A 113,736-nucleotide genomic window follows, 5' to 3' on the forward strand; every position below is an offset into this window, starting at 1 on the left:
CTTTATCGCTTCCCGCCGCGCTGACCATCGTCAGGTTGCGAAGCTGGCGCTGCCGTCAGGCATCTTCCAGATTAACGAACCGATTCTGTTTGGCCTGCCGATCATCATGAACCCGGTCATGTTCATCCCGTTCGTGCTGGTCCAGCCGATTCTGGCGGCCATTACTCTCGCGGCCTACAGCCTGGGGATTATCCCACCGGTGACCAACCTGGCGCCGTGGACCATGCCAACTGGCCTGGGGGCGTTCTTCAACAGTAACGGCAGCGTCGCCGCTCTGCTGGTCGCCCTGTTCAACCTTGGCGTCTCCACCCTGGTCTACCTGCCGTTTGTGGTGCTGTCGAATAAAGCGCAGACCGTCATCGAGCAGGAAGAGAGCGAAGAAGACATCGCCAACGCACTGAAATTCTGATACCGCGCGGTACGGGCAGCGTCCCGTACCGCCTGAGAAATGAGGGAAATATTATGTTTGATCTGGACAACATCGACGCGGTAGAGACCCCGGAAAACGACCTCGAAGAGGTGGTGATGGGGCTGATTATCAACTCCGGACAAGCCCGTAGCCTGGCCTATGCCGCGCTAAAACAGGCCAAGCAGGGAGATTTTGCCGCGGCGAAATCGATGATGGAGCAGTCGCGTCAGGCGCTGAGCGAGGCGCATCGCGTGCAGACCCAGCTTATCGAAAGCGACGAGGGCGAAGGGAAAATGAAGGTCAGCCTGGTGCTGGTGCATGCTCAGGATCACCTGATGACCTCCATGCTGGCCCGCGAGCTGGTTGCGGAATTGATTGAGCTGCACGAGAAGGTACAATAGGCCATCACGACGATGAGGCAGCCCAGGATGATGACCACCGAGATCAGTACCGCCAGAGAACAGCAGTTGTTCAACGGGAAGAACTTTCATGTGGTCATCTATAACAAAACGGAAAGCGTGAGCGGGCTCCACCAGCATGATTACTACGAATTTACCGTCGTATTAACCGGGCGCTATTACCAGGAGATCAATGGCAAACGGGTGCTGCTGGAGCGCGGGGATTTTGTCTTTATCCCGATGGGCTCGCACCACCAGAGCTTCTACGAATTTGGTGCGACGCGCATCCTTAACGTCGGCATCAGCAGGCGCTTCTTTGAGAAACACTATCTGCCGCTGCTGCCGTTTGGCCTGGTGGCGTCGCAGGTCTATGCCGTGCAGAGCGCTTTTCTCGGCTATATTGAGTCGGTCATCGCCTCACTCAATTTTCGCGAAACGGAATTTGACGAATTTATCGAGCTGGTCTCCTTTTATGTCATTAACCGTTTACGTCACTATCGCGAAGAGCCGGTTGCAGACGTCGTTCCACAATGGTTAAAAAATACCGTTGAGGCCATGCACGATAAACTGGAGTTTGGCGAGAGCGCCCTCGAGAATATGGTTCGGCTATCGGGCAAAACGCAGGAATATTTAACCCGGGCGACCCAGCGCTATTATGGTAAAACGCCGATGCAGATAATTAACGATATCCGTATTAACTTTGCCAAAAAGCAGCTGGAAATTACCAACTATTCGGTGACGGATATTGCCTATGAATCAGGGTACAGCAGCCCGAGCCTGTTTATTAAAACCTTTAAAAAGCTGACCTCGTTTACGCCGAGCAGTTATCGCAAACATTTGACCAGTATTAATTAAACTCGCGCGGTATTAGCCGCCCGGCTTACACCGTAACTAATTTAAGTTAACTGTCCGCATTTATGCGGAGAGCAGCCTGCGCCCAGGCGCAGCGCCTAAGGGAGAAAAAAATGAGCCAGAAATTAAAAGTCGTCACCATTGGCGGCGGTAGCAGCTATACCCCGGAATTACTGGAAGGTTTCCTGAAACGTTATCATGAACTGCCGGTGACAGAGCTGTGGCTGGTGGATGTGGAAGAGGGCCAGGAGAAGCTCGATATTATCCATGCGCTGTGCGAGCGGATGGTGGAAAAAGCCGGCGTGCCGATGAAGGTTTATAAAACGCTGGACCGCCGCGAGGCGCTGCAGGGCGCGGATTTCGTTACCACCCAGCTGCGGGTGGGCCAGCTGAAGGCGCGTGAAAAAGATGAGCGCATCCCGCTGAGCCACGGCTATCTTGGCCAGGAGACCAACGGGGCGGGCGGGCTGTTTAAAGGGCTGCGTACCATCCCGGTGATTTTCGACATCGTGAAAGATGTGCAGGAGATCTGCCCGGACGCATGGATCATTAACTTCACCAACCCGGCGGGCATGGTCACCGAGGCGGTCTATCGCCACACCAGTTTCAAACGCTTTATCGGCGTGTGCAACATTCCCATCGGCATGAAGATGTTCATCACCGACGTGCTGCAGCTCAGCCCGAGCGATGAGCTGAACATTGACCTGTTCGGTCTGAACCACCTGGTGTTCGTCCGCGACGTGCTGGTTAACGGCGTCTCGCGCTTCGATGAACTGCTGGACGGCGTTGCCTCCGGCCGCCTGACCGCGAACTCGGTAAAAAATATCTTCGACCTGCCGTTTAGCGAGGGGCTGATCCGCTCCCTGCGCCTGATCCCATGCTCCTATCTGCTCTATTACTTTAAGCCAAAAGAGATGCTGGCGATTGAGATGGGCGAGTACTATAAGGGCGGCGCGCGCGCCCAGGTGGTGCAGAAGGTGGAGAAGCAGCTGTTCGAGCTGTATAAAAATCCGGATCTCAAGGTCAAGCCGAAGGAGCTGGAGCAGCGCGGCGGCGCCTATTACTCCGATGCCGCTTGCGAAGTGATCAACGCTATCTATAACGACAAGCAGACTGAGCACTATGTGAATATCCCGCATCATGGCCATATCGATAATATCCCGGCGGACTGGGCGGTCGAGATGAGCTGCACCTTAGGTCGCGATGGCGCGAAGCCGACGCCGCGCATCACCCATTTCGACGAGAAGGTGCTGGGGCTTATCTACACCATCAAAGGGTTTGAAGTGGCGGCCAGCCAGGCGGCGATCAGCGGCGAGCTGAACGACGTGCTGCTGGCGCTGAACTTAAGCCCGCTGATCCATTCCGATCGTGACGCCGAGCAGCTGGCGCGGGAGATGATTCTGGCTCATGAAAAATGGCTGCCGAACTTTGCGGCGACGATCGAAAAACTGAAAGCGTAACGGGAGCGGCAAATGGAACGCGTATTGATCGTCAACGCCGACGACTTTGGCCTCAGTAAAGGGCAGAACTACGGCATTATCGAAGCCTGCCGCAACGGCGTGGTGACATCGACTACGGCGCTGGTCAACGGCGCGGCTATTGACCACGCAGCCCAGCTGAGCCGCAGTACGCCGGAGCTGGCGGTCGGGATGCACTTTGTGCTGACGCTGGGCGAACCGCTGTCGGCCATGCCGGGGTTAACCCGCGACGGCCGGCTGGGCAAATGGATCTGGCAGCAGGCGGAAGAAGATACCCTGCCGCTGGAGGAGATTGCCCATGAGCTGGCGTGTCAGTACCGTCGTTTTATCGATCTCTTCGGCCATGAGCCGACGCATCTCGACAGCCATCACCATGTGCATATGATCGCCCCGATCTATCCCATCGTCGCCGCTTTTGCCCGCGACAAGGGCATCGCGTTGCGCATCGATCGCCAGGTGGCGGCGCAGAGCGGTCTCGATCAGCAGGCGGCGCGCAGCAGCGCAGGCTTCAGCAGCGAGTTTTACGGGGAAGCCGTCTCTGAGGCGCTGTTCCTGCAGACGCTGGACGCCTCAATCGCCCGCGAGGAGCGCTCCCTGGAGGTGATGTGTCATCCGGCCTTTGTCGACCAGACCATCATGGGCAGCGCCTACTGCTACCCGCGGCTGGGCGAGCTTGATGTGCTGACCTCTGCCTCGCTGAAAGCGGCGGTGGCCGACCGGGGTTATCGCCTGGGAACCTACCGCGACGTGTAAGCCCGACGGGGGAAAGGAAAGTGAGTCAAGCCCGGCACACCGTGCCGGGCTTTTTGCTACGCCGGAATAGCGGCGATTTTCGGGCTTCTCGACCACACCCGGTGGGCCGTCATCAGGGCGAGCAGTTTATCTGCCGCCGGGGTGTCGAGAGCATCGGTAACGATGACGCCCTCTTCGCCCTGGGCCGGGACCTGGAGAACCGACGTTAACTGCCGCGCATCGCCTGCCAGCAGGATCGGCTTCAGGTGCTTATAGGCCTCCAGCAGGTAGTAGCGCGCATCGCCGCTCTGGCTCAGGGCGCTGAGGTCGCCGCCGGGCACCACCACGGCATCCACCGTCAGCGATGGGGAACCGGCAAAGGTGCCGGCGATCGGCACGGGAGAACCATCGTCGGCGATGACCTCGCCCATCCGCGAATAGAGCAGTTTACTGTGCACGCCCTGGGCCTGTAGCGCCTGCAGGAGATGGACCAGGTCCTGCGCCGAGGTACGCTCATTGAGCAGCACCGCCACCACGCGACCTTTCACATCCCCTTCGGCGTCCGCATAGAGGCTGAGGGTGGGATCTTTCTCCACGCCGTTGACCGGGGAGGGCAGAGTGAGGCTGCGCTGCTCATCGCTCAGTTCAATACCTAAATTCGCCCCGACCGCTTCCGCCAGCCGGGTATCAATATGGGCCAGGTGATCGACCACCCGCTCGCGGATCCAGGTGCGGACCACTTTGCTGAGCTCGAAGCTGAAGCCATCGATAATATGCTGCTGCTCAATCGGCGTCTGGCTCAGCCAGAACAGACGCGGCTGGGCGTAATATTCGCCGAATGAAGGGCTGCGCTGGCGGATCTTCTCACCGTCGACGCGCTCGGCAAGGGACTCGAAACCGCCGCGTTTGGCGGCTGGCGGCGTCTCGCGCGGCCAGTTGTCGTTGATCGAGTTGGGTTCGTAGTTGGCCGGGTTGGTGTCAATCTCCATCCGGTGCATACCGTCGCGCTGGAAGTTGTGGTACGGGCAGGTTGGCCGGTTGATCGGGATTTCATGGAAATTCGGTCCGCCGAGGCGGCTAATCTGCGTATCGGTGTAGGAAAAGAGACGCCCCTGCAGCAGCGGATCGTTGCTGAAATCGATGCCCGGTACGATATGCCCGGGATGGAAGGCCGCCTGTTCGTTCTCGGCAAAGAAGTTGTCCGGGTTGCGGTTGAGGACCATTTTGCCGACCCGTTGCACCGACACCAGCGCCTCAGGGATCAGCTTGGTGGGATCTAACAGGTCGAAGTCAAAATCAAATTCGTTCTCCTCGGGGATCAGCTGCAGCCCGAGCTCAAATTCCGGGTAGTCCCCGGCTTCAATGGCCTCCCACAGATCGCGGCGATGAAAATCGGGGTCACGGCCGGTCAGCTTCTGCGCTTCATCCCACACCAGCGACGCCTTGCCGGCGACCGGTTTCCAGTGGAAGCGAACAAAGGTGGCTTTGCCCTCGGCATTGATCAGGCGGAAGGTGTGGATCCCGAAGCCTTCCATGGTGCGATAGCTGCGCGGGATGCCGCGATCGGACATCGCCCACATCACGTTGTGCAGCGTTTCCGGCTGCAGGGAAACGTAGTCCCAGAAGGTGTCGTGAGCGCTTTGTCCCTGGGGGATGGCCCAGTGGGGCTCAGGCTTCACGGCGTGGACAAAGTCGGGAAACTTCAGCGCGTCCTGAATGAAGAAGACCGGGGTGTTGTTGCCGACGAGGTCAAAAATCCCCTCGTCGGTGTAAAACTTGGTGGCGAAGCCGCGAATATCGCGAACGGTGTCCGCCGACCCCGCGCCGCCCTGCACGGTGGAGAAGCGCACAAAGACCGGGGTGATTTTATCGGCTGCCGAGAGAAAATCGGCTTTGGTCAACGCTGTCAGGCTTTTGTAGGGCTGGAAGTAACCGTGGGCCGCTGAGCCGCGGGCATGTACGATACGCTCCGGAATTCGCTCATGGTCGAAGTGGGTGATCTTCTCCCGCAGAATGAAATCTTCCAGCAGCGTTGGGCCGCGGGCGCCGGCGCGCAGCGAGTTCTGATCGTCGGCAATGCGCACGCCCTGGTTGGTGGTCAGCGGATAGTCTTCTCCGCCTTTGCGCTGCGGCTCCAGGGCGTCAAGTTTGCTGCTGTGGGTATCAGGCGCTTTCAGGCTGCCAGGGGCGGTCGGTTCAGCGCCAGGGGCGGTGGGTTTCGGCGTGGGGCGCCACTCCCGGTCATCCGGCGCCAGCGAGTCGAGACCCGGCTGCGCTTCCTCGCTGCCGTGAACCGGTGCCTGCTGGTGGTGCGGGTTTGGGTGCTTATCAGACATTGCTCGTCTCCTGCTTTCATTGCTAAAAGTGGTCGTTGATAAACCAAAACCCTTCTAACTATAGAACATTACGCTGGCTGCGCCCGGCGAGGGGGCAGGGAGTTATCCTAAAATGCGCATCGGCGGCAGGGGGGCGACGAACGGGGGCACGATCGGCTATGATAGAGGTTTCTGTTTCCCGCTTTGCTTAGTGAATCCATTTGTTATGAAACCATTGCGCCAACAAAATCGCCCTGTCATTAGCTACGTGCCGCGCGTGGAGCCTGCGCCCCCGGAACATGCCGTGAAAATGGACCATTTTCGCGATGTCTGGATTTTGCGCGGGAAGTATGTCGCCTTTCTGCTGATGGGGGAGCATTTCCGCCGTTCACCGGCGTTCAGCGTGCCGGAGTCGGCGCAGCGCTGGGCTAACCAGGTGCGTCAGGAAGGTGAGATTGAAGCCTGAATCTGCTGCAGAAATAAAAAAACCGCTGATTATCAGCGGTTTTTTTGTGCTTACCGTTTAGCGATGCGCCAGTTCGGCCTCTTCTTCGCTATCGAAAATCGACTTGTCGGTCTGGCGCAGCCACTGGCTGGTCAGCGTCCCGGCGGTCATGGAGCCGTTAACGTTCAGCGCGGTACGCCCCATATCGATCAGGGGTTCGACGGAGATCAGCAGCGCCACGAGGGTCACCGGCAGGCCCATCGCCGGCAGGACGATCAGCGCGGCGAAGGTGGCCCCGCCGCCCACCCCGGCGACGCCCGCCGAGCTGACGGTGACGATGCCCACAAGGGTGGCAATCCACATCGGATCCAGCGGGTTGATGCCTACGGTCGGTGCGACCATCACCGCCAACATGGCCGGGTAGATACCGGCGCAGCCGTTCTGACCAATGGTGGCGCCAAAGGAGGCGGAGAAGCTGGCAATCGACTCCGGTACGCCGAGACGACGGGTCTGCGCTTCCACGTTCAGCGGAATGGAGGCGGCGCTGGAGCGGCTGGTGAAGGCGAAGGTGATCACCGGCCAGACTTTACGGAAGTACTTCAGCGGGCTGATGCCGTTAATCGCCAGCAGCAGGCCGTGAACGACAAACATGATGCCCAGCGCGATGTACGAGGCCACCACGAAGCCGCCAAGCTTGATGATATCCTGTAGATTCGACCCGGCAACCACTTTGGTCATCAGCGCCAGCACGCCGTAAGGGGTCAGCTGCATCACCAGACGAACCAGCTTCATCACCCAGCCCTGCAGGGTATCGATGGCGGTCAGTACGCGCTGGCCTTTTTCCACATCCTCTTTCAGCAGCTTCAGGGCTGCGACGCCGAGGAAGGCCGAGAAAATGACGATGCTGATGATCGAGGTCGGGTTAGCCCCGGTGAGGTCAGCAAACGGGTTCTTCGGCACGAAGGAGAGGATCAGCTGCGGGACGCTGAGATCGGCCACTTTACCCACATAGTTGCTCTGAATGGCGTTCAGACGGGCGGTCTCCGCGCTGCCCTGGACCAGCCCCTCGGCGGTGAGGCCGAACATGTTGGTCACCAGCACGCCAACCAGGGCGGCGATCAGGGTGGTGAACAGCAGAGTACCGATGCTCAGGAAACTGATTTTCCCCAGCTGCGAGGCATTGTGCAGGCGGGCCACGGCGCTAAGGATTGACGCGAAGACCAGCGGCATAACGATCATTTGCAGCAGCTGGACATAACCGTTGCCGACGATATTGAACCACTGGATGGAGTCTTTCAGCACCTGGCTGTCAGACCCATAGATCAGCTGTAGCGCCAGACCGAAGATCACGCCAATCGCCAGGCCGACCAGGACCTTCCTGGCCAGGCTCCACTGTTTATGGCGAGTTTGCCCCAGCGCAAACAGCAATACGGCGAACACGACTACGTTCGCTATTAATGGAAAGTTCATCCCCGTTCTCCTGATATTTTTATAACCTGGGCTGGTGGATAACCAGCTCTTATGACCGCAAGGTTAGCAGAAGGCGTTATCAAGGACTTATATTCAAATGGAATGGGTTATAACCAAATGGCGTTTTCTGCCGGTTTATCGCCCACTCTGGTGACTTATGAAGCGATTGAAGGTGATCTGCAGGGAATTAATCACCCCGGAAGACCAGCGTATCGCGCTGTTGTCCGCCAGCGTCTGCGGCATCCAGACGGCATAGACGAACAGCGCCATGCATAAGGCGCGCTCCAGCTGGTTGCCTTTGCGCGGCGCAAGGATCGGCAGCCGGAAGCGCCAGCGGCAGGGCCATAGCAGCGGCACTCCGGCGGGGGTGAGCATATCGGCGAGAATGTGGCTGAGATAGCCCAGCACCAGGCCCTGGAGGGCGTCCGCCGGGACAATCCAGCTGTCAGGCACCTTGAGGTAGAATAGCGTCAGCGCGCCAAACACCGCCAGCAGGCTGTGGGTGAAGCCGCGGTGGCCAAAGGCCCGCGCCACGGGCCTGGAGATCCAGCTCAGCCGCTGGCCAAGAAACGACTTTGGGTGATCGATGTCCGGCAGCAGGCAGGTCAAGACCGCGGAGGGCACAATATGCCACCAGTCGCCCTGCGCCAGCACCGGCGTTAACTCTGCGTTTTTGGCAAATACTGCGCAGGCGATTGAAAAGAAGAGATGGCCTTCCGCCGTCATGATAACACACCCTAAACTGTCGATTCATACAGTATAGGGTTTTTATACAGTGCACGGAAGAGGTGACGGTGTAACTCTTTGTCACAAATTCTCAGCGCGCCAGCCATCCGCCGTCGACGGCCAGGGTATAGCCATGAATATAGTCGGCGGCGGACGAGGCGAGAAACACCGCCGGCCCCTGCAGGTCACCCGGCACCCCCCAGCGACCGGCGGGGATACGCTCAAGGATTGCCTGGTTACGCTCTTCATCTTCGCGCAGCGCCTGGGTGTTATTAGTGGCCATATACCCGGGCGCAATGGCGTTGACGTTGATACCCTGACCAGCCCATTCGTTGGCCAGCAGGCGGGTCAGGCCCAGCACGCCGCTTTTCGAGGCGGTATAAGAGGGGACGCGGATCCCGCCCTGAAACGAGAGCATCGAGGCGATGTTAATAATTTTCCCGCCTTCACCCTGGCGAATGAACTGCCTGGCGACCGCCTGGCAAAGGAAGAAAACCGCTTTCAAATTCAGATCGATGACCGCGTCCCAGTCGCTTTCCGTGAAGGTCAGGGCGTCATGGCGGCGGATAATCCCGGCGTTGTTAACCAGAATATCGACCCGGCCCATCGCCGCCACCGCCTGGTCGACCAGAACGGTCATATCATCCTGATGGCTGAGATCCGCCTGAATGGCATGAAAGCGGCGGCCCAGCGCCTCAACCTGCGCGGCCGTGTCGTGGGGAATTTTGCGGTTGATGCCGACGATATCGCATCCGGCCTGCGCCAGGCCCAGCGTCATTCCCTGTCCCAGGCCGGTATCGCAACCGGTCACGATGGCGACCTTACCCGTCAGGTCGAAGGCGTTCAGTACCATATTCACCTCTGCGTGCTGATCTTCAGGCGTACGATGACGCCACCTGTGCCCAGCATAGAGGCAGGAAAACAAAATTACAATTAAAATGAAACGCTGTTTTGATTTTATTGCCGGCGGCGTGACGGCGATCGCGTCAGCCGCCAGCGGCCTTACCCGAGCAGCGCCTCGACGGTCAGGGCCTGCAGTGACGGCAGCTTGACGTCCGCCAGCACAAAGCGCGGGTCGCGGCTGTTCTCCGCTTCCGGCACCACGATAGCGCGCATGCGCGCAGCTTTGCTGGCGATCATGCCGTTGACCGAGTCCTCCAGCGCGACGCAGCGCTGTGGGTCGACCCCGAGGGCGGCGGCGCAGTTGAGATACACCTGCGGGTGCGGTTTGCTCCAGGGCAGATGCTCCGCCGAGGCGAGGGCATCAAACTGATCGCGCAGCTCGAACATATTGAGCACTTTCTCCAGCATCACCAGCGGCGAGGCTGAGGCCAGCCCAACCTTCAACCCCTGGGCTTTACACAGGGCCACCGCCTCGCGCACCCCCGGCAGCAGCGGACGTGAGGCTTCCACCAGTTCAATGGCGCGACGGATAATGCGCGCGGTGGCTTCCGCGCGGTCCACGCCGCGCCACGGCTGCTGCGCGTACCACAGATCCACCACCAGGTCGATTCGCAGACCCAGCAGGTCGGGCAGTTCATCGCGACGGCGGGTATCCACCCCCAGGCTCTCCATGACCTCGACCTCCGCCTGATCCCAAAGCGGCTCAGAGTCAATCAGCAACCCGTCCATATCAAAAATCGCAGCCTCAATGCGGCGCTTCGCTGACATATGTCCTTCTCCTGTTGCGTAATCAGATAAACGAATCGGCATTCATGGTATATCATACCGCGCGTTATTGGGCGAAATTCGCCGTGGAAGATAGACTTATACCCGACACATTCGGGTAAGCGAGGAGCGCCTGCGCCACGCAACGGGCGGCAGGCGAAACTAACGCGTCTTTAACAAGGGGAACTCATGACGTACCAACAAGCTGGACGCATTGCGGTCATCAAACGTATTTTGGGATGGGTCATCTTTATTCCCGCCGTGCTGTCGACGCTGATTTCTGTCCTCAAATTTATGTATGAGCACAGTGAAAAGAAACCCGGCATTGACGCGGTAATGATGGATTTTGCGCACGTCATGATTGAGATGATGCGCTTTAACACGCCGTTCCTGAACTTTTTCTGGTACAACTCACCGCTGCCGGATTTCCACCACAGCCTGAACATCGGCTTCTGGATTATCTTCATTCTGGTGTTCGTCGGTATGGCGCTGCAGGCCTCCGGCGCGCGGATGGCGCGGCAGGCGAAATTTCTCCGCGAGGGGATTGAGGATCAGCTGATCCTCGAGCAGGCGAAAGGCGCGGAAGGGTTAACTCGCGAGCAGCTCGCCGAACGCATTGTGGTGCCGCGACATACGATCCTGGTGCAGTATTTCCCGCTGTACGTGCTGCCGGTGATCGTGATTGTCATCGGCTACTTTTTCTTCTCGCTGCTGGGCTTTCTCTAAGTCAGGTGCCCGGTTAGCCGGGCGCCATCTTATTCCGCCGGCAGAGGGCGTGGTTTACCCTGATTATCGACGGCAACGTAGATAAACAGCGCTTCCGTCGCCTTGTAGCGCTGGCCAATCGGTTCTGAAGAGACTTTTTTCACCCACACTTCGATGTTGATGGTTACCGAGGTATTGCCGCGCTTCACGCAGCGGGCATAGCAGCACACCACATCGCCGACGGCCACCGGACGTAAAAAGGTCATCCCATCCACGCGCACGGTCACCACGCGACCCTGGGCGATCTCTTTGGCCATAATGGCGCCGCCGATATCCATCTGCGACATCAGCCAGCCGCCAAAAATATCCCCGTTGGCATTAGTATCCGCCGGCATTGCCAGGGTGCGTAAAACCATTTCGCCCTTCGGGGCGAGATCTGTTGTTGTCATGCTCTACTCTGTTGTGGTCAAAGACGATCAGCGGGATGCTACTATGAAAACGGCGGAGAGAGAATAGGGGATAGCGCCCGCGGAGGCGGGCGCAGGCTGCCGGGGAATTAGTGGTGGTCGTCCTGCGGCATATGGCGGTAGATGTAGATCCCGCTCAGCAAGGTAAAGACCAGCGTGAGAGCGGTTAAACCGAAGACCTTAAAGTTAACCCAGATATTCTGCGGCAACCAGAAGGCGATATAGATATTAGCCAGCCCACAGAGGATAAAAAACGCCGCCCACGCCAGGTTTAGACGCGACCAGACCTGCTGCGGCAGGGTCAGCTCTTTACCCAGCATGCGCTGGATAAGCGGCTTTTTCATTACCCACTGGCTGAACAGCAGCGCGCCGGCGAACAGCGCATAGATCACCGTCACCTTCCATTTAATAAACTCATCATTGTGGAAGAAGAGCGTTAATCCGCCGAAGACGGCCACCAGCACGAAGGTGATCAGCGCCATTTTTTCGATTTTACGGTAGCGCACCCAGCTGTAGATCAGCACGATGGCGGTCGCCACAATCAGCGCCGTGGTAGCGACGTAGATATCGTAAAGCTTGTAGAAGGCGAAGAAGACCACCAGCGGTAAAAAATCCAGAAACTGCTTCATACATCGATCCCGTCTGTCAGGACGGACCGGGAAATTCCCCGGTCCAGGTTAAAATTAGCTACGGATAAGCATATACACGCGGAATAAATAGATCAGCAACAGGGCGGAAATCAGGTTGCTGATGGTGTTGATGACCACCGCGCCGACGTTCGGCGTCAGCACGGCAAAGCTGGAAGCGAACAGCAGCAGCAGGGTTTTCGCCATCAGCCAGCCGATAATGGCCGGCGCCACCAGCCGCAAATTGGCCCAGGCCAGACGCATGCTGCTGCGCATGGCGCTGAGGATGCCCATTTTGTCCTGCACCAGCATGATCGGCGCAAAGGCCAGCACAATGGCCAACAGGACGCCGGGCACCAGCACTAACATCATCCCCATCTGCACCAGGAAGGTGGTGAAGAGGATCAACAGCAGCAGCTTCGGCAGCACCGGCGCCGAGGCGCCGATAGCGCGCAGAGCGCTGACGCGATGACCGGCAGAGACCAGCTGGATGAGCAGCAGGACGCCGCCGGCGAGGATCGCATTGCCCACCAGACCCGAGAAGGTCGATGCCGCCGAGGCGCGCAGCAGAACCTGCTGCTGCTCCGGCGTCATATTCTGCACCAGCTCGAACAGGCCTGCGCTACCGGCGAGGTTATCGCCTTCGCTGAGTATCGACAGCTGCTCGTCGCTGGGTGAAAAGGCATGGCCAAGTACTACCGTAATGAACGCGCACAACAGCGCAATCAGCAAAATGGTAATGAACTGATTACGAAAAAAATTCCCGGTGTCACGGTAGACGGACTTCGCCGTGATAGACATGCATTCTCCTTGAGTGTCGCAGGTGTTAACTAGCCGGCGATTGTACCGCAAATCGTTCCGTCGTAGCACTCTCTGCGCCGGTCAGGGCAGGTATATCTTTGTAAAGAGGCCGCAATGGCGGCAGGCCATAGCGCGCTCGCGCCCGGTTGCAGGCGTCGTTTTCCTCGCCATCTTCCCCGGACATGGCGAATTCGCGACATGGCGAGGGACGGTTTTCATAGATAGTGCAGTGGACGGCGTCGCCGATCTCGCCCGATAGCGCCGCGCAGCGGCCCTGGCGTTGATTGGTGCCGCTCATGCAGCGCAGGAAAGGGGTTAGCGGCTCGGTCAGCGCGGAGGGCACCAGGCCCCCCGCGTCGTCGGCTTCCGCCCAGTAGAAAGAGACACGAAAATACGCACAACAGGCACCGCACGTCATGCACGGGTTGATTTCACTCATAATTACACCTGAAAAAAACGCATCAACACAGATTGTCGGCAGTTAACTTATCCAGCCGCCTCAGCGGCGGCAAGAGGGGCAGAAATAATTTTTTTCGTGAAAAGTGAAAATTGATGTGCGACCGATTCAGCGTATTGCGATCGGTATCAAAAATTAATCTGGATCAATAAATGTTAAATCTAAGGTTTTAGTGTGATCTAAAACAGATCAAACGTAACTCGTTATAGGTATATTTGGCCGCGCTGAAAAACCATAATGAGGAAGTGGATATGAAGAAGTTAGCAGCGGCGGCATTAATTCTAAGCACTCTTTCCACCGGCAGCGTCTGGGCGCATGAAGCGGGTGAACTTTTCATTCGCGCCGGGACCGCCACCGTCCGACCGACGGAGGGCTCTGACAATGTGTTAGGCAGCCTTGGCGGTTTCAACGTCAGTAACAACACTCAGTTGGGTTTAACCTTTACCTATATGGCGACCGATAACATCGGCGTGGAACTGCTGGCGGCAACGCCGTTCCGCCATAAGGTTGGTACCGGGCCAACCGGCACCATCGCCACCGTCCATCAGTTGCCACCCACCCTGATGGCGCAGTGGTACTTTGGCGATGCGCAAAGCAAGGTGCGCCCGTACGTGGGAGCGGGGATTAACTACACCACCTTCTTTAATGAAGACTTTAACGATAACGGCAAGGCGGCCGGGCTTTCCGATCTGAGCCTGAAGGACTCCTGGGGCGCGGCAGGGCAGGTCGGCCTCGATTACCTGATTAACCGTGACTGGCTGCTGAATATGTCGGTGTGGTACATGGATATCGATACCGATGTGAAATTCAAAGCCAACGGCGTGGACCAGAAAGTCAGCACCCGCCTGGATCCGTGGGTGTTTATGTTCTCCGCAGGCTATCGGTTCTAACGCCTGCTGCAAACTGGCCAGCGGACGGCCAGTTTGTTGCCTCCTCACTCCTCCCTGCGATACCCCTTCGCCTGCGGATCACACTTCCGTCCACTGGCGCAGCAGGTTGTGATACATATTGAGCAGGGAGAGCACCTCTTCTCCGTCGCCAAAGCGCGTTTTGAGCGACTGGATCGTGCGGTCCAGGTCGTAGAGCATCGCGCGCTGCTTATCGTCGCGGACCATCGACTGGATCCACAGGAAAGAGGCCTGGCGTACGCCGCGGGTGACCGGGGTGACGCAGTGCAGGCTGCTGGCGGGATAGAGCACCAGATGCCCGGCCGGGAGCTTCACCCGATGCTGGCCATAGGTGTCTTCAATGACCAGTTCGCCTCCCTCATAGCTTTCCGGTTCGCAGAGAAACAGCGTCGCCGATAAATCGGTCCGCATCCAGCCCGCTTCGCCGTTCTGACGCACCGCGCCATCGACATGAAAGCCGTAGGTCTCCCCCGGCCCGTAGCGATTAAACAACGGTGCGGAAATCGTCCGCGGCAGCGCGGCGGAAAAAAACTGCGGATGGCCGCGCAGCGCGTCGAGTACGGCGGCCTGCAGACGGTCGTACAGCGGCGTGCGGGTATCGATCTGTTGGTTTTGTTTGACGGTCGCCCCCTGGCTGCCGACGGTAACCCGCCCGTCAACCCATTCGGCCTGCGCCAGCAGGCGGGCATATTCAGCCACCTGGTCCGCCGTTAGCACGTCAGGAATGTGATACATCATTGCGGTGTCCTCTCAAAAAGGTGGGGCGCGATGGCCCCACATACAGACTCAGAAATGGACGTTCGCCGTCAGCATAAAGGTACGGGGTTCGCCCGGATGATAGCGATAGCCGCTCTTGTTGATGGAAGCCACGTAATCGGTATCAAACAGGTTGTACATATTGAGCTGCAGATCGAGGTTGCTGTTGACCCGATAGCCCAGTTTGGCGTCGGCGACCCAGTAGCCCTCGGTGTGATCCGGGGTACCGACCGCGCCATCGCTGCCCCGGCGCAGGCTTCCGACATAGCGCACGCCGCCGCCGACGGACAAATCGCTGGTGGCCTGATACTGCGTCCACAGCGTAAAGGCATGTTTCGGGGTGTAGGCCAGCGCGGAAGAGCCATCCTGCGCCACATTCTGCCCCTCTGTCACCTTGGCATGCTGCTGGGTGTAGCCGGCGATGATCGTCCAGTCCGGGGTCAGGTTCCCGGTCGCGGAGAGCTCATACCCCTCCACGCGTTTTTTGCCGTATTGCGACCAGGTTCCGTCATCGTTAGCGGCCACTTCGTTTTCAATATCGGTACGGAATAACGCCGCGCTGAGCAGCAGGCGTTTGTCGAGGATCTGCCACTTGGTGCCCAGTTCGCTGGATTTCGCCTTCTGCGGTTTAAAGTCGGTCCGGTTGGCGCTGTTGCCGCTGCCGCTGGCGGCCAGCGCGAAGCTGCTGCCCCCCGGCGGTTGCTGCGAGATGGCATAGTTGACGTAGATATTGCCCTGCTCGGTTAAGCGATACAGCGCCCCGGCCTTCCAGTTAACCAGGTTACCGGATTTGGCGGTATCGACAGTGGTGACCGGGCTGCCGGTCGACTGTCCTGGCGGGCAGGCGACAGCCCCGCGTCCGCTGCCGCCGCAGGCGGTGGCGCTGTCATATTTGGTATGGTAACTGTCGAGACGCAGCCCGCCGTTGACCTCAACCCGATCGGTCAGCGCCAGCGTATCGAAGGCATAAATGCCGAAGGTATCGGTCTGGCCGTTGGCGTTCGCCCCGTTTCTGTCCAGCCCGCCAATCGACAGGCTGCTCACCGGATGATAGAGATTCACCGCCGGGGCGGTGAGGGCGTTGACGCCATAGTTGGTCTGGTTTTCCCGGGTAAACTCCACGCCGGCGCTGACGTCATGGCCTATCGAGCCGGTATTGAAGGTCGAGGTGATATTGGTCTGGTTGGTCAGAATGCGGTTGCTGACATCTTTGGTATTAACCAGCCGTGACCAGCTCCAGGTGTTGACGTCATTGATGTCGGGGGCAGTGATATTGCTCGCGCCGCCCATCACCGCAGTCAGAAGATACTCCTGCTTCACCCGCGACCAGCGGGTGGTATTGCGCACGGTGGTATTGTCCGTCAGATCGTGTTCGAAGCGCAGGGTGCCGCTGTCGGTGGTGGATTTATCGTAATCGGAGTCGGTGCCATAGAAATTGCTGGTATTGACCTTACCGGCGGAATTGAGCGCGGCATACTTCGGCGAAGGCGCTGAATAGCCCGGCAGGCCGACGGTGGGGATGCCGCCATCCGGGGTGTTGTTCTGCCGGACGTGGAGATAGTTCAGATACAGACGGGTGGGCGTATCGAGGCCAAAGGCCAGCGACGGAGCGATGCCGTAGCGCTCGTTCTCAATCTTATCCCGGCCGGCGTCGTGAGTTTTTTCGCCCATCAGGTTGAGGCGAAACGCGGCGTTGTCGCCGAAGGCCTGGTTAAGATCAAGGGTACCCCGGCGCGACCAGGCGCTGCCGATGCTGGCCGAACCGTCGATCCCGGAGTCAAGGCGCGGCTGCTTGCTGATCATATTGATCGAGCCGGAGGGGGCGCTGCGGCCATAGTCTGTGCCGGCGGGCCCTTTGATGACTTCCACCTGCTGGGTATTGAAGGTATCCCGCGTCACGCTGCCGATATCGCGAATGCCGTCCACATAAATACTGTTGGAGGTGTCCACACCGCGCATAAAGATGGCGTCCCCGGTGGTTGAGCTGCCATTCTCCCCGGCGTAAAACGCCCCAACGCCAGGGACGTTTTTGAGGGCGTCAGTCAGGTTGGTGACGCCCTGATCTTTAATGACCTGTTCGGGGATCACGGTGATGGTGCGAGTGGTATCCACCAGCGGTTTATTAAACTTGGGATCGGCGGAGGCCCCGGGAGAATAAAGCGAAGGCGGGGCGGCTTCCACCACCAGCGTCTCTTCATTATTTTTGACTGATTTTTCCGCTGCCATGCCGGTTGCCGGCGCGGCCCCCAGACACAGACCCGTAAACAATGCCAATGAGTTGAAACTGCCAAACGGCAGAGAAGCGTTTTTTTCCATGATAAATGCAGGCTTATTTTTTGTTATTTGCACATATCACGCCGCGCAAAAGCGACGTTATTCGTCGTCTGGCTTGCGCTGACCCGGCGTGACTCTATAAATGATAAAAAGAATAGTTATCATTCGCCTTAATATTTACACAGAAAAGTTGACGTTTAAACTGATTTCTTCACCACCGTTTACAAATTTCATAAATTTTGAACAAAAAAGGCGGATTAGCTCGGCAAAGGCGGCGGGACAAAGCGGTACATAGCGTGATGACCCTGGGTCAATGACGCCCGGAGGCAGGCGTCCCGGCGGGCTTACCAGGGCACCGTGCGGCCCTGGTAATCCGGAAACTCCAGTCCCGGGCGCCGCTGCTTGTCGAGCAGGACGTTCACCAGGCATGGGATGGTCTCTTCGATGGTCAGGGGGCGTCGGCCCCGCCGAGCTCGGTGCGGATCCATCCCGGAGCCATCACTACCAGCGGGTGGCAGGCCGAGGTGGGGCGAGCGGCGAAGCTGCGCATGAACATATTCAGCGCGGCTTTACTTCCGCGGTAGAGCTCCCGCTGGCCGCCGAGATTGTTCGTCAGACTGCCCTGGCCGGAGGACATCACGCCCAGCAGCCCCTGCGGCTTGACTGCCCGCTGCGGCAGCTGGTGCGTGAGGTGTGTTGTGAGTAAAAAAAAGCCCGCACAAGTGCGGGCAAAAATACTGGAAGCAATGTGAGCAATGTCGTACTGAATACCTGAGTTATTTACTCAACTATTCAGTAATGAGAAAGATAATATTTCTCATTTAAGATATCAACCCCATCTTTTGTGCGGAAGCGATTTTTATCCAAGGGTAAAGACCGTGCGCTGCTGGATATCAGCAGCGTGATGAACCAGCCGGTGCGCGATGAGCAGATCCTCCAGGCGGCCGGCGTCCAGCTGGAACAGATGCTGTTTCCGCTGCTGGTGGCGGTAGGGCGCCATGGCCCGGTGGGGGGGAGAGCTGGCGGATCATTTAGGGCGCGATAACACCACCGCCAGTCGCCAGGTGAAGAAACTGGAAGCCCAGGGGCTCGCCTGTAAGCAACCGAACTAAATTCTCGCGTGTTGCCGCCCCGGCGCAACAATCATCTTTTTCCGTCACAAATCACGGGTCAGCTCGTCGATGTTGTCGGAAAGTATCTCCAGTAGGGATCGCAAATAGATAGTGTTATTTCCCTGATGCCACATCGCGCTGAGGGGAAGGCCTTCGATATGTTTTTTGGGCGCGAGCTTAAGGTATTTCACGCCGTCCGCATTCATATCTTTATATGACGCAGGCACCAGAGCGATGCCCAGTCCAGCGGCAACAAAACTCAGGATAGTCTGCTTCTCTTCGGCATACTGCGCGATGACAGGCATGCTGCCACCCTCCTTGAAAATATTCATTGTCAGGTCATGGCTGTGACGCCGGGTGCCTCTTTCCGGCACGATAACCGGCTCGTGTCGGAAGTCATCGATACTGACTTCGTCATAACTGACCAGCCGGTGGTTAGCGGGCACGGCCAGCACGCAGGTTTCATTGGCGATAAAACGTGTTGTCAGCGTGGCATCAATATGTTCCGGCGGACGTACAAAGACCACATCCAGCCATCCTGAAATGAGTCGAGGGATAAGTTTATGAGATTTATCTTCCGTAAGATGAATGTCTGCCTCCGGAAAACGCCTGACGAAAAGATTAAGCAGTTCAGGAAGTAATCCTTTGGCTGCGCTATCGATAGCTCCGATCCGCAACGTCCTTTTCTGCAACAGGCTATTTTTCCGGAATCGCTGCCGTAGCGCATCGAAATCAGCAATGACCGTTTTGGCCTCATTTAAAAAGGCGGCACCTTCAGGCGTTAGCGACACATTGCGGGTCGATCGATTCAGTAGTCTTATCCCCAAATCATCTTCCAGCAGTTTTATGAAGCGACTCAGTGACGCAGGCATCATTTCAAGTTTACGGGCAGCACGGCCGAAGTGAAGCTCATCACCCAATACCACAAAGCAACGTAGCTGATTTATATCCATTTTTTCACCAAAACCTGATTATGCAAATTATTTATATAAAGCCATGCCGATGATAAAGCGGTTCAAAACTTCATACTGGGTTTATTACAAAACGATAACAACCCTACATCACTATGGAGCATCCGTCATGAAAAACGACCTCGAAAAGAAGGTGATGCGCAAGGTTACCCTGCGCATTATTCCTTTCATCATGCTGCTGTACTTCATTGCCTTCCTCGACCGTGTCAACATTGGCTTTGCCGCCCTGACCATGAATCAGGATCTGGGTTTTTCACCCACCGTTTTTGGGCTGGGCGCCGGCATCTTCTTCCTGGGGTACTTTCTGTTTGAGGTGCCGTCAAACTTAATTCTCCATAAAGTAGGCGCCCGCATCTGGATTGCCCGCGTCATGATCACCTGGGGCCTGGTCTCTGGCTGCATGGCTTTTGTGCAGGGTACGACGAGCTTCTACATTCTGCGTTTTCTACTCGGTGTAGCGGAAGCCGGTTTCTTCCCGGGAATTATCCTTTATCTCTGTTATTGGTTCCCGGCAGCCAGACGCGCGCAGGTTACCGCCATCTTTATGGCCGCAGCCCCGCTCTCTACAGCATTGGGATCGCCTGTTTCTGCCGCCCTGCTGGAGATGCATGGCTTTCTCGGCTACGCCGGCTGGCAGTGGATGTTTGTGCTGGAAGCCTTGCCAGCGCTGATACTCGGCGTTGTGGTTCTGTTCTTTCTTACCGATCGTCCGGCCAAAGCCAAATGGCTGACTGACGAAGAGCGTGCATGGCTGGAAAACACCATGCAGGCCGAGGAGCTGGCCCGGGCGGCAAAACAGAACCACAGCAGCGCATGGAAAGGACTGGCGGATAAGCGGGTACTGGCTCTGGCGCTGGTCTATTTCGGTACTTCTGCCGGCTTGTACACACTTGGCATCTGGTCCCCGCAAATCATCCGCAGCTTCGGTGCTACCTCACTGGAGATTGGCTTCCTCAACGCCTTCCCGGCGGTCATCGGCGTCATCGCCATGATCCTGTGGGCGCGGCATTCTGACCGCACCAGAGAGCGCAGCTGGCATGTGATTGGTGCCTGCCTGCTGGCAGCAGCCGGTCTGATTTACGCCGGTAACGTCAGCACACTGTTTACCGTGATTGTTGCCTTAACCCTGGTCACCGCAGGCATCAGCGCCTCGAAACCGCCCCTTTGGAGTATGCCTACCGTGTTCCTCAGCGGCCCGGCTGCGGCCGCGGGTATTGCCACGATTAACTCCATCGGCAATCTGGGCGGCTTTGTCGGCCCGATGATGATTGGCGTGATCCGCGAGCAGACCGGTAGCTACACCTGGGGCCTGTACTTTGTCGCCGGACTGCTGGCTATTTCGGCCCTCATTGTCCTGATCCTTTCTGCCAGGGCGGGTAAACCGCAAACGGCAGAACTCACTCATCCTCATACTCATTAACCGGAGAATTTACTATGCGTAACTATAAAATTGCCGCCATACCTGCCGACGGTATTGGTCCTGAAGTCATCTCGGCAGGTGTTGAAGTGCTGCATGCACTGACACGCCACGATCCGCAGCTGAAGTTTGATGTGGAGACTTTTGACTGGGGGTCGGACTATTACAAAAAACATGGCGTGATGATGCCGGAAGAAGGGCTGAACACACTAAAAAAATTTGATGCCATTTACTTCGGCGCGGTGGGCGCACCGGATGTCCCTGACCACATCACACTCTGGGGTCTGCGCCTGCCAATTTGCCAGGGGTTTGACCAGTACGCCAACGTGCGTCCAACCAAAATCCTGCCGGGTGTCACCTCACCGCTGCGCAACCGCGGGCCCGGCGATCTTGACTGGGTGATTGTGCGCGAAAACTCCGAAGGTGAGTATTCCGGTAACGGCGGCCGTGCACACCGTGGCTTACCGGAAGAAGTCGGCACCGAGGTGGCCATCTTCACCCGCGTCGGGGTTACGCGCATTATGCGCTATGCCTTCAGACTGGCGCAGTCTCGTCCACGTAAACTGCTGACCGTGGTGACTAAATCCAACGCCCAGCGCCATGGTATGGTGATGTGGGATGAGATTGCCGCCGAAGTGGCGCAGGAATTCCCGGATGTGCAGTGGGACAAGATGCTGGTCGATGCGATGACGCACCGCATGACGCTGCATCCCCAGACCCTGGATACCATCGTTGCCACCAATTTGCATGCCGATATCCTTTCCGATCTGGCCGGCGCGCTGGCGGGCAGTCTGGGCGTAGCGCCGACCGCCAATATTGATCCGGAACGCCGCTTCCCTTCCATGTTCGAACCTATCCATGGTTCAGCTTTTGATATCACCGGCAAAGGCATTGCTAACCCGATAGCAACCTTCTGGACTGCGGTACAGATGCTTGAACATCTGGGAGAGCGTAACGCCGCGGCGATGATTATGGAAAGTATCGAATATGTTTGTGAGAAAGGCATTCTGACGCCAGATGTCGGTGGAACGGCCAGTACCGCGGACGTCACCCGCGCTGTAGTGGAATTTATCGAAGCCAGAGCAAATATCGCCGAGACTGTATAACCATGATAAATGAACAGCCTGCAGAGATCCTGCAGGATATTTTTCAGCATGCTGTCGACAGCGCCCGAGCCGGGCCTGCGATCCTGTCTAACCTGCCGGAAAAACCGCGTGGCCGCTGCGTGGTAATCGGTGCCGGTAAAGCCTCGGCGGCAATGGCAGCGGCTGTTGATACAGCCTGGCCGGATGTGGATGTGTCTGGCGTGGTGGTGACGCGTTACGGTTACGCGGTGCCTGCTGGTCGCATCCGGATTATCGAGGCTGCTCATCCGGTATCGGATTCGATGAGCGAAGTTGCCGCCATGCTGATTGTGGAAGCGCTGCGCGGATTGACCTCTGATGACCTGGTGCTGGCGCTCATTTCCGGTGGCGGTTCGGCGTTGATGGCGCTGCCCGCACCAGGATTAATATTGAAAGATAAGCAGGCCATTACCCGCGCGCTACTGCACAGCGGTGCCAATATCAAAGAGATGAATCTGGTACGTCGTCATCTCTCCGCGGTGAAAGGCGGCAAGCTGGCAAGAATGGCGCAACCGGCCCGTATTGTGTCACTGATTATCAGCGATGTGCCAGGGGATAACCCGGCAGATGTGGCATCAGGTCCTACTGTCGCCGATGACAGCACGCCGCTTGATGCGCTTCGGGTACTTCAGCGCTACGGTATTCAGACCCCGGAACCTGTTCATAAACTGCTAAGCCAGCCGGCAGGCCCGGTTGAAAGCGCAGTGAACAGCGAAGTAAAACTCATTGCCACGCCGCAGCGGGCTTTGCAGGCTGCCGCGCTGGCTGCGTGCAGACACGGACTGACGCCGCTTATTCTCGGCGATGCGTTAGAAGGCGAAAGTCGTGAAGTGGCCATTGTTATGGCCGGGATTGCTAAATCCGTGAAGCAATATGGTCATCCGGTTTCCGGTCCGGCAGTGCTGTTGTCGGGGGGCGAAACCACCGTGACGGTAAGTCAGGGTCAGCACGGGAAAGGGGGTCGTAATACTGAATTTGCGCTCAGTCTGGCCTGTGCGTTGCAGGGAGAAAGCGGTATATGGGCAATCGCTGGCGACAGTGATGGTATCGACGGAACGGAAGATGCAGCAGGTGCGCTGGTATTCCCGGACACGATAACACGCGGCAAAATGGGTGGTCTAAATGCGGCTAGTTATCTTGATGCACACGACAGCTATAGCTATTTTCATGCGCTCGATGACCTGGTAATGACCGGCCCAACGCTAACCAACGTAAACGATATTCGGGCAATATTGATTGCCTGACCTATCGCTCTCCTGTACCAGGGAGAGCGATATTTTTACTTTCAACATGGTGCAAATCTTCGGTATCCGCCCGCCATCAATTTCCACGTTAAAGCGCATCGCCTGGCGTCAAGGTGTCGATCATCGTTCAGTCTGATGTGCAGGCGTGCAAGATGACGTGGAGGGGGAGCTAACGCGAGGAAATCGCCGCCCGGCGCAAGGCCAGGCGGCTGACGGTCAGGCGGTTTTGGTCGCCGCCTTCAGGCTCTGGACGAAGGCTTTTAGCTCGTCGAGCATGGCCTGCGGCTCATCAAGATGGCGTTCGATGATTTTGACGATGGCGGAACCGGAGATCGCCCCGGCGGCGCCGGCGTCAATGGCGGCGCACACCTGCTCCGGCGCGGAGATGCCAAAGCCCTGCAGCGGCGGCGCGGCGTGATATTCCGCCAGCTTCTCCACCAGATGGTGCAGCGGCAGCGCAGCGCGATTTTCCGCACCCGTCACCCCGGCGCGCGACAGCAGATAGGTGTAGCCGCGGCCATATGAGGCAATCTGGCGCAGTAAATCGTCATCCGCATTGGGCGGGCAGATGAAAATCGGCGCGATGTTATGGCGCATCGCCGCCTGGCGGAACGGGGCGGACTCTTCCACCGGCACGTCGGCGACCAGCACCGAGTCGACGCCGACGCGGGCGCACTGGGCATAGAACTCATCGATACCCGGGCTGAAGACGAGGTTGGCGTACATCAGCAGGCCGATTGGGATCGTCGGATGCTTCTGGCGGATAGCCGCCAGCATCTCAAAGCACTGCGCCGGGGTCACCCCCGCGGCGAAGGCGCGCAGGGCCGCGCCCTGGATAGTCGGGCCGTCCGCCAGCGGGTCGGAGAAGGGGATCCCCAGCTCAAGGGCATCGGCGCCGCCTTCGATCAGCGCATCGATAATTTTCAGCGACTGCTCCGGTCCCGGATCGCCAAGGGTCACAAAGGGGACGAAGGCGCCTTCCTGGCGGTTTTTTAGTTGGGCAAACAGCGTCTCATAGCGTTCCATCAGATTTCCCCTCGCGCTTTCAGGATGTCGTGTACGGTGAAAATGTCTTTATCGCCGCGGCCGGAGAGGTTAACCACCAGCAGCTGCTCTTTTTCCGGGTTTTCGCGCATCATCTTCAGCGCGTGGGCCAGGGCGTGCGAGGACTCCAGCGCCGGGATGATCCCTTCGTGGCGGGAGAGCGCTTTGAACGCGTCCAGCGCTTCGTCGTCGGTGATCGACACATAGTCGGCGCGCCCGGTGCTGTTCAGATACGCGTGCTGCGGCCCAACGGACGGGAAGTCCAGCCCGGCGGAAATGGAGTAAGATTCCTCGATCTGGCCGTCGGCGGTTTGCATCATCGGCGACTTCATGCCGAAGTAGATCCCAACGCGACCATGCTTCAGCGGCGCGCCGTGCTCCCCGCTTTCGATACCGTGCCCGGCAGGCTCCACGCCGATCAGGCCGACATGGGTTTCCTCGATAAAATCAGCGAACATGCCGATGGCGTTTGATCCGCCGCCGACGCAGGCGATCACCGCGTCCGGCAGGCGTCCCTCTTTTTCGAGGATCTGCGCTTTGGTCTCTTCGCCAATCATGCGCTGGAATTCACGCACGATGGTTGGGAACGGGTGCGGACCGGCGGCGGTGCCCAGCATATAGTGCGCCTTCTCGTAGCTGCCGGACCAGTCGCGCAGCGCCTCGTTACAGGCATCTTTCAGCGTGGCGGAACCGCTGTGCACCGGGATCACTTCGGCGCCCATCAGGCGCATACGGAAGACGTTCGGCGACTGGCGTTCGACGTCCTTAGCGCCCATGTAGATACGGCATTTCAGGCCGAGCAGGGCGCTGGCCAGCGCTGAGGCGACGCCGTGCTGGCCGGCGCCGGTCTCGGCGATAATTTCGGTTTTGCCCATCCGTTTGGCCAGCAGAGCCTGGCCCAGTACCTGGTTGGTTTTGTGCGCGCCGCCGTGCAGCAGATCTTCGCGTTTCAGGTACAGGGTGGTGCGGGTCCCTTCGGTCAGGTTCCGGCATTTGGTCAGGGCCGTCGGACGACCGGCGTAGTTTTTCAGCAGGTCGGTGAATTCCGCCTGAAAGGCCGGGTCCTTCTGCGCGCTGACAAAGGCTTCTTCCAGCTGGCGCAGGGCGGGCATCAGGATCTGCGGCACATACATGCCGCCGAATTCGCCGAAGTAGGGGTTCAGTAAAGTGCTCATTATTGCTCCTTAATATGCGCGCAGCGTCTGGAAAACGGAGGCCAGCTTGCTGGCGTCTTTAATCCCGGGTTGCGACTCTACGCCTGAATTGAAATCGAGTCCGGCACAGCCGCTTTTGGCCGCTTCCACACAGTTATCGGCGCCGAGGCCGCCGGCCAGCATAACGTTGCGCAGATCCTGGCCCTGCAGCAGGCTCCAGTCAAAACGCTGGCCGCTGCCGCCCTGGCCGTTGTCGAGCAGATACTTATCGACATGGCGGAGTGTACGGGCCGGCAAGGTTTCGCCAACGCTCAACGCTTTCCAGATGCGGACGTTATCCGCGAGGGCGTCGCGCAGCGCGTCGATATAAGCCTGGTCTTCATCACCGTGCAGCTGCACGGCGGCCAGCCCCAGGGCCTGGGCGCGGGCGACCACCTCGTCCAGCGGCGCATTGCGGAAGACGCCGACGTACTGCAGCGGCGCGGCGGCGATCACCGCTTTGGCCTGGGCGTCATTTACCGCCCGCGGCGAGGTCGGGACGAAGATCAGGCCGCCGTAAATGGCGCCGGACTCCCAGGCCACCTGGGCATCCTGTGGGCGCGTCAGGCCGCACACTTTGTTCTCACCGAGCAGCACGCGTTTGACCGCCGCTTCCAGATCCGCCTGCTCCATCAGGGCGGAGCCGATCAGAAAGCCGTTGGCGAAGTGGCTCAGCTCACGCACTTCGGCATAGGTATGGATGCCGGATTCGCTGATCACCGTGACATCCGGGCCGAGACGCGCCGCCAGCTGACGGGTGCGGTTAAGGTCAATCGACATATCGCGCAGGTCGCGGTTGTTAATGCCCACCACCTTCGCCTTCAGAGCGATGGCGCGCTCCAGCTCCTCTTCGTTGCTGACTTCGGTCAGCACGCCCATATTCAGGCTGTGAGCCACCGCGGAGAGCTGACGATACTGTTCATCGTCGAGCACCGAGAGCATCAGCAGGCAGGCGTCGGCCTGATAGTAGCGCGCCAGGTAGATCTGGTAAGGGTCGATGGTGAAGTCCTTACACAGGATCGGCTGCGGCGCGACCTTGCTGACGATCGGCAGAAAATCGAAGCTGCCCTGGAAATATTTCTCATCACACAGCACCGAGATCGCCGAGGCGTAGTGTTTGTAGATGCTGGCGATCGCCGCCGGATCGAAATCTTCGCGAATCAACCCCTTCGACGGCGAGGCCTTTTTGCACTCGAGAATAAACGCGGTGCGGGTGCCGGCCAGCGCGTCATAGAAATTGCGCTGCGTCGGGACGACCTCATTCTGAAAACTGGCTAACGGTTGTTGTTGTTTGCGGGCTTCCACCCAAATCGCTTTGTCGGCAACGATTTTTGCTAAAACGGTCTGCATTCTTTACCCTCTTGCCGCTAAGGCGGTCACTCTGTCATAGGCCGCGCCGCTGTGCAGCACATCCAGTACCTGCTGAGCGTTAGCTTTCAGATCTTCATGCCCGTGTAAACGCATCAACATGGCGACGTTGGCGGCGACGGCGGCTTCGTGAGCGGCTTCACCTTTACCTTGTAGCAAGCGCGTCAGAATGTCACGGTTTTCTTCCGGCGTACCGCCCGCCAGCTGCGCCTGATGGTAAGGCGTCAGGCCGAAGTCGTCGGCGGTCAACTGATAGCTTTTGATTTCTCCGGCATGCAGCTCGGCGACCACCGTGGGCGCATGCAGCGAGACTTCATCCATCCCGCCGCTGTGTACCACGGCCGCGCGCTGATAACCGAGTACGCGCAGGGTTTCCGCAATCGGCAACACCAGCTCCGGGCTGTAGACGCCAATCAGCGCCAGCGGCGGATGCGCCGGGTTGATCAGCGGTCCCAGCACATTAAACAGGGTACGGGTCTTCAACTGCTGACGGACCGGCATCGCGTGGCGGAAACCGGTGTGATACTTGGGCGCGAACAGGAAGCAGACGCCCAGCTCATCGAGCGCCGCGCGGGATTTATCGGCGTTCATATCGAGATTAATGCCGAAGGCCGCCAGCAGGTCGGAAGAGCCTGATTTACTGGAGACGCTGCGGTTGCCGTGCTTCGCCACTTTCAATCCACAGGCGGCGGCGACAAACGCGCTGGCGGTGGAGATATTAATGCTGTTGCTGCCGTCGCCACCGGTGCCGACGATGTCGGCAAACAGGTAGTCCGGGCGCGGGAACGGCGCGGCGTTTTCCAGTAGCGCGGTGGCGGCGCCGGCAATTTCCTGCGGCTGCTCGCCGCGCACTTTCATGCTGACCAGCGCGGCGGCCAGCTGTTCAGGCTTCACTTCGCCGCGCACCACGGCGGAGAACAGCTGGTGGCTCTCCTGCTGGCTCAGGGTTTCCGCCTGGTACAGTTTCTCCAGGATCGGCTGGAGGGTGTTGGTATGCTCCAGCTTCTGCAGCGCCCAGGCCAGAGTCTGCTCCAGCAGTCGCGCGCCCTGGGTGGTGAGGATCGATTCCGGATGGAACTGGAAGCCGCACACCCGATCCGCATCGTGACGCACCGCCATCACCATGCCGTTGAAATTGGCGTTAATCGTCAGCCCGGCGGGAATATTGCTGCCGACCAGCGAGTGGTAGCGCGCCACCGGCAGCGGGTTAGCCAGACCGGCAAACATCGCCTGGCCGTCGTGCTCAATGCTGGAGGCTTTGCCATGGAGGATCTCGCCCGCCTGGCCGACATAGCCGCCGTAGGCTTCGACAATGGCCTGGTGGCCGAGGCAGATGCCGATGATCGGCAGCTTGCCCCGCATGCGGGTCAGCAATTCCGGCATGCAGCCGGCTTCGCTTGGCGTACCCGGGCCAGGGGAGAGCATCAGCACCGGGTTGTCCATGGTGCCCAGACGCTCAATCAGCGCCTGCGCCGGAACGGAGTTACGGTAAATGACCACGTTATGGCCGTTGGCGCGCAGCTGGTCTGCCAGGTTATAGGTGAAAGAATCGATATTATCGAGCAGCAGAATGTCAGCCATCAGAAAATCTCCTTCGCGTGATGGGCCTGGGCAATGGCGCGCAGCACCGCGCGGGCTTTATTTCGGGTCTCATCCGCTTCCGACTGGGGAACCGAGTCGAGCACAATGCCGGCTCCGGCCTGGACGGTAGCGATACCCTCCTGCACGTAGGCGGAACGGATGACGATGCAGGTGTCGAGGTCGCCGTGGGCGGTGAAATAGCCCACCGCGCCGCCGTAGCTGCCGCGTCGTTTACCTTCGGCGGCGGCAATCAGCTGCATGGCGCGAACCTTCGGCGCGCCGCTGAGAGTGCCCATGTTCATGCAGGCGCGGTAGGCGTGCAGCACATCAAGATCCTGACGCAGTTCACCCACCACCCGGGAGACCAGATGCATGACAAAGGAGTAACGGTCAACCTTGGTTAAATCGGCGACATAGCGGCTGCCCGGGGTGCAGATGCGGGCCAGATCGTTGCGCGCCAGGTCCACCAGCATCAGGTGCTCGGAAAGCTCTTTGTGATCGGTGCGCATTTCCAGTTCGATACGGCTGTCGAGATCGCGATCCAGCGAACCGTCGGCGCGGCGGCCGCGCGGCCGGGTGCCGGCGATGGGGTAGATCTCAATCTGACGGCTGACGGCATCGTACTTCAGCGAGCTCTCCGGCGAGGCGCCGAACAGGGTGAAATCGTTGTCCTGCATAAAGAACATATACGGGCTGGGGTTACTCTTCTTCAGCACATCATAGGCGGCCAGCGGCGACGGGCAGGGCAGCGAGAAGCGGCGGGAAGGGACCACCTGGAAGATTTCCCCGGCGCGGATCGCGCGCTGCATTTTGCGCACCACCGCGCCGTACTCTTCATCGCTCTGGTCAACGTCGCAGCGCATTTCGGCCACGGTGGTGACCGGCAGCGGCAGCGGCGGCTCGTTCAGCTGTTGGCGCAGCTGGCTCAGGCGCTGCTCCAGGCGCTGTTTTTCACTCTCCAGCGGCGTGAACAGGCTCGCCTGGATGCGGGTATGCTTGGTCTGATGGTCGATGACCAGCAGGGTCTCCGCCAGATAGAAACAGTAGTCCGGGCAGGCAGTGTCGCTCTGCAGCGGCGGCAGATCTTCAAAGCCGGCCACCAGGTCATAGGCGAACAGGCCGCCGAAGAACATCGCTTCACGCTCGTTGACCGGGACGGTCACCAGCTCCTGCAGGAGACGGAAGGCGTCAAACACTGACAGCGAGCAGAGGCGGGCGTCTTCATCGAGCAGGGAGCTGACCGCCGGGAAGGTCAGGATGCGGCCGTTGGGCTGGCGCTGATTGGCGATCCCGGAGGGCAGCGCGCCGTCCAGCAGCTCCAGCAGCGCGGCGCCGTTGGCGGAGAGGGTCTGAATGGTGACGGTGTCACCGAGGGCAGTGATGCGCAGCGCGCTGTCGACCAGCAGAAGGCTTTTTAAGTCATCTTTGCTGTCGATGTCAGCCGATTCCAGCAACAGGGTGGCCGGACGGGCGCCGCACAGTTGGTGGAATAACGCCGTCGGGTTCTCCCGGTAGATGGCGTCGCTGGTGAGAAGCTCGAGTGCCGGTTTGGATGTTTGCATTATTGTTCTCGCCTGTTCGTATTATTTTTGTCCAATAAAAAGCCCGCTCATTGGCGGGCCGGGTATCTGTATGCTGAATGCAAAACGCGATCACGCCGCCCGTTATCAGGAGGTGCGCCACCAGCTGTGCAGAGTGATAAAGTGCATTTTCATCGTGATACCCCTTCATGTGAACTTGCGTACTAGTTAACTAGTTCGATGGAATAAAGTCAACCCTTGTTTGCAGATTTTCTCTGCCTGTCGGTATGATAATGCGCTTATTTACGTTGATGTCCAGCAGGAGTCCTTTTGAGCGACAGCCAATACGCAGTGATTTACGATCTGCACAGCCATACCACCGCCTCTGACGGGCGGCTGACTCCGCAGGAACTGGTCCATCGCGCCCATGAGATGCGCGTTGGCACGCTGGCGATCACCGACCATGACAGCGTGGCGGCTATCCCGGCGGCCCGGGAAGAGATTGCCCGCGCCGGATTACCCTTGACCCTGGTGAACGGCGTCGAGATTTCCACCCTCTGGGAGAATCACGAGATTCATATTGTGGGTCTCAATATTGATATTGCGCACCCGGCGATGACCGCCCTGCTGGAGGAGCAGAAAGCGCGGCGCCAGCAGCGCGGCCAGATGATTGCCGAGCGTCTGGAGAAGGCGCGCATCCCCGGCGCCTGGGAAGGGGCGCTGCGGCTGGCGGACGGTGGCGCCGTCACCCGCGGCCATTTTGCCCGTTTTCTGGTGGAGGCCGGCCACGCGAAGAACATGGCGGAGGTCTTCAAAAAATACCTTGCCCGTGGGAAAACCGGTTACGTGCCGCCGCAGTGGTGTACAATAAAACAAGCAATTGATGTCATTCATCATTCTGGCGGCAAGGCGGTGATAGCCCATCCCGGACGTTACGATCTTTCCGCCAAGTGGCTGAAGCGGCTGTTGGCCCACTTTAGCGAGCAGGGCGGTGATGCCATGGAAGTGGCGCAGTGCCAGCAGGCGCCCCACGAACGCGCTCAACTGGCCGCCCTGGCCGTGCAGTTTGGTCTTCTGGCGTCGCAGGGATCCGATTTCCATCAACCCTGCGCGTGGATCGAGCTTGGCCGTAAGCTCTGGCTCCCTGCCGGCGTCGAAGGCGTCTGGCACAGCTGGGAAGCGGCCGCCGAATAAAAATTGAGAGGGAAGTATGAGCCAGTTTTTTTATATCCATCCGGATAACCCGCAGGCGCGGTTGATTAACCAGGCGGTGGAGATTGTGCGTAAGGGCGGGGTGATCGTTTATCCTACTGACTCCGGCTACGCGCTGGGCTGCAAAATTGAAGACAAGGGCGCGATGGAGCGGATCTGCCGCATCCGTCAGCTGCCGGACGGCCACAACTTCACCCTGATGTGCCGCGACCTGTCCGAACTGTCAACCTACGCCTTTGTGGACAACGTGGCGTTTCGCCTGATGAAAAACAATACACCGGGCAACTACACTTTTATCCTCAAAGGAACGAAAGAGGTGCCGCGCCGGCTGCTGCAGGAGAAGCGTAAAACCATTGGTATGCGCGTCCCGTCCAATCCCATCGCTCAGGCGTTGCTTGAGACCTTAGGCGAACCGATGCTCTCCACCTCGCTGATGCTGCCCGGCAGCGACTTTACCGAATCCGACCCGGAAGAGATCAAAGATCGTCTGGAGAAAGTCGTGGACCTCATTATCCACGGCGGCTTCCTTGGACAGCAGCCGACCACGGTTATCGATCTCACTGAAGACGCTCCGGTGGTGCTGCGCGAAGGCGTCGGCGACGTGAGGCCGTTTCTGTAATCTGACGAAAAGTGGGCTTAAGCAACGCTCGAAGGTCAGGAGCCTGTCTGGCTCCTGAAAGACTCATGGGAGAACCTGGTTATGCTTCATGAGCTGATATCGTTAATCAATGTTGTTATTTGGCCCGCTATTGTTCTGTTTTTTCTATGTCGATTTGGAACTGCAATCAACCGGTTTCTTGAAAACCTCAGCCGCCTTTCCATTAAAGGTCCCGGCTTTGAAGTCGAGACCTTCAATAAAGGGGCTGAGTCTAGTGCCAATCTTGCCGCTGCATTGGCCAGCAAAGGTACCATTGCTAAAGGCGAGGGTAATGTAGAGCAAAGCGTTCTGGATGACGTCAACGTAGTGACTCAGGCTGTAACGCCGAGAGTATTGCGAAGAGCGGGTGATGCCGTCATCTTATGGGTTGATGACAGACCCAATGGTAATCGCTTTGAACGTCAGTCCATGGAAGCTCTGGGCATAAGGTTTGTTAATGTAGTATCTACCGACGAGGCTCTCGAAAGACTAAAAAATCAGTCGTTTGATGTGATTATTTCCGATATGAAGAGGCCTGGGGATGATCGTGCGGGATATACTCTCCTGGATGAGCTAAGAAGAAAGGGCAAAGACATTCCATACATTATCTATGCGAGCTCCAATGCTGCTCAGCATAAGGAACAAGCAAAACAGCATGGCGCTTTAGACGCGACCAATAATCCGCCGGAATTATTTCGCCTGGTCATGGGGGCGTTAAAAAAATAATTATCCATCAAATCCAGAGGATGGCTTCTGCATTCCACCCCTTGCTCAATCCACGCTGGAGGCGGGTTATCTGTAAATTTCCTTTCCCGGATTGATAATCAATGACCCACCAGGTCTTTTCAGGTTCAGGCTGCTCGCAAATCTAAGCGTCCGCGCAAAATCTGTTCCATACTCAAGGCGCGGTGTGGCGAACAGAAGCTTTCCCGACGAAGTTAGTGTAGTATGTTCGGCCACGATTACGGGCTCGCGGTGAATGTTTTGCGCATGCCAGCGAGACTTTACGTAAAAAGTATATACGTAACAATGAGTTGTTGATAAAGGCCTCATTGTTTCATAAAGCATACCAGACGCCTGGGAAGGCGACACCTTAAGGAAGCTCAATGAGCGAGAAACTGCAAAAAGTGCTGGCCCGCGCCGGCCACGGCTCCCGCCGTGAAATTGAAGCGAAAATCGAAGCTGGCCGCGTCAGCGTCGATGGCAAAATCGCCACCCTCGGCGACCGTGTGGAAATCGTCCCCGGTTTAAAAATTCGTATCGATGGCCATCTGATCTCGGTGAAAGAGTCCGCTGAGCAGATCTGCCGCGTGCTGGCTTACTACAAGCCGGAAGGCGAACTGTGCACCCGTAACGATCCGGAAGGGCGCCCGACGGTGTTCGATCGTCTGCCTAAACTGCGCGGCGCGCGCTGGATTGCCGTTGGTCGTCTGGACGTCAACACCTGCGGCCTGCTGTTGTTCACCACCGACGGCGAACTGGCAAACCGTCTGATGCACCCGAGCCGTGAAGTCGAGCGTGAGTACGCCGTTCGCGTTTTCGGCCAGGTGGATGAAGATAAGCTGCGTCAGCTGTCTCGCGGCGTGCAGCTAGAAGATGGTCCGGCGGCGTTTAAAACCATTAAATTCACCGGCGGTGAAGGGATTAACCAGTGGTACAACGTCACCCTGACCGAAGGGCGTAACCGCGAAGTGCGTCGCCTGTGGGAAGCGGTCGGCGTGCAGGTCAGCCGCCTGATCCGCGTGCGCTATGGCGATATTTTGCTGCCGAAAGGCCTGCCGCGCGGCGGCTATACCGAGCTGGACCTGGCGCAGACCAACTACCTGCGCGAGCTGGTGGAACTCACTCCGGAAACCAGCTCTAAGGTCGCCGTTGAAAAAGATCGTCGCCGGTTGAAAGCCAATCAGATCCGCCGGGCGGTGAAGCGCCACAGCCAGAGCAGCGCTAACCCGCGCCAGGGTAATAACAGCAACCGCCGTTCCAGTACCCGCAATAAGACCAACGGTTAATGTTGCGCGTTCCGGTGGTTTTGCGCCGGAACGCGGACTTCCTTCCGCCGTATCCGGCCCTCAGTAGTCAATCCCCATCTGTGCTTTAATGCCGGCATCAAAGGCATGTTTCACCGGGCGCAGCTCGCTAACGGTATCCGCCAGTTCAATAATATCGCGATGACAGCCGCGGCCGGTGATGATCACCGACTGGTGGGCAGGACGCTCACGTAGGGCGCTCAGCACCGCCTCCAGCGGCAGGTAATCGTAGGCCACCATGTAGGTCAGTTCGTCCAGCAGCACCAGATCGAGCTGGTCGTCGGCAAGCATACGGCGGGCATGCTCCCAGACCGCCAGACAGGCGGCGGTGTCGCTGTCGCGGTCCTGGGTGTTCCAGGTAAAGCCTGTCGCCATTACCTGGAATTCGACGCCGTGTGGCTCCAGCAGATTACGCTCGCCGTTAGGCCAGGTCCCCTTGATAAACTGGATCACGCCGACTTTTTTGCCGTGGCCGACGGCGCGGGTCGCGGTGCCAAAGGCGGCGGTGGTTTTGCCTTTGCCGTTGCCGGTAAAGACCATCACAATGCCGCGTTCGTCCTGGGCCGCCGCCACCCGGGCGTCAACTTTATCTTTCAGCCGCTGCTGGCGTTCGCGGTAGCGTTCATCACTCATTGGGCAATTCCTGGTTTACGCCCCGGTTGGGCGTCGAAGGTCATTCCCGTCTTGCGACGACTGTCGTCGCCCATCAGCCACAGATAGACGGGCATAATGTCAGCGGGGGTTTTCAGTTTCAGCGGATCTTCCGTCGGGAACGCGCTGGCGCGCATGCCGGTGCGGGTGCCGCCAGGGTTGATGCAGTTCACGCGCAGGTGGCGGCTTTGGTACTCGTCGGCCAGCACCTGCATCATCCCTTCGGTGGCGAATTTGGAGACGGCATAGGCGCCCCAGTTGGCGCGACCCTGACGACCGACGCTGGATGAGGTAAAGACCAGCGAACCTGATTCGGAACGGAGTAATAAAGGAAGAAGCGCCTGGGTCAGCATAAAGGTGCCATTGACGTTCACCTGCATCACCTGCTGCCAGACCTCCGGTTTCTGCTCATCCATCGGGCAGATATCGCCGAGCAGGCCAGCATTGTGCAGCACGCCGTCAAGGCGGGGATAGTGCATGCTGATCTGCTGCGCCAGCTGCTGACACGCCTGCGGCGTGCAGGTTAGCAGGTCGAGAGTAAACCAGCGGGGGGAAATACCGCCCTCGCGTTCAATCTCCTGGGCGACGGCGCGCAGTTTTTCGTCGTTGCGGCCAAGCAGAATCACGCTGGCGCTGTAGCGGGCGTAGGTCAGGGCCGCTTCACGGCCAATTCCGTCGCTGGCCCCGGTGACCAGAATGATGCGATCTTTCAGCAAGTGGCGTTGCGGTTGATAATGCACGGCGACTCCTTTGGCGATCGGCTCTCGATCGCGCTTCATCTTTGGTATCTCACTTTTGCGCTGTTATGCCTGAAAGCGCCCGCCATTGCAATCGGCGAAGCGGAAAGTATTCACAAAATTAATATCTTGCAACGATTTCAGCCTCGCTGAAAAAAAACGGAATCCGCTGCGCAGAGGACACAAAGCACAAAGACTTCTCGCCAGGGGCTGATGTACACTGTGCAGCAACGTCAGTGCTTTACACAAGGTGAAAACGTGGAATTACTTGCTCAATATGGCTTATTTTTAGCCAAGATCGCGACCGTTGTCGTCGCTATCGCGGTGATTGCCGCTATTATCGTCAACCTGGCCCAGCGCAAGAAGCAGCGCGGCGAGCTGCGGGTGACGAATCTTAGCGAGCATTATAAAGAGATGAAGGAGTCGCTGGCGGTGGCCCTGCTGGATGGCCCGCAGCAGAAGCAGTGGCATAAGTCGCAGAAGAAAAAACAAAAGCAAGAGGCGAAGGCGGCGAAAGCGCGGGCGAAGCTGGGTAACGTGGAGCCGGAAGGCAAGCCGCGCGCCTGGGTGCTGGATTTCAAAGGCAGTATGGATGCCCATGAGGTCACCAGCCTGCGCGAAGAGATCACCGCGGTGCTGGCCGCGGCGAAAGCGCGCGATCAGGTGGTGATTCGTCTGGAAAGCCCCGGCGGGGTGGTGCACGGCTACGGGCTGGCTGCCTCTCAGCTGCAGCGCTTGCGTGACAAACAGATCCCGCTGACGGTGGCGGTCGATAAAGTGGCGGCCAGCGGCGGCTATATGATGGCCTGCGTGGCGAACAAAATTGTCTCGGCGCCGTTTGCGATCCTCGGCTCTATTGGCGTGGTGGCGCAGATCCCAAACCTGCACCGTTTCCTGAAGAACAAAGATATTGATATCGAACTGCACACCGCCGGACAGTACAAACGAACGCTCACTATGCTGGGTGAAAACACTGAAGAAGGACGGCGCAAGTTCCGCGAGGATCTCAATGAGACGCACCATTTGTTCAAGGATTTCGTCCATCGGATGCGCCCGGGCCTTGATATTGAGCAGGTGGCCACTGGCGAGCACTGGTACGGGGTACAGGCGCTGGAAAAAGGGCTGGTGGATGCGGTTGAAACCAGCGATGAGCTGCTGCTGGGATTAATGGAAAGCCACGAGGTTATCGGGGTGCGTTATCAACAGCGTAAGAAAATGCTCGATCGCTTCACCGGTAGCGCGGCGGAGAGTGCCGATCGACTGCTGCTGCGCTGGTGGCAGCGCGGACAGAAGCCGCTGATGTAGATGATAAAACGCGAGGCTCTGCCTCGCGTTCTCGTTTAGAGCGGTCTTAATCTACGCCGGTCTTAATCGACAAGGTGATATTTGTCCGACAGCTCATGGGCGAGGTACTTAAACATATTAAATACCGCTGTACTCTTTGGCGTCGGCAGACCCTGCTCATCAAGATAAAACTCACCGCTAAACACCAGGACATTGTTGCGCTGAACGACGTCGGTGGCTTCGATACCGGCTAACGTATCCTCATGTTCGCGAATAAGTTTGTTGGCTTTTTCGAGCAGCGTCTGGCGATCGATTGGTTGGGTTGTACCTTGCATAACGGACTCCTCTTTTTCTCCTGGCGTAGTTTACGCCGCGCGGCGGCGCGGGGCAAATTTTCCATGGACAAAACAGGGGTAATCGTAACCAGTGGAGAAACAGCCGTTTACTGGCGTGATTCGCTTTTGCATGCTAATAAAGTTGCGTAACGAATTTTATCAGGTACAGTGTGACGCTTTCGGCGATCTGGCAACAGATTTGCTTGACATTCGGCCAAAAATTCTTCGTGCTATGTCACCTGACGAAAAAAGGTCAGTAAACTCAAGCGCCTGGTTTTACGGAGTTGAAACAGGTGTTCTGGGTTGATATTCACCGACGGTGCCGCAACATATGAGGCAGTCGCCAGTGGAGGGTGTATGAATGTGCGATGTATTCCTGGATGAATCAAATTAGGTAAAGGTGAATATGGGTAAAGCTCTCGTTATCGTTGAGTCCCCGGCAAAAGCCAAAACGATCAATAAGTATCTGGGTAATGACTACGTGGTGAAATCCAGCGTCGGTCATATCCGCGATTTGCCGACCAGTGGATCAGCTTCCAAAAAGAGCACCGACTCTACCGCCACCAAAGGGGCTAAAAAGCCTAAAAAGGACGAACGTGGTGCTCTGGTTAACCGCATGGGCGTGGACCCATGGCATGACTGGAATGCGCATTATGAAGTACTTCCGGGTAAAGAAAAGGTAGTTTCCGAACTCAAACAGTTGGCGGAAAAAGCTGACCACATCTATCTCGCAACCGACCTTGACCGCGAAGGGGAAGCCATTGCCTGGCACCTGCGGGAAGTCATCGGCGGCGATGAGCAGCGTTACAGCCGCGTGGTGTTCAATGAGATCACCAAAAACGCCATTCGTCAGGCTTTCGAAAAGCCGGGCGAGCTGAATATCGATCGGGTTAACGCCCAGCAGGCGCGTCGCTTTATGGACCGCGTGGTGGGTTATATGGTTTCGCCGCTGCTGTGGAAAAAAATCGCCCGTGGTCTTTCTGCCGGGCGCGTGCAGTCCGTCGCGGTCCGCCTGGTGGTGGAGCGTGAGCGTGAAATCAAAGCGTTCGTCCCGGAAGAGTACTGGGAAGTTGATGCCAGTACCACCACGCCGGGCGGCGACGCGCTGCCGCTGCAGGTGACCCATAAGGATGATAAGCCATTCCGTCCGGTCAGCCGTGATGAGACGATGGCGGCGGTATCGCTGCTGGAAAAAGCCAGCTACAGCGTACTGGAGCGGGAAGACAAGCCGACCAGCAGTAAGCCGGGCGCGCCGTTCATCACCTCCACCCTGCAGCAGGCGGCCAGCACCCGTCTCGGCTTCGGCGTGAAAAAGACCATGATGATGGCTCAACGTCTCTATGAGGCGGGGCACATCACCTATATGCGTACCGACTCCACCAACCTGAGTCAGGACGCGCTGAACATGGTTCGCGGTTATATCAGCGATAAGTTTGGTAAAAAATATTTGCCGGAAAGCGCGAATCAGTACGCCAGCAAAGAAAATTCACAAGAAGCGCACGAAGCGATTCGTCCGTCTGATGTGAACGTGCTGGCGGAAACGCTGAAAGATATGGAAGCGGATGCGCAGAAACTGTATCAGCTGATCTGGCGCCAGTTTGTCGCCTGTCAGATGACGCCGGCTCAGTACGACTCCACGACGCTGACCGTGGCGGCGGGCGATTTCAAACTGAAAGCGCGCGGTCGTACCTTACGCTTCGACGGCTGGACCAAAGTGATGCCGGCCCTGCGCAAGGGCGATGAAGACCGGACCCTGCCGCTGGTCAAACAGGGCGACCAGCTGAGCCTGGTCGAGCTGACGCCTGCGCAGCACTTTACCAAGCCGCCGGCGCGCTTCAGCGAAGCCTCGCTGGTTAAAGAGCTGGAAAAACGCGGCATCGGCCGTCCGTCGACCTATGCCTCGATTATCTCCACCATTCAGGATCGTGGTTACGTGCGAGTGGAAAACCGTCGTTTCTACGCGGAGAAAATGGGCGAGATCGTCACCGACCGACTGGAAGAGAACTTCCGCGATCTGATGAACTACGACTTCACCGCGCAGATGGAAGATCGTCTCGATCAGGTGGCTAACCACCAGGCCGAGTGGAAAGAGGTGCTGAACCACTTCTTCGGCGATTTTACCACCCAGCTGGAGACGGCGGAGAAAGATCCGGAAGAGGGCGGCATGCAGCCGAACCCGATGGTGCTTACCAGCATCGACTGCCCGACCTGCGGCCGTAAAATGGGTATCCGTACCGCCAGCACCGGCGTTTTCCTCGGCTGTTCGGGCTATGCCCTGTCGCCGAAAGAGCGCTGCAAAACCACCATTAACCTGGTGCCGGAAAACGAAGTCCTCAACGTGCTGGAAGGCGATGACGCCGAAACTAACGCGCTGCGCGCCAAACGCCGCTGCCAGAAGTGCGGTACGGCGATGGACAGCTACCTTATCGATCCCAAGCGTAAACTGCACGTCTGCGGTAACAACCCGACCTGCGATGGCTATGAGATTGAAGAGGGCGAGTTCCGCATCAAGGGCTATGACGGTCCGGTAGTGGAGTGCGAGAAGTGCGGCTCCGAGATGCACCTGAAGATGGGGCGTTTTGGGAAGTACATGGCTTGTACCAACGACGAGTGTAAGAATACGCGTAAGATCCTGCGCAATGGGGAAGTGGCGCCGCCGAAGGAAGATCCGGTGCCGCTGCCGGAGCTGCCGTGCGAGAAGTCTGACGCCTATTTCGTACTGCGTGACGGGGCCGCGGGCGTCTTCCTGGCGGCCAACACCTTCCCGAAATCACGGGAAACGCGCGCGCCGCTGGTGGAAGAGCTGTACCGCTTCCGCGATCGTCTGCCGGAAAAACTGCGTTATCTCGCCGATGCGCCGCAGCAGGATCCGGAAGGCAATAAGACGCTGGTGCGCTTTAGCCGTAAAACGAAGCAACAGTACGTAGCGTCCGAAAAAGAGGGCAAAGCGACCGGCTGGTCTGCCTTCTTTATCGACGGTAAATGGACGGAAGCTAAAAAGTAACTGACCATTATCAGGCAGGAAAAGGGCGCTTTTCCTGCTTTGGCGGCCGGCAGGGGCCATGGATGCCTCTGCCGTGTCGTTTTCCTTTCTCTCCGCGCTTTTCACCCTCTTATAACCACCTATATTATTTTTCGTTACCGTCTATACAGTGTTGATATAAATGATATAGTGGTTATAGTTAATGCCTTTTTTATTATTAAAACGTCTTATACATCATCGCTTTCAGGATGCGTTGCGGCGCCACTATGGTCAACTGCCGGGAGGCCTGGCCTTCACCGGCGACAAGTTGCCTGAACGTAAAGTGTATTAAGCGGCTTCATTTTACGCGCAAACGGATATCAGCATGAAACTACAACAGCTTCGCTACATCGTTGAGGTGGTTAACCATAACCTGAATGTTTCATCCACCGCCGAAGGGCTTTATACCTCTCAGCCAGGCATCAGTAAGCAGGTGCGTATGCTGGAAGATGAGCTGGGCATCCAAATCTTTGCCCGCAGCGGCAAGCATTTGACTCAGGTGACGCCTGCCGGGCAGGAGATCATCCGTATTGCCCGCGAGGTGTTGTCGAAAGTCGATGCCATCAAATCTGTCGCCGGGGAGCATACCTGGCCGGACAAAGGGTCGCTGTACGTGGCGACCACCCATACCCAGGCGCGCTATGCGTTGCCCGGGGTGATCAAGGGCTTTATTGAACGCTATCCGCGGGTGTCGCTCCATATGCATCAGGGTTCGCCAACCCAGATCGCCGAAGCCGTGTCGAAAGGCAACGCCGACTTCGCCATTGCTACCGAAGCGCTGCATCTGTATGACGACCTGGTGATGCTGCCATGCTATCACTGGAACCGGTCGATCGTGGTGACGCCGGAGCATCCTCTGGCCTCCAGGGGCTCGGTATCAATAGAAGAGCTGGCGCAGTACCCGCTGGTGACCTATACCTTTGGCTTCACGGGCCGCTCCGAACTGGACACTGCGTTTAACCGTGCGGGCCTGACGCCGCGCATTGTCTTTACCGCTACCGATGCCGACGTCATTAAAACCTATGTTCGCCTGGGGCTGGGGGTGGGGGTGATTGCCAGCATGGCGGTAGATCCGGTCTCCGATCCGGACCTGGTGAAGCTGGATGCCAACGGTATTTTCAGCCACAGCACCACTAAAATAGGCTTCCGCCGTAGCACCTTCTTACGAAGCTACATGTATGATTTTATTCAACGTTTTGCACCCCATCTGACCCGGGATGTCGTGGATACCGCAGTGGCGCTACGGTCGAATGAAGATATTGAAGCGATGTTCAAAGATATAAAACTTCCGGAAAAATAACCCCGTTAAAAATAATGGCATTCCGTGTAAGGAGTGCCATTAACTATCATGGCCCTTATTTAACAACTTAAACCTCGAACCAATCACAAAATTAAGAATTTCTGATAACGCGTTTTTCATAATGCCCGTCGCGATCAAATAACCGGTCAAATATATTCCATCAGGCCTAAATTCACTGGATTAATCGTTTATCCATAATTAAGATTTATCTGTACCTGATGATTTGAGCAATTGGTGGTGACAATATGATAAGTAATATCGATTACATGAAACTGGCGATGTCATACGAAAATGACAAAACCGAAATCGATCCCGTTCTGCGTAGTCGCGTATGGGGCGTAGTGTTGGTAGGGTTGGCGATGTTCTGGAGCATCATCGCGCTCACCATCTGCAACATCTGGATTGTCAGCTAAAGCTGTAGGTCATCGTTGTAGATACATGTCATTTTTATGACAGTGAAAGGAAGCTGTAATATAAAATCAGTGACCGGCAATACAGGGAGAATATATTTTGCCGCGGGATTCATCCAACCTGAAATCAATCACAAGAGCTAATCGGCCAGCAGGTAATGATTAGCTCTTTTTTTGTCCTCGTGTACTAATACAATATCGCTTAAAAGACCTCTCTGCACTATTTTGGTGCTATTTCCTCTGCGCGTAGATAATTCCCTTTAACCCCTCTCCGTCACATCAGATTTAGCAATTTGGGTTGTTATCAAAGTGTTATGCCCAGCATGTGTTATCTTTAATGGAGACCCTGAGGAGAATCGGGGTATGCCATCCCTGAGATAAAGGAGGAGCTATGTCGTCAACCCTACGAGAAGCCAGTAAGGATACGCTGCAGGTTAACGCGAAAACCTGGCATTACTACAGTCTGCCGCTGGCGGAGAAGCAGCTGGGCGATCTCAGTCGACTGCCCAAGTCGCTGAAGGTGCTGATGGAGAACCTGTTGCGCTGGCAGGACGGTGACTCGGTGACTGAAGAAGATATTCGCGCCCTTGCCGGTTGGCTGCAGCAGGCCCATGCCGACAGGGAGATTGCTTATCGTCCGGCCCGCGTCCTGATGCAGGACTTTACCGGCGTACCGGCGGTGGTGGATCTGGCCGCCATGCGCGAGGCGGTGAAACGCCTGGGCGGCGATACCGCGAAGGTGAACCCGCTGTCGCCGGTCGACCTGGTGATCGACCACTCGGTGACGGTCGACCGCTTCGGCGATGACGAAGCCTTTGAAGACAACGTCCGCCTGGAAATGGAACGTAACCACGAACGCTACGCTTTTCTGCGCTGGGGGCAGCAGGCCTTCAGCCGCTTCAGCGTGGTGCCGCCGGGCACCGGGATTTGCCACCAGGTCAACCTGGAATATCTCGGACGGGCGGTGTGGAGCGAAGAGGTGAATGGGAAGTGGATGGCGTGGCCGGATACCCTGGTGGGCACCGACTCCCATACCACCATGATTAACGGGCTCGGCGTGCTGGGCTGGGGCGTGGGCGGGATTGAAGCGGAAGCCGCCATGCTTGGCCAGCCGGTGTCGATGCTGATCCCCGATGTGGTAGGCTTTAAGCTCAGCGGCAAATTGCGCGAAGGCATTACCGCTACTGACCTGGTCCTGACGGTCACCCAGATGCTGCGCCAGCACGGCGTTGTCGGAAAATTTGTTGAGTTCTACGGTGACGGTCTGGATACCTTGCCCCTGGCCGACCGCGCCACCATCGCCAATATGGCGCCAGAGTATGGCGCCACCTGTGGTTTCTTCCCGATCGATGACGTGACGCTCAGCTATATGCGCCTCAGCGGACGTAGCGAAGAACAGGTGGCGCTGGTGGAAGCCTATGCCAAAGCGCAGGGCATGTGGCGCCAGCCGGGCGATGAGCCGGTCTTTACCAGTACCCTGGCGCTGGATATGGGCAGCGTTGAAGCAAGCCTCGCCGGGCCGAAGCGGCCGCAGGATCGCGTGGCGCTCGGCGATGTGCCGAAAGCCTTTGCCGCCAGCGGCGAGCTGGAGGTTAACCACCTTCAGCGTCAGCGCCAGCCGGTGGCGTATACGCTGAACGGGCATCACTATTCGCTGCCGGATGGCGCTGTGGCCATTGCGGCGATCACGTCCTGTACCAACACCTCCAACCCCAGCGTGCTGATGGCCGCCGGCCTGCTGGCGAAAAAAGCCGTCGAACGCGGACTGCAGCCGCAGCCGTGGGTGAAAGCTTCTCTGGCCCCGGGCTCGAAAGTGGTGTCGGATTATCTGGCCCATGCCGGCCTGACGCCTTACCTCGACCAGCTTGGCTTCAATCTGGTGGGGTATGGCTGTACCACCTGTATCGGTAACTCCGGCCCGCTGCCGGAACCTATTGAAGAAGCAATCAAAAAAGGCGACCTCACCGTCGGGGCGGTGCTCTCCGGTAACCGTAACTTCGAAGGGCGTATCCACCCGCTGGTGAAAACCAACTGGCTGGCCTCGCCGCCGCTGGTGGTCGCTTACGCGCTGGCCGGGAACATGAACATCGATCTTACCCGCGAGCCGCTGGGGCAGGGCAGCGACGGCGAGCCGGTCTATCTGAGAGATATCTGGCCGAGCGGGGAGGAGATTGCCCGCGCAGTGGAGCAGGTCTCCACGGAGATGTTCCGCAAAGAGTACGCGGAAGTGTTTTCCGGGACAGAGGAGTGGAAGGCGATCAAGGTGGAGGCGTCAGATACCTACGACTGGCAGGAAGATTCGACCTATATTCGCCTGTCGCCGTTCTTTGACGAGATGGGCATCGAGCCGCTGCCGGTGGAGGATATTCACGGCGCGCGGATCCTCGCCATGCTGGGCGATTCAGTGACCACTGACCACATTTCGCCGGCGGGAAGCATCAAAGCCGATAGTCCGGCAGGCCGCTATCTGCAGGAGCATGGGGTTGCCCGGCGCGACTTTAACTCCTACGGCTCCCGTCGCGGTAACCATGAGGTGATGATGCGCGGCACCTTCGCCAATATCCGCATCCGCAACGAAATGGTGCCGGGGGTGGAAGGGGGCATGACCCGCCATCTGCCGGACCGCGAACCGGTGGCGATCTACGATGCGGCGATGCTATATAAAGCTGAGGGCATACCGCTGGCGGTGATTGCTGGTAAGGAGTATGGCTCAGGCTCCAGTCGCGACTGGGCGGCGAAGGGGCCGCGCCTGCTGGGGATCCGGGTGGTGATCGCCGAGTCCTTCGAACGTATCCACCGCTCCAACCTAATCGGGATGGGGATTCTGCCGCTGGAGTTCCCGCAGGGCGTCACCCGTAAAACGCTACAGTTGACCGGCGAAGAGCGGATTGATGTCAGTAACCTGCAGTCGCTGCAGCCCGGCGCCACGGTGCCAGTGACCCTCACCCGCGCTGACGGCTCGCAGGAGGTGATCGCCTGCCGGTGTCGTATCGATACGGCGACCGAACTCACCTACTACCGCAACGACGGCATTTTGCACTACGTTATCCGCAATATGCTGTAAAACGAAGGGCCAGCATCGCTGGCCCTCTCTTTACGCTGCCGCCGGTATTATTCCGCCGGCTTGCTGTTCAGCAGATGGCCCATCTTGGCGGCTTTGGTGTCCAGATAGTGGGCGTTTTTCGGGTTGCGCCCGACGATCAGCGGAACGCGCTCCACAATGTTAATCCCGGCTTCGCTGAGGATTTCCACTTTTTTCGGGTTGTTGGTTAATAACCGCACTTGCTCAACGTTGAGCAGCTTGAACATATCGGCGCACAGGGTGAAGTCGCGTTCATCGGCGGCGAAGCCTAGCTGATGGTTCGCTTCGACAGTGTCATAACCCTGATCCTGCAGCGCGTAGGCGCGGATCTTATTCAATAAACCAATGTTGCGACCTTCCTGACGATGATAGAGCAGGATCCCCCGGCCTTCTTCGGCGATATGCGACAGGGCCGCCTCCAGCTGAAAGCCGCAATCACAGCGCAGGCTAAACAGGGCATCGCCCGTCAGACATTCTGAATGGACGCGGGCGAGCACCGGCGACTGCCCTGAAATATCGCCGTATACCAGCGCGACATGATCCTGTCCGGTTGCCAGTTCTTCAAAACCCACCATCAGGAAATCGCCCCAGGGGGTTGGCAGTTTGGCTTCTGCCACACGTTTAAGCTGCATGTGATTCTCCAGATTCTGTCAGCACCTGAATGTGCTTTCTGTTTACCGCTATTTTGCCACAACGCCGGGACGTTCTCCTAATCACGAACGGTTAGCCGCGCGGAAAGCGCACAAACGATCTACTTTCCGCTATGATGTTCATCTACAAGGAGAAGGAGAGAAAATGCTGTTGATTGCCCGACGAACCGCTCTCGCGGCGGCGCTGCTGCTGGTCATGCCCCTCACGGTCTGGCTGTCTGGTTGGCTGTGGCAGCCAGGACTGCCGGTGGTATGGCTGAAAAGCCTCTGGTGGGTGACGGAAACGGTGACCCAGCCGTGGGGAATTATCACCCATGTTGTGCTGTGCGCCTGGTTTCTCTGGTGCCTGCGCTTTCGCCTGCGCGCGGCGCTGATCCTGTTCCTCATTCTTGCCGCCGCCATCCTGGTGGGACAGGGGACCAAATCCTGGGTCAAGGCGCGGGTTCAGGAGCCGAGACCGTTTGTCATCTGGCTGGAAAACGCAAGGCAGGTGCCGGTGACGCAATTCTACGCGTTAAAGCGCAAAGAACGCGCTAAACTGGTGCATGAGCAGCTGGCGCAGGCGCAGGACATCCCGCCGTTTTTACGCAAACACTGGCAGAAAGAGACCGGGTTTGCATTCCCGTCAGGCCATACGATGTTCGCCGCCAGCTGGGCGCTGCTCGCTGCCGGGCTGCTGTGGCCGCGTCGGCGCAGGGGCACGATCGCGGTGCTGCTGGCGTGGGCGACGGCGGTAATGGGGAGTCGCCTGGCGCTCGGTATGCACTGGCCGCTGGATCTCATCGTCGCTACGCTGATCTCCTGGCTGCTGGTCACGGTGGCCTGCTGGCTGACGCAGCGTCTTTGCGGGCCGCTCTCGCCGCCGGGGGAAGAGGCGCAGGATATTAAAAAACGGATGCCTGAAGCGGAATAATGTTGATTTTAGCGGCATCCGACCGCATATCCTGTCGAGTTGCCGTGCTTTTTCGTTCCACCGCTGCGGCGAAAATGATACTTTATAGGGCTGAAAGCGGGCTTTTTACGCGCAACCCACAGAACGGGAAGTCATGTGAAATATTTACTCATTTTCTTACTGGTGTTAGCAATCTTCGTCATTTCAGTGACGCTGGGGGCGCAGAATGACCAACAGGTCACTTTCAACTATTTGCTCGCTCAGGGTGAATTCCGCATTTCGACGCTGCTGGCGGTGCTGTTCGCCGCGGGCTTTGCTATCGGCTGGCTGATCTGCGGCCTGTTCTGGCTGCGGGTGCGCGTCTCGCTCGCGCGCGCGGAGCGGAAAATTAAGCGCCTTGAGCACCAGATTGCTCCTGTCAGCCCGGCGGCTGTCGAGGCAGGCGTGCCTGCGGTGAAGGAATAACCTCTTATGCTGGAGTTGTTGTTTCTGCTTTTACCCGTTGCCGCCGCCTACGGCTGGTACATGGGGCGCAGAAGTGCACAACAGTCCAAACAGGACGACGCGAGCCGCCTGTCACGGGATTACGTGGCGGGGGTAAACTTTCTGCTTAGCAACCAGCAGGATAAAGCCGTCGATCTGTTCCTTGATATGCTGAAAGAGGATACCGGCACCGTTGAGGCCCACCTGACCCTCGGCAACCTGTTCCGCTCGCGCGGCGAGGTCGACCGCGCGATCCGTATTCACCAGAGTCTGATGGAAAGCGCGTCGCTCACCTACGACCAGCGCCTGCTGGCGGTGCAACAGCTGGGGCGCGACTATATGGCCGCCGGGCTGTATGACCGCGCGGAAGATATGTTCAAACAGCTGGTGGATGAGACCGATTTTCGCCTCGGCGCGCTGCAGCAGCTGCTGCAGATCTACCAGGCGACCAGCGACTGGCAGTCGGCTATCGAGGTGGCTGAACGGCTGGTGAAGCTGGGGAAAGAGAAGCATCGTGGCGAAATCGCCAACTTTTGGTGCGAACTGGCCCTGCAGCAGATGGCGGCCAACGATCTGGATAAGGCGATGGCGCTGTTGAAGAAAGGCGCCGCCGCGGACCGCAACAGCGCCCGGGTTTCGATCATGATGGGCCGGGTGTGGATGGAGAAGGGCGACTACGCCAAAGCGGTGGAGAGCCTCGAGCGGGTTATCGATCAGGATAAAGAGCTGGTGGGTGAGACGCTGGAGATGCTGCAGACCTGCTACCAGCAGCTCGGCAAAGCCGATGAATGGGAAGTTTTCCTGCGCCGCTGTGTGGAGGAGAACGCCGGGGCGACCGCCGAACTGATGCTGGCGCAGATCCTTGAGCAGCGGGAAGGGGTCGAAGCGGCGCAAAACTACGTGACCCGGCAGCTTGAGCGCCACCCGACCATGCGCGTTTTCCATAAGCTGATGGACTACCATCTCAACGAAGCGGAAGAAGGGCGGGCGAAAGAAAGCCTTGGGGTGCTGCGAAACATGGTCGGCGAACAGGTGCGCAGCAAACCGCGCTACCGTTGTCAGAAATGCGGCTTTACCGCTCATACTCTCTACTGGCATTGTCCTTCCTGCCGCTCCTGGGCGACCATCAAACCTATTCGCGGCCTCGACGGCCAGTAAGGTCAAAAAAAACAGACGATTTAGTTACAACATACTTATCATTTCTTTCCCGTCACCGCCTGCAGCCCCGGCATCGCCATCGGCCGCGCAGGGCAAAACAGCAGCCTGTTATTTTGTTAGCTTCACAGGTAGAATGCTGCCCGTTTACCTTTTTTGCGCCCTCTGGCGCCCATCAACACTAAGGTCTGGTCATGACGTCAACAGCTATCCCATCTTCCCGCGCTGTCACTTCCTCTCCCGTTGTGGTTGCGCTCGACTATGATAATCGCGATAAAGCGCTGGCATTTGTCGACCGCATCGACCCGCGCGACTGCCGCCTGAAGGTGGGCAAAGAGATGTTCACCCTGCTGGGACCGCAGTTTGTCCGCGATCTGCATCAGCGTGGGTTTGAGGTGTTCCTGGACCTTAAGTTTCACGATATTCCCAACACTACCGCCCGCGCGGTGGCGGCCGCTGCCGAGCTTGGCGTATGGATGGTGAATGTCCATGCCTCCGGCGGCGCGCGGATGATGATCGCGGCACGCGAAGCGCTGCTGCCCTTTGGTCAAGACGCGCCGCTGCTCATCGCTGTTACCGTCCTCACCAGCATGGAGTCCAGCGACCTGCAGGATCTGGGCATTACCTTATCCCCGGCTGACTACGCGGCGAAGCTGGCGGCGCTGACCCAACGCTGCGGCCTCGACGGGGTGGTGTGTTCAGCTCAGGAGGCGGTACGCTTTAAGCAAGAGCTGGGGCAGGCGTTCAAGCTGGTCACCCCGGGTATCCGTCCGCAGGGCAGCGACGCTGGCGATCAGCGGCGGATCATGACTCCCGAGCAGGCTCAGGCGGCAGGGGTGGACTATATGGTTATTGGCCGCCCGGTTACCCAGTCGACCGATCCAGCCGCGACGCTGCGGGCGATCAACGATTCTCTGCGCAAGGGGGCATAATGAGCGATTCCAACAGCCGTCTGGTCTACTCCACCGAAACCGGGCGTATCGACGAGGCGAAACCGGCGCCGGTGCGCCCGAAAGGCGACGGTATTGTGCGGATCCAGCGCCAGACCAGCGGCCGCAAGGGCAAAGGCGTCTGTCTGATTAGCGGAATTGATGCCGACGATGCGGCGCTCACTGCGCTGGCGGCAGAGCTGAAGAAGAAATGCGGCTGCGGCGGCGCGGTGAAAGATGGCGTGATCGAGATCCAGGGCGACAAACGGGATTTACTGAAGTCGCTGCTCGAGGCGAAAGGGATGAAGGTGAAGTTAGCCGGCGGCTAATTGTTATTTCAACCCTAATTAATGGCCTGGTGAAATAACAAGGCCGCGGTGAATGCCGCGGCCTTGAATGTTTTAACGTGCGTAAGTCAATTCGTGTGAATTATTCTTTTATTTCGTCAGATAAATATATTATTTGCCGACCTGGTGACCAATAATACCACCGACTGCTGCGCCACCCAAGGTACCGAGTGCGCTACCGTCAGTTAACACCGCACCGCCGATGGCGCCGGCACCTGCGCCGATAGCAGTGTTACGATCGCGTTTAGACATGTTAGAGCAAGCGCTCAGAGACATTGCTACAGTGACAGCCAGAACAACAGCAGCCATTTTTTTGCTCGTTGAAGTCATCATTTTTTTCTCCTGAATAATCTATTCATGGATTACAGCGCTCCTGTAAGCATAGCCTGATAAAGCAGCTTTAGGGCAATTCCATGAAGTTAGGGTGCGCAGGTATCACGAAAATCACGCAGGTGATAGTCACTTCCTGTTATATCGCTAATAATAATTTTACTTTTTTTAAAATTTAGCGTCAGGTAAAAAGTCTTAATTACCGGCTCGGAATACTCTCAGAGCGTTAACGCGCCCGTCCGACGCTTGGCTGGGACGGGGCGGAGGCACATCAGACGTAGGGTACAATATCCACAGTCAGGCCGCTGCGCAGCAACTGCTCACGGCAGTCGTTCGGCAGACGATCGTCGGTGATAACACGATTGAAGCGGCCGGCTGGCCCAAGCGGATAGGGGTGCACCGCGCTGAATTTTGAGCTATCGCTGAGGATAATCGCTTCGCAGTGCTTCTCCAGAACGGCGTTAACCACGTCCGCACGCATCATATCGCGACCGGTAAAGCCGGTTTCCGCCTGCCAGCCATCGATCCCGATAAAGGCTTTACTGAAATGCACCTGCTGGATGAACTGGCGGGTCAGTGGGCCAACCATACTTTCACTGCGTTTCTGGTAAATCCCGCCCAGCAGGATCACCTCTCCCGGCGTCTCTTTCAGCAGATGGGCGATATAGCTGCTGACGGTGATGATGGTGATATCGCCGCGTTCGGCCAGGGTGCGCGCCAGCAGGGCGTTGCTGCTGCCGTTTTCGATAAATACCGTTTCGCCGGCATTCACCAGCGCCGCGGCGCGGCTGGCCAGTTCACGCTTAATGGCGAAATGGGTCATCATGCGGGTTTCGACATCTTCACTGTCCAGTGGGACGGCGTAGCCATGGGTACGGCGCAGATAGCTCTGCTTCTCCAGCAGGTTCAGATCCTGACGGATGGTGACCTCTGAAACTCCGGTCATCTTCGCCAGATCGGCGACGCTCATGCGGCCTTTATCGATGACCACTTGCAAAATACTTTGTTGTCGGGCGTTCATAGCAACATCACTGTTAGGGGGCTATACGGCGAGCAACCGGTCAGCATCGCCGGTTGCGGCATGTGGGCGATAATCAGATTTCCCAGGGCGCTTTGGGTGGTTTGTTTTGCTCGGCGTCGTCTGCCGCCAGCGCCAGCAGCTCCGCTTTGAGGATCTCCAGATTATGGATCGCAGAGTGGTAATCACCGGCAACCAGAATATCCAGCACGGTATCGATACGTTGGGCGAGCAGGTGGGCATTCACATCTGACATGGCATTATCCTGGTAACAAAAACGAATGAAATCAATGATGCTAAAAATGGGTGAAAAAGAGAAGCGAAAAAACGCACAACCTTAATCGGCGCGACGGAAATGGCGGGACAGGGAGGAAAGAAGGAGCGGTTCCCGGAGGAACCGCTGTGATGAGACGTCAGGCAGCCGGACGAGCAATGATGCTACGAGTTTCCATGCGGACTTCAGCGATAGTGACATCGATAACATCGGTCACTTTGTAGACCACTTCTCCCTTAATCTGCACGGTGCCGTTTTCCTGGCTGCAGACCAGTTCGTCGCGCACGGCGTGAAGGAACGGGGCCGGAATAAAGGCGACCGCGCCATTGTCCACCAGGCGCACGCGCATCCCGCCACGGCTGATGTCGATGATCTCCGCCGCAAAGCGGGTATCGGTGCCGGCTTTATCGTTGAGGAAACGGGCATACAGCCAGTCGGCGACATCGCGTTCGGCCATGCGGTTGAGACGACGGCGCTCCGCCATATGCACGGTGGCTTCATCCTGCGGGCGCGCAATGGTTTCGCCTTTGATGATGGCCTTAAGCAGACGGTGGTTGATCATGTCGCCATACTTACGGATCGGCGAGGTCCAGGTGGCGTAGGCCTCAAGACCGAGACCAAAGTGCGGGCCCGGCTCGGTGCTGATTTCAGCAAACGACTGGAAACGACGTATGCGGCTGTCGAGGAAACCGGTCGGCTGGGCGTCCAGTTCGCGGCGCAGCTTGCAGAAACCTTCCAGGGTGAGCACTTCCGTCGGATCAACGTGTACGTCGTGGGTCTTCAGCAGGGCCGCCAGCTGTTCGGTATTCGCCGGGTCGAAGCCGGTGTGGACGTTATAAACGCCGAAGCCGAGCTTGTCGCGCAGAACGCGGGCGGCACAGATGTTGGCGGCGATCATCGACTCTTCGACAATACGGTTGGCAATACGACGCGGTTCCGCGACGATGTCCAGCACTTCGCCTTTTTCGCAGAGGACGAAACGGTAATCCGGGCGGTCTTTAAACACCAGCGCGTGGGTCTGACGCCATTCGCTGCGACGCTGACACACGTCCTTCAGCAGCGTAATTTGCTGCGCGATTGCCTCGCTGCCCGGCTGCCAGCTGCCGCGGCCTTCCAGCCAGTCAGAGACGTCGTCATAGGCCAGCTTGGCTTTCGATTCGATGGTGGCGGCAAAGAACTCGATGTTGTCTTTAATGGTGCCATCGGCCGCCAGGGTCATCCGGCAGGCGAGCACCGGGCGCACTTCATCGGCACGCAGGGAACACAGGTCGTCTGACAGTTCGCGCGGCAGCATCGGGATGTTGAAGCCCGGCAGATAGTTGGTAAAGGCGCGTACTTTTGCGGCGTTGTCCAGCTTGCTGCCTTCGGCAATCCATGCGGTCGGATCAGCGATCGCCACCGTCAGCAACAGTCTGCCGTCGGCGCCAGATTCGACATACAGCGCATCGTCCATATCTTCGGTGCTGGCGCTGTCAATGGTGACGAAGTCGAGGGCGGTCAAATCGCGGCGTGTCAGCCCTTCGTCAAGCATCTCGGTGGCGACGCCGTCCGGTGCCTCTTTTTCCAGATTATGGCGCGCCAGCGTCACCCACCACGGGACGAAGTGGTCGTCGCTGAAGGTGATGAACTGGGTCAGCTCCGCGTAAAATCCGCGGTCGCCTTTTAACGGATGACGGCGCATTTCAGCGACGGCCCAGTCACCCTGTTTGAAATCATGCTCAACGCCACGGGCGGCGCGGCAGGGAATGGCGTCTTTCAGCAGCGGATGGTCAGGAACGATAGCGAGGCGATCGTCTTTCTTCTGGACTTTACCGACGAAACGGGTCAGGAAAGGCTCAACCAGTGATTCCGGCTCGGCGCTTTCGCGTTCTTTTTCAGAGTGGATCACCGCAACGATACGGTCGCCATGCATCACTTTTTTCATCTGCGGCGGCGGAATGAAGTAGCTCTTCTGAGCGTCCACTTCGAGGAAGCCAAAGCCCTTTTCCGTGCCCTTAACGACCCCTTCCGCGCGCGGCGTCTGGGAATGCAGTTGCTGTTTAAGCTGCGCTAGCAGCGGGTTATCCTGAAACATAATTAGGTATTTTCGTGGCTAAAAGAGCGGCTGACATTTTTACGCGATTATGCCTGTCGCAGCAAGCGCTGTTTCAGCAATTTACGTCTGCTGACGCACATTGCCGAGGGCGATTTTCAGACGATTCATCCAGCCGCACAGCCCGCTCCAGGTTAACAGATCGATCGCTTGTTCCGCTGAGAGTCCATATGCGCCGAGGGGTGTTAACTGGGCGGCGCTAAACCGGTCCGGGGAGCGGGTTAACAACTGTACCGCGGTAACGAGCGCGCGCGACTGAGGATGCTGCCCAAGCCAGCGATGGAGAGCCTGATCGCCCTCCCGTAAATGGCTGGCGAACGCTTCTTCACCGTGCCAGTGGGGGAGCCAGGCGTCAAAACAGGTGGCGCTGCCATTGGTGCGCGCGGTGAGTAAGGCGACCTGCGGGCCAAAGGTATCGTTGCCGCTGAGCTGGCGTAACAGCGTCTCCAGCGGCGCCATCAACTGCGGGTCGCAGGCCAGCAGCGGAGCCAGCGGGCCCAGGCCGGGCAGCGACTGCCAGCTGGCGATGCGCCGCTGGCGCTCGTCATCGGCATACTGCAGATCGGGATCTTCTATGTCGGTTTGCCACTCTCCCGGCGGGATGGCGAACAGGCCGGCGGGCGCCTCCTCTTGCTGCGGCATGCCGGGGATCCAGCGCACCGGGAAGCCCTGCGCCGCCTGCAGCACGGCAATCGCCCGCGCCTGGAAGCCGACGAAACCGATAATCTGGTTGATTAGGATAATATCCCGGCTGGTCAGGCCCACTTCGTCCAGCTGGCTGCGGGAAAGGGCGTTAATGACGGAGGGTGAACCGGCGAGCTGACGGGCGTATTGGGTGATCTGCGCCAGACGACGGTTGCTCTCGCGCGAAGAGTCGGGCCCCGGCAGGGGCGCCAGGCGGGCGGCATAGTGGTTACACAGTCGCTGGACGCCGTAGACCTGGGCGACGGTCAGCGCAGTGCTCAGGCGATCGTAGGCGGTAAAGGTTTGCAGGCGGCTTACCGGCACCTGGTCGGGAAACAGCCCCTCGGCGAGCTGGCGCGCGGGGCGTAGCCAGCCTGTATGGGCGTGTAGCCAGGCGTCCGGCAGCGTCAGGTCCAGCAAAAAGCGGTCTTCAACATGGGCGGCTTCAGGGACGAGCGGCAGGACATCCACCGGGCAGATTGTTGACTGGGTTTCGTGATACCAGTGGTTTTTGCCATTCACGCGGCGTGGCTCCATGGGCTTTCCTTGTTCGGTATGTGGCGAACCGCCGTTCCGCGGATCGTTTATGCAGAACTATCCTGGCGTAACCCGGAAGCAGGAGAAAATATTGATACGTGCTAACAAATAGCCGATTGGAATAACAGGGGGAGCGCAAGGCGTGGGAAGGGAAAACCCTCCTCACCGGGGCGAGGAGGGGAAGGAACTTATTTCAGTTCCAGCTCGTTCATAGCGGCGATACTGAACCCGCCATCAACGTGAACGACTTCACCGGAGATACCCGCAGACAGGTTGGAGCACAGGAAGGCTGCGCTGTTACCCACGTCTTCAATGGTGACGGTGCGACGGATCGGGGTGACCGCTTCGCAGTGCGCCAGCATTTTACGGAAATCTTTGATACCGGACGCGGCCAGGGTACGGATCGGACCGGCGGAGATAGCGTTGACGCGAACGCCTTCCGGACCCATCGCGTTCGCCATATAGCGCACGTTCGCTTCCAGAGAGGCTTTCGCCAGACCCATCACGTTGTAGTTCGGGATCGCGCGCTCGGCGCCCAGGTAGGAGAGCGTCAGCAGAGCAGAATCCGGGTTCAGCATCGTGCGGCAGGCTTTAGCCATCGCCACGAAGCTGTAGGCGCTGATGTCGTGCGCGATTTTGAAACCTTCGCGGGTGACCGCGTTGACGTAGTCGCCGTCTAACTGGTCAGCCGGGGCATAACCGATAGAGTGGACGAAACCATCGAATTTTGGCCAGACTTTTTCCAGCTCGGTGAACAGCGCGGTGATGCTCTCATCTTCAGCAACGTCGCACGGCAGCACAATGTCAGAACCCAGCGCGGCAGCAAACTCTTCAACGCGACCTTTCAGTTTTTCATTCTGATAGGTGAATGCCAGTTCCGCGCCTTCGCGGTGCATTGCCTGCGCAATACCGTAGGCGATGGACAGTTTGCTGGCGACGCCAGTGATCAAAATGCGCTTACCGGAAAGAAAACCCATAGCTTTAATCCTTATCGTTATCGCTTATTTTTACTTTAACAATCATAACGTTAACATTGTTATTTCAAAATAACTCAAATTTAGCCGGGAATTATATCCCACTGACGACCCCTTGTGTCACGATATTTTTCAGCCGGCCCGCGCCGCGCGGGGTAAAAGCCGATCGCGCTGGCTCAAGTATACCATTTTTCTCTGCTGACTATTTGAGCGCAATCGCCGCCAGCAGCAGACGCCCATCGGCGCTGAGAGGCCGCAACTCCCCCGGAGCGTCGCCGTGCCAGCAGAGCCCGCTGCCGACGGCGCAGCGCCGTCCGGCCAGATCCCATTCACCCTGCAGTACATAAGCAACCCCGTTAGTGGCCGGTCGCTGCCTGTCGCTCACCACTTCAACCTGCGCGAGGGCTCGCCCGCGCTGGGTCATGACATTGAAGTCCAGTCCAGGCTCAACGATCCCGACGCTGGACAGCGCCCATTCGCCGGGAAACGCCCACGGCTGCCAGCGCGCCAGCGGATGGTCGATCTCCTCCCCGCGTAGCCGTAGCGGTTGCCCCGCCAGCAGGACGATCGTTCGGTCGACGCCGGGAAAAGGGGAGAATGGGCCATCGGCCTGCAGGGTGGCAATGCTCGCGCGCCAGAGAAAAGGCGCATCTACGGAAGGAACGGCGATAATTTCCCGGGTGGCGCCGGCGCCGTTCTTCCATGGCGTGACGGGCAAGGTAGCGTAATCAAAATAGGTGATCATAGTTTGCTCGGCGGAAGTCGGAAGTGGATAGTATTTGTTACACGCTTGTCTCAAAGCTCTTACAAATTATTTACAACAGGGCTCACAAATCCATCATTGAGCGCGTGTGCGGGTTTGTCAATGCTTGTATATACATGAGCAGTCATCTGCGAATTATCTTATCGCCTTGACCAGAGCCATCATGACAAAACGCGATCGGGAGAATGAAAATGCAACAGCGTATTACTTTCCGCCAGGCCTGCCTGGTCACCCTGTTTTCGGGGCTACTGCTGTCTGGTGGCTCAACATACGCTAAAGAGTGGAAATCGATCACCATCGCTACGGAAGGCGGCTATGAACCCTGGAATCTGACGCTTCCCGGAGGGAAACTCAGCGGTTTCGAGCCCGAGCTTATGGCGAATTTATGCCAGCGGATGCAGATCGAATGCAAACTGGTGGTGCAGAACTGGGATGGCATGATTGCCGGACTTAACGCCGGAAAATATGACGTGATCATGGATGCTATCGTCGTCACCCCAGAGCGCTCGAAGGTCGTGGCGTTTACCCAGGCATACGCAGCCACGCCGGCCTCTTTCATTGCGGTAAAAGGGTCGCTGCTACCGCCTTCGCCGGCGGTCAAGCTTCATGATAATGAGAAAGAGATTCAGGCGGCGATTGCGCCGCTGCGCGCGGCGTTGAAAGGGAAAACCATCGGCATCGCGTCCGGCACCGTGTACACCCCGTTTATTGATAAGTATTTCAAGGATATCGCTGACGTCCGGGAATATAACAATTCAGCGGATGCGATCCTCGACCTGCAGGCTGAACGCATCGACGCGGTGTTTGATGATATTACCTTTGCCAACACCACCCTGTCGCGCCCGGAGAATAGCAATCTGGCATTGAGCGGTCCGCTGATGAGCGGCCCAATCTGGGGAGGCGGTGAGGCGATGGGCGTGCGCCTCGCCGATACCGAACTCAAAGCGAAACTGGATAGCGCCATTCAGGCGGCGCTGGCCGATGGGACGGTAAAAAAACTGAGTGAGAAATGGTTTAAAAGCGACGTGACTCCCTGAGCGAGGCAAACATGTTAAATCTTCTGAGTTTGGGTGAAAACGGGTGGGGGACGCTGATCCTCAGCGCAACGCTGACTACGTTGCTGCTGTCGCTCGCGGCGCTGGCCGTCGGTGCGGGGGTGGGCGGCGTTATCGCCGCCGCGAAGCTGTCCCGCCACGCGCCAGCGCGCTGGTTCGGCGCCGCCTGGTCGGTGGTATTCCGCGGTATCCCTGAATTACTGGTGATCTATCTGTTTTATTTTGGCGGCTCAGGGATGATTTCATGGCTGGGGCGCCTGTTTGGCGCAGACGGCTTTATTGAGGTTCCGCCATTTCTGATTGGCGCTCTGGCGATTGGCTTGATCTCCTCCTCGTATCAGGCGGAAGTCTACCGTGCTGCTCGTCTGGCGCTGATGCCCGGTGAAGTGGAGGCGGCTTCCGCCATTGGCATGCCGCGCTGGCGGATCCTGCAGCGCATCCTGTTGCCGCAGATTGTCCGTTATTCGCTGCCGGGTTTGTCCAACGTCTGGCAAATGAGCCTCAAAGACTCGGCGCTGGTATCGGTGACCGGGATGATTGAACTGATGCGCGCCAGCCAGATTGCCGCTGGCTCTACCCGCGATTATTTCCTGTTCTATCTCATCGGCGGCGGCTGCTATTTGATCCTGACGCTGCTCTCTAACCGCGCGTTTACCCGGGCGGAGAGCCGTCTGAACCGCGCCTGGCTGCGTCGCAGCGCCGCGCAGGCGTAAGGAGCCCATATGATTATCGATTTTGCCTTTCTCGGTGAGACGTTGTTGAAGCTCGGCGCGGCGCTGCCGGTGACGCTGGGACTCTTTATCTGCTCTTTTTTGCTCGGCGGCGTGTTGGCTCTTGGCGTTCTGGCGTTGCGAATGAGCCGCTGGCCGCTGGCAAGCGGTTTCGCCAAAGGCTATATCCTGATCTTTCGCGGTTCGCCATTGCTGATCCAGTTGTTTCTTATTTATTACGGGCTGGGTCAGTTTGGGGTGATCCGCCACAGTTTCCTGTGGCCGCTGCTGCGCGAACCCTTTATCTGCGCCGTTCTGGCGCTGGCGCTCTGTACGGCGGCCTATACCGCGGAAATTCTGCGCGGCGGGTTGCTGGCGATACCGCCGGGCCAGATTGAAGCCGGCCAGGCTTGCGGTATGTCGCGCTGGCTGCTGCTGCGGAGGATCATTGCCCCGGTGATGCTGCGCTATGCGCTGCCAGCCTACTCCACGGAGGCCATTTTATTGGTCAAGTCGACGGCGCTGGCAAGCCTGGTGACCGTCTGGGACGTCACGGGGGTGGCCCAACAGATTATTCAGCGTACCTACCGGACGATGGAGGTATTCCTCTGCGCGGCGGCCATCTACCTGCTGCTCAATTTCATCATTGTGCAGCTGTACGCCCTGCTTGAACGACGTTTAACCCCGCATACCCGGCAAAATCCGGCGACCGTGTCGCTCAAGCCGATAACCAAAGGAGAGTAAGATGCTCGATTCACGTCCGGTGACCTTATCGGTCAGCGATATTCATAAGTCCTTTGGCTCCCTGGATGTCCTGAAGGGGATCACCATCCAGGCGCAGCAGGGCGATGTCATTTCGATCCTCGGCGCCAGCGGATCCGGTAAAAGTACGCTGCTGCGCTGCATTAACCTGCTGGAAACGCCCGATGCCGGAGTGGTCAGCGTCGGCGGCGAGACGATTGAAATGAAGCATCATGCCCGCGGGCATCGGCTGGCGGCGAACCCCCGGCAGATAGAGCGCCTGCGCTCGCGGCTGGGGATGGTCTTCCAAAGTTTTAACCTCTGGTCGCATATGACGGTTCTGCAGAATGTCATTGAGGGGCCGCATTATGTGCTCAAACGGGACAAACGGACCTGCATTGAACAGGCTGAGCAGTTGCTGGAGCGAGTGGGGATGTTGAACCGAAAGGATTTCTATCCTGCGCAGCTCTCCGGCGGCCAGCAGCAGCGCGTGGCGATAGCCCGCGCGCTGGCCATGGAGCCGGACGTCATGCTCTTTGATGAACCTACCTCCGCGCTGGATCCCGAACTGGTCGGCGAGGTGCTAAAGGTGATGCGCAGCCTGGCGGAGGAGGGACGGACGATGCTGGTGGTCACCCACGAGCTGGGATTCGCCCGCCATGTTTCCAACCGGGTGGTCTTTATGCACCAGGGGACGATTGACTGCGACGGTGCGCCAGAGGCGCTGTTTGGCAGCCAGGGGTCCGCGCGCTTCAAGCAATTTATCTCCAGCCACCAACAGCCAGGACAGGTCGTATGAAAATGATCCAGTGGGGCGATGCGCCGATACGCTGGCAGGAGGTGGCTTGCGTTGCGCGGGGCGAGGCGACCTTGAGCCTCAGCGACAGCGCCTGGTCGCGTATCGCGCAAGGGCGGGCGATTGTCCAGCATATCGTTAAAGCCGGCCAGGTAGCCTATGGGATCAACACCGGGCTGGGGGCGCTGTGCAATATTACGCTGCCGGAAGCGCAGCTACACCAGCTGTCGCGCAATACGTTGCTCAGCCACGCCTGCGGGGTGGGACCGTTGCTGGAGGTCGCCCCAACCCGGGCAATTATGTGCGCCGCGGTGGCCAATTTCAGCCACGGTAAATCCGGGATCTCCGCCGGGATAGTGCAGCAGCTGTTGGCGTTTTTGCAGCATGGCGTCACCCCTCAGGTGCCCTCCCAGGGGTCAGTTGGCTATTTAACGCATATGGCGCACATTGGCCTGGCCCTGATGGGGGTTGGCGATGTGCTCTGGCAGGGGCGAACGTGGTCAGCGGCAGAGGTCCTGTCGCAGCTAGATCTGCAGCCCATCGCGCCGGGAGCGAAAGAGGGGCTGAGCCTGGTCAACGGTACGCCGTGCATGACCGGTCTGGCCTGTCTGGCGTTAGACGACGCCGAGCGCTTAATGAACTGGGCCGATGTAACCGGCGCGATGAGCTTTGAAGCGCTGCGCGGCCAGCTTGTGGCATTCGATGCCGAGATCCTGGCGCTGAAAGCCAGCCCCGGGATCCAGACCAGCGGCCAGCGGCTGCGTGAGCTGCTGGCGGACAGCCGTCTGCTGGCCGAAAGTGAAGGACTTCGCACCCAGGATGCGCTAAGCCTTCGCTCGATGCCTCAGGTGCATGGCGCCTGCCGCGATCAGTTTAGCCACGCGCAGACGCAGATAAATATCGAACTCAACGCCTGTACTGATAATCCGCTGATCCTGGGAACCGTTGAGCAGTGGCGGGTGGTCTCCCAGGCGCATCCGCACGGCGAATCGGTGGCGATGGCCTGCGATTTGCTGGCCATTGCCATGGCTGAGCTGGGCGCCATCGCTGAACGACGCCTTGACCGGCTGGTGAATCCTCTGGTGAGCGGGTTGCCGCCGTTCCTGGTCGCCCGACCGGGCGTGAATTCAGGCATGATGATTGCCCAGTACGTCGCCGCGTCGTTGTGCGCGGAAAACAAGCAGCTGGCGCAGCCGGCGGTGCTGGATAATTTTGTTACCTCGGGTCTGCAGGAGGATCATTTAAGCCTGGGCACCGGCGCAGCGCTGAAACTGCAGCGCCTGCTGGGCAACCTCTATCAGATCCTGGGCATCGAATATTTACTCGCCGCCCAGGGGCTCGATTTTTACGAGCCGCAGAAGCTGGCGGCGGGCACGCGCCGGGCGCGAGACCTGCTGCGCGAAAGCGTGCCTGGCTGGGAGGACGATCGCTGGCTGGCGCCGGACATCGCCAGCGCGGTGGCCATCCTTAAGCGAACCGCTGGCCACGCGCCGGCGTGAGGTCTGCGGGCGAGGTGAATGAGACGGCGCTATTTGCCGTCTTTGCGCCAGGCGTCGGCGGTGAGAGCCTCACCGAAGTGGCCGGCGATCAGGCGTCGGGTCAGGTCGTGCAGCGGTGAGGCCAGCACATCGGCGGTGCTGCCGCGCTCAACCACTTCCCCGTTATGCATCACCAGCACCTGATCGCTGATGTGCTTCATCATTCCCAGGTGCTGGGTGACATAGATGTAAGAGATGCCCTGTTTCTCCTGCAGCTCCAGCATCAGGTTGATGAGCTGGGAACGCATCGACATATCCAGCGAGGCCAGCGCCTCATCGCAGACGATGACCTTCGGGCGCAGGATCAGCGCCCGGGCGAGGCCAAGACGCTGCTTCTGACCCGGGGCCAGCATATGGGGATAGTAGCTGACGTGGTCCGGCAGCAGGCCGACCATGCGCAGGGTGTCGATGATCTGTTTCTGCCGCGCTTCGGCGTCGAGGTCGGTATTCAGCCGCAGCGGAAAATCGAGGATCTGCGAGATGCGCTGGCGCGGGTTTAGCGACGTCGACGGATCCTGAAAGATCATGCGAATCTTCTGGCTGCGGTAGGAGTAATCCCCGAAGGTCAGCGGATGGTCATCGATCAGCACCTCGCCGCTGGTGGGCTCCACCATGCCCGCCAGCATCTTCGCGAGGGTGGATTTTCCGGAGCCATTCTCGCCGATAATCGCCAGCGTCTGCCGTTCGCGCAGGGTAAAACTCAGCGGCTTAACCGCCTCCACCGTCTGGCGGTGAAACCAGCCGGTGCGATAGCGAAAGGTCTTACTGAGTTGGCGCACTTCCAGCAATGTTTCGACCATTTCACTCTTTCTCCATGTTCAGCGGGAAATGACAGGCGTACAGGTGATTGCGCGCCCCGGTAAGACGCGGGGTTTCAATGCACTCGCGCTGAGCGTACGGGCAGCGCGGCCCCAGCCGACAGCCGATGGGCAGCTGCTCCAGCAGGGGTATCGCCCCCGGCAGGGTGTTGAGACGGCTTTTATGCGGCATGGCGCTGCCAAAATCCGGGATCGCGCGGATTAACGCCTGGGTGTAGGGGTGATGCGGCAGGGTGATCAGCTCTTCGCTGGGCCCGCTCTCCACCGTCTGCCCGCAGTACATGACGTTGATTTTATCCGCCCATTTGCTGAGCATCTGCAGATCGTGGCTGATCAGCAAAATGGTGGTGTTGTTGTTCTGGTTGAGCCGCGTCAGCAGGCGGATAATCTGCGCCTGCGTCGTGGGCTCCATAGCGTTAGTCGGTTCATCGGCGATCAGCAGGCGCGGCTGGTTGGCCAGGGCGATGGCAATCATCACCTTCTGGCACTCGCCTTCGGTCAGCTGATAGGGGAAGCTACGCATGGCGTCTTTGTGATCTTTAATCCCGACGCGGTGCAACAGCTCGATGGCCCGACGTTTACGCCAGCCCAGCCGCTGCCACCAGCGGCCCTTGTAGGTCCAGCCAGGGATACTCTGGATCAGCTGCTGGCCGATGCGTTCAGAGGGGTCGAGGCACGACTGGGGCTCCTGGAATATCATCGACACGTTGTGGCCGATCAGTTTCCGGCGCTCGCGGTTCGACAGCCGCAGCAGATCGATGTCGTCGAAACGCATGCGGTCGGCCGTGACCCGCCAGTTGTCTTTTGTCACGCCGCAGATAGCTTTGGCGATCAGGCTCTTCCCGGAGCCGGATTCCCCCACCAGGCCACGGATTTCGCCTTCGGTCAGGGTCAGGCTGACGCGGTCGACGGCTTTTACCCAGCCTTCGTTGGTTTTGAATTCGATGGTTAAGTGACGAATATCGAGTAACGGCATTATTCTACCCCGGCAATGATCGCCCGGCGAATACCGTCGCCCAGCAGGTTGACCAGCAGTACGCTGAGCATAATCGCGGCCCCGGGCAGCATCACGGTCCACGGCGCAACATAGATAAGCTCCAGCGCATCGCCCAGCATCGCTCCCCATTCCGGCGAAGGCAGCTGAGCGCCGAGGTCAAGAAAGCCCAGCGCGGCGATATCCAGAATAGCCATCGACAGGGCGCGGGTGATCTCGGTCACCAGGCCGGAGGCGATATTGGGCAGGATGGCGAACAGCAGAATATTCAGCGTCGACGCGCCGTCGAGGCGGGCGGCGATGATGTACTCTTTCTCCAGCTCATCGTGGACCATGCTGTAGACGGAGCGCACCATGCGCGGCAGCAGCGCCAGCCAGACGGCAAACATCGCATGGCTGAGGTGCGGCCCGGCAAAGGCGACGACGATGATCGCCAGCAGCAGCGAGGGGATGGAGAGCAGGGTATCGAGGATATGGTTCATCACCGCCGAGCGCAGGCCGTGGGTCGATCCGGCAATGACGCCCAGCACCAGGCCAAACAGCGTGGCGCCGAGGGTGACGACAAAAGCGCCGCCGACGGTCGGCGCCGCGCCGCTCAGCAGTCGGCTGAGCACATCGCGCCCCAGATCATCGGTTCCGAGGAAGAAAGAGACTTCCCCATAGCGCGACCACGATGGCGGCAGCAGCTGGTAGCCGAGGAACTGCTGGTCGATGCCGTAGGGGGCGAACCAGCCGCCGAAGACGCAAAGCAGCAGCAGCCCCGCGCAGCCGTACAGGCCGATCATCGCCGTGGTGTCGCCATAGAATTTACGCCATACGGTGCGCAGCGCGCCGGGCGGACGCTTTTCCAGATAAACGCTATCGTAGGGCATACCATTCCTTATGTTTCAGTGGGTTAGCCATGGCACCGAGAATATCGGAAATCACGTTGACAATAATCACCAGCGCGCCAATCACCATCACTCCGGCGGAGATCGCCGCGTAGTCCTGCTGACGAATGGCGTTGATAAGCCACCGGCCCAGCCCTGGCCAGCTGAACACCATCTCCGTGATCATCGCCAGGGTGAGCATGGTGGAAAACTGCAGGCCGAGGCGCGGGATCACCGGCGGCAGGGCGTTGTGCAGCACGTGGCGCAGTAAAATTTTGCGTCGCGAGACGCCGCGGGTGGCGGCCGCCTTGACGTAGTTGGTGTCATACACCTCGCTGGTGCTAATGCGCATCAGGCGGATCACTTCGGTAGTGGGGGCTACCGCCAGGGTCAGCACCGGCAGCACCATATGCCGGGCGGCGCTGACGATCATCTCATGGCGCCACGGCGAGTCCGAAAGCCAGGCGTCAATCAGCGCGAAACCGGTGACGTTTTTCACCTCATACAGCAGGTCGAAGCGGCCGGAGACCGGAAGCCAGCCGAGGGTCAGGGAGAAGAAGAGAGTCAGGAGCAGCGCCAGCCAGAAGACCGGGATCGAGAAACCGACCAGCGCGACGGCGCTGATCAGGGTATCGGGCCATTTGTTGCGCATCACGCCGGCGATCATCCCCACCGGAATGCCAATCAGCAGGGCAAAGCCGAAGGCGAGGATGCACAGCTCCATGGTCGCCGGGAACACCTCGCGCAGCTGCTCGGAAATCAGCTGGCCGTTAATGCTGGAGACGCCAAAATCCCAGTGCAGCACCCCTTCAAACCAGAACAGCCATGCATTCCACAGGGTCGCGCCCTGCAGCGGGGCATGGGGAGTGAAGTAGCTCAGGCTGAAGCCGACAAAGGTCAGAAAAAAGAGGGTGACCAGCAACAGCAGCAGACGGCGCAGGGTAAAAATAATCATGGTTTTTTCACCTCTTCGGTTTTCTCCCGCGATACGCCAGCGAACGAAGCGTTACCGAAGGGGCTAAGCACCAGGCCTTTCATATCATAGCGATAGGCCTGCAACCGCAGCGATGAGGCCAGCGGCAGGACCGGCAGTTCACGAGCGAGGATGCGCTGGGCCTCTTTGTAAGCGTCCATCCGCGAGGAGAGCTGCTGCGAGAGCAGCGCTTTTTGCAGCACGTCATCAAATTCCCGGTTACACCAGTGGGCGAAGTTGGTCTGCGAGGCGATCGCCGCGCAGCTGAGCAGCGGCCGGAAGAAGCTGTCCGGATCGTTACTGTCCGTCGCCCAGCCGGAGAGCGTCAGGTCATGGTTCATGTCCATCAGCCGCGCCTCCTGGAAGCGCCCCTCCACCGGCATGATGATCACCTTGACGCCAATCTGCGCCATATCCGCCTGGATCAGCTCTGCTGTTTTCAACGGGCTGGGGTTCCACGCCTGCGAGCTGGTGGGAACCCACAGCTTGAGGGTCAGATTTTCCAGCCCCAGGGCCTTCAGGCGGGTGCGGGCCTCCTGGGGATTATATTCGGTAATCTTAGCGTCGTTATCGTAGGCCCACGAGGCGCGCGGCAGCATCGACGCCGCCGTCTCCGCGGTGCCATAGTAGATAGACTGCATCAGGCGCTGGTTGTTAATGGCCAGCGCCAGCGCGTGGCGCACCTCCGGGTTGTCCAGCGGCGGCTTGGCGGTGTTGAAGGCCAGCCAGGCAATGTTCATCCCCGGACGCAGCGTCAGGCGCAGGCGCGGGTCGTCACGCAGGATCGTCAACTGGCTGGCGGCCGGCCAGGCCAGCACGTCGCATTCGCCGGTCAGCAGTTTCGACAGGCGGCCGGTTCCACCGGAGCCGAGGTCAACCACCACCTGCGGCATCAACGGCTTGCCGCGCCAGTAGCCGGGGTGGCGCTGCAGGCGAACATACTGCCCGGAGCGGTACTCAGACAGCTGGAACGGGCCGGTGCCCACCGGCTGGCGATCGAGCTGTTCCTGACGATCGTCCTGCGTTAAGCGGGCGGCATATTCGGCGGAGGTAATCGACGCATAGTGGGTGGCCAGATGCCAGAGGAATGATGCATCCGGCCGCTTGAGGCGAAACTCCACGGTCTGATTATCGAGCTTGCGGACGCTCTCCACGCTGTCAGCAAACTGCAGGCTGTCGAAGTAGGGGAAGCTGCTGCCGTTGACGTTGTGCCAGGGGTGATCGCGGTTAAAAATGCGACCAAAGGTGAAAATCACGTCATCGGCGTTGAAATCCCGCGTCGGGGAGAACCATGCCGTGCGTTGAAACGGGACGTGGCGGCGCAGGTGAAAGCGGTAGGTGGCGCCGTTATCGAGGACTTCCCAGCTCTCCGCCAGCTCGGGGACCAGCCGATAGGTATAAGGGTCGACGTCAAGCAGGCGATCGTAGATCTGCGCGGCCAGCGTATCGACGATCAGGCCGCTGCTCACTTTCTGCGGATTAAAGGTATTAACCTGGCCGCTGACGCAATAGACGAAACCGCTGTCGCGAATATCGGCGCGGTCGGGGAGCGCAGGGGCGGCAAAAGCCTGCCCACACAGCAGGGAAACCGCTGCCAGGAGAGATGACAATTTCAGGCGCATATTTTCTGTTTGATTATAGAGTTGAACTCTATCTTATTAAGATTCATAGACATTCACCACCGCCTTCAACAAGCCTGAGGGATAATGCGGTTACCGGGTGCGTATAGTATTCAGTCAATTGATTAAAATAGTCGCGGAACCGAGTCTGTATAATGAAACATGGTAACTTTTTATCGCCGATATCGCCAGTCAGCTCTGTTTGGCCGCGGTTGACCAGACGGTGGAAGCGACGCTAACGCCGGGGATAAATTCAGTATAGCGGGGAGAAAGCAGAGGGTCCGACGGGCGGGTAACCCTACCCGTCGGATGTCATACAGGGGGGAACGTATTTGCTTATCGTGACAACGTCACTTTTTGATAATCCATATTCCGTAAATCCTCCAGCAGCCCGGGGCCGACCGGCTGCCACTGCAATCGCTCGCGAGTCCATGCCGAGCTGGCGCGCAGGTCAAGGGCGGTAAAGGGGGCAAACCAGCCGAACCAGGCGTCAGCCTGGGCTTCATCCAGCTGGGTCAGCGGCAGATTTAAGCCCCGGGCGATGACTGCGGCAATCTCCCGTAATGCGATCCCCTCTTCAGCCACCGCATGGTAGCGCTCGCCCGCAGCGCCCTGCAGCAGTGCGCTGACGTACAGGCGCGCGACGTCATCGACATGGGCGGCGGACCAGCGGTGGTTCCCCTCGCCGCGCAAGGCCACCGCGCCGCTGGCGACTGCGCGTTCGATATAGCTGGTCAGTAGCCCCTGGCGCACGGTGTCATGCACCTGCGGCAGGCGAACGACCCGGACGTCCACTCCCGCCTCCAGCAGCTGCTGGCCGGCAAGTTCTGAGGCGGTCCGCGGGCTGGGGTGCGCGGCGTTAAAGCACGACTCGCGGGCCGGGGCGCCGCTCCCGTCGTCGCCCATCAGCGTGCCGGAGGTGATGACCAGCGGCCGCGCGCTGCCCCGCAGCGCCTGGCCCATGGTGAGGATCGCCTGGCGGTCTTTCTCGCAGTTGGCGGCAAAGCGGCTGAAGTCGTGGTCGAAAGCGGTATGGATCACCGCGTCGGCGCTCTCGACGCCCGCCAGCAGCGAATCGGGGGCGTCCAGCGTGCCGCGGCGCACCTCGACCCCTGCCGCTTCCAGGGCCTGCGCCGTGGCGTCGCTGCGCACGAGGCCGATAACCTGATGGCCCGACGCCTGCAGCGCCGGAAGAATACGCGAGCCGATAAATCCGCTCGCGCCGGTAAGAAATATACGCATTATGAACCTCCTGAACGGGTTATCAGGCGTATCCTACCCGCGATGTCATACTATAAAAGTAGAGACATTATCGGGGTATAAATTCTAACAGGCAGACTTACAGGCAGATGATGAACACTTCTGACAATCATGCTTTAGGTGATTTTCTCCGCGCCAGGCGCCAGCGTCTCGACCCGGCAACGTTTGGCTTCCCGGCGGGACGCCGGCGCACGCCGGGCCTGCGCCGTGAAGAGGTCGCCCAGCTCGCCAGCATCAGCCCGACCTGGTATACCTGGCTTGAACAGGGGCGCGGCGGGGCGCCTTCCCGCGAGGTGCTGGAGCGGATCGCCCGCGGTCTTCGGCTGACCACCCCGGAGCGCGAACATCTGTTTATACTCGCCTTCGGCCATCCGCCGCAGACCCGTTTGACGATCACAGATGATATGACGCCGCGGCTGCAGCGGGTGCTCGATGCCTTCGCCATTCCGGCGATTATCCGTACCGCCAGCTGGGACGTGATCGCCTGGAACGCGGCGGCGGCCAGGGTGCTGACCGACTACGGCCAGCTGCCGCTGGCGGAGCGCAACGTGCTGCGCCGCCTGTTTACCCGGCCTGAGGCCCGCTGCACCCTGGAGGACTGGCAGACGGTGGGGCAGCTTATCGTTAATGCCTTTCGCGCCGACGTCACGCGGATGGGCGCCACGACGGAAACTGACCAGCTGATCGCGAAGCTCAGCCAGCAGAGCGTCGAGTTCGCCCGTTTCTGGCAAAGCCACGACGTCGCCGGCCACGGCGAGGGCTATAAGCGCATTCACCACCCGCAGATGGGCCCGCTCGATCTGGAGTTCACCTCTTTTGCCGTGGAGGGCCGCCCCGATCTGTCGCTACTGGTTTTCAACCCGGCGACGACGGAGAGCCAGCGCAAAATTCACGGTTTGCTTCAGGCGTCGGGATCCTCATCGGGGGAGTACTGAGGGGTAAATTCGTACAGGGCCAGGGCGTTGCTCTCCAGCGAGTCGACCCGCAGCCAGTGGCCGTCGAGTCGGGCTTCCTCCACGCTGAGCGCCGGACGAGCCTGATGCATCAGCCACTGATAATCTTCGGCGTCGGGGCCGCTGCGGCTGCGAAAGGCGTCCACCAGCGGGAACAGCGCGCCGTGGTGCTGATCGAAGAGGTGCTGTTTGATGCGCCAGCGGCCCTTGAGCCCCTGCAGCCGCACACTGTACGGCTGGCTGAAGCGTTGAATAAAAGCCGCTTCGCTGGAGAGCCAGGGGTTGTAGACCACCGTATTGCGCAGCAGCAGCTGGTAGTGCCCCTGGTGATGGAGCAGCAGCAGGTTTTTGTCGTGAAACAGGATCTCGCCGCGCAGCCGTCGCCAGAGCCACAGCACCCAGTAAACCGGGCGCGGCAGCCCGTGCAGATAGTGCAGCGCCAGGCTGGAGGTATCCAGCTTGCCGTTGGCGCGGGCTTCGCCCTGGAGGCCGGAGTTTAACCAGAAGCCCGCCAGCCAGACCTGGTCCGCGACCCCCAGCAGATTATCCATCAACAGCGCGCCGCGAAAAAAGCGCCCGTTGGTGTCCCGCGTATCGCCGGTCAGCGTATTCCACGAGAGCAGCCATAGCGGCAGGTTAAGCTGCCGTTGACGCAGGGCGCTGTGGATCTGTCGCAGCTTATGCGCCGGATAGTGCTCGCTGGAGGCCAGACTGCTGCTGTCCGCCTGAGCCAGATCCAGCCGTTCGTTGGCATCCGCCTGGCAGGCGAGAAAATCGGCTTCCGCCAGCAGCGGCGAGTGGAACAGCGGATCGTCCCCGGGCGCGCTGGCGGCAAAGCGGTGCCAGATCCCCAACTGCGGCTGCGGCAGCAGACGGTGAAGAACCTCGCGCTGCTGCCGCCAGGCGGCCTGGCGGGCCGCTTCGCTGGCCTGCGGCGACCAGTGCCAGACAAAGCGCCAGCTGCTGAGCGTCGTCGGTGGAAAATGGTTGGCGGCGAGTTGCAGGAAGCGCTGCAGCAGATCGCTGCGGGTGGTGACCCCGGTATGCAGGATCACCTGCCAGCCCATCGCCGCCAGCCAGCTGAAGATCTGCTGCAGGTTGTACCAGCAGGCGTAGCCAGCCATCTGCGGATCGTCCCAGCCGGTGCCGAACAGGCGGCTGCTGAGAAAGGCATCGTTGATATCAATGGCATACACCGGCAGGGCGCGGTGCAACTGCTCCAGTTCGCGGCGCACGTCCTCCCGCAGCAGATCGTCCAGCTCGCGCACGGTCACCACCATCCGGGTATGGCGCAGCACCGCGGCGCGCGCCGGTCGCTGGTGCAGGTTGATCTCCCGGGTTTGCGGCGGATTGATCAACAGCGGCTGACTCTCCCGGTCGCGTTGTTCCGGCTCATTAAGGCGGGCGTAGAGCCGGTCCACGGCCACCGGCTGCCAGCGATCGCCCTGCGGCGGGCGCGGTCGGCCCGGCTCCCGGGGGGACCGCTCGCGATACTGGCGCGGCGTCACCCCATGGTGACGCTTAAACAGGTCGCTCATCATCCGCGTGCTGGCGAACCCCTGCTCGCGGGCAATTTGCTGAACGGGTTTGCGGGTGGTTAACAGCTGATCGGCGGCGTGGCGCAGGCGCAGCGCGGTGAGGTACTGAACAAAACTGACGCCAACCTCCTTGTGAAACAGGCGTGACAGCCAGGCCTCGGAGACAAACTCGGCGGCCGCCACCTCCTGTAAAGAGAGACGGCGCTGATAGTTGGCGTCGATCCGCGCCACTACGCTGGCTATCCTCCGGCTCCATTTTTCAGCATCGCGCCGTGGCGTGAAGGCGATGGGCTGGCTGAAGCGCGTGGCCAGCAGCAGCGCTATCTCACTCAGCCACCGGTTGGCCTCCAGCCGGTAATGGCCGGGATGATTGACCAGGCCGCTCACCAGCAGCTGGCGCATCAGGCGGCGCAGGCCGTCATCGGCATCGCGGGTGCGCGGCGATATCTGGTAGTCGACGGCAAAAAAGGCGTTGTCGAGGCGGGCCAGCCAGCTGGCGGAGAGGGTGAGGATCATCACCGCGTTGCCCCCGGCGCTGCGCAGGCTCCAGCGACGGTTGCGGTTAACGATCGCCAGCCCGTCGACGGCAAGCTGCTGCGGCGCGCCTTCCGCCTCCGCCAGATTTACGCTCCCCTCCAGCACCCACAGCAGCGTCAGCAGATCGCTCTCCGGCTGGCTTAGCTGACGCACATCGCGCACGGTGACGCTAAAGTCGCCTGAATGCTGCTCCACATGGTTCTCCTCTGTAGACAAAAAGCAACCGGTTGTTTTTTGTCATAACCGATATGTATGAAAAACACTCATTCATTTCTCGTCAATATAAAACAAAAAAGCGCGCCTGAAAGCTGTTTCACCCGCATAAACTCGAAAGTGTCGTGCAAACACAACACAGGAATAACAAAAATGACACATCCGTTGCTTGAAGCCTTGCAGGTCAACGAGGCGCAATTTATTGCCTTACGTCGCCGGTTCCACCAGCAGCCGGAGATCGGCTTTGAAGAGCATCAGACCAGCAGCGAGGTCGCCCGACTGCTTGGCGAATGGGGATACGAGGTTCATCGCGGCCTGGCGGGCACCGGGGTGGTGGGTACGCTGCGCGTCGGCCAAGGAAAAAAACGCCTCGGCCTGCGGGCGGATATGGATGCCCTGCCGATGCAGGAGCGGAGCGGGAAGCCGTGGGCAAGCCAGGTTGACGGGCGCTTTCACGGCTGCGGCCATGACGGGCATACCACCACGCTGCTCTACGCGGCTGAATATCTGGCGCGCACCCGCCAGTTTAACGGGACGCTGCAGCTGATTTTCCAGCCCGCGGAAGAGTTGCTGTACGGCGGGCGGGTGATGGTCGAGGACGGTCTGTTTGACCAGTTCCCCTGCGACGCCATCTTCGGCCTGCACAATATGCCGGGTCAGCCGCTGGGTAAAATCGGTCTGCGCGACGGGGCGATGATGGCCTCCTCCGATACGCTGCATATTGAAGTGAAGGGCGTTGGCGGCCACGGCGCGGTACCGGAGCATACGGTGGATGCCACGCTGGTGGCCTGCCATATTACCCTCGCGCTGCAGTCCATCGTCTCGCGCAATATCACCCCGTTTGAGCCAGCGGTCGTGACCGTCGGCAGCATCCAGGCCGGACATGCGCCCAATATCATTAACGATCACGTGTTGATGAAGCTCACGGTGCGCACCCTCAATGAGCAGGTACGCGAGACCGTGCTGCAGCGGATCCATGATATTGCCGTGGCTCAGGCGGAGAGCTTTAACGCCACGGCTACGCTGACCCACGTCAACGGCAGCCCGGTATTACGTAACGATCCGGCGGCCAACGCCATGGTGCGGGAGGTGGCCACAGCGCTGTTTGGCGCAGAGCAGGTGGGCGAGGTGAAGCCGTTTATGGGCAGTGAAGATTTCGCCTTCATGCTGGAGCAGCACCCCCACGGCAGTTATTTCACTATCGGCGCTGGCGACGAGCCGGATCGCTGCATGGTGCATAACCCGGGCTATGACTTCAACGACGCGCTGTTGCTTAGCGGCGCGGCGCTGTGGTGCGGCCTGACGGAACACTATCTGCGTTAATCACCGGAAACGGGAGGGCCATGCAATGAGCACTGTCACCGTAAGCGACACCCCCTATGTCGGCAGCGATCGTCTGCTGGTGGGGATTGTGCTGAGCGTTTTAACCTTCTGGCTGTTTGCCCAGTCGGTGATTAACGTCGTGCCAGCGATGAAAAGCAGTCTTGATATTTCTCTTGAGACCTTAACCCTGGCCGTCAGCCTCAGCGCGCTGTTCAGCGGCTGTTTCGTGGTGGCCAGCGGCGGCCTGGCGGACAAGTTTGGCCGCATGCGAATGACCACCCTCGGGCTGGGGCTGAGCATCGCCGGCAGCGCTATGCTGGTACTGGCCCAGGGGCCGGGGCTGTTCCTCGCCGGCCGGGTGCTGCAGGGGCTGTCGGCGGCGTGCATTATGCCGGCGACGCTGGCGCTGATTAAGACCTGGTACCAGGGGCGCGCGCGTCAGCGGGCGGTCAGCTTCTGGGTCATCGGCTCGTGGGGCGGCAGCGGCCTGTGCTCCTTCGTCGGCGGAGCTATCGCTACCGGCCTGGGCTGGCGCTGGATCTTTGTCTTTTCCATCGCCGTTGCCCTGGCGGCGCTGGCGTTACTGCGCGGCACGCCGGAGAGCCGCAGCGCCAGCGCCAGCCAGCAGAAGCTGGACGTTGGCGGCCTGCTGAGCCTTATCGCCGGGCTGGTGCTGGTGAATCTGTTTATCAGCAAAGGCCACGGCTGGGGCTGGAGCAGTCCGCTGTCGTTGAGCATGCTGGCGGGGGCGCTGATCGCTGGCGCGGTGTTTATTCGCAGCGGGCTGCGCAAAGGCGAGGCGGCGCTGATCGATTTTGCGCTGTTTCGCAACCGGGCGTACGGCGCGGCGGTGCTGTCGAACTTTCTGCTCAACGGGGCGATTGGCACCATGATGATCGCCAGCATCTGGCTGCAGCAGGGGCACCACCTGACGCCGCTGGAGAGTGGAATGATGACCCTCGGCTATCTGGTGACCGTCCTGGCGATGATCCGGGTCGGCGAGAAGCTGCTGCAGCGCTACGGCGCCCGGCTGCCGATGATGGCCGGCCCGGTGCTGACCGCCATCGCCATCGGCCTGATATCCTGCACCTTTCTCGATAAGGCGCTCTATATCGGCGTGGTGTTCGGCAGCAATGTGCTGTTCGGCCTCGGGCTGGGCTGCTACGCCACGCCGTCAACGGATACGGCGGTGGCCAACGCGCCGGAGAACAAAATTGGCGTCGCCTCGGGGATCTACAAGATGGGCAGCTCGCTGGGCGGGGCGATGGGGATTGCCGTGACGGCGTCACTTTTCGCGCTGTTTTTGCCGCTCGGTATGGCCCATGCCGCCCAGTATGCTCTGTGGTTCAACGCCGCCTTATGCCTGGGGGCGATGGCGGTAAGCGCACTGCTGCTGCCGCGCGCCTCTCACAGCTGATGCTTTTTCAGCAGCGCGCGGAGCTGATGATAGGTTAAGCCCAACAGCTCCGCCGCCTGCTTCTGATGATACTTCGCCTGCAGCAGACTCCGCTGCAGCAGGCGTTTTTCCTGCTGTAGCTGAAAATCGCGGAGATCCAGCGGCAGGGCGGGCAGTTCGTCCCCGGACGCGGCCTCCGGCACGGAGGGCGCGGACTGACGGAAAGGGTTGAGGATAATGGCGTCCAGCTCGTGCTCGCTGTCGCCGTGGCGATAGACCGAGCGCTCGACGACGTTCTTCAGTTCACGAATATTTCCCGGCCAGCGGTAGCCGAGCAGCGTGGCGGTGGCTCGTTCGCTGAAGCCGGGAAACAGCGGCAGACCGAGCTCGCGGCACATCTGAATGGCAAACTGGTTGGCGAGCAGCATGATGTCGCTCTGCCGTTCGCGCAGCGGCGGGAGCTGCACCACGTCGAAGGCCAGACGGTCGAGCAGGTCGGCGCGGAAATGGCCTTCCTCCACCATCCGCGGCAGGTCGGCGTTGGTGGCGCACACCAGCCGGACGTTGACCTGCAGCGGCTGGCTGCCGCCCACGCGCTCCAGTTCGCCATATTCAATCACTCTTAACAGCTTCTCCTGCACCAGCATCGGGGCCGTCGCCAGCTCATCGAGAAACAGCGTCCCGCCGTCGGCGCGCTCGAAGCGTCCGGGATGGCGCTTGCTGGCGCCGGTGAAGGCCCCGGCTTCGTGGCCAAACAGCTCCGAATCGAGCAGATTGTCATTCAGCGCCGCGCAGTTCAGCGAGATAAACGGCCCCTGCCAGCGGGCGGAGAGATAGTGCAGACGGTTGGCGATAAGCTCTTTCCCGGTACCGCGCTCGCCGATGACCAGCACCGGTTTGTCCAGCGGAGCCAGCCGGGAAACCTGTTCCAGCACCTCGAGAAAGCTGTTGGCCTCGCCCAGCAAATTATCCTTGTACTGCGCCATGATGAATTTCGCCATTAAGTAGTGTGATTAACCAGGTGACTGTAGCAATGCCCTGCCTGTTTCGCAACCACTCTGTTTAAAATCAATAAGATAAAAAGTTGGCACGCCATTTGTATTAGCTAAGCCACAGGTGAATGCCTGCAACCAGAACTATGAGGACTGAAATTATGGGTATTTTTTCTCGTTTTGCCGACATCGTGAACGCCAACATCAACTCCCTGCTGGAGAAAGCCGAGGACCCGCAAAAGCTGGTGCGTCTGATGATCCAGGAGATGGAAGACACGCTGGTTGAGGTACGTTCCACGTCGGCCCGCGCGCTGGCGGAAAAGAAACAGCTGACCCGTCGTATTGAGCAGGCGGTCGCCCAGCAGGCGGAATGGCAGGAAAAGGCCGAGCTGGCCCTGCGCAAAGAGAAAGAGGATCTGGCCCGGGCGGCGCTGATCGAAAAACAGAAGCTGACCGACCTTATTGCTCAGCTGGACCACGAAGTGCAGCTGGTGGATGAAACGCTGGCGCGCATGAAGAAAGAGATTGGCGAGCTGGAGAACAAACTCAGCGAAACCCGCGCCCGTCAGCAGGCGCTGGCGCTGCGTCATCAGGCGGCGAGTTCGTCCCGCGATGTGCGTCGCCAGCTGGACAGCGGTAAACTGGATGAGGCGATGGCGCGCTTTGAATCCTTTGAACGTCGCATCGATCAGATGGAAGCGGAAGCGGAGAGTCACCGCTTTGGCAAGCAGCAGACGCTGGATCAGCAGTTTGCCGAACTGAAAGCGGACGATGAAATCAGCGAGCAGCTGGCGGCATTGAAAGCCAAAATGAATCAGTCCAACCAGTAAGTACGATTGCGCGGCGCGGCGTTGCGCCGCGGCTCACCCCCTGTAAGGAGTACACATGAGCATGCTTTTTCTCGCCATTCCGTTGACGCTGTTTGTGCTGTTTGTTCTGCCGGTCTGGCTGTGGCTGCACTACAACAATCGCGGCGCCAACGGGACGCTGACGCAAAATGAGCAGCAACGGCTGCTGCAGTTGACCGATGACGCGAAGCGGATGCGCGAGCGCATTCAGGCGCTGGAAGCGATCCTGGATGCCGAACATCCGAACTGGAGAGACAAATAATGGCTGGACTGGATCTGAATAAAAAACTGTGGCGTATCCCGCAGCGCGGGATGGTCAAGGGCGTCTGCGCGGGTATTGCTCAACATCTTGATGTCCCGGTGAAGCTGGTGCGCCTGATTACCGTGCTGGCGATGATTTTTGGCCTCTTTTTCTTCGTCCTGGTGGCCTACATCATTCTGACCTTCGCCCTGGACCCGATGCCGGACAGTGAGCTTTACGGCCACAAAGCGCCGAGCAATGGCGATCTGCTGGCCGCCGTGGATGCCGAACTGGCCTCCGGCGAACAGCGTCTGCGTGAGATGGAACGGTACGTCACCTCCGACACCTTCACGCTGCGCAGCCGCTTTCGTCAGCTGTAAATCCTGTTGTTAACGAGTGAGGCAACGCATGAATAGCAAATGGCAACGCGCCGGGCAGCAGGTTAAGCCCGGCCTGAAAATCGTCGGTAAGCTGGCGCTGCTGACCGCGCTGCGTTATGGCCCGGCGGGCGTTGCCGGCTGGGCGGTCAAATCGGTCGCGCGACGGCCGCTGAAAATGCTGCTGGCGGTGGCGCTGGAGCCGCTGCTCAGCCGGCTGGCCAACCGCGTCACGCGCGGGATGAAATAACGCCGCCGTGGGGAAGGCGCAAAAGGATTAACGTTCTCCTGCTTATCCCCGGCAGATAGCTTATGATGACGAGACACACCTTCAGGGCATAACGGACTGGCGATGAAGCGACTGAAAACTGAATTGAATGCGCTGGTCAACCGCGGGGTTGACCGGCATTTACGGCTGGCGGTGACCGGCCTGAGCCGCAGCGGCAAAACGGCGTTTATCACCGCGCTGGTCAACCAACTGCTGAATATTCACACCGGCGCCCGCCTGCCGCTGCTGAGCGCTGCGCGCGAAGAGCGACTGCTCGGCGTCAAGCGCGTACCGCAGCGGGACTTCGGCATTCCGCGATTCACCTACGATGAAGGGCTGGCCCAGCTGTACGGCCAGCCCCCCATGTGGCCAACCCCGACGCGCGGCGTTAGCGAGATCCGTCTCGCGCTGCGCTACCGTTCCAACGACTCCCTGCTGCGCCATTTTAAAGACACCTCCACGCTGTATCTGGAGATCGTCGACTACCCGGGCGAATGGCTGCTCGATCTGCCGATGCTGGCGCAGGATTATCTGAGCTGGTCGCGGCAGATGACCGGACTCCTGCAGGGACAGCGTGCGGAGTGGTCGACCCGCTGGCGGCAGTTGTGCGCCGGGCTGGATCCGCTGGCCCCTGCCGACGAGGCCCGGCTGGCCGAGATCGCCGCCGCCTGGACGGATTATCTGCACGCCTGTAAGCGTGAAGGGCTGCACTTTATACAGCCCGGACGCTTTGTCCTGCCCGGCGAAATGGCCGGCGCGCCGGCGCTACAGTTTTTCCCATGGCCTGACGTCGATGCCGTCGGCGAAGCCAAGCTGGCGCAGGCCGATAAACACAGCAACGCCGGCATGCTGCGCGAACGCTACAAGTACTACTGCGAAAAGGTGGTGAAGGGGTTCTACAAAGAGCACTTCCTGCGCTTCGACCGGCAGATTGTGCTGGTGGACTGCCTGCAGCCGCTGAACAGCGGGCCGCAGGCGTTTAACGATATGCGCCTGGCGCTGACCCAGCTGATGCAAAGCTTCCATTACGGGCAGCGCACCCTGTTCCGCCGGCTGTTTTCGCCGGTCATCGACAAGCTGCTGTTCGCCGCCACCAAAGCCGACCACGTCACGGTGGATCAGCACAGCAATATGGTGTCGCTCCTGCAGCAGCTGATCCAGGACGCGTGGCAGAATGCCGCCTTCGAGGGGATCAGTATGGATTGCCTGGGGCTGGCGTCCATTCAGGCGACCCAGAGCGGGCTGATTGAGCTGAACGGCGAGAAAATCCCCGCCCTGCGCGGCAATCGGCTGAGCGACGGTCAGCCGTTGACCATCTATCCCGGCGAGGTGCCGGCGCGCCTGCCGGGGCAGGCCTTCTGGCAGCAGCAGGGATTTCAGTTTGAAAACTTTCGTCCGCAGGTCATGGATGTCGATCGGCCCTTGCCGCACATTCGCCTCGACGCGGCGCTGGAATTTTTGATTGGAGATAAACTGCGATGAGCGAACCGTTAAAACCGCGGATTGATTTTGATGGCCCGCTGCAGGCGGAAAAAACGCCGCCGCTGAAAAGCGCCCGCGCCTTCGACCGACCGGAAGCCGACAACTTCGCGCCGGCGCTTCTGGTGACCGGCGAAGAGGAAGAGGGGGCGGCAGAGGCGGTGGTGGAGTCGGTGCTGCGGCCGAAACGCAGTCTGTGGCGGCGGATGGTCAGCGCTGGCCTGGCGATCTTCGGCGTCAGCGTCGTGGCGCAAGGGGTGCAGTGGACCGCCAACGCCTGGCAGACGCAGGACTGGATTGCGCTGGGCGGCTGCGCTGCCGGGGCGCTGATCGTCGGCGCCGGCGTCGGATCGGTGGCCACCGAGTGGCGCCGCCTGTGGCGACTGCGCCAGCGCGCCCACGAACGCGAAGAAGCCCGCGATATGCTGCACAGTCACGCGGTCGGCAAAGCGAAATCCTTCTGTGAGAAGCTGGCGCAGCAGGCGGGTCTGGATCAGTCGCATCCGGCGCTGCAGCGCTGGTATGCCGCCATCCACGAAACGCAAAGCGACCGGGAAGTGGTCAGCCTCTATGCCCAGCTGGTGCAGCCGGTGCTCGATGCCCAGGCGCGGCGGGAAATCAGCCGTTCGGCGGCGGAGTCGACGCTGATGATCGCCGTCAGTCCGCTGGCGCTGGTGGATATGGCGTTTATCGCCTGGCGCAATCTGCGGCTGATCAACCGAATTGCCACCCTGTACGGCATTGAGCTGGGGTATTACAGCCGCCTGCGCCTGTTTCGCCTGGTGCTGCTGAATATCGCTTTCGCCGGCGCCAGCGAACTGGTGCGCGAGGTGGGCATGGACTGGATGTCGCAGGATCTGGCGGCCCGGCTGTCGGCGCGCGCCGCGCAGGGCATCGGCGCCGGTCTGCTTACCGCCCGCCTTGGTATCAAGGCGATGGAGCTGTGCCGCCCGCTGCCGTGGATCGCCGATGATAAACCGCGGCTCGGCGATTTTCGTCGCGAGCTGATTGGGCAGCTGAAAGAGACCCTGCGGAAAAGCAAAACCAGTCCGGAGAAGTAACCTCCGCTCAGAGACATCGCCGGGCGGCGGTTTGGCCTTGCCCGGCCTGCGAGGTCGAGTCCAGGCTTGCGCACCTGCCGCGCCGCGGGCAATGTCCGGTCATACGCATTCCGCCGCCAGCCACTCGCTGAAGGCGCGAAAGCGCGGGCGCGAGCGGTTCTCCTGCGGACAAATCAGATCATAGCCAAAGGGAGATTCCGCCTCGTCTTCGGACAAGGATACCAGTCTCCCGGTGGCGAGCAGCGGCTGGATCAGCGTTTTACGCCCCATCACGACCCCGAGTCCATTCAGCGCCATCTCAATGGCCAGCGAGTGGTTGTTCACCGCGTAATACCGGCCGTCAAAGGGTAACGCCTGTCCGCTTTGCTGGCACCACAGGCGCCATTCGGCAAACTGATCCTGCACGTCGGTGGATTCGCAGGCATGGATCCAGACGATCGCCGCCGCGTCGCCGCCGCTCAGCGGGCGATACTGCCGGCGATACTCCGGAGAGCAGACCGGCAGCAAACTTTCCGCCATCAACCGTTGTTGATAAAGATCGGGATAGCGCGTGGCGCCGTAATAAATCGCGAGGTCCACCCGCTCCTCGTTAAAATCCATCACCCCGGCGCGGACGCGAAACTGTAGATTTAGTCCCGGCCACTGGGCCTGGAAGCGGGGCAGACGCGGCATCAGCCAAAGATGGGCCAGGGTCGGTGCAATACCAATATGCAGCGTGCCGCGCAGATCCTGTTCGCGAATATCCTCAATTTCATCGTTAATCGCCCGCAGCGAATGGCTCAACGTCGTCAGCAGGCGTTTGCCTTCCTCCGTCAGCGCCAGTTTACGCGTCATGCGAATAAACAGGCGAAATCCGATATGCATCTCCAGCTTGCGGATCCGATGGCTGACCGCCCCCTGGGTCAGGTTCATTTCATGCGCGGCGAGGGTAAAACTCAAATGGCGGGCGGTCACCTCAAAGGTCTGCAGCAGCGCAAGGATGCTTTGTTGTTCAAGCACAGGTTGTCTCCCTTATGCATTAATTTGCTTCATGCATAGGCCGATTTAATTCGTTTGTTACGCCAGTTTGGCCGGTTTTAAATAGTTATATCGTAACTAAACCGAGGTATACCATGTCAGGACTCAAAGTTGTGGTGATTGGCGGCGGCTCCAGCTACACCCCGGAACTGATTGAAGGTTTGCTTAACCGCTATCATGAGATGCCGGTCGCTTCGCTATGGTTGGTGGACATTGAAGAGGGCAGAGAGAAAGTCGAGATCATCGCCGGACTGGCGCGGCGAATGATCGCCAAAGCCGGGCTGACCATCGAGGTGGTGGCTACCCTGGATCGGGAGAGCGCCCTGCGCGATGCCGATTTCGTCTGCTCGCAGTTTCGCGCCGGCTGCCTTGACGCCCGCATCAGCGATGAACGTATTTCCCTCAAGTATGGCCTGATCGGCCAGGAGACCAACGGCCTTGGGGGCTTCGCCAATGCCTGCCGTACCATTCCCATCGCCCTGGCGATTGCTGCCGATATGGAACGACTCTGCCCTGACGCCTGGCTGCTGAACTTTACCAACCCGTCGGGGATGGTGACCGAAGCGATCCTGCGCCACAGTCGCATCAAAGCCGTCGGCCTGTGTAATGTGCCGGTGATTATGCAAAAAGGGGTGACCACCCTGCTGCAATGCGCTGACGAAAAGGAGGTAGTGATGCAGGTCGCCGGCCTGAACCACTTTATCTTCGTGCGCCAGATCCTGCACAAAGGAAAAGAGTGGCTGCCGGAGGTCATCGCCGAGATCAATGCCGGTCGGGATCCGCTGGTGCCGCGCAACATTCCGCCGTTCCGTTGGCCGTCGCATCTCCTGCAGGGCTTAGGCATGATCCCCTGCGCCTATCTGCGTTATTACTACATGAAGGACGATCTGCTGCGTCAGGAGCTGGCGGAGGCGGGCGGCGAAGGGACCCGTGGCGAAGTGGTTAAGCAACTGGAAAAAACCTTGTTTGAACAGTACAGCGACCCGCACCTCGCGGTTAAACCGAAGGCGCTGGAGGGCCGTGGCGGTCAGTACTATTCCGAGGCGGCCTGCGAGCTGATGAATGCCATCTACAATGACAAGCGCATTATCATGCACGTCAACACGCGCAACAACGGCGCCATCAATGGCCTGCCGGATGACTGTGCGGTGGAGGTCAGCTCGCTGATCACCGCTTCCGGTCCGCTGCCCCTCAACGTGGCGCCGTTCCCTGACGATACCCTGCGTTTGCTGCAGCTGATGAAATCTTTCGAACAGCTGACCATCGAGGCCGCCATCACCGGCAACCGCCATACGGCGTGGCGCGCGCTGGTGCTGAATCCGCTGATTGTCAGCGGCGAGAAGCTCGAACAAGCGTTGGATGAAGTGATCGCCCATAACCGCCAGTGGCTGCCTGCCTTCCATGCTTAACCCCCAATTAACCGGCCGGATGGCCGGTTAATTGACCACTGACCGCCTGACTTTACGGCGCAACGCCCATTTTTCCGCCATGCTGTCAATAATTGTTGACAGTTAGCTTCCCGAAAGTCCATTCCTGGCCTATTATTCTCCGGTCATTGGCACTTTTAGGGTGAACACTCCCATGCGTCTTGAAGTCTTTTGTGAAGACCGCCTCGGTCTGACTCGTGAATTGCTCGATTTGCTGGTGCTGCGCGGCATTGATCTGCGTGGTATCGATATTGACCCTATTGGCCGTATCTACCTCAATTTTGCCGAACTGGAGTTCGCCACCTTCAGCAGCCTGATGGCGGAGATCCGCCGTATCGCCGGCGTGACAGACGTGCGCACCGTGCCGTGGATGCCATCCGAGCGTGAACATCTGGCGCTGAGCGCGCTGCTGGTGGCGATGCCGGAGCCGGTGCTGTCGCTGGATACCAAAGGCAGGGTCGAACTGGCCAACCCCGCCAGCTGCCTGCTGTTTGGCCAAAGCCAGGCGAAGCTGCGCAACCATCCGGTGGCGCAACTGATCGACGATTTTAACGTCCAGCGCTGGCTGGAAAGCAGCCCGCAGGAGACGCTGGCGGAGCATGTGGTGGTGAATGGGCAGAACTACCTGCTGGAAGTGACCCCGGTTTATCTGGAAGGGGAGCATAACGAGCGAGTGCTGACCGGCGCCGTGGCGATGCTGCGCTCAACCGTGCGCATGGGACGCCAGCTGCAGACCATGACCAGCCAGGACACCAGCGCCTTCAGCCAGATCCTTGCGGTGGGGCCGAAAATGCGCCACGTGGTGGAGCAAGCGCGTAAGCTGGCGATGCTCAGCGCGCCGCTGCTGATTGTCGGCGACACCGGCACGGGTAAAGATCTGCTGGCGCACGCCTGCCATCTGGCCAGTCCGCGGGCGGGCAAACCCTATCTGGCGCTCAACTGCGGCTCCATTCCTGAGGACGCCGTTGAGAGCGAGCTGTTCGGTGACGCGCTGCAGGGCAAAAAAGGCTTCTTCGAGCAAGCTAACGGCGGCTCGGTGCTGCTGGATGAAATTGGCGAGATGTCGCCGCGAATGCAGACCAAGCTGCTGCGCTTCCTCAACGACGGCACCTTCCGCCGCGTTGGCGAGGATCATGAAGTGCACGTCGATGTGCGGGTGATCTGCGCGACGCAGAAAAACCTGGTCGAGCTGGTGCAGAAAGGGCTGTTCCGGGAAGATCTTTACTATCGCCTCAATGTCCTGACGCTGTATCTGCCGCCGCTGCGCGACTGCCCGCAGGACATTATGCCGCTGACGGAGCTGTTCGTTGCGCGCTTTGCCGATGAGCAGGGGATCCCCCGACCGAAGCTCTCCGCCGATCTCAGTACGGTGCTTACCCGCTACAGCTGGCCCGGCAACGTCCGCCAGCTGAAGAATGCCGTTTATCGCGCGCTAACCCAGCTGGAAGGATTCGAGCTGCGTCCACAGGACATTTTGCTGCCGGACCACGACGTCGCCTCGCTGCCGGTGGGCGAGGAGGCCATGGAAGGATCGCTGGACGATATTACCCGCCGCTTTGAGCGCTCGGTATTGACCCAGCTCTATCGCAGCTACCCCAGCACCCGTAAGCTGGCGAAGCGGCTGGGGGTGTCGCATACCGCCATCGCCAATAAGCTGCGCGAATATGGTTTGAGTCAGAAAAAGGGCGACGAATAATCGCTGAACGCCGGCGACGCTCGTCGCCGGTATCCCGGCCTGCAAAGCGGGCTAAACCTGTATATACTGGTTTTTTAATCCTTTTTCCGGGGTGGTGCATATTGGCGTCGCGTCGCGCGATCGGGCAATGGCTGACATTGCTGCTGCTCTCAATTCTCTTTTCCTCGCTGCTGTTACGCATTCATCTGCCGGCAGCGCTGCTGCTGGGGCCGCTGATTGCCGGTCTCATTTTGAGCCTGCGCGGGGTGAAGCTGAGGATCCCCCGCGCCTGTTATCTGGCGGCGCAGGCTATCGTCGGCTGTATGATCGCCCGCGCCATTAACCCCTCCGTTTTTGGCGTGCTGTTCAACAACTGGGCGCTGGTGCTGGCGATCCTGTTAACGACCCTGGCGATCAGCGGCCTCACCGGCTGGCTGCTGGTCCGCTACAGCGCGCTGCCGGGCGCCACCGGCGCCTGGGGAAGCTCTCCCGGCGGGGCGTCGGCAATGGTAGTGATGGCTCAGGAGTACGGGGCTGATGTACGCCTGGTGGCGCTGATGCAGTATCTGCGAGTGCTGTTTGTCGTCGGCACGGCGGCGCTGGTGGTGCGCTATGCCCTGGGCAACGAGGCGCAAACAATGAGCCAGGCTATCGTCTGGTTTCCACCGTTGACCCTTCATTTCCCTTTAACGCTGCTGCTGACAGCGGCGGGCTGCTGGCTGGGCGTGCGGCTGCGCATTCCTTCCGGCGCCATGCTGCTGCCGATGCTGCTCGGCGCGCTGGCCCAGGGGGGCGGCTGGGTGATGCTGGAGCTGCCGGAGTGGCTGCTGGCGATGGCCTACGCGGTGCTGGGCTGGACGGTGGGACTGCAGTTTAACAAGGCGGTGTTTCTGTTGGCCCTGAAGACGTTGCCGCAGATTATCGCCTCCATTCTTGGGCTGATCCTGATGTGCGCCCTGATGGCCCTCGGCCTGACCCACATTCTGCAGATGGATTTCATGACCGCCTATCTGGCCACCAGCCCTGGCGGACTCGACACGGTGGCGATTATCGCCGCCGGCACCCGGGCGGATATGTCGTTTATTATGGCGCTTCAGACGCTGCGGCTGTTTACCATCCTGCTGACCGGCCCGGCGATGGCGCGGGCTATTTCCCGCTATGCGCCGCGGCAATAAAAAGCCCCCGCAGAGCGAGGGCTGAGTACATAGCATGTCCGCAGGCGCGATGCCCCCGGGCAGTCTGTTATCAGGCTTTCAGGGCGGCCAGCGCGGCGTCGTAGTCCGGCTCTTCGGTGATTTCGTTCACCAGCTGGCTGTAGACAACCTGATCGTTTTCATCGATAACGACCACCGCGCGAGCGGCCAGGCCCGCCAGCGGACCGGCGGCGATGGCGACGCCGTAGTCAGCGAGGAACGAGGCGCCGCGCAGCGTGGAAAGGGTCACCACGTTGCTCAGGCCTTCCGCGCCGCAGAAGCGGGACTGGGCGAACGGCAGGTCAGCGGAAATGCACAGCACCACGGTGTTGTCCAGTTCAGCGGCCAGCTGGTTGAATTTACGCACTGATGCGGCGCACACGCCGGTATCAATGCTCGGGAAAATATTCAGTACTTTACGTTTGCCGGCGTACTGGCTCAGCGCGACGTCAGAGAGATCTTTGGCGACCAGCGTAAACGGCTGCGCTTTAGCGCCTGCCTGCGGAATGGTGCCCTGAACAGAAACGGGGTTGCCCTGGAAATGCACGGTTTGTGACATGGTTATCTTCCTGTTTACATATAGTTAACGTCGCGAGTAGTGTATGACATCCGCCAGCTACACGGCAAACCCTATTTAACATTTACCAGAGAGGACAAGGGAATGCGCAACGTGCGAGTGTATGAGGAAGCCTGGCCGCTCCACACCCCCTTTGTGATCGCCCGCGGCAGCCGCAGCGAGGCAAAAGTGGTGGTGGTGGAACTGGAAGAGGACGGTGTGAAAGGGGTGGGGGAATGCACCCCGTATCCCCGCTATGGCGAGAGCATCGCTTCGGTCATGGCCCAGGTGATGGCGATCGGCGAGCAGCTGGAGGCGGGACTTACCCGCGAACAGCTGCAGCGGCTGCTACCGGCAGGCGCCGCGCGCAATGCCATTGACTGCGCCCTGTGGGATCTGCAGGCGCGGCGCGAAGGCAAAACCTTGCCCCAGCTGCTGGGGGTGACGTTGCCAAACCGGGTGATCACCGCCCAGACGGTGGTCATTGGCACGGCGGATCAGATGGCGGCCAGCGCCGCGGCGCTGTGGCAGAAGGGCGCTCAGCTGTTGAAGGTGAAGCTTGACGACCGGCTGATCAGCGAGCGGTTAATCGCTATCCGACAGGCGGCGCCGGAGGCTACGCTGATTGTCGACGCCAATGAATCCTGGCACAGCGAGGGGCTGGCGGCGCGCTGCCAGCTGCTGGCGGACCTGGGCGTGGCGATGCTTGAGCAGCCGCTCCCTGCCGACGCCGATGCGGCGCTGGAAAATTTCGTCCATCCGCTGCCAATTTGCGCCGACGAGAGCTGCCATACCCGGGAGAGCCTGCCCAGGCTGCGCGGACGCTATGAGATGGTCAATATCAAACTGGACAAAACGGGCGGCCTGACCGAAGCGCTGGCCCTCGCCGAGGAGGCAGAACGACAGGGCTTTGGACGGATGCTGGGCTGTATGCTCTGCACCTCGCGCGGGATCGCCGCCGCGCTACCCCTGGCGCCGCTGGCGCGCTTCGCCGACCTCGACGGCCCGACATGGCTGGCGGTGGACGTCGAGCCGGCGCTGCGGTTCAGCACCGGGGTGCTTCATCTTTAAGCCTGCCAGCGCAGCAGGTCGGTCATCGCCGGCAGGTAACGCTCGGTTGCCTCGTCGGCGGAGACCGGCGGGAACTCAGCGGTGATGCAGGGGAGTCCGATATCAGCACACCAGCTGCCAAAGGAACCTGGGGTGTCGTAGCCCACGCTGCCGACCAGCGGCAGTGAGAAGGCATCGGCCAGCCAGTGTCCCAGCGGGCTGTGTCCCGGGTCTTCGATGCAGGCCAGCGGATCGTGAAAGGAGACCACCCACGCCGGATGGATCTGATGGATCAACTGACACAGGGCCTGGGTCTCTCGCTCCGAGCCCGGCTGTTCGCCGGTCAATAACACCACGTCTCGTTCCGTCGCCGCGCTGTTCCAGCGGTACTCCGTTTCCCCTTGTCTCCAGTTAGCGGCCGGAAAGTTACGGTTGAGGTCAACGCCGCGGGCGTTGGCGCGCAGCCCGAGCTGACAGCCGTCAGGATTGACCGTCAGCACCACGTGGTGGCGGCGCAGCTCCGGCTTCAGGGTGCGCAGGGCGCAGGAGAGGGTCACAATCGACGAATTCTCATCGCCGTGGGTGCCGGCAATAATCAGGCCGCTGCGGCTGTCGGCCATCGGCGCAGGAAACCACAGCAGCGGCGCGCCCAGTTCCGAGCTGCCGTACTGCCGGGTCCCCGGCGGAAAGTCGCCGCGCTGCGGGCGAGGACGTGAAATAGACATAGGGCTTCCTGTGTGTCGTTATTATGTAGTGTTGGCGAAAAGCGTGTTGGAATCAAACCCATTCCCTGAGGCGTGAAATCCGACGGCACATCAATTTTCTATCATATGTTGTTTGCAATTTCAGGTGATGAAACAAATAATTATCGCTCTGTTGGCGGTGTTTTTTCTCATTTTAAAGGGGATCTTATGAAGTATCCTGTCGCTTTGACATGCGGCGCGCTGTGGTTAGCCAGCGTATCTTCTCTGGCCTGGGCGGCGGACGTACCGCCGGGCACGGTACTGGCGAAAAACCAGCTGTTAGTGCGCCATATCAAAGATGAACCCGCCTCGTTAGATCCCGCTAAAGCGGTGGGCCTGCCGGAAATTCAGGTGATCCGCGATCTGTTTGAAGGTTTAGTCAATCAGGATGCGAAAGGCAACCTGATCCCGGGCGTGGCGACCCGCTGGCAGAGCAACGATAACCGCGTCTGGACCTTTACCCTGCGCGATAACGCCCGCTGGTCCGACGGCACGCCGGTCACCGCTGAGGACTTCGTCTATAGCTGGCGGCGTCTGGTGGACCCGAAAACCACCTCGCCGTTCGCCTGGTTTGCCGCGCTGGCGGGGATCGCCAACGCGCAGAACATCATTGACGGCAAAGCCGCGCCGGAGACCCTGGGGGTCACCGCCGTCGACGCCCACACCCTGCGGGTGCAGCTGGATAAGCCGCTGCCGTGGTTCAGCAACCTGACCGCCAGCTTTGCCTTCTACCCGGTACAAAAGGCGAACGTCGACAGCGGGGCAAACTGGACGCGGCCCGGCAGCCTGGTGGGCAATGGCGCCTATGTTCTGAAAGATCGCGTCGTGAATGAAAAGCTGGTAGTGGTGCCCAACACCCACTACTGGGATAACGCCAAAACGGTGATCCAGCAGGTCACCTTTGTGCCGATCAACCAGGAGTCCGCCGCCACCAAACGCTATCTGGCCGGCGATATCGATATCACCGAATCTTTCCCGAAAAATATGTATCAGAAGCTGCTGAAGGATATTCCGGGGCAGGTGTATACCCCGCCGCAGCTGGGCACCTACTATTACGCCTTTAATACCCAAAAAGGGCCGACGGCGGACGAGCGGGTGCGACTGGCGCTGAGTATGACCATCGATCGCCGGGTGATGGCGGAGAAAGTGCTGGGGACCGGGGAAAAACCGGCCTGGCGCTTTACCCCGGACGTAACGGCGGGCTTCACGCCGCAGCCGTCGCAGTTTGAGAGCATGAGTCAGGCCGAGCTTAACGCTCAGGCGAAAGCCCTGCTGGCTGCCGCTGGCTATGGCCCGAATCGCCCGCTAAAGCTGACGCTGCTGTATAACACCTCTGAGAACCACCAGAAGATTGCCATCGCGGTGGCGTCGATGTGGAAGAAGAACCTCGGCGTGGAAGTGAAGCTGCAGAATCAGGAGTGGAAAACCTATATCGACAGCCGCAACACCGGCAATTTCGATGTGATCCGCGCCTCGTGGGTAGGGGATTACAACGAGCCGTCTACCTTCCTGTCGCTGCTGACCTCCACCCACAGCGGAAATATCTCCCGCTTTAACGATCCGGCATACGACAAAATCCTCGCCCAGGCGGCGGTGGAAAATTCAGCCAAAGCGCGTAACGACGATTACAACGCGGCGGAGAAGATCATTATGGTCAAAGCGCCGATTGCGCCGATCTATCAGTACACCAACGGTCGGCTGATTAAGCCGTGGCTGAAAGGCTACCCGATCACCAACCCGGAAGATGTGGCCTATAGCCGTACCATGTATATCGTTAAACACTGATGCGTACTGGCCTCCTGCTCAAGGCAGGTAGCCATTGCTGAACCCGGAGCTGGCGCGGATTACGGCGCCAGTTTCTCCTGCTCACCTTCTCCCGCCACAGTAGAAAACATCACTTTTCTGGTAGTATGGCCGACTGAAACCAGGTCTAACCCTCTGAAAGCGAAGCATCAGAAGATCTCATCCGCTGGGTTTTTGTCATGATGCTCAACGTATTCGGCAATCATACCATCCGGATGCTGAACCAGCATGTTCCAGCCGGTTGGCACGATCTTCACCGGGTTGATAATCGTTGCTCCGGTGGAAGGCAGATGTTTCTCCCAGGCGGAAATGTCGTTGACCAGGAAAGTGGCCTCGGTAGCGCGAAAAGGCGCCAGGCTTTTCTCGGTTCCGCCGATTAAAAGCACCGAACCCACCTGCGCCAGTTTGAGGTCGTATTCGGGATAGTCGAAGCGCAACCTCGCCTTCTGCGCGATGAGGTTTTCATAGAACGAAACGGTTTCTTCATAACAGATCAGCAGCACGCATCGACGGATCAGAATATTGAGGACTTTCATTACGCCTCCTTTGCCATTGACGTAGCGATAGCCTGGCAGTCCTGAGGTGGAATGCAATGCTTAAGCGTTTTAGAGGTATTTCAAGAACAGGCGTGGGTAGGCGAAGAAAAAGGGTTTGCGCAGCAGGGAAATATGCGTTGTGTAACTTGTTACGAAGCGGTGCTGTATTATAACTTCATAATCAAATAGGCAAGTCGCAAAATTAATACTGATAAAAGATCATTTCCGCCTTGCATGACAATTTGCATAGTTCGGAATTAAGCGAAAGCTCTGAGCTCAGCCCCCTCCGCCAACCGATACCTGCTACGCGCAGGCATCCTCTGCTACATTCGCAATGTATCAATCACTGCTCTCAGCGCAGGCGATACATTGCGGTGCGGGTAATAGAGAAATGAACCTTCCAGACGCTGGCTATAACGCTGGAGCACCCGGATAAGCGTGCCCTGCGCTAGATCGTCGGTAATCAGTTCTTCCGGGACATAGGCCAGCCCCAGACCGAGCCTGGCCGCTTTGGCTTCCATATAGCTATCGGCGAAAGCCCACTGTCCCTGCGGCGGATGAGTTATTTTTTTGCCATCCACGTTAAGTTCCCAGGCGTAAAGGCTGCCGTCGCCAAACTGATAAGCGATGCAGGGGTGGACGACTAAATCGGCGGGCGTTTGTGGAAAGCCGTAGCGTCGAAAATGTTCCGGTGTACCCACCACCGCCATCTCCATATCGGGCGAAATGCGCACCGCAATCATGCCGCTTCCGACTTCCGGGCCCAGACGTACGCCCGCATCGAATCGCTCCGCAATAATATCGACAAACCGGCTTTCGCTGATCAGTTCCAGTCTGATATCGGGATAGCGTTGTTTAAATACTGCCAGCTTCGGCAGCAGGACTTTATCAATGGCATGCTGGCTGGCATTGATGCGTACCGTACCGGAGGGCGTTTGACGATAGTGGGCCAGCGTGGCGAGTCCCATATCTAAGGCGTCGAAACCGGATTCGACATTGTGATAGAGCTGTTCACCCGCCTGAGTGAGCGACAAACGGCGGGTGGTGCGCACCAGAAGCTGAACGCCCAGGCGCTCTTCAAGTTCACGAACCGCACGGCTTATCCCGGACTGCGCCAGGCCAAGTCGTTGCGCTGCGGCGGTAAAACTGCCTTCCCGTACCACCTGCATAAACAGATAAAGGTCATTATAGTTTTCCCGTTTCGCCATTCTCCCGCCTCGTAATCCGCATGCCATTTAGAACAAAATGGTATTAATCTTAGCATTTTTTACCCACTAATCATCACTATTACTGCTGACTACACTAAGCCCACGACAACAAAGCGCATCAGCGTTGTCTACTGGGGATTTGCATTGATCACGTTTATTTAGGGGACTTTGATGACGGTTTTCACCAAAAAACTGACAGCCGCGATACCTGCCATGCTGCTTTGCGCCTCAATAAGTGGAGTCACAACGATGAGTTATGCTGATACGACTAACCCGAATACGCCTGTCTCTTTGATTGAAAAATGGGACAAAACATTTCCTGAGAGCGTGAAAGTGGATCATCGTAAGGTGACCTTCCACAACCGCTACGGGATCACTCTGGTCGGGGACCTCTATTTGCCGAAAGATCGCGGCGACCGCAAACTGGCCGCCATTGCCGTTAGCGGTCCTTTCGGCGCGGTAAAAGAGCAATCCAGCGGCCTGTATGCGCAGACGCTGGCTGAACAAGGGTTTGTCACCCTGGCGTTTGACCCATCCTATACGGGTGAAAGCGGTGGCTACCCACGTAACGTGGCTTCGCCGGACATCAATACCGAGGATTTCAGTGCTGCGGTGGACTTTCTGGGCCTGCAAAAAGAGGTGGATCGCCACCGTATCGGTTTGCTCGGCATTTGCGGATGGGGCGGTATGGCCTTAAACGACGCGGCGATGGATACGCGCGTCAAAGCGGTGGCGACCAGCGTCATGTATGACATGAGCCGCGCGATGGGGCATGGAGTCGGCGATGGCAAAGACCGCTACACGACAGCCGACCGCCGAGCGGTACTGCAGTACCTGAACGCGCAGCGCTGGAAGGATGCGGCAAACGGCACTTTCGCCCCCGGCGGGCATGACATTTATGTTGATGATAAAGGCAACGTCAGCGCTGCCGATCGTATTTTGCCGGAAACCTTGCCCGCCAATCCCAACCCGGTCCTGAAAGAGTTCTTCGATTATTACCGTATGCCGCGTGGTTTCCATCCGCGTTCGGTTAATTCAACCGGGGCATGGAATGCGACGATGCCGCTGTCGTTTATGAATATGCCGCTGCTGAATTATGCCGGCGAAGTGACTATTCCGACGCTTATCGTGACGGGCGAAAAAGCCCATTCTCGCTATTTTGCCGAAGCTGCCTATAAGGCTATTGGCAGCAACGAGAAAGAACTGGTGATTGTCCCTGGCGCAAACCATGTCGATCTTTATGACAACGCCGCAGGCAAAATTCCCTTTAGTCAGTTTGAGCAGTTCTTTAAAACCAACCTGAAATAGATCTCCGGTGCCGGAGACATCCCCAAAGCCGCCACGCGCCTGCGGGCGGCTTTGTATTGTCGGAGATAAACAATGTCTGCATTAAGTAACACCCGGGCACACTGGAGCGGCGTCCTGGCGATGACGCTCTGCGTATTTGTACTCATTGCCTCAGAATTTATGCCGGTCAGCCTGTTAACGCCCATCGCTGGCGATTTAGGCGTCACCGAGGGATTAGCCGGTCAGGGCATTGCCATTTCAGGCGCGCTGGCGGTGCTGACCAGCCTGACCATTTCTCGCCTTGCGGGAGCACGGGATCGTAAATACCTTCTGTTAGCGCTCACGGCGCTGATGGCGGTCTCGGGAATGATGATTGCCCTGGCGTCCAGCTATCCAGTTTATATGCTGGGCAGGGCGCTCATTGGGATCGTCATCGGCGGCTTCTGGTCTATGTCGGCGGCAACGGCCATTCGCCTGGTGCCGCAACGTCAGGTCCCCCGCGCATTGGCCATCTTTAACGGCGGTAACGCGCTGGCCACCGTTGTGGCAGCGCCGCTGGGCAGCTACCTGGGGGCCACCGTCGGCTGGCGCGGCGCCTTTTTATGTCTCGTCCCGCTGGCGATGGTGGCCTTCGTCTGGCAATGCGTTAGCCTGCCGTCGATGAAAAGCCAGCGCGCACCACAGCCGCAGGGAACCGTGCTGGGTTTGTTCCGCCGCTCGACGGTATTCCTTGGATTGCTGGCCTGTGGGCTGTTTTTTATGGGGCAGTTTACCTTATTTACCTATGTGCGACCGTTTCTGGAGACCGTGACCCGAGTCAGTTCCTCTGGTCTGTCCCTGATATTGCTGGCGATGGGTACCGCCGGTTTTGTCGGCACGCTGCTTATTTCGAGCGCGCTGAACGCCCGGTTTTATCCGACGCTGGTGGCTATCCCTTTGGCCATGGCCGCGATTGCCGGAACGCTTCTGCTGGCCGGACACCACCCGGGATCAGTCGCCGTACTGTTAAGCCTGTGGGGCCTGCTGGCGACAGCCGCGCCCACCGGCTGGTGGATGTGGATTGCGCGGACGCTGCCCGAGGATGCGGAGGCGGGCGGTGGTCTGATGGTCGCCGTGATCCAGCTATCGATTGCCCTCGGGTCAACGGCAGGCGGCCTGATGTTTGATAGTCTGGGATGGCGCAGCAATTTTGCACTGAGCGGTCTGTTACTGCTGGCGGCGGCAGGGGCGACTTTTCTGCTCTCTGCCAAAATCAGCTCATCTCAGCGCACGCCGATTAATGAGCTGGATGCATAAGTCAAATCACAAATGACAGGGTAATCACGGCGACGTTTATGGCCTACCATGATGGTTAAACAAGATGAGGGCTGACCATGGAATATTGCGTATTAAGTAACAACCGTAAAATGCCGATGCTGGGTTTTGGCGTTTTTAAGGTGACCGATAAAGCAGAGTGTAAGCGGTCGGTGCTGAACGCCATTCGCACCGGCTACCGCCTCATCGATACCGCCGCCGTCTACGATAACGAAGATGCGGTGGGGGAGGCCGTTCGCGAAGCCATCGCCGAAGGTCTGTGTACCCGCGAGGCGCTGTTTATTACCTCCAAACTGTGGGTTCAGGACATGGCCAACGCCGGAATGGCGAAAGCCGGGATTGCCGCGTCCTTAAAAAAATCCGGGCTGGAATACTTCGATCTATATCTGTTGCATCAGGCGATGGGCGATTATTTCAGCGCCTGGCGCGCGCTGGAGGAGGCTTATGAAGCCGGTACCCTGAAAGCGATCGGCGTGTCCAATTTCTATGCCCATGTGTTAGCTAACTTCTGCGAAACCGTCAGAATCAGGCCGATGGTGAATCAGGTCGAACTGCATCCTTATTTCGCCCAGCCCGCGGCGCTGGAAACCATGAAGCACTATCATGTTCAGCCGGAAGCCTGGGCGCCGTTAGGCGGTGGCAGACATAATCCGTATGAAGAGGCCATGCTGCAGGAGATTGCCGATGCCCACCAAAAAACCGTTGCTCAGGTGGTCCTGCGCTGGAACGTGCAGCGTGGCGTCACGGTCATTCCTAAATCCACCCGCCAGGAGCGTATTGAAGAGAACTTTGCCATCTGGGATTTCTCGCTCACCGCGCGCGAAATGGCGCAAATTAGCGATCTGGATTTAGGTTACGTTGGCGAAGCAGTGAAACACTTTAACCCTGAATTCGTTCGCGGCTGTCTGGGGGTGAAAATCCACGACTGATCGCGGCTCAGCGTGAAGTCTGCTTCATTTAGCTGCCTGCGCCGCGGCGACGGGTTCGGTATGCTGGTTAGCGCCCACGCGTGTGCCGCGACGGTTGTCGATGCGGTAGTCGACCGTCACGGGCTGCGGGCCGGCGGGGGTGACGGTCAGCTCCCTGATCATCTGGCCGGCGTCCGGTGGCAGGGTCCGGGTGGTTTCCCCCTGAGCGAGCATCTGGCCATTTTGCCTGACCTGCCAGGTCAGGCGACAATCCTCGCAGGCCGTCCAGGTATCGTTAATCGCCCACAGGCGCACCGTCGCCGGGCTACCCTGACGCCAGCTGGCGGTCACCGGCTCGATGGATGGCAGGATCGGCTGATAGGCGCGCTGCAGGGCATAGTAACCCGCCTTCGGCTGGCGCAGATAATCCACCACCCCCCAGTTGATGGAGGGCCATGTCTCGACAAACATAAAGTGGAACAGGGCGGTCACCGGCTGATAACGTTGGCGGCGATAGCTCTCCGCTGCCAGCGCCACCAGCCTGGCCTGATACGCCTGGGTGTTTTCAATCATCTCCTGAATAGTGTTGCCTCGTGGAATACCGGCAAATTTAAAGGTCTGGAAAGGCTGAAAATTATGGTACTTCCATCGCACCCAGCCGGGGTCGTCGGCGGCGGTGGTTTTCGGCCACAGCAGACGGGCCGGGATAATGGTCTTCAGGGTGGAGAGGCGGGGCAGCGCCTGAGCGCCAAACTCGGTAATAATCCCGGTTTTCGCCGGGGCGAGCAGGTCGCGCAGGGTGCCGAAATACCAGCCCGCCCAGTAGTGCTCTTCAACAGCGGAAAAGCGATGCACGATGCGGGAGGTATCTTCCGCCAGCGCATCGCCCACCCGCTGCGTCAGGGTCTGGTTTAAGGTTTTACGCCAGTCGGGGAAGCGTTTCTCCATCCACGGCGAGTTCCACGGCGGCTCGTTGTGACCGCCCCAGACAATAATCGCCGGCGAATTGCCCAACTGGTCCATCATCGCCCGGGTCTGGCGCACCGCGTTATCGGCAAAGGCGACGCTGTCATCATAACCCCACTGAAGTGGAACATCCTGCCAGATCATCAGCCCCATCTCATCGGCCACCTCATACAGCGCGCGCCCCGCCACGTGGCCATGAACGCGGATGGCGTTGGCGTTCATGGCCGTGACTAGCCTGAAATCCCGGCGATATTTTTTCCGCGTCATGGTGCTCAGCCACGGCGAGCCAATATAGTTGCTGCCCTTGATGAACAGCCGTTTGTCATTGATGCGCCAGCCCTGATTGTCCGCCAGCGCTTCCACCTTACGTAATCCGGTGCGGGTGACGGCGGTATCCATGATCCCCCGGTTATCCGCGAGGGTGGCGCGCACCCGGTAGAGGTTAGGTTTGCCAGCCCCCACGGGCCACCAGAGCTTTGCCGAGGGCATGGGCAGCGAGACGCGCAGGACGCCTGCGGTGTTCTCCAGGGTGACCGCGAAGGCCTGTTGAAAACGCGGGCCGGAAAAATTGTCCGGGGTGGCCGTCAGGCGCAGCGTGACGGGGCCGGGGGTCACGGCGCGATAGCGGATTTCGGCACGCAGAATGGGGTGCTCCAGCCCCTGTCGCCAGTCCGGACGCAGGATCACCTCGTCGAGGGTGACGCCGCGGCTCAGATGGAGCTTCACCGGCGCCCAGATCCCCCCGGAGTTGGCATCCTGCCCCTGAACCGACCAGGCGCCGCCCGGGCGGGTATCGTGCTGGTTCAGGATCCCTTTCATCAGCGTCTTGTGCAGCGGCCAGATCGTTTGCGGGTCTTCATAGGGGCTGTCGACCCGCACGGCGAGCTGATTGTGGCGGCGAACGACCCCGCTGATGTCCACCGGGAAGCGCTGAAAATACCCTTCGTGCCGGGCCAGCGTCTTGCCGTTGAGCGCCACCTCGGCAAAGTAATCGACGCCGTCAAACACCAGGGTGGCCATGGCGTCCGGCGTCAGGCCATGCAGGGTAAACTGATGGCGATACCACAGGGCGCCCTGATGATCGTATCCGGCGCTGTACCAGTTTGCCGGTACCCGCAGCGTGCGCCAGTCGCCGTCCGAAGCCTGCGCGCCGTCGAAGGCGCTGTCGTTGGCGTCATGCACCCGCCATTGTCCGGCCAGTGACCAGGTCACCGGCGCTGAGCCGGCGTGCGCCAGCGGCAGGCAAACCACCAGCAGCAGAAGACGTCTAGCGATCACGGGGAGCCTCCTGCATTCTGCGGCGCAGCCACAGGCGGCAGCCCGCGATCGCCTCGGCCAGCGCGTCGCACAGGTCGCCCGGCACGCTCTGGTCGGGCGAGGCTGCCTGGCTCTCCAGTTGCTGGAGCACCCCGGAAAGGCGCTGAAAGCCAAGGGTGGCCGCCTCGCCGCGCAGTTTGTGGGCGGCGCGACGCCACGTCTCACGGTCATTAGCGTTAATGGCGTGGGTAAGGGCGGCGGCGGCAGCGTCAAGCCCAGCAGCGAAGAGCCCCAGCAGCTCCTCGACCAGCTCAGGATCGTCGGCGCACTGTTTCAGCAGGCGGGCCTCGTCCGGCAGGCCTTCCTCTTCCTCCGGACCGCCATCTTCCGCCGCGCCGACGCGGGCGATGGCCTCCCGTAGCGCCTCCTGGCTCACCGGTTTGGCGATATAGCCGTCGAAGCCCATCGCCAGACAGCGCTCTCTATCGCCCTGCATCGCGTGGGCGGTCATAGCCATCGCGGGCTGGTGCTCCCGGCCGAGCGCCTGCGTCTCTTCACGCAGCAGGCGGATGGCGGTTTCACCGTCCATCTCCGGCATTTGCAGATCGATCAGCAGGAGATCCCAGCAGTCGGCGCGCCAGCGCGCCAGCGCCTCCCGGCCGTTGTTCACCACCTCGCAGCGGTGGCCAAGCTGTTCCAGCAGCCGTCTGGCGACCTTCTGATTAACCAGATTGTCCTCGGCCAGCAGGATATGCAGCCCGGCCTGTTCCCTGACCGGTTCCGCAACGGGGGCTGGCGCTGTCGCCACCACCGGCGTGGGAACCAGAATGCCGGCGATAACCTGATGCAGTTCGCGCTGCGCCACCGGTTTATGCAGATAGTGAGCAATGCCGATGCGCTTGAGCATATTGGCGTCAAAATGGCGGCTCATGGAGCTGAGCATAATAATCTGGCTTTGCCGGGCCTCGGGCAGGGCGGAAAGCTCCAGCGCCAGGGATACGCCGTCCATATCCGGCATCTGCGCGTCCAGCAGGATCAGCGGCCAGGGCGGCCCTTCGGCGGCCCGGCGTAGCGCCTCGCCGGCGTTGTCCACGCAGCTTGGCATCAGCCCCATCTGGCGAAGCATGGCGTCGAGCAGGCGCAGGTTGGTGCTGTTGTCGTCAACCACCAGCACCCGCTGGTGGTTAAAGTGGCCCAGCGGGGCGCTGTCGGCGGCGGCGTGCAGCGCTGTCAGCGGCAGGGTGAAGGCAAATTCGCTGCCCGCCCCGGGCTGGCTCTCCACCGTCAGCTCGCCGCCCATCAGGTTGACCAGGCGGGCCGAAATGGTTAACCCCAGACCGGTGCCGCCGTAGCGGCGGGTGGTGGAGCTATCGGCCTGGCTGAAAGCCTCGAAGATCGCCTTTTGCTTCTCCGGGGCGATGCCGATGCCGGTATCGCGAATGCGAAAGCGCCAGCGGTTTTCGTCGTCGGCCGGCGCTATCGCCAGCAGAACCTCCCCCTGATGCGTGAACTTCAGCGCATTACCCAACAGGTTGGTCAGGATTTGCCGCAGCCGGGGGCCATCGACGACCAGCACCTCGGGCACCGCTGGGGAGATATCCACCAGCAGCTCAATGCCCTTTTCGCTGGCGGCAGGCATATGCGGGCGGATCAGCGACTGAACAAAGGGGCGGATCTCCAGCGGCTCTTCGTCCACCTGCATCTTGCCCGACTCAATGCGTGAGAAATCAAGAATGTCGTTAATAATGTGCAGCAGCGACTGGGCTGAGCTCATCACCAGCGAAAGGTACTCCCGCTGCTCCGCGGTCAGCGGCGTGTCGAGGCAGAGCTGCGTCATGCCGAGAATGCCGTTCATCGGGGTGCGGATTTCGTGGCTCATATTGGCGAGGAAGGCGCTTTTCGCTTCGTTCGCCTCGCGGGCTTCCTTCGCCGCCTCAATGGCCAGCAGCTCTGCGGCTTTGCGCCGGGTAATATCCTGCAAGGTGCCGATCACCCGCTCTGCCTGCTGCTGCATATTGAGGGTGACGATCTGCCCCGAGAGCAGCATCCAGCGCCAGCCCTGCGTGGGGTGCTGGACGCGAAGTTCACATTCAAAAACCGGCATATGCTCGTTTTGCGAGGCGATCATCGCCTGTTGCAGGGTGGCGCGATCGTCCTCGTGGACCAGATTGAGCATAAAACGCAGTGGAAAGCGCCACTGCGCCCGTGACTGGCCGACCATCGCCAGCAGAGTGTCATTGACCTGCAGGCTGTCGCCGGAGACCTGCCAGTCCCAGATGCCGATCTGGATCGACTCCGCGGTGAATAAAAAGTCGTCATGAAGCTGGTGACGCGAGCGTCGGGCCTCGTCAAGCTCGGTGATGTCGGTATGCAGGCTGACAATCCCGCCATCCGCCAGCCGCTGATGCTGAACGTAAATCCGGCGGTTGCCCGACTGACGGACCTCGCAGTGGTTCGTCTGGCGGCAGTTGCGGATTATCGCCTCGCGCAGCGTCTGTTGCCGGCCAGGGTCGATGTTATATCCGGCATCGATAAACTTCTCCGCCAGGCTCTCAAGAGAGGCGCCGACGGCGAGCCAGGGCGCGATCGTTGGATAAAACAGCGCCACCTTATCATTCCAGGCCTGCAGTCGTTCGCGCTCATCGTAGATCATCACCGCCGAGGGCAGGAGGTTGAGGTCGGTACGGTTAGCGGCATGCATGATTACTGGCCAGCGGTTTGATAGTGCAGCTCCGCCTGGCGGCGCAGATACTCAAGCCCAGGGGCGATGGCCATTGCCCATGCGGTGAGGATCTCCTCATCGCACAGCGGATCGCTGGCGCGGACGGTTTTGAGCATCGCTTCCCGCCAAAGGGCAAAAAAACGCGGCGGCAGACGCAGGCCTTCCTCGCTCTGCGCCCGCGCCAGCCGTTCCAGGAAATCGGGTACAAAGAGGTCGCCGTTGACCGCCAGCATGGCGAAAAAGCTTTTGAAGATCATCTGCTGGCCTTCTTCGCCAGAGCGTTGTGAGAAGTGCTGCTCGGTTTCCGCAGACATATGGATAAAAGTAGTGTAGAAGGCTTCGAAGAAGCGCTGTTTGTCGTGCTCCGGTACGACGCGATTCAGGCTGGCTTCAAAGAGATCGCGATAAAACTTCATGGTGCGCTCCTCATGACCCGTTCGCCCGGCAGGCAGCGGCGGGGCGGGTTAAATTCGTCCGTCGCGCGGCGGGCAAAATAGCTGTTGTCATCCGCGAGGCCGTTTTTGAACAACGGCCCGGCGTTGTGTTTGTAAAACAGCGCCTCCAGCACCATGGCGTTGGTGGAGAGGGTGAGGGTGGCGTTGACGTCGCCGGTGGCCTCGACCCGACCTTCAAACCAGCCGCGCTGCGGGTCGTTAAGATGGGTAGTGACCGCCATCAGCGCATCGGTATACTCGGTTTCCCACAGCGTCCACAGGACAAAGACCGCTTTGGTGGTCACCTGCGCCAGCCGGGGGTAGTATTTCCCGTCGTCCCCGAGCGTATTCCAGGCGTAGCCATTTCCCCAGACGGTGTCTTCCACGTGCCAGGGCGCCTGGGTAAGCGAAAAATCGGCCCGGGCGGTGAGCACCTTATCCTGCGACCAGCGCGTTTTCTGGCTGAGCCATATCCCTTCCGCCCGGGCGTGCATGGCTTTTTGTACCTCTTCCGACACGCCAGGCGGCTGCCAGCCGAACTCCAGTCCCGGCAGCATGGCGGGCAGAGTGGAGAGCACCACGGGTTGCCAGGTGGTTCGCGGGTCGCGGTCGTCAACGGCGAGGCGGCGCTGATAAATAATCACATGGCGCGCCGGGGGAGAGAGAGCCTTACCGGCCGGAAATCCCCACAGGCGGAACGCGCTGGCGGCGTATTCACTGTCTCCCAGCCGGAGCTCCTCGCGGATCGTCCGCTGCCCGTTCTGCAGTGAGGCGGACCACAGCTCACCGTCTTTATCGATCACCGGACAGAAGTTCCAGCGCAGGATAATTTTATCAATGTACTCGCCATACTGCGGCGCGCGTTCGGCGGTGAGCCGCAGGGCGAGCATCAGTCGCGCCATATCTTTCGCTGACCAGCCGCTCCCCGCCGGTTTGCCGCTGAAGTCGACAGGGGTCGCCGTCTGAGTGGAGTATAGCCTGCCCGGCGAACCGCCGTCGGTCAGCGTCAGTCGATTGAGGGTGCCGAGCAGGGGCGTCAGGCGGACGTCGAATTCCGCTTCCTTTACCAGCCCCAGCTCTCTGGCGGCGAGCAGGGCGATAAGGGTGTCGCCCATCTGCCATAGCGTCGCGCGGGGCTGTTTGTCGCTGCCGTTGACGAGGCCGGTTTGCGGCTGGGTATTGTTCTCGACGTACCGCCAGGCGATCTGCGCCCACGTCCGCTCCTGCGGCGTCAGGCTGCTGATACGGGCGGTGGTGTGCCAGCCGCCTTTAGTCAGCCAGCGCCACCCCGCGCCTTCGCGACCAAACAGCGCCAGGGCGATAAGCAGCAGGACGACGGCGACGGCCAGCCAGCGGGCTATGGTTTTAAGCATTGCGCGGTCACCGGCGGAAGTTTAACGGGTTCGTCAGCCTTGCAGGCGGCGCACTGGCAGGCCTGGCAGGCGGGTTGGATGCGCTGCGTGGTCCCGGTCTGCTCGCACCATGTTTTGACGGCCGGGGTGTTGCTCAGGAACGGGCGATTGCGCGGGCCGTTATTCGGTTCAAAGAGATCCACCAGCTTCTTGTCCCACAGCGACGGGGCGAAATTGCGGTTTTTCGGATTGTCGCTGGAAAACTGCAGCAGTTTGCCCTCTTTTTTAAACAACAGCGCTTCCAGCATGATGCCGTTATTGTTGGCGGTAAATTCATTGATTGGCCCGTCGCCGTTCTCATACAGCCCCTCGTAATAGCCTTTACCCGCTTCGTTCGCGTTTTCAATGGCGTCCAGCAGACGATCGGTATAGGGCGAGTTCCACAGCACCCACATCCCCATCGCCGCTTTGAGCGACACGGCGGCGCTGTTCGGTACGAACTGGCCTTTGTCGGTTATGGTGTTCCAGTTAAAACCATCGCTGAACACCGTGTCATAGACAAAGTACGGCGATTTATCGAGCTGATGCTCTGAGCGGGCGGTGAGGATCCCGGTGATGGCGTAGCGATTCTCCTGGGCCTGATAGACCCGGTCGGCAAAGTTTTTCATCCATGGATGGGAGTACTCGCGCGGGCTGTTGTTCCGGTCAGCAGGATTATCAAAGCCAAACTCCATGCCATACAGCACGTAAGATTCACTGACCACATAGTTATGCTGGCTGGTTTGCCGCGGGTCGCGCGAATCATAGGGGACCAGCACGCAGTAAATTTCCGCCAGCTCGTAGGGCTGCGGACGGCTGGCCTGACAGGTGTTAAATCCCCACAGCTGAAAGCCCGCCGCGCCGTACTCCTCGTAGCCCAGGCGGCCTTCCTGAACGTATTTTGGCTGGCCGTTTTCCAGATACGCCCCGTACAGCGTGCCGCAGGGATCGACCACATGGCTGAAATCCCACCCCAGCACCACGTTATCGATGCTGTTGCTGTATTCCGGATAGCGCTCCTTGATCACCTTCAGCCAGATCAGCATTCTGCCGATATCCAGCGCCGAATAGCCGATTTCGCCCGGCTTGTTCTGGTAGTTCACCTTCTGTCCGCTCACGGTGTTATAGGCTTTGTTGGGCAATTCGTTACGGAATAAATCGAGCTTATTCAGCGTGGCGAGAAACTTCAGCATCCGACGGTCGAACTCCGCCTTATCAATAATCCCCAGCTCACGGGCCGCGGTCATCGCGGCCAGATAGGAGGCGCTGTCCCACATGGTGGTGGAGGGGTATTTGTTCACCGCATTGACCAGCCCGGTGGTGGGCTGAAAGTTGGCGACGAAATATTGCCAGGCGTTTCTGGCGATAGTCATCTCCCTCGGCGTCAGCTCCCCGCTGCGCGGGGCGTATTCCGTAGCCGGCAGACCGGTCGCGGCCTGCGCGCCGGAGAGCGAGAGCCACAGCGCCATGAGTCCGGCCAGCAGGGGAAAACGGGATAAATAGATCAGCTTCATGGCGTTGCTCCTGCTGAGGACGAGGGGAGAGGGGCAGGGCTCAGGCAGGCCAGACACAGCATCTGCCCCCGGGAAATGTAGGCCAGGCTTTCCAGCACGATCGCGTTGGTATCGCCGTCAATAACGTCGTTGACGCTGCGGTTGAGGTTTAACCCGCGCTGCCAGCCCCTGCCCGGGACCTGCAGCGTCTGGACCTGCTGGCGCAGCGCTTCGCTCCAGCTATTACGGAACAGGGCGTACCAGGCAAAGGCGGTGCGGGTGGAGGTGATCGCCGATTGCTCCGGGGCGGCGCTGCGCGGAGCGAAGGCGCTCTGCGGCTGCCGGTCCGCCAGCGCGCTGGCATAATCTGGCGCGGGCTCGGCGTAGTCGGTGCTGATCGGCGGCTTGCTGACCCTCAGGCTATGACGGCGCTGCTGGATTTGCATGATGCGCCAGGCGATCTCCGCGCTCTGCGCGTCAAAGCCCAGCTCAAGCCCGGTGAGCAGGTACGGCAGGCTGATCAGCGAAGGCTGCCGACCCCAGGGCGTGCGCAGCCCCTCGTCGGGCACCATGATGCCGTCGATATCGATCATCTGCTGCCCCTGCGGCGGGTTGGTCACCGCCAGCCCCGCGGCGCTGTCGATCAGCCGCAGCGTATGGCTGGCGTACAGCCGGTAGCCAAAGCTGTCCCGCGGTTCATCCGCCGCCAGCGCCCAGTGGTGCAGCGGCGCCGCGGCCTGGCTGGCGGGGCTGTTGCTGATGAGCGCGCCGACCCGCCACTGATTAAACAGATCCCGCACCGCGGCGGCGTGCTGAGGATAGCGCCAGAGCAGTGTTTGCAGGGCGGTGAGCAGGCGTCCCATACCGATGGCGGAGGAGTCCGGGTTGCCGAGGATCTGCAGCGTGCCGGCATGGTACTGAGCGGCGGGCAATCCCTGGGCGTTGAGGGGCAGTTGACCGAGCGTAAACAGGGCGGCGGCAATGCGCTCATCACCTTCGGCGGCGGTCACAATATGCAGCTGCTCTGCGGCGACCACGGCGAAAAGATAGCTGCCGACGCTCCACAGGCTAAGCCAGGGTTCGCCATCGTGCGCGTTGGCCAGACCGTTTGGCTGAGTATTATTCACATAATACTGCCAGGCCACTCGCGCCCAGATCGCCTCGTCAAAGGTCAGCTCGCGCGGGGCAGGGAGCGGCGGAAAATCCTGGCTCAACGTCATCCCACCGCTGCTCTCTACGCGCGCGGGCATCTGTTTTTCCACCCACACGACAATCGCAAAACCCAGCAGGAAGCCAATGAGGATGGTGAGGTAGCTGCGGGCGGGGAGCAGGGCGTCGCGGATCCTCATCGACTTGTCTCCTGTTCTTCGGGGGGCGTCCATATGGCGGCGAAGATCAGCGGCAGCATGGCGGCAATATTCACCGCGCCCCAGAAAATGTTGATGACGTACCCGGAGGGGTCGTCAACCTGCCCGCGCGCCACCTGAATGCCGCCCCATAGCAGCCCCGTCAGGGTGAGTATAACGATGGCAATTTGCGGCTTGACGAGATAGAGAAAACGGCCCGTCTGTCGCTCTTTTGGCGTGACGTGAAATTTGATCTGCTCCCCGCGCAAAACGGTGTTTAGCGCCCGCAGATTCATCGAGAAAAAGGAGAGGTAAGAGGCCCGGCCGTCCCAGGCCGAAATGCCCCAGGTGCCGAACATAAAGGCCAGTTCGGAGACAATAAAAAAGGGTAAAAAGTGCAGATAGAAAGGGGTAGACCACGCCGACACCGGGGGAATGCCGGTGAAGAGATAGATAATGGGCGAAATCAGGAACACGGTATTCCATACGCAGGCCAGATAGGACCAGAAGGTGGTCGCATACATCAGCGTTTGCGGCAGCGAGAGTTTAAAGCGGCGGCGGCTGAAGATGTTGTCATGGAACAGGATATCCAGCGAACCGGCAGCGTACTTAAAGCGCTGGATCATCCATGTCAGCATATCCTGCGGCGAGAGCATTTTCGACTCGATCCGCGGGTGCATTACCGAGCGCCAGCGGCGGGCAGCGTCGCCGTGCAGCAGGATGGAGGTATAAATATCTTCCGAGACGTGGAACTTATAGGGCGTCAGTTCAGTATCGTAGGCCACGTGGGGGCGCATGGCCTCCTGCAGCGCTTCCCGCGTTGCCGGGTCGCGAATATCCCGCGTATGACGCGCGATCTCGGCGTCAACGCTCCAGACGTAGCTGCGCAGCGCGGCCTGCATCACCGCTTCCCGCCGGTGAACGGAGGCGGCGCCACAGCAGAATGCGGCATTAGCCCAGTTGCGGCGCCGTAAAATCACGTCGTAAAACATGCGCGGATCGTTGAAAAACGGATCGCGACCAATGGTCAGCGGACCGACGATTTTCTGCGCCAGCCAGCCCACGCCGTAGCCTGCGCCGCCCGCTTTACGCCGCAGCCAGCGCGCCAGATCCTCCCCCTCCGGGAGATCGAAAAACCATTGCGGGGTCTGCACCCAGGCGACGTCCGGATCGCGAAAATAGCCGAGCGTATTGCTCAGCAGGGTCGGGAAAACGCGGGTATCGGCATCACAGATGATCAGAAAGTCGCCATCGGTATGTTCCAGCCCATTGCGCAGGTTACCGGCCTTATAGCCGATATTGCTCTGACGGGTGATATAGTTCGCCCCCTCCTGCTCGCAGACCGCCTTCATCTCCGGGCGACGCCCGTCGTCAAGAACATGCACCTTATAGTCGAGCGGACCGGGATAGGTCATCCGCATGGCGTCACGGATCGACAGCCTGACCAGCTCCACATCTTCGGAGTAGGTGGCGATAAACAGATCGACTTTAATCGGCCTCGACTCCACCGCTTCATCCGCTCGCAGACAGTCGTTAATCTCCGTCGGGGGGACGCCTGGCGGAGGATCTTTTTCCTGCCATAAATTTATGGTGAACAGGACTGTGCCAATCCACGCCAGGGTTTCCGCCAGCGCCAGCGGAACGGCATACCATAGGGCGTCGGTATTTAAAGACGCGGTCCAGCGCCAGTAAATATAATTGGCGCCGAGAACCAGGGCGGCCACGGCTAATACCTGCCAGATCATCCTCACCCAGCGCGGGGTGCTGAGCGGCTCAGGCGGTCGACGATGTTCAAAACGGGAAAAATAAAAATCCATAGCAAGGATATCCTGATTCCGCGCTGAGTTTGAATGACTGGTCTGTTATTGATTGGCGGCGTTCTGCAGAACGCACAGGGGCTTATAAATAACAGTAAAGTGAGTGTAGATGGTGGCGTAAAAATTTCAACAGCGCGAAATGATAGTCACCGGGATGACTTAACATAGTGTGATGTACGCAGGCGGAATTTATAAAATGAGCATTGCAAGATAGCGCATTCTACACTATCTAAATAATTTGTAATAAATGTTGCAGGGTAGACGACGGGATCCCTCATGAGCCAGGTTGTTTCAGCGATTTCGCAAAAAGAAACTGATAAATCAACGGCCTGGCGTTACTCTCTGACCGGGGATCGCGACCTGCGTATCGACTTTATGCGCGGTATTGCTCTCGTGATGATGGTGGTGGCGCATACGGAAGTGATGTCGATATTTAATATTTTCAGCTGGGAACGATTTGGTTTGACCACCGGTGCCGAGGGCTTTGTGATCCTGTCCGGCTTCATGTTAGGGATGCTAAATCGTGTCAGATTACAAAAGGCCGTATTACTCACGGTGAGCTGGGGGCTTTATCTTCGCGCCTGGAAAATATATCAGGTTAATATTATTATTATTGTCTCTTTTCTTTTGCTGAGATATTTGCCCTATATTAATGTCTATGAAGTCACTCATTTTACCGACCGCTTTTCCGGGACCAGTTGGTCGCTTTATCCGCTAACCCCACAAATAAAAGAGACGTGGTTTAACATTATCCTTTATCTGCAGATTGGCCCGCATCAGACGCAGATCCTCGGTCTCTATATTTTTTTGTTATTGCTCAGCCCGCTGTTTCTCGGCATGCTGCAAAAGGGTCACGTCTACCCATTACTGGGCGTCTCGCTGCTGATCTACGGCTGCTGGCAACGCTGGCCGGTACGGGTGACGCCCTGCGAATTTGAATTCGCCTTTCCCCTGATGGCCTGGCAATTTATCTTTGTGCTGGGAATGTGCTGCGGCTGGTACAAAGCGGAACTGATCTCTTTCGCCCGCACGCCGCCCGGCAAAGTCGCCGTCGCGGCGCTGGTGTGCATCGCGCTTATCCTTGCGTTTGTCGCCCAGAATCATACCAATCCTTTTATGCCGCCCGCGCTGCTGATGCACGTGATCCCACCGGCGGAATTTAACGCCTTTTACCATACCTGGGCGGCGAAAAACGGCCTCGGGCCGGTACGGATCCTTAATGATATCAGTCTGATGGTCACTATTTATCTGCTGTTGACCTGGTGCTGGCGCCCCCTGAACTGGCTGGCAGGCTGGTTCCTGATCCCGCTCGGGCAGCGTTCGCTCTACACCTTTATTTTGCATGTTTACATCGTGCTCGCCGTAAGCCAGCTGGTCACCTTCGATCTGTGGCGCCAGGCGTGGATAGTGAACACCTTGATCCATGCCGCCGCGCTGGGCGTACTGTGGCTGATGGCCAAATACCGCGTCGCCGCACGCTGGATACCTAACTAAGGAAGGGCAAATGCGGGAGAAATATATGCTGGCCTGCGCGCTATGGTGCGCCATCGCAGGCGCCGAAGGAGCAGAAAAGAACGACGCACAACCGCTGCGTGATAAAAATGGTGAACCGGTGCAGGCCGGCGTGTTTACCAGCCGCTGGGGACGGCTTTTTTCCGGGAATGACAAGGTGTTTTCCGGAGCGCTGAGCTTTAGTTCGGGTTTAAAAGAGCAGTGGATGACCGTCCCCAACAGCTCAGACAGCGCAGAACAGAAGAAAAAATATAATCAGACGCTGAACCTCAGTCTGCAATACTCGCCTTACAGCTTCTGGTTCGCCAACGTGACATCCCGTTTACCGGTGACCGATACCAGCCGCTATACCGCCGATTTTCGCTATAGTTTTGGCTACGACGACTGGCATGCCAACACCGTCAGCCTGGTTTAAAGTAACTATGGCGATAACCACTTCTGGACCTCGGGCAGCAAGCGTCACACTTATTTTGAGCAGGGGGCGATTACCCTGGCGTATAAATTTTCGCTGCCGAAGCCCATGGAACATGCGCTATTGATTAACAAAGGCGATGCCATTATCTGTCAGGTAGGCTACAGCTGGGTGCCGCGCTATTACGATCTGGAGAGCGATGACATCCGCAAAAACAAAAACGTGCTGCTCGGCGGCTGCGGATATACCTTTAAGCAGCATTTTTTTGTACGCGCTACCGCGTTCTGGTATCCGGACAGTAGCCAGCAGCAGCCGTGGAATGGCGACTACAGTTACAGTTTCGGCTACGCGGGCTATACGCCAGGATCGTTCTCTGTGCAGTATGCCAACTATGCCGGTACCCGCTATCCGGGGCACGACAGCGGCAGCGGCAAGTTTCGTGAAGGCACGATCAGCTTTATCTGGTTCTTGCCGATTTAGGAGGCGCGATGTCGGCACAGCACGTCCTGATTGTTGAAGACTCGCTGGTTTATCGTCGGCTGCTAAGCCGGATGTTGACGCAGTGGGGCTATATCGTCAGTGAGGCGGAAAACGGCGTCGCCGCGCTGGCGATCCTCGAAAACCAGCCCGTCACCTGGTGATAAGCGACTGGGAGATGCCAGAGATGAATGGCCTGACGCTGTGCCGGGAAGTTCGCCGTCGCCAGTTTGGTCACTACGTTTATCTGATATTGCTCACCGCCCGCGAAGACCCTGGCGATTTAACGCAGGGGTTTGAGGCCGGGGCCGATGATTTTCTCAGCAAACCGGTAGAGCAGAGCGAACTGCGGGCGCGGCTGCACGCCGGGTCGCGGATCCTCTCCCTTGAGGCTGACCTCGCCGCGCGCAATGCGCGGCTGAGCGAAGCGCTGCGACAGATTGAACAGGATCTGGAGCTGGCGGCGCGCATTCAGCAGTCGGTTCTCCCGGCTCATCAGCTGCGTCATCAGGGATTTTTCTCCGACTGGATTTTCCTGCCCTCGGCCTGGGTGTCGGGAGATATTTTTAACGTCTTCCCGTTGGGCGATCGGCTCGGATTTTACTGCGTGGATGTCTCCGGACATGGCGTGGGGGCGGCGATGATGTCGCTCGCCGTCGCCCGCCAGTTTCTGCATGGCAGGGCCGTTGAGCGCTTTCTTTTTACGGCAGACAACCAGCCGGCGTCGCCTGCTGAAGTGGTGGCGATCCTTAATGGTCGTTTTTGCAGTGACGAAACAGAGATTGTCAGCTATTTCACCCTGATCTATGGCGTCATTGACCTGAAGACCGGCGCGGGCAAACTCTGTCAGGCCGGGCATCCCACGCCTTTTATCGTGAGCCCGGACGCAGCCGTCCGTCCGGTCGGCAGCGGCGGGGCGCCGGTGGGGTTGATAGACCATCTCTCGTGGGCAGATGTCAGTTTCTCACTGGCGCCGGGAGAGCGGCTGTGCCTGTTCAGCGACGGCATCACCGAATGTGAAAACCGGAGCGGTGAACAGTTTGGCGAGGCGCGTTTACAAGCGTGGCTGCAGGACAGCGTGACGCAGCCGCTGCCCGCGCTGCTGCCGGGGTTTGCCCGGCACCTGATCCGCTGGCGCAGTGGCGACGGGCAGGAGACTCAGGCGATGGCCGATGATGTTTCACTCTTGATTATTGAACGTACAGGGGACAGTGATGAAAATTGAAACCGAACGGCAGGCCTCGGTGACGATCCTGACGCCGGCGGTGCGTCGGCTGGATGCGTCCGTCGCGGTAGCCTTTAAAGCGGCAATCGCCCAGGAGATAGGCGAAGATCGCACCGATCTGATTGTTGATTTCAGTAAAATCGATTTTATCGACAGCAGCGGTTTAGGAACGCTGGTTTCCCTGATGAAAATGATGAATGGTAAAGGAGAAATGACACTGTGCGCGCTGAACCCCGGCATCCGCAATATGTTTACCCTGACCAGGATGGATCGTATTTTTCGTATTTGCGAGGATCGTACTTCAGCCCTTGCGCAGTTCAATCCGTGATGCGCCCGTGAATAACGTCATGCTGTTTCCTGCCCAACTCAGCTCGCTTTCACCGCTGGCGGCGTGGCTGACTCAACAATTGGCGCCGCTGCCCGTCGGGGAGGAGTGGCGCTTCGCGCTCGATCTTGCCGCCTGTGAGACGGCCACCAATATCATTCGCTATGCGCTGCATGAGGATCGGCAACGCGTTTTTCGTGTCGAATTTATCGCAGCGGAGGACCGGGTGACGCTGCGCTTTATTGATGCAGGAGAGGTCTTTCCGGCAGAGCGCCTGGCGCTGGCGCGTAGCGATGAGCGCTTCGATGTCGATCCGTTAGCGGAAAGCGGCAGAGGTTTGCGGCTCATTCTGCGCGCGGTGGACTATTTTAATGTGGAAAGCCGCGCCGGGGAGAATGTGACGACCCTGATAAAAGCGTTGCCGGATGCCGGCCTTCGCCATTCCACCGACGGTGCGTCAGGTGAAGGACCAGAGGTTGCCCCCAGGTGAATCACCGGGGGGATTTTCCCGCCCGCGTTCACCCGCTTCATCGTCTTATGGCTGTGCCTGAGCGGTGGACAGCGCGCCCAGGTGATAAGGGCGAATAGTATCTAAGGTCATCATGGCCGATTTGCAGAAAATGCATTTCGCACCAAAGGGATTTTTTTCCGTCACGTCAAACTGGGACGTTCTGTACTGGGAGCCATGGCAGCATGGGCATCTAAAATGGATATGTTCAATCATAATATAAACCTGTATGGGTAATGTTCTGTTGAAAAGACAATGGTCGTTTTCAGGGAAATTAACGCGGCTGATTTTTGTTAGTGGTAAGCCGGGTATTGGGTCAGACGGAGAGCTTTTTTAACGAGCCAACAGGGATCTGACAGGGCCTGTTTACAGAAAAAGCAAAATACTAACGGGACTGCTCAAAGGAAGGTGGTATCAGGGATAACGCCTGGAGATGAGAACACGTGCTTCGATAATAATTTTTCGTCTGGTAAATCGACTTAATGATTAACGCACGAGCCGCAAATAATAGCAATCGTTATTTTAGCCTTCCGGATGCCTGCTGAGCCAGGGGCGCCTTCATCAGCGCCGTCACCCAGTCGATAAATACCTGTACCCGGGCAGAGAGCTGCCGGCTGCTGGGATAGAGCAGGGAGAGCGGCAGCGGCGCAGGGCGAAAATCAGCCAGCACCTCCGTTAACCCACCGGATGCCAGATCGGCCTCAAGGCGGGACAAGGGGGCCTGATACAGGCCAAAGCCCAGCCTGGCCGCTTCGGCGCCGACGTCGGCATCGGAAGTCAGCAGCCGACAGGGCAAACTGACCTCGGTCTGGCGGCCATCCAGGGTAAAACTGAGCGGCAAGGTACGGTGCGTGCGCGATGAAACAAAACCGATCGTCACGTGTCCCGCCAGCTCGTCAATCGTATGCGGGGTACCGTACCGGGCGAGGTAGGCCGGGCTGGCGCAGGTGATCTCCTGCAGCATGGCGAGCGGCCGGCAAATCATCTCGCTATCGGGAAGATGGCCGCCGCGAATGACGCAATCTACCCCTTCGCGGACCAGATCGACGTCGCGCTCGCTTTCGCCAATCTGCAAGGTAATGGCCGGATAGCGGGCGAGAAACTGCGGTAGCGCGGGCAGCAGCAGGGTTCGCGCCAGATTGCCCGCCACGTCCACCCGGAGGGTGCCAGAGATGCTCCCTCCGGCGCTGCGGTTGGCCCCCTCCAGGGCCGCCAGGATGGAGACGCAGCGCTGATAATACAGCGCCCCCTCCGCCGTCGGCTGCACGTGCCGGGTGGTGCGCTGCAGCAGGCGCGCCCCAAGGCTGGCCTCCAGCGCCTTAATGGCCGCGGTCGCCACCGGCCGGGAAAAACCCAGATCCGCGGCGGCAGCGCTGAACGAACCCCGTTCGACGATACGCACGAACAGGGTCAGGGTATCCAGTTTATCCATGACATTGTTCCAGCTGGCAAAACAATCCTGTCGCACCATGTGGTCTTATCGTCGGCATTCAGAGGCCTATAATCGCTCATGTTTTCAGCAGAGATAAAAGGGGAAAACATGAACAATAGCGCAAAAATCGCCCTGGTGACAGGCGGCAGCCGTGGCCTGGGCCGCGCGACCGTTGAAGCGCTGGCTCAGCGCGGCGTGAATGTGGTATTGACCTACAACGCGCATTTCGCCGAGGCGACCGATGTGGTCGCGTGGGTTGAAGCCCAGGGCTCGCGGGCGATCGCGCTGCCCTTCAGCGCCGGCGAAACCGACACCTTTGACGGGTTTGTCAGCACCTTTCAGGCGGCCCTGGCGGAGCTGGGGGCCGATCGGTTTCATTACCTGGTCAATAATGCCGGCAATGCCAGCTGCATGGGGTTTCTGAACGCTACCGAAGCGGAGCTCGATGCGCTTTATCGCATCCATGTGAAGGGTGTTTTTTTCCTCAGCCAAAAATTATTGCCGCTGCTGGCCGATGGCGGGCGAATTGTGAATATCTCGTCCGGACTGACCCGTATCGTGATGGCGAATCGGGCGCCCTATGCAGTCATGAAGTCTGCGGTGGAAACCCTGACCCGTTATATGGCGTTTGAGCTGGGCGGCCGCGGGATCACGGTGAACTGCGTGGCGCCGGGCGCCATCGCCACGGATTTCAGCGGCGGGGTGGTGCGGGATAACCCGCAGGTCGCTCCGGCGGTGGCGAACATGACGGCGCTTGGCCGACCGGGGGTGCCAGAGGATATCGGGCCGATGATCGCCTCGCTGTTATCCGATGATCATCGCTGGGTTAATGCCCAGCGCATTGAAGTTTCAGGGGGAATGCGCATCTGAGGCGAGGAGACAATCCGGCCAGCGTTTCGCTGAGCTGAATCAGATTTGGCGGCAGCGGAAACGGCCGTTCGAAAACCGCCGGGCCGGTAACAAAGAGAGCGCCAGCGCGGCGATAGTCCATTCACTTAGTCAGAGAAAATGCGTTACTCCGCCAGCAGGGCGGCGAACTTCGCCAGCCACTGCGGGTGTGCCGGCCAGGCGGGGGCGGTGACCAGATTGCCGTCAACATGCGCCTGATCGATACCGATATCGGCATAATGCCCGCCGCTCAGGCGCACCTCCGGGGCGCAGGCCGGATAGGCGCTGCAGGTCCGCCCCTGCAGAATCCCGGCGGCGGCCAGCAGCTGTGGCCCGTGGCAGACGGCGGCGATAGGTTTACGCGCGGCGTCGAACGCCTGGACCAGTTTAATGACCTGTTCGTTCAGACGCAGATACTCTGGCGCGCGGCCGCCGGGGATCAGTAGCGCGTCGTAATCCTCGGCCTTCACCGCGGCAAAATCGGCGTTCAGGGTGAAGCGGTGCCCCGGCTTTTCGCTGTAGGTCTGGGCTCCGTCAAAATCATGGATCGCCGTCATCACATAGTCGCCGGCGGCTTTATCCGGGCAGACGGCATCGACCTGGTGGCCAATCATCTGCAGTGCCTGAAAAGGGACCATCGTTTCGTAATCTTCGGCGTAATCGCCGACCAGCATCAGGATCTTCTTGCTCATTATTTTTACTCGTTGTGGGAGAAAGGTGTCATAGATATAGCCTGGCGATCCGCAGAATGCGACCTCCTCAGGATGCCGATGACGGTGGCGTGCACATCTTGTAACCGGGTTCATATTTTTTTGGTAACGACAACTTTTTTCGCCATCGCGCTGTGGTCAGTCGCCCAGAAAATAGGCTCTTCAGCCACTGACGACTGTCTGCGGAGGAACATATCGCTGGGTCCGCGGTCATTCCTCGCCACGTTCGCTGGCCGGTTAGCGCAAACCAGTTGCTGAGAAAAAGGTTGCTCTTGAATGTTTTGCCGCGCGGGTGACGATAAATTGCGTTGCGAGGGGATGATTTAATTCCAGGTGCTGTTATCGCTATGTTTATTCTTATATTTCTCTTTGGGATGTAATTTATTTTTATGATTGTTTTAGGTTTTGTATTTATTTATTAAATATTTATTTTGGCGCTAAGAGAAAATGAAATCATTCACCTTGTGAGTATATTCAATAAATCTTCTTGTTAAGTTGATCGATAATCTATTTCTGTTTTATTATCCTCAGGTTTTTACCGTCAACTCTTCAATAATTATTCCCTGAGGAAAGGAACTGCTATGGCTGATACGTTCCAGAATGAAGTGCCTAAGGCTCGCATTAATCTCAAATTATCTCTCCACACCGGCGGCGTGCAAAAAAAAGTTGAGCTGCCATTAAAGCTACTTACCATTGGCGATTTTAGTCACGGTAAAGAAAACCGGCCATTATCGGAAAGAGAAAAAATTAACGTCAATAAAAATAACTTTAACAGCGTACTTTCGGAATTTAGCCCGGAGGTGAATCTCTCGGTGCCGAATACGCTGGCTGGCAATGGCGAAGAGGAGAACGTCAGGCTGCGTTTTACCGATATCAACGATTTTGAACCGGAGCAGATTGCCCGGCAAATTCCACAACTCCGCGCCATGCTGGCGATGCGTAACTTATTACGCGATCTCAAATCCAATCTGCTTGATAACGCCACTTTCAGAAAAGAGCTCGAGGCAATTCTGAAAGATCCGGCGCTGTCACAGGAATTACGCGACGAAATGAGTGCGCTTGCTCCGAAATAATGGCGGGGCAAGTCTGTTAATGGAATAACCGGGAAAATGCTAATGTCTGTTACCACAGAAAACAGCCCTGTTCAGGGGCAAACCGCGCTGCAGGAAAACACGGCGAGCGAGGGCGTTTACGCGTCGCTGTTTGAAAAAATCAATCTCGCCCCGGCCGCTCGCCTCGGGGACATCAACGACTTTCTGGACGATGCCGCGCTCTCCGAGGCGCCGGCGGCGGAGCGTCTGACCGCGGCGATGCAGGTGTTTATGGAGCGCATCCGCCAGTCCGGCCAGCGGGTGGAAAAGCTCGATAAAACGCTGATTGACCACCATATCGCTGAACTGGATTTCCAGATAAGCCGCCAGCTGGACGCAGTGATGCACCATCCGGAGTTTCAGCAGGTCGAATCCCTGTGGCGCGGCCTCAAACAGCTGGTGGACAACACCGACTACCGCCAGAACGTGAAAACGGAGATCCTCGACGTCTCAAAGGACGATCTGCGTCAGGACTTTGAGGATGCGCCGGAGCTGATTCAGAGCGGCCTTTACTGGCACACCTACACC

The 113,736-nt window shown here is 59.1% G+C and carries 104 protein-coding genes, 5 pseudogenes and 1 other annotated feature (2 of these 110 only partly in view); of the genes and pseudogenes, 57 read left to right on the plus strand and 52 right to left on the minus strand.

The window, feature by feature from the left end:
* The 5 genes from chbC to chbG form a co-directional block, all read left to right on the plus strand.
* On the plus strand, positions 1-409 hold the 3' portion of the coding sequence (chbC, locus tag ABLV54_RS10530; protein WP_004203823.1) for a PTS N,N'-diacetylchitobiose transporter subunit IIC. It extends 950 nt beyond the left edge of the window; the window shows 409 of its 1,359 coding nt (coding positions 951-1,359); the start codon falls outside the window, past its left edge; its stop codon occupies positions 407-409.
* A gap of 53 nt (positions 410-462) precedes the next feature.
* Complete coding sequence (chbA, locus tag ABLV54_RS10535; protein WP_023289303.1) at positions 463-810, plus strand: PTS N,N'-diacetylchitobiose transporter subunit IIA; 348 nt, start codon at positions 463-465, stop codon at positions 808-810.
* 27 nt (positions 811-837) lie between these two features.
* Complete coding sequence (gene chbR, locus ABLV54_RS10540; protein ID WP_004203825.1) at positions 838-1,662, plus strand: transcriptional regulator ChbR; 825 nt, start codon at positions 838-840, stop codon at positions 1,660-1,662.
* Positions 1,663-1,772: 110 nt separating this feature from the next.
* Complete coding sequence (locus tag ABLV54_RS10545; protein ID WP_023289304.1) at positions 1,773-3,119, plus strand: 6-phospho-beta-glucosidase; 1,347 nt, start codon at positions 1,773-1,775, stop codon at positions 3,117-3,119.
* Positions 3,120-3,131: 12 nt separating this feature from the next.
* The gene (gene chbG, locus ABLV54_RS10550; RefSeq protein ID WP_032452530.1) at positions 3,132-3,890 is read left to right on the plus strand and encodes a chitin disaccharide deacetylase; all 759 of its coding nucleotides are present in this window, start codon (positions 3,132-3,134) and stop codon (positions 3,888-3,890) included.
* Positions 3,891-3,946: 56 nt separating this feature from the next.
* Here the strand turns inward: chbG and katE are convergent, their stop codons facing one another.
* Complete coding sequence (katE, locus tag ABLV54_RS10555) at positions 3,947-6,205, minus strand: catalase HPII (RefSeq protein WP_050533935.1); 2,259 nt, start codon at positions 6,203-6,205, stop codon at positions 3,947-3,949.
* 190 nt (positions 6,206-6,395) lie between these two features.
* On the opposite strand from katE, the gene cedA reads away from it, so the two are divergent.
* Positions 6,396-6,650, plus strand: a complete 255-nt coding sequence (gene cedA, locus ABLV54_RS10560) for a cell division activator CedA (protein WP_008807754.1) — start codon at positions 6,396-6,398, stop codon at positions 6,648-6,650.
* A 57-nt stretch (positions 6,651-6,707) separates the two neighbouring features.
* On the opposite strand, the gene ABLV54_RS10565 is transcribed toward cedA, so the two are convergent.
* From ABLV54_RS10565 to hxpB, 4 genes are all read right to left on the minus strand, one after another.
* Positions 6,708-8,099, minus strand: a complete 1,392-nt coding sequence (locus ABLV54_RS10565) for an L-cystine transporter (protein WP_023289308.1) — start codon at positions 8,097-8,099, stop codon at positions 6,708-6,710.
* A 135-nt stretch (positions 8,100-8,234) separates the two neighbouring features.
* Complete coding sequence (locus ABLV54_RS10570; RefSeq protein WP_023289309.1) at positions 8,235-8,825, minus strand: metal-dependent hydrolase; 591 nt, start codon at positions 8,823-8,825, stop codon at positions 8,235-8,237.
* A gap of 91 nt (positions 8,826-8,916) precedes the next feature.
* Positions 8,917-9,678, minus strand: coding sequence for a 2-dehydro-3-deoxy-D-gluconate 5-dehydrogenase KduD (gene kduD, locus ABLV54_RS10575; protein WP_032452531.1), 762 nt, complete (start codon positions 9,676-9,678; stop codon positions 8,917-8,919).
* A 149-nt stretch (positions 9,679-9,827) separates the two neighbouring features.
* On the minus strand, positions 9,828-10,496 hold the full coding sequence (gene hxpB / locus ABLV54_RS10580) for a hexitol phosphatase HxpB (protein WP_017898668.1): 669 nt from the start codon (positions 10,494-10,496) through the stop codon (positions 9,828-9,830).
* A gap of 186 nt (positions 10,497-10,682) precedes the next feature.
* Here hxpB and ABLV54_RS10585 point away from each other — a divergent pair, with 186 nt between their 5' ends.
* The gene (locus tag ABLV54_RS10585; RefSeq protein WP_023283571.1) at positions 10,683-11,219 is read left to right on the plus strand and encodes a YniB family protein; all 537 of its coding nucleotides are present in this window, start codon (positions 10,683-10,685) and stop codon (positions 11,217-11,219) included.
* Positions 11,220-11,248: 29 nt separating this feature from the next.
* Here ABLV54_RS10585 and yciA read toward each other — a convergent pair whose 3' ends face one another.
* From yciA to ABLV54_RS10605, 4 genes are all read right to left on the minus strand, one after another.
* Positions 11,249-11,647, minus strand: coding sequence for an acyl-CoA thioester hydrolase YciA (gene yciA, locus ABLV54_RS10590; RefSeq protein ID WP_002901629.1), 399 nt, complete (start codon positions 11,645-11,647; stop codon positions 11,249-11,251).
* A gap of 107 nt (positions 11,648-11,754) precedes the next feature.
* Positions 11,755-12,294 (minus strand): septation protein A, encoded by a 540-nt coding sequence (locus ABLV54_RS10595; RefSeq protein WP_050533934.1) that lies wholly within the window; start codon positions 12,292-12,294, stop codon positions 11,755-11,757.
* A gap of 54 nt (positions 12,295-12,348) precedes the next feature.
* Positions 12,349-13,092 (minus strand): YciC family protein, encoded by a 744-nt coding sequence (locus ABLV54_RS10600; RefSeq protein ID WP_050533933.1) that lies wholly within the window; start codon positions 13,090-13,092, stop codon positions 12,349-12,351.
* 25 nt (positions 13,093-13,117) lie between these two features.
* Positions 13,118-13,531, minus strand: coding sequence for a YkgJ family cysteine cluster protein (locus ABLV54_RS10605; RefSeq protein WP_023289312.1), 414 nt, complete (start codon positions 13,529-13,531; stop codon positions 13,118-13,120).
* Between the two features lie 269 nt (positions 13,532-13,800).
* Between ABLV54_RS10605 and ompW the strand changes: the two genes are divergently transcribed.
* Positions 13,801-14,439 (plus strand): outer membrane protein OmpW, encoded by a 639-nt coding sequence (ompW, locus tag ABLV54_RS10610; RefSeq protein WP_050533932.1) that lies wholly within the window; start codon positions 13,801-13,803, stop codon positions 14,437-14,439.
* 78 nt (positions 14,440-14,517) lie between these two features.
* Here the strand turns inward: ompW and ybiX are convergent, their stop codons facing one another.
* The 3 genes and pseudogenes from ybiX to ABLV54_RS10625 form a co-directional block, all read right to left on the minus strand.
* On the minus strand, positions 14,518-15,195 hold the full coding sequence (gene ybiX, locus ABLV54_RS10615) for a PKHD-type hydroxylase YbiX (protein WP_050533931.1): 678 nt from the start codon (positions 15,193-15,195) through the stop codon (positions 14,518-14,520).
* Positions 15,196-15,243: 48 nt separating this feature from the next.
* Positions 15,244-17,529 (minus strand): catecholate siderophore receptor Fiu, encoded by a 2,286-nt coding sequence (locus ABLV54_RS10620; protein ID WP_023289315.1) that lies wholly within the window; start codon positions 17,527-17,529, stop codon positions 15,244-15,246.
* Between the two features lie 302 nt (positions 17,530-17,831).
* Positions 17,832-18,169: pseudogene (locus ABLV54_RS10625) on the minus strand (short-chain dehydrogenase); the annotation flags it as partial.
* 162 nt (positions 18,170-18,331) lie between these two features.
* Between ABLV54_RS10625 and ABLV54_RS10630 the strand changes: the two are divergent.
* Positions 18,332-18,596, plus strand: a pseudogene (locus tag ABLV54_RS10630) (helix-turn-helix domain-containing protein); the annotation flags it as partial.
* A gap of 47 nt (positions 18,597-18,643) precedes the next feature.
* On the opposite strand, the gene ABLV54_RS10635 reads toward ABLV54_RS10630, so the two are convergent.
* On the minus strand, positions 18,644-19,552 hold the full coding sequence (locus tag ABLV54_RS10635; RefSeq protein ID WP_004203855.1) for a LysR family transcriptional regulator: 909 nt from the start codon (positions 19,550-19,552) through the stop codon (positions 18,644-18,646).
* 127 nt (positions 19,553-19,679) lie between these two features.
* Here ABLV54_RS10635 and ABLV54_RS10640 point away from each other — a divergent pair, with 127 nt between their 5' ends.
* From ABLV54_RS10640 to ABLV54_RS10650, 3 genes are read left to right on the plus strand one after another with little or no spacing between them, the layout of a single operon-like run.
* The gene (locus tag ABLV54_RS10640; RefSeq protein ID WP_348814082.1) at positions 19,680-20,990 is read left to right on the plus strand and encodes an MFS transporter; all 1,311 of its coding nucleotides are present in this window, start codon (positions 19,680-19,682) and stop codon (positions 20,988-20,990) included.
* Between the two features lie 14 nt (positions 20,991-21,004).
* Positions 21,005-22,093 carry a tartrate dehydrogenase gene (locus ABLV54_RS10645; protein WP_004203857.1) on the plus strand — a complete coding sequence of 363 codons (1,089 nt, stop codon included), beginning with the start codon at positions 21,005-21,007 and terminating at the stop codon, positions 22,091-22,093.
* A 2-nt stretch (positions 22,094-22,095) separates the two neighbouring features.
* Positions 22,096-23,355, plus strand: coding sequence for a glycerate kinase (locus ABLV54_RS10650; protein WP_050533930.1), 1,260 nt, complete (start codon positions 22,096-22,098; stop codon positions 23,353-23,355).
* Between the two features lie 216 nt (positions 23,356-23,571).
* Here ABLV54_RS10650 and trpA read toward each other — a convergent pair whose 3' ends face one another.
* From trpA to ABLV54_RS10675, 5 genes are read right to left on the minus strand one after another with little or no spacing between them, the layout of a single operon-like run.
* Positions 23,572-24,381: a tryptophan synthase subunit alpha gene (trpA, locus tag ABLV54_RS10655; RefSeq protein WP_050533929.1), complete on the minus strand. Its 810-nt coding sequence runs from the start codon at positions 24,379-24,381 to the stop codon at positions 23,572-23,574.
* Positions 24,381-25,574, minus strand: coding sequence for a tryptophan synthase subunit beta (gene trpB / locus ABLV54_RS10660; RefSeq protein WP_023289323.1), 1,194 nt, complete (start codon positions 25,572-25,574; stop codon positions 24,381-24,383). Before trpB ends, trpA begins: the two co-directional genes overlap by 1 nt.
* Before the next feature lie 9 nt (positions 25,575-25,583).
* A complete protein-coding gene (gene trpCF, locus ABLV54_RS10665) occupies positions 25,584-26,942 on the minus strand; it encodes a bifunctional indole-3-glycerol-phosphate synthase TrpC/phosphoribosylanthranilate isomerase TrpF (RefSeq protein ID WP_023289324.1) in 1,359 nt (452 codons plus the stop codon).
* Positions 26,943-26,945: 3 nt separating this feature from the next.
* Complete coding sequence (gene trpD, locus ABLV54_RS10670) at positions 26,946-28,541, minus strand: bifunctional anthranilate synthase glutamate amidotransferase component TrpG/anthranilate phosphoribosyltransferase TrpD (protein WP_023289325.1); 1,596 nt, start codon at positions 28,539-28,541, stop codon at positions 26,946-26,948.
* Entirely contained in the window at positions 28,541-30,103 is a 1,563-nt protein-coding gene (locus ABLV54_RS10675) for an anthranilate synthase component 1 (RefSeq protein ID WP_050533928.1), read from the minus strand. Before ABLV54_RS10675 ends, trpD begins: the two co-directional genes overlap by 1 nt.
* A 33-nt stretch (positions 30,104-30,136) precedes the next feature.
* Positions 30,137-30,232 (minus strand) — a sequence feature (Trp leader region).
* Positions 30,233-30,391: 159 nt separating this feature from the next.
* Here ABLV54_RS10675 and rnm point away from each other — a divergent pair.
* The 4 genes from rnm (at position 30,392) to rluB (ending at position 33,919) form a co-directional block, all read left to right on the plus strand.
* The gene (gene rnm, locus ABLV54_RS10680; protein WP_023289327.1) at positions 30,392-31,255 is read left to right on the plus strand and encodes an RNase AM; all 864 of its coding nucleotides are present in this window, start codon (positions 30,392-30,394) and stop codon (positions 31,253-31,255) included.
* Positions 31,256-31,271: 16 nt separating this feature from the next.
* Positions 31,272-31,892 (plus strand): L-threonylcarbamoyladenylate synthase, encoded by a 621-nt coding sequence (locus tag ABLV54_RS10685; RefSeq protein ID WP_023289328.1) that lies wholly within the window; start codon positions 31,272-31,274, stop codon positions 31,890-31,892.
* Between the two features lie 81 nt (positions 31,893-31,973).
* Complete coding sequence (locus tag ABLV54_RS10690) at positions 31,974-32,636, plus strand: response regulator (protein WP_023289329.1); 663 nt, start codon at positions 31,974-31,976, stop codon at positions 32,634-32,636.
* Positions 32,637-33,016: 380 nt separating this feature from the next.
* Complete coding sequence (gene rluB / locus ABLV54_RS10695; RefSeq protein ID WP_023289330.1) at positions 33,017-33,919, plus strand: 23S rRNA pseudouridine(2605) synthase RluB; 903 nt, start codon at positions 33,017-33,019, stop codon at positions 33,917-33,919.
* 60 nt (positions 33,920-33,979) lie between these two features.
* On the opposite strand, the gene cobO is transcribed toward rluB, so the two are convergent.
* Together cobO and ABLV54_RS10705 are read right to left on the minus strand one after the other, a co-directional pair.
* The gene (gene cobO / locus ABLV54_RS10700) at positions 33,980-34,570 is read right to left on the minus strand and encodes a cob(I)yrinic acid a,c-diamide adenosyltransferase (protein WP_023289331.1); all 591 of its coding nucleotides are present in this window, start codon (positions 34,568-34,570) and stop codon (positions 33,980-33,982) included.
* Positions 34,567-35,328 carry a YciK family oxidoreductase gene (locus ABLV54_RS10705; protein WP_032452539.1) on the minus strand — a complete coding sequence of 254 codons (762 nt, stop codon included), beginning with the start codon at positions 35,326-35,328 and terminating at the stop codon, positions 34,567-34,569. Before ABLV54_RS10705 ends, cobO begins: the two co-directional genes overlap by 4 nt.
* Positions 35,329-35,583: 255 nt before the next feature.
* Between ABLV54_RS10705 and sohB the strand changes: the two genes are divergently transcribed.
* Positions 35,584-36,630 carry a protease SohB gene (gene sohB / locus ABLV54_RS10710; RefSeq protein ID WP_032429135.1) on the plus strand — a complete coding sequence of 349 codons (1,047 nt, stop codon included), beginning with the start codon at positions 35,584-35,586 and terminating at the stop codon, positions 36,628-36,630.
* Positions 36,631-36,692: 62 nt separating this feature from the next.
* On the opposite strand, the gene ABLV54_RS10715 is transcribed toward sohB, so the two are convergent.
* A complete protein-coding gene (locus ABLV54_RS10715) occupies positions 36,693-36,944 on the minus strand; it encodes a YciN family protein (RefSeq protein WP_002901761.1) in 252 nt (83 codons plus the stop codon).
* A gap of 406 nt (positions 36,945-37,350) precedes the next feature.
* Between ABLV54_RS10715 and topA the strand changes: the two genes are divergently transcribed.
* From topA to acnA, 4 genes are all read left to right on the plus strand, one after another.
* Entirely contained in the window at positions 37,351-39,948 is a 2,598-nt protein-coding gene (topA, locus tag ABLV54_RS10720) for a type I DNA topoisomerase (RefSeq protein ID WP_023289334.1), read from the plus strand.
* Positions 39,949-40,291: 343 nt separating this feature from the next.
* Complete coding sequence (gene cysB, locus ABLV54_RS10725; RefSeq protein WP_004203875.1) at positions 40,292-41,266, plus strand: HTH-type transcriptional regulator CysB; 975 nt, start codon at positions 40,292-40,294, stop codon at positions 41,264-41,266.
* 245 nt (positions 41,267-41,511) lie between these two features.
* A complete protein-coding gene (locus ABLV54_RS10730; RefSeq protein WP_002901776.1) occupies positions 41,512-41,679 on the plus strand; it encodes a YmiA family putative membrane protein in 168 nt (55 codons plus the stop codon).
* A 388-nt stretch (positions 41,680-42,067) separates the two neighbouring features.
* Positions 42,068-44,740, plus strand: coding sequence for an aconitate hydratase AcnA (acnA, locus tag ABLV54_RS10735; RefSeq protein WP_023289335.1), 2,673 nt, complete (start codon positions 42,068-42,070; stop codon positions 44,738-44,740).
* 47 nt (positions 44,741-44,787) lie between these two features.
* Here the strand turns inward: acnA and ribA are convergent, their stop codons facing one another.
* Positions 44,788-45,390, minus strand: a complete 603-nt coding sequence (gene ribA, locus ABLV54_RS10740; protein ID WP_023289336.1) for a GTP cyclohydrolase II — start codon at positions 45,388-45,390, stop codon at positions 44,788-44,790.
* Between the two features lie 163 nt (positions 45,391-45,553).
* Between ribA and pgpB the strand changes: the two genes are divergently transcribed.
* The 5 genes from pgpB (at position 45,554) to yciH (ending at position 49,196) form a co-directional block, all read left to right on the plus strand.
* A complete protein-coding gene (gene pgpB, locus ABLV54_RS10745) occupies positions 45,554-46,321 on the plus strand; it encodes a phosphatidylglycerophosphatase B (protein ID WP_050533925.1) in 768 nt (255 codons plus the stop codon).
* A gap of 135 nt (positions 46,322-46,456) precedes the next feature.
* Positions 46,457-46,765, plus strand: a complete 309-nt coding sequence (locus ABLV54_RS10750) for a LapA family protein (protein ID WP_023289338.1) — start codon at positions 46,457-46,459, stop codon at positions 46,763-46,765.
* 6 nt (positions 46,766-46,771) lie between these two features.
* Positions 46,772-47,941 carry a lipopolysaccharide assembly protein LapB gene (gene lapB / locus ABLV54_RS10755; RefSeq protein ID WP_004203879.1) on the plus strand — a complete coding sequence of 390 codons (1,170 nt, stop codon included), beginning with the start codon at positions 46,772-46,774 and terminating at the stop codon, positions 47,939-47,941.
* A 191-nt stretch (positions 47,942-48,132) separates the two neighbouring features.
* Positions 48,133-48,870: an orotidine-5'-phosphate decarboxylase gene (pyrF, locus tag ABLV54_RS10760; protein WP_050533924.1), complete on the plus strand. Its 738-nt coding sequence runs from the start codon at positions 48,133-48,135 to the stop codon at positions 48,868-48,870.
* Positions 48,870-49,196, plus strand: a complete 327-nt coding sequence (gene yciH / locus ABLV54_RS10765) for a stress response translation initiation inhibitor YciH (RefSeq protein ID WP_002901782.1) — start codon at positions 48,870-48,872, stop codon at positions 49,194-49,196. The genes pyrF and yciH overlap by 1 nt, the downstream gene beginning before the upstream one ends.
* A 129-nt stretch (positions 49,197-49,325) precedes the next feature.
* Here the strand turns inward: yciH and osmB are convergent, their stop codons facing one another.
* The 7 genes from osmB to ABLV54_RS10800 all read right to left on the minus strand — a co-directional run bounded on the left by osmB (position 49,326) and on the right by ABLV54_RS10800 (position 55,868).
* Positions 49,326-49,544 (minus strand): osmotically-inducible lipoprotein OsmB, encoded by a 219-nt coding sequence (gene osmB, locus ABLV54_RS10770; RefSeq protein WP_002901783.1) that lies wholly within the window; start codon positions 49,542-49,544, stop codon positions 49,326-49,328.
* A gap of 271 nt (positions 49,545-49,815) precedes the next feature.
* Positions 49,816-50,565 carry a DNA-binding transcriptional regulator YciT gene (locus ABLV54_RS10775; RefSeq protein WP_023289340.1) on the minus strand — a complete coding sequence of 250 codons (750 nt, stop codon included), beginning with the start codon at positions 50,563-50,565 and terminating at the stop codon, positions 49,816-49,818.
* A 73-nt stretch (positions 50,566-50,638) separates the two neighbouring features.
* Entirely contained in the window at positions 50,639-50,818 is a 180-nt protein-coding gene (locus tag ABLV54_RS10780) for a hypothetical protein (RefSeq protein WP_004203883.1), read from the minus strand.
* 157 nt (positions 50,819-50,975) lie between these two features.
* Positions 50,976-52,910 (minus strand): exoribonuclease II, encoded by a 1,935-nt coding sequence (locus ABLV54_RS10785; RefSeq protein WP_348814088.1) that lies wholly within the window; start codon positions 52,908-52,910, stop codon positions 50,976-50,978.
* Between the two features lie 81 nt (positions 52,911-52,991).
* Positions 52,992-54,149, minus strand: a complete 1,158-nt coding sequence (locus tag ABLV54_RS10790) for a carboxymuconolactone decarboxylase family protein (protein WP_050533922.1) — start codon at positions 54,147-54,149, stop codon at positions 52,992-52,994.
* 188 nt (positions 54,150-54,337) lie between these two features.
* The gene (fabI, locus tag ABLV54_RS10795) at positions 54,338-55,126 is read right to left on the minus strand and encodes an enoyl-ACP reductase FabI (protein ID WP_023289343.1); all 789 of its coding nucleotides are present in this window, start codon (positions 55,124-55,126) and stop codon (positions 54,338-54,340) included.
* Between the two features lie 199 nt (positions 55,127-55,325).
* Positions 55,326-55,868, minus strand: coding sequence for a HutD family protein (locus tag ABLV54_RS10800; RefSeq protein ID WP_050533921.1), 543 nt, complete (start codon positions 55,866-55,868; stop codon positions 55,326-55,328).
* Between the two features lie 209 nt (positions 55,869-56,077).
* Here ABLV54_RS10800 and ABLV54_RS10805 point away from each other — a divergent pair, with 209 nt between their 5' ends.
* From ABLV54_RS10805 to hutH, 5 genes are read left to right on the plus strand one after another with little or no spacing between them, the layout of a single operon-like run.
* Positions 56,078-56,923: a transporter substrate-binding domain-containing protein gene (locus tag ABLV54_RS10805; RefSeq protein ID WP_023289345.1), complete on the plus strand. Its 846-nt coding sequence runs from the start codon at positions 56,078-56,080 to the stop codon at positions 56,921-56,923.
* Positions 56,924-56,934: 11 nt separating this feature from the next.
* Entirely contained in the window at positions 56,935-57,654 is a 720-nt protein-coding gene (locus tag ABLV54_RS10810) for an ABC transporter permease subunit (protein WP_050533920.1), read from the plus strand.
* A 9-nt stretch (positions 57,655-57,663) separates the two neighbouring features.
* A complete protein-coding gene (locus tag ABLV54_RS10815) occupies positions 57,664-58,395 on the plus strand; it encodes an ABC transporter permease subunit (RefSeq protein ID WP_023289347.1) in 732 nt (243 codons plus the stop codon).
* A 1-nt stretch (position 58,396) separates the two neighbouring features.
* Positions 58,397-59,191 carry an ATP-binding cassette domain-containing protein gene (locus ABLV54_RS10820; protein WP_017900863.1) on the plus strand — a complete coding sequence of 265 codons (795 nt, stop codon included), beginning with the start codon at positions 58,397-58,399 and terminating at the stop codon, positions 59,189-59,191.
* Positions 59,188-60,687 carry a histidine ammonia-lyase gene (hutH, locus tag ABLV54_RS10825; RefSeq protein ID WP_135704297.1) on the plus strand — a complete coding sequence of 500 codons (1,500 nt, stop codon included), beginning with the start codon at positions 59,188-59,190 and terminating at the stop codon, positions 60,685-60,687. Before ABLV54_RS10820 ends, hutH begins: the two co-directional genes overlap by 4 nt.
* Positions 60,688-60,716: 29 nt before the next feature.
* Here hutH and sapF read toward each other — a convergent pair whose 3' ends face one another.
* The 6 genes from sapF to ABLV54_RS10855 all read right to left on the minus strand — a co-directional run bounded on the left by sapF (position 60,717) and on the right by ABLV54_RS10855 (position 67,244).
* A complete protein-coding gene (gene sapF, locus ABLV54_RS10830) occupies positions 60,717-61,526 on the minus strand; it encodes a putrescine export ABC transporter ATP-binding protein SapF (RefSeq protein ID WP_004203898.1) in 810 nt (269 codons plus the stop codon).
* A 1-nt stretch (position 61,527) separates the two neighbouring features.
* Positions 61,528-62,520 (minus strand): putrescine export ABC transporter ATP-binding protein SapD, encoded by a 993-nt coding sequence (gene sapD / locus ABLV54_RS10835; protein ID WP_023289349.1) that lies wholly within the window; start codon positions 62,518-62,520, stop codon positions 61,528-61,530.
* On the minus strand, positions 62,520-63,410 hold the full coding sequence (sapC, locus tag ABLV54_RS10840; RefSeq protein ID WP_004151901.1) for a putrescine export ABC transporter permease SapC: 891 nt from the start codon (positions 63,408-63,410) through the stop codon (positions 62,520-62,522). Before sapC ends, sapD begins: the two co-directional genes overlap by 1 nt.
* The gene (sapB, locus tag ABLV54_RS10845; protein ID WP_017900865.1) at positions 63,397-64,362 is read right to left on the minus strand and encodes a putrescine export ABC transporter permease SapB; all 966 of its coding nucleotides are present in this window, start codon (positions 64,360-64,362) and stop codon (positions 63,397-63,399) included. The genes sapC and sapB overlap by 14 nt, the downstream gene beginning before the upstream one ends.
* Positions 64,359-66,002: an ABC transporter substrate-binding protein SapA gene (sapA, locus tag ABLV54_RS10850; protein WP_023289350.1), complete on the minus strand. Its 1,644-nt coding sequence runs from the start codon at positions 66,000-66,002 to the stop codon at positions 64,359-64,361. Before sapA ends, sapB begins: the two co-directional genes overlap by 4 nt.
* 333 nt (positions 66,003-66,335) lie before the next feature.
* Positions 66,336-67,244, minus strand: coding sequence for an SDR family oxidoreductase (locus ABLV54_RS10855; RefSeq protein WP_072096645.1), 909 nt, complete (start codon positions 67,242-67,244; stop codon positions 66,336-66,338).
* Between the two features lie 107 nt (positions 67,245-67,351).
* Here ABLV54_RS10855 and ABLV54_RS10860 point away from each other — a divergent pair, with 107 nt between their 5' ends.
* Positions 67,352-68,194 carry a helix-turn-helix transcriptional regulator gene (locus ABLV54_RS10860; RefSeq protein ID WP_050533918.1) on the plus strand — a complete coding sequence of 281 codons (843 nt, stop codon included), beginning with the start codon at positions 67,352-67,354 and terminating at the stop codon, positions 68,192-68,194.
* On the opposite strand, the gene ABLV54_RS10865 is transcribed toward ABLV54_RS10860, so the two are convergent.
* Positions 68,161-70,482, minus strand: coding sequence for a helix-turn-helix domain-containing protein (locus ABLV54_RS10865; RefSeq protein WP_050533917.1), 2,322 nt, complete (start codon positions 70,480-70,482; stop codon positions 68,161-68,163). The genes ABLV54_RS10860 and ABLV54_RS10865 overlap by 34 nt on opposite strands.
* Before the next feature lie 171 nt (positions 70,483-70,653).
* On the opposite strand from ABLV54_RS10865, the gene ABLV54_RS10870 reads away from it, so the two are divergent.
* A complete protein-coding gene (locus ABLV54_RS10870) occupies positions 70,654-71,823 on the plus strand; it encodes a M20 aminoacylase family protein (protein WP_023289354.1) in 1,170 nt (389 codons plus the stop codon).
* Between the two features lie 25 nt (positions 71,824-71,848).
* On the plus strand, positions 71,849-73,240 hold the full coding sequence (locus ABLV54_RS10875; protein WP_050533916.1) for an MFS transporter: 1,392 nt from the start codon (positions 71,849-71,851) through the stop codon (positions 73,238-73,240).
* Here ABLV54_RS10875 and pspF read toward each other — a convergent pair.
* A complete protein-coding gene (gene pspF, locus ABLV54_RS10880) occupies positions 73,231-74,220 on the minus strand; it encodes a phage shock protein operon transcriptional activator (protein WP_072096644.1) in 990 nt (329 codons plus the stop codon). The two genes, ABLV54_RS10875 and pspF, sit on opposite strands and share 10 nt — an antisense overlap.
* 152 nt (positions 74,221-74,372) lie before the next feature.
* On the opposite strand from pspF, the gene pspA reads away from it, so the two are divergent.
* The 6 genes from pspA (at position 74,373) to ABLV54_RS10910 (ending at position 78,485) form a co-directional block, all read left to right on the plus strand.
* Complete coding sequence (gene pspA, locus ABLV54_RS10885) at positions 74,373-75,041, plus strand: phage shock protein PspA (protein WP_004203910.1); 669 nt, start codon at positions 74,373-74,375, stop codon at positions 75,039-75,041.
* 55 nt (positions 75,042-75,096) lie between these two features.
* Complete coding sequence (pspB, locus tag ABLV54_RS10890) at positions 75,097-75,321, plus strand: envelope stress response membrane protein PspB (protein WP_023289357.1); 225 nt, start codon at positions 75,097-75,099, stop codon at positions 75,319-75,321.
* On the plus strand, positions 75,321-75,680 hold the full coding sequence (gene pspC, locus ABLV54_RS10895; RefSeq protein ID WP_004203911.1) for an envelope stress response membrane protein PspC: 360 nt from the start codon (positions 75,321-75,323) through the stop codon (positions 75,678-75,680). The genes pspB and pspC overlap by 1 nt, the downstream gene beginning before the upstream one ends.
* A gap of 28 nt (positions 75,681-75,708) precedes the next feature.
* Positions 75,709-75,927, plus strand: a complete 219-nt coding sequence (gene pspD / locus ABLV54_RS10900) for a phage shock protein PspD (RefSeq protein ID WP_002901915.1) — start codon at positions 75,709-75,711, stop codon at positions 75,925-75,927.
* 102 nt (positions 75,928-76,029) lie between these two features.
* Positions 76,030-77,427 carry a YcjX family protein gene (locus tag ABLV54_RS10905; RefSeq protein WP_032452561.1) on the plus strand — a complete coding sequence of 466 codons (1,398 nt, stop codon included), beginning with the start codon at positions 76,030-76,032 and terminating at the stop codon, positions 77,425-77,427.
* A complete protein-coding gene (locus tag ABLV54_RS10910) occupies positions 77,424-78,485 on the plus strand; it encodes a TIGR01620 family protein (RefSeq protein ID WP_050533915.1) in 1,062 nt (353 codons plus the stop codon). The genes ABLV54_RS10905 and ABLV54_RS10910 overlap by 4 nt, the downstream gene beginning before the upstream one ends.
* A 99-nt stretch (positions 78,486-78,584) precedes the next feature.
* On the opposite strand, the gene ABLV54_RS10915 is transcribed toward ABLV54_RS10910, so the two are convergent.
* Entirely contained in the window at positions 78,585-79,454 is an 870-nt protein-coding gene (locus ABLV54_RS10915; RefSeq protein ID WP_225608547.1) for a LysR substrate-binding domain-containing protein, read from the minus strand.
* 143 nt (positions 79,455-79,597) lie between these two features.
* Here ABLV54_RS10915 and ABLV54_RS10920 point away from each other — a divergent pair, with 143 nt between their 5' ends.
* From ABLV54_RS10920 to ABLV54_RS10930, 3 genes are all read left to right on the plus strand, one after another.
* Positions 79,598-80,911 (plus strand): 6-phospho-beta-glucosidase, encoded by a 1,314-nt coding sequence (locus tag ABLV54_RS10920; protein ID WP_050533914.1) that lies wholly within the window; start codon positions 79,598-79,600, stop codon positions 80,909-80,911.
* A 172-nt stretch (positions 80,912-81,083) separates the two neighbouring features.
* Positions 81,084-82,625, plus strand: coding sequence for a transcriptional regulator TyrR (tyrR, locus tag ABLV54_RS10925; RefSeq protein ID WP_023289362.1), 1,542 nt, complete (start codon positions 81,084-81,086; stop codon positions 82,623-82,625).
* Positions 82,626-82,726: 101 nt separating this feature from the next.
* Positions 82,727-83,779 (plus strand): AbrB family transcriptional regulator, encoded by a 1,053-nt coding sequence (locus tag ABLV54_RS10930; RefSeq protein WP_348814094.1) that lies wholly within the window; start codon positions 82,727-82,729, stop codon positions 83,777-83,779.
* Between the two features lie 70 nt (positions 83,780-83,849).
* Here ABLV54_RS10930 and tpx read toward each other — a convergent pair whose 3' ends face one another.
* On the minus strand, positions 83,850-84,356 hold the full coding sequence (gene tpx / locus ABLV54_RS10935) for a thiol peroxidase (RefSeq protein WP_008805229.1): 507 nt from the start codon (positions 84,354-84,356) through the stop codon (positions 83,850-83,852).
* 102 nt (positions 84,357-84,458) lie between these two features.
* Between tpx and ycjG the strand changes: the two genes are divergently transcribed.
* Positions 84,459-85,424: an L-Ala-D/L-Glu epimerase gene (ycjG, locus tag ABLV54_RS10940; RefSeq protein WP_048297345.1), complete on the plus strand. Its 966-nt coding sequence runs from the start codon at positions 84,459-84,461 to the stop codon at positions 85,422-85,424.
* On the opposite strand, the gene mpaA is transcribed toward ycjG, so the two are convergent.
* Positions 85,421-86,128, minus strand: coding sequence for a murein tripeptide amidase MpaA (gene mpaA / locus ABLV54_RS10945; RefSeq protein WP_050533913.1), 708 nt, complete (start codon positions 86,126-86,128; stop codon positions 85,421-85,423). The genes ycjG and mpaA overlap by 4 nt on opposite strands.
* Before the next feature lie 72 nt (positions 86,129-86,200).
* Between mpaA and ABLV54_RS10950 the strand changes: the two are divergent.
* Together ABLV54_RS10950 and ABLV54_RS10955 are read left to right on the plus strand one after the other, a co-directional pair.
* Positions 86,201-86,293: pseudogene (locus ABLV54_RS10950) on the plus strand (hypothetical protein); the annotation flags it as partial.
* 21 nt (positions 86,294-86,314) lie between these two features.
* Positions 86,315-87,931, plus strand: a complete 1,617-nt coding sequence (locus ABLV54_RS10955) for a peptide ABC transporter substrate-binding protein (RefSeq protein WP_048335009.1) — start codon at positions 86,315-86,317, stop codon at positions 87,929-87,931.
* 167 nt (positions 87,932-88,098) lie between these two features.
* On the opposite strand, the gene ABLV54_RS10960 is transcribed toward ABLV54_RS10955, so the two are convergent.
* Positions 88,099-88,485 carry a glyoxalase/bleomycin resistance/dioxygenase family protein gene (locus ABLV54_RS10960; protein WP_023289367.1) on the minus strand — a complete coding sequence of 129 codons (387 nt, stop codon included), beginning with the start codon at positions 88,483-88,485 and terminating at the stop codon, positions 88,099-88,101.
* A 323-nt stretch (positions 88,486-88,808) separates the two neighbouring features.
* A complete protein-coding gene (locus ABLV54_RS10965) occupies positions 88,809-89,693 on the minus strand; it encodes a LysR family transcriptional regulator (protein ID WP_023289368.1) in 885 nt (294 codons plus the stop codon).
* Positions 89,694-89,864: 171 nt separating this feature from the next.
* Here ABLV54_RS10965 and ABLV54_RS10970 point away from each other — a divergent pair, with 171 nt between their 5' ends.
* The 3 genes from ABLV54_RS10970 to ABLV54_RS10980 all read left to right on the plus strand — a co-directional run bounded on the left by ABLV54_RS10970 (position 89,865) and on the right by ABLV54_RS10980 (position 93,223).
* Positions 89,865-91,001: an alpha/beta hydrolase gene (locus tag ABLV54_RS10970; protein WP_135704301.1), complete on the plus strand. Its 1,137-nt coding sequence runs from the start codon at positions 89,865-89,867 to the stop codon at positions 90,999-91,001.
* A 72-nt stretch (positions 91,002-91,073) separates the two neighbouring features.
* Complete coding sequence (locus ABLV54_RS10975) at positions 91,074-92,276, plus strand: MFS transporter (RefSeq protein WP_050533911.1); 1,203 nt, start codon at positions 91,074-91,076, stop codon at positions 92,274-92,276.
* Between the two features lie 77 nt (positions 92,277-92,353).
* Positions 92,354-93,223 carry an aldo/keto reductase gene (locus tag ABLV54_RS10980; RefSeq protein ID WP_023289371.1) on the plus strand — a complete coding sequence of 290 codons (870 nt, stop codon included), beginning with the start codon at positions 92,354-92,356 and terminating at the stop codon, positions 93,221-93,223.
* A 24-nt stretch (positions 93,224-93,247) separates the two neighbouring features.
* Here ABLV54_RS10980 and ABLV54_RS10985 read toward each other — a convergent pair whose 3' ends face one another.
* The 7 genes from ABLV54_RS10985 to ABLV54_RS11015 are packed head-to-tail and all read right to left on the minus strand — an operon-like array spanning position 93,248 to position 104,628.
* The gene (locus ABLV54_RS10985) at positions 93,248-95,446 is read right to left on the minus strand and encodes a glycoside hydrolase family 2 TIM barrel-domain containing protein (RefSeq protein WP_050533910.1); all 2,199 of its coding nucleotides are present in this window, start codon (positions 95,444-95,446) and stop codon (positions 93,248-93,250) included.
* Entirely contained in the window at positions 95,436-98,126 is a 2,691-nt protein-coding gene (locus tag ABLV54_RS10990; protein WP_050533909.1) for a response regulator, read from the minus strand. The genes ABLV54_RS10985 and ABLV54_RS10990 overlap by 11 nt, the downstream gene beginning before the upstream one ends.
* A 2-nt stretch (positions 98,127-98,128) precedes the next feature.
* Positions 98,129-98,563 carry a hypothetical protein gene (locus ABLV54_RS10995; protein ID WP_023289374.1) on the minus strand — a complete coding sequence of 145 codons (435 nt, stop codon included), beginning with the start codon at positions 98,561-98,563 and terminating at the stop codon, positions 98,129-98,131.
* Entirely contained in the window at positions 98,560-99,954 is a 1,395-nt protein-coding gene (locus tag ABLV54_RS11000; RefSeq protein WP_050533907.1) for a DUF3131 domain-containing protein, read from the minus strand. The genes ABLV54_RS10995 and ABLV54_RS11000 overlap by 4 nt, the downstream gene beginning before the upstream one ends.
* On the minus strand, positions 99,939-101,486 hold the full coding sequence (locus tag ABLV54_RS11005; RefSeq protein WP_050533906.1) for a DUF3131 domain-containing protein: 1,548 nt from the start codon (positions 101,484-101,486) through the stop codon (positions 99,939-99,941). Before ABLV54_RS11005 ends, ABLV54_RS11000 begins: the two co-directional genes overlap by 16 nt.
* Positions 101,483-102,814, minus strand: a complete 1,332-nt coding sequence (locus tag ABLV54_RS11010) for a DUF3131 domain-containing protein (protein ID WP_050533905.1) — start codon at positions 102,812-102,814, stop codon at positions 101,483-101,485. The genes ABLV54_RS11005 and ABLV54_RS11010 overlap by 4 nt, the downstream gene beginning before the upstream one ends.
* Positions 102,811-104,628, minus strand: a complete 1,818-nt coding sequence (locus ABLV54_RS11015) for a cellulose synthase catalytic subunit (protein WP_050533904.1) — start codon at positions 104,626-104,628, stop codon at positions 102,811-102,813. The genes ABLV54_RS11010 and ABLV54_RS11015 overlap by 4 nt, the downstream gene beginning before the upstream one ends.
* Positions 104,629-104,904: 276 nt before the next feature.
* Between ABLV54_RS11015 and opgC the strand changes: the two genes are divergently transcribed.
* The 5 genes and pseudogenes from opgC (at position 104,905) to ABLV54_RS11040 (ending at position 109,069) form a co-directional block, all read left to right on the plus strand.
* Positions 104,905-106,122, plus strand: a complete 1,218-nt coding sequence (gene opgC / locus ABLV54_RS11020) for an OpgC domain-containing protein (RefSeq protein WP_156835256.1) — start codon at positions 104,905-104,907, stop codon at positions 106,120-106,122.
* Between the two features lie 10 nt (positions 106,123-106,132).
* Positions 106,133-107,032, plus strand: a pseudogene (locus ABLV54_RS11025) (hypothetical protein).
* An 8-nt stretch (positions 107,033-107,040) separates the two neighbouring features.
* Positions 107,041-108,254, plus strand: a pseudogene (locus tag ABLV54_RS11030) (SpoIIE family protein phosphatase).
* Positions 108,244-108,582 carry an STAS domain-containing protein gene (locus ABLV54_RS11035; RefSeq protein WP_023289382.1) on the plus strand — a complete coding sequence of 113 codons (339 nt, stop codon included), beginning with the start codon at positions 108,244-108,246 and terminating at the stop codon, positions 108,580-108,582. Before ABLV54_RS11030 ends, ABLV54_RS11035 begins: the two are co-directional and overlap by 11 nt.
* 19 nt (positions 108,583-108,601) lie before the next feature.
* On the plus strand, positions 108,602-109,069 hold the full coding sequence (locus tag ABLV54_RS11040; RefSeq protein ID WP_050533902.1) for an ATP-binding protein: 468 nt from the start codon (positions 108,602-108,604) through the stop codon (positions 109,067-109,069).
* 45 nt (positions 109,070-109,114) lie between these two features.
* On the opposite strand, the gene ABLV54_RS11045 is transcribed toward ABLV54_RS11040, so the two are convergent.
* Complete coding sequence (locus ABLV54_RS11045) at positions 109,115-109,303, minus strand: hypothetical protein (RefSeq protein WP_023289384.1); 189 nt, start codon at positions 109,301-109,303, stop codon at positions 109,115-109,117.
* A gap of 301 nt (positions 109,304-109,604) precedes the next feature.
* Positions 109,605-110,519: a LysR family transcriptional regulator gene (locus ABLV54_RS11050; protein WP_050533901.1), complete on the minus strand. Its 915-nt coding sequence runs from the start codon at positions 110,517-110,519 to the stop codon at positions 109,605-109,607.
* Positions 110,520-110,627: 108 nt separating this feature from the next.
* Here ABLV54_RS11050 and ABLV54_RS11055 point away from each other — a divergent pair, with 108 nt between their 5' ends.
* Positions 110,628-111,389, plus strand: a complete 762-nt coding sequence (locus ABLV54_RS11055) for an SDR family oxidoreductase (RefSeq protein ID WP_248860859.1) — start codon at positions 110,628-110,630, stop codon at positions 111,387-111,389.
* Between the two features lie 143 nt (positions 111,390-111,532).
* Here the strand turns inward: ABLV54_RS11055 and ABLV54_RS11060 are convergent, their stop codons facing one another.
* A complete protein-coding gene (locus tag ABLV54_RS11060) occupies positions 111,533-112,099 on the minus strand; it encodes a DJ-1/PfpI family protein (protein ID WP_023289387.1) in 567 nt (188 codons plus the stop codon).
* A gap of 599 nt (positions 112,100-112,698) precedes the next feature.
* Here ABLV54_RS11060 and tssB point away from each other — a divergent pair.
* Positions 112,699-113,190: a type VI secretion system contractile sheath small subunit gene (gene tssB, locus ABLV54_RS11065; RefSeq protein WP_023289388.1), complete on the plus strand. Its 492-nt coding sequence runs from the start codon at positions 112,699-112,701 to the stop codon at positions 113,188-113,190.
* Between the two features lie 42 nt (positions 113,191-113,232).
* A protein-coding gene (gene tssC / locus ABLV54_RS11070; protein ID WP_044522514.1) for a type VI secretion system contractile sheath large subunit crosses the window boundary here: on the plus strand, positions 113,233-113,736 show its start. It continues 1,041 nt past the right edge of the window; 504 of the gene's 1,545 nt are visible here — the first part of the coding sequence; it begins with the start codon at positions 113,233-113,235; the stop codon falls past the right edge of the window.

Source organism: Klebsiella sp. JB_Kp042 (genome assembly GCF_040065275.1).
Lineage (GTDB): Bacteria > Pseudomonadota > Gammaproteobacteria > Enterobacterales > Enterobacteriaceae > Klebsiella > Klebsiella quasipneumoniae.

Excerpts from the sequence above, each read along its gene's own strand:
- chbA (WP_023289303.1), top strand. The coding sequence starts at position 463 with ATGTTTGATCTGGACAACATCGACGCGGTAGAGACCCCGGAAAACGAC.
- chbR (WP_004203825.1), top strand. The coding sequence starts at position 838 with ATGATGACCACCGAGATCAGTACCGCCAGAGAACAGCAGTTGTTCAAC.
- ABLV54_RS10545 (WP_023289304.1), top strand. The coding sequence starts at position 1,773 with ATGAGCCAGAAATTAAAAGTCGTCACCATTGGCGGCGGTAGCAGCTAT.
- chbG (WP_032452530.1), top strand. The coding sequence starts at position 3,132 with ATGGAACGCGTATTGATCGTCAACGCCGACGACTTTGGCCTCAGTAAA.
- katE (WP_050533935.1), bottom strand. The coding sequence starts at position 6,205 with ATGTCTGATAAGCACCCAAACCCGCACCACCAGCAGGCACCGGTTCAC.
- ABLV54_RS10565 (WP_023289308.1), bottom strand. The coding sequence starts at position 8,099 with ATGAACTTTCCATTAATAGCGAACGTAGTCGTGTTCGCCGTATTGCTG.
- ABLV54_RS10570 (WP_023289309.1), bottom strand. The coding sequence starts at position 8,825 with ATGACGGCGGAAGGCCATCTCTTCTTTTCAATCGCCTGCGCAGTATTT.
- kduD (WP_032452531.1), bottom strand. The coding sequence starts at position 9,678 with ATGGTACTGAACGCCTTCGACCTGACGGGTAAGGTCGCCATCGTGACC.
- hxpB (WP_017898668.1), bottom strand. The coding sequence starts at position 10,496 with ATGTCAGCGAAGCGCCGCATTGAGGCTGCGATTTTTGATATGGACGGG.
- ABLV54_RS10585 (WP_023283571.1), top strand. The coding sequence starts at position 10,683 with ATGACGTACCAACAAGCTGGACGCATTGCGGTCATCAAACGTATTTTG.
- yciA (WP_002901629.1), bottom strand. The coding sequence starts at position 11,647 with ATGACAACAACAGATCTCGCCCCGAAGGGCGAAATGGTTTTACGCACC.
- ABLV54_RS10595 (WP_050533934.1), bottom strand. The coding sequence starts at position 12,294 with ATGAAGCAGTTTCTGGATTTTTTACCGCTGGTGGTCTTCTTCGCCTTC.
- ABLV54_RS10600 (WP_050533933.1), bottom strand. The coding sequence starts at position 13,092 with ATGTCTATCACGGCGAAGTCCGTCTACCGTGACACCGGGAATTTTTTT.
- ABLV54_RS10605 (WP_023289312.1), bottom strand. The coding sequence starts at position 13,531 with ATGAGTGAAATCAACCCGTGCATGACGTGCGGTGCCTGTTGTGCGTAT.
- ompW (WP_050533932.1), top strand. The coding sequence starts at position 13,801 with ATGAAGAAGTTAGCAGCGGCGGCATTAATTCTAAGCACTCTTTCCACC.
- ybiX (WP_050533931.1), bottom strand. The coding sequence starts at position 15,195 with ATGATGTATCACATTCCTGACGTGCTAACGGCGGACCAGGTGGCTGAA.
- ABLV54_RS10620 (WP_023289315.1), bottom strand. The coding sequence starts at position 17,529 with ATGGAAAAAAACGCTTCTCTGCCGTTTGGCAGTTTCAACTCATTGGCA.
- ABLV54_RS10635 (WP_004203855.1), bottom strand. The coding sequence starts at position 19,552 with ATGGATATAAATCAGCTACGTTGCTTTGTGGTATTGGGTGATGAGCTT.
- ABLV54_RS10640 (WP_348814082.1), top strand. The coding sequence starts at position 19,680 with ATGAAAAACGACCTCGAAAAGAAGGTGATGCGCAAGGTTACCCTGCGC.
- ABLV54_RS10645 (WP_004203857.1), top strand. The coding sequence starts at position 21,005 with ATGCGTAACTATAAAATTGCCGCCATACCTGCCGACGGTATTGGTCCT.
- ABLV54_RS10650 (WP_050533930.1), top strand. The coding sequence starts at position 22,096 with ATGATAAATGAACAGCCTGCAGAGATCCTGCAGGATATTTTTCAGCAT.
- trpA (WP_050533929.1), bottom strand. The coding sequence starts at position 24,381 with ATGGAACGCTATGAGACGCTGTTTGCCCAACTAAAAAACCGCCAGGAA.
- trpB (WP_023289323.1), bottom strand. The coding sequence starts at position 25,574 with ATGAGCACTTTACTGAACCCCTACTTCGGCGAATTCGGCGGCATGTAT.
- trpCF (WP_023289324.1), bottom strand. The coding sequence starts at position 26,942 with ATGCAGACCGTTTTAGCAAAAATCGTTGCCGACAAAGCGATTTGGGTG.
- trpD (WP_023289325.1), bottom strand. The coding sequence starts at position 28,541 with ATGGCTGACATTCTGCTGCTCGATAATATCGATTCTTTCACCTATAAC.
- ABLV54_RS10675 (WP_050533928.1), bottom strand. The coding sequence starts at position 30,103 with ATGCAAACATCCAAACCGGCACTCGAGCTTCTCACCAGCGACGCCATC.
- ABLV54_RS10685 (WP_023289328.1), top strand. The coding sequence starts at position 31,272 with ATGAGCCAGTTTTTTTATATCCATCCGGATAACCCGCAGGCGCGGTTG.
- ABLV54_RS10690 (WP_023289329.1), top strand. The coding sequence starts at position 31,974 with ATGCTTCATGAGCTGATATCGTTAATCAATGTTGTTATTTGGCCCGCT.
- rluB (WP_023289330.1), top strand. The coding sequence starts at position 33,017 with ATGAGCGAGAAACTGCAAAAAGTGCTGGCCCGCGCCGGCCACGGCTCC.
- cobO (WP_023289331.1), bottom strand. The coding sequence starts at position 34,570 with ATGAGTGATGAACGCTACCGCGAACGCCAGCAGCGGCTGAAAGATAAA.
- ABLV54_RS10715 (WP_002901761.1), bottom strand. The coding sequence starts at position 36,944 with ATGCAAGGTACAACCCAACCAATCGATCGCCAGACGCTGCTCGAAAAA.
- topA (WP_023289334.1), top strand. The coding sequence starts at position 37,351 with ATGGGTAAAGCTCTCGTTATCGTTGAGTCCCCGGCAAAAGCCAAAACG.
- cysB (WP_004203875.1), top strand. The coding sequence starts at position 40,292 with ATGAAACTACAACAGCTTCGCTACATCGTTGAGGTGGTTAACCATAAC.
- ABLV54_RS10730 (WP_002901776.1), top strand. The coding sequence starts at position 41,512 with ATGATAAGTAATATCGATTACATGAAACTGGCGATGTCATACGAAAAT.
- acnA (WP_023289335.1), top strand. The coding sequence starts at position 42,068 with ATGTCGTCAACCCTACGAGAAGCCAGTAAGGATACGCTGCAGGTTAAC.
- ribA (WP_023289336.1), bottom strand. The coding sequence starts at position 45,390 with ATGCAGCTTAAACGTGTGGCAGAAGCCAAACTGCCAACCCCCTGGGGC.
- pgpB (WP_050533925.1), top strand. The coding sequence starts at position 45,554 with ATGCTGTTGATTGCCCGACGAACCGCTCTCGCGGCGGCGCTGCTGCTG.
- lapB (WP_004203879.1), top strand. The coding sequence starts at position 46,772 with ATGCTGGAGTTGTTGTTTCTGCTTTTACCCGTTGCCGCCGCCTACGGC.
- pyrF (WP_050533924.1), top strand. The coding sequence starts at position 48,133 with ATGACGTCAACAGCTATCCCATCTTCCCGCGCTGTCACTTCCTCTCCC.
- yciH (WP_002901782.1), top strand. The coding sequence starts at position 48,870 with ATGAGCGATTCCAACAGCCGTCTGGTCTACTCCACCGAAACCGGGCGT.
- osmB (WP_002901783.1), bottom strand. The coding sequence starts at position 49,544 with ATGACTTCAACGAGCAAAAAAATGGCTGCTGTTGTTCTGGCTGTCACT.
- ABLV54_RS10775 (WP_023289340.1), bottom strand. The coding sequence starts at position 50,565 with ATGAACGCCCGACAACAAAGTATTTTGCAAGTGGTCATCGATAAAGGC.
- ABLV54_RS10780 (WP_004203883.1), bottom strand. The coding sequence starts at position 50,818 with ATGTCAGATGTGAATGCCCACCTGCTCGCCCAACGTATCGATACCGTG.
- ABLV54_RS10785 (WP_348814088.1), bottom strand. The coding sequence starts at position 52,910 with ATGTTTCAGGATAACCCGCTGCTAGCGCAGCTTAAACAGCAACTGCAT.
- ABLV54_RS10790 (WP_050533922.1), bottom strand. The coding sequence starts at position 54,149 with ATGGAGCCACGCCGCGTGAATGGCAAAAACCACTGGTATCACGAAACC.
- fabI (WP_023289343.1), bottom strand. The coding sequence starts at position 55,126 with ATGGGTTTTCTTTCCGGTAAGCGCATTTTGATCACTGGCGTCGCCAGC.
- ABLV54_RS10800 (WP_050533921.1), bottom strand. The coding sequence starts at position 55,868 with ATGATCACCTATTTTGATTACGCTACCTTGCCCGTCACGCCATGGAAG.
- ABLV54_RS10805 (WP_023289345.1), top strand. The coding sequence starts at position 56,078 with ATGCAACAGCGTATTACTTTCCGCCAGGCCTGCCTGGTCACCCTGTTT.
- ABLV54_RS10810 (WP_050533920.1), top strand. The coding sequence starts at position 56,935 with ATGTTAAATCTTCTGAGTTTGGGTGAAAACGGGTGGGGGACGCTGATC.
- ABLV54_RS10815 (WP_023289347.1), top strand. The coding sequence starts at position 57,664 with ATGATTATCGATTTTGCCTTTCTCGGTGAGACGTTGTTGAAGCTCGGC.
- ABLV54_RS10820 (WP_017900863.1), top strand. The coding sequence starts at position 58,397 with ATGCTCGATTCACGTCCGGTGACCTTATCGGTCAGCGATATTCATAAG.
- hutH (WP_135704297.1), top strand. The coding sequence starts at position 59,188 with ATGAAAATGATCCAGTGGGGCGATGCGCCGATACGCTGGCAGGAGGTG.
- sapF (WP_004203898.1), bottom strand. The coding sequence starts at position 61,526 with ATGGTCGAAACATTGCTGGAAGTGCGCCAACTCAGTAAGACCTTTCGC.
- sapD (WP_023289349.1), bottom strand. The coding sequence starts at position 62,520 with ATGCCGTTACTCGATATTCGTCACTTAACCATCGAATTCAAAACCAAC.
- sapC (WP_004151901.1), bottom strand. The coding sequence starts at position 63,410 with ATGCCCTACGATAGCGTTTATCTGGAAAAGCGTCCGCCCGGCGCGCTG.
- sapB (WP_017900865.1), bottom strand. The coding sequence starts at position 64,362 with ATGATTATTTTTACCCTGCGCCGTCTGCTGCTGTTGCTGGTCACCCTC.
- sapA (WP_023289350.1), bottom strand. The coding sequence starts at position 66,002 with ATGCGCCTGAAATTGTCATCTCTCCTGGCAGCGGTTTCCCTGCTGTGT.
- ABLV54_RS10860 (WP_050533918.1), top strand. The coding sequence starts at position 67,352 with ATGAACACTTCTGACAATCATGCTTTAGGTGATTTTCTCCGCGCCAGG.
- ABLV54_RS10870 (WP_023289354.1), top strand. The coding sequence starts at position 70,654 with ATGACACATCCGTTGCTTGAAGCCTTGCAGGTCAACGAGGCGCAATTT.
- ABLV54_RS10875 (WP_050533916.1), top strand. The coding sequence starts at position 71,849 with ATGAGCACTGTCACCGTAAGCGACACCCCCTATGTCGGCAGCGATCGT.
- pspF (WP_072096644.1), bottom strand. The coding sequence starts at position 74,220 with ATGGCGAAATTCATCATGGCGCAGTACAAGGATAATTTGCTGGGCGAG.
- pspA (WP_004203910.1), top strand. The coding sequence starts at position 74,373 with ATGGGTATTTTTTCTCGTTTTGCCGACATCGTGAACGCCAACATCAAC.
- pspB (WP_023289357.1), top strand. The coding sequence starts at position 75,097 with ATGAGCATGCTTTTTCTCGCCATTCCGTTGACGCTGTTTGTGCTGTTT.
- pspC (WP_004203911.1), top strand. The coding sequence starts at position 75,321 with ATGGCTGGACTGGATCTGAATAAAAAACTGTGGCGTATCCCGCAGCGC.
- pspD (WP_002901915.1), top strand. The coding sequence starts at position 75,709 with ATGAATAGCAAATGGCAACGCGCCGGGCAGCAGGTTAAGCCCGGCCTG.
- ABLV54_RS10905 (WP_032452561.1), top strand. The coding sequence starts at position 76,030 with ATGAAGCGACTGAAAACTGAATTGAATGCGCTGGTCAACCGCGGGGTT.
- ABLV54_RS10910 (WP_050533915.1), top strand. The coding sequence starts at position 77,424 with ATGAGCGAACCGTTAAAACCGCGGATTGATTTTGATGGCCCGCTGCAG.
- ABLV54_RS10920 (WP_050533914.1), top strand. The coding sequence starts at position 79,598 with ATGTCAGGACTCAAAGTTGTGGTGATTGGCGGCGGCTCCAGCTACACC.
- tyrR (WP_023289362.1), top strand. The coding sequence starts at position 81,084 with ATGCGTCTTGAAGTCTTTTGTGAAGACCGCCTCGGTCTGACTCGTGAA.
- tpx (WP_008805229.1), bottom strand. The coding sequence starts at position 84,356 with ATGTCACAAACCGTGCATTTCCAGGGCAACCCCGTTTCTGTTCAGGGC.
- ycjG (WP_048297345.1), top strand. The coding sequence starts at position 84,459 with ATGCGCAACGTGCGAGTGTATGAGGAAGCCTGGCCGCTCCACACCCCC.
- mpaA (WP_050533913.1), bottom strand. The coding sequence starts at position 86,128 with ATGTCTATTTCACGTCCTCGCCCGCAGCGCGGCGACTTTCCGCCGGGG.
- ABLV54_RS10955 (WP_048335009.1), top strand. The coding sequence starts at position 86,315 with ATGAAGTATCCTGTCGCTTTGACATGCGGCGCGCTGTGGTTAGCCAGC.
- ABLV54_RS10960 (WP_023289367.1), bottom strand. The coding sequence starts at position 88,485 with ATGAAAGTCCTCAATATTCTGATCCGTCGATGCGTGCTGCTGATCTGT.
- ABLV54_RS10965 (WP_023289368.1), bottom strand. The coding sequence starts at position 89,693 with ATGGCGAAACGGGAAAACTATAATGACCTTTATCTGTTTATGCAGGTG.
- ABLV54_RS10970 (WP_135704301.1), top strand. The coding sequence starts at position 89,865 with ATGACGGTTTTCACCAAAAAACTGACAGCCGCGATACCTGCCATGCTG.
- ABLV54_RS10975 (WP_050533911.1), top strand. The coding sequence starts at position 91,074 with ATGTCTGCATTAAGTAACACCCGGGCACACTGGAGCGGCGTCCTGGCG.
- ABLV54_RS10980 (WP_023289371.1), top strand. The coding sequence starts at position 92,354 with ATGGAATATTGCGTATTAAGTAACAACCGTAAAATGCCGATGCTGGGT.
- ABLV54_RS10990 (WP_050533909.1), bottom strand. The coding sequence starts at position 98,126 with ATGCATGCCGCTAACCGTACCGACCTCAACCTCCTGCCCTCGGCGGTG.
- ABLV54_RS10995 (WP_023289374.1), bottom strand. The coding sequence starts at position 98,563 with ATGAAGTTTTATCGCGATCTCTTTGAAGCCAGCCTGAATCGCGTCGTA.
- ABLV54_RS11000 (WP_050533907.1), bottom strand. The coding sequence starts at position 99,954 with ATGCTTAAAACCATAGCCCGCTGGCTGGCCGTCGCCGTCGTCCTGCTG.
- ABLV54_RS11005 (WP_050533906.1), bottom strand. The coding sequence starts at position 101,486 with ATGAAGCTGATCTATTTATCCCGTTTTCCCCTGCTGGCCGGACTCATG.
- ABLV54_RS11010 (WP_050533905.1), bottom strand. The coding sequence starts at position 102,814 with ATGAGGATCCGCGACGCCCTGCTCCCCGCCCGCAGCTACCTCACCATC.
- ABLV54_RS11015 (WP_050533904.1), bottom strand. The coding sequence starts at position 104,628 with ATGGATTTTTATTTTTCCCGTTTTGAACATCGTCGACCGCCTGAGCCG.
- opgC (WP_156835256.1), top strand. The coding sequence starts at position 104,905 with ATGAGCCAGGTTGTTTCAGCGATTTCGCAAAAAGAAACTGATAAATCA.
- ABLV54_RS11035 (WP_023289382.1), top strand. The coding sequence starts at position 108,244 with ATGAAAATTGAAACCGAACGGCAGGCCTCGGTGACGATCCTGACGCCG.
- ABLV54_RS11040 (WP_050533902.1), top strand. The coding sequence starts at position 108,602 with ATGCTGTTTCCTGCCCAACTCAGCTCGCTTTCACCGCTGGCGGCGTGG.
- ABLV54_RS11045 (WP_023289384.1), bottom strand. The coding sequence starts at position 109,303 with ATGATTGAACATATCCATTTTAGATGCCCATGCTGCCATGGCTCCCAG.
- ABLV54_RS11050 (WP_050533901.1), bottom strand. The coding sequence starts at position 110,519 with ATGGATAAACTGGATACCCTGACCCTGTTCGTGCGTATCGTCGAACGG.
- ABLV54_RS11055 (WP_248860859.1), top strand. The coding sequence starts at position 110,628 with ATGAACAATAGCGCAAAAATCGCCCTGGTGACAGGCGGCAGCCGTGGC.
- ABLV54_RS11060 (WP_023289387.1), bottom strand. The coding sequence starts at position 112,099 with ATGAGCAAGAAGATCCTGATGCTGGTCGGCGATTACGCCGAAGATTAC.
- tssB (WP_023289388.1), top strand. The coding sequence starts at position 112,699 with ATGGCTGATACGTTCCAGAATGAAGTGCCTAAGGCTCGCATTAATCTC.